The 115,343-nt window shown below is 66.7% G+C and carries 93 protein-coding genes, 1 tRNA gene and 1 pseudogene (2 of these 95 cut by a window edge); 30 read left to right on the top strand and 65 right to left on the bottom strand.

Going from position 1 to position 115,343, the window contains the following annotated elements; genetic code table 11:
* Positions 1-394, top strand: the 3' portion of a protein-coding gene (locus GOPIP_RS04645; RefSeq protein ID WP_006368394.1) for a TetR/AcrR family transcriptional regulator. It extends 218 nt beyond the left edge of the window; only the last 394 of its 612 coding nucleotides appear in the window; its start codon lies off the left edge, out of view; it ends in the stop codon at positions 392-394.
* Positions 395-514: 120 nt separating this feature from the next.
* Here GOPIP_RS04645 and GOPIP_RS04640 read toward each other — a convergent pair whose 3' ends face one another.
* From GOPIP_RS04640 to rplJ, 16 genes are all read right to left on the bottom strand, one after another.
* Positions 515-4,474 (bottom strand): DNA-directed RNA polymerase subunit beta', encoded by a 3,960-nt coding sequence (locus GOPIP_RS04640; protein ID WP_006368393.1) that lies wholly within the window; start codon positions 4,472-4,474, stop codon positions 515-517.
* 78 nt (positions 4,475-4,552) lie between these two features.
* Positions 4,553-8,050 carry a DNA-directed RNA polymerase subunit beta gene (gene rpoB / locus GOPIP_RS04635; RefSeq protein WP_006368392.1) on the bottom strand — a complete coding sequence of 1,166 codons (3,498 nt, stop codon included), beginning with the start codon at positions 8,048-8,050 and terminating at the stop codon, positions 4,553-4,555.
* A 464-nt stretch (positions 8,051-8,514) separates the two neighbouring features.
* Positions 8,515-9,588, bottom strand: a complete 1,074-nt coding sequence (locus tag GOPIP_RS04630; protein WP_006368391.1) for a prolipoprotein diacylglyceryl transferase — start codon at positions 9,586-9,588, stop codon at positions 8,515-8,517.
* A complete protein-coding gene (locus tag GOPIP_RS04625; RefSeq protein WP_006368390.1) occupies positions 9,588-10,325 on the bottom strand; it encodes a hypothetical protein in 738 nt (245 codons plus the stop codon). The genes GOPIP_RS04630 and GOPIP_RS04625 overlap by 1 nt, the downstream gene beginning before the upstream one ends.
* Positions 10,326-10,431: 106 nt before the next feature.
* On the bottom strand, positions 10,432-11,715 hold the full coding sequence (locus GOPIP_RS04620) for an MCE family protein (RefSeq protein WP_006368389.1): 1,284 nt from the start codon (positions 11,713-11,715) through the stop codon (positions 10,432-10,434).
* A complete protein-coding gene (locus GOPIP_RS04615; protein ID WP_006368388.1) occupies positions 11,712-13,034 on the bottom strand; it encodes an MCE family protein in 1,323 nt (440 codons plus the stop codon). Before GOPIP_RS04615 ends, GOPIP_RS04620 begins: the two co-directional genes overlap by 4 nt.
* 1 nt (position 13,035) lies before the next feature.
* Complete coding sequence (locus GOPIP_RS04610; protein WP_006368387.1) at positions 13,036-14,388, bottom strand: MCE family protein; 1,353 nt, start codon at positions 14,386-14,388, stop codon at positions 13,036-13,038.
* Positions 14,385-15,479, bottom strand: a complete 1,095-nt coding sequence (locus tag GOPIP_RS04605; protein WP_006368386.1) for an MlaD family protein — start codon at positions 15,477-15,479, stop codon at positions 14,385-14,387. The genes GOPIP_RS04610 and GOPIP_RS04605 overlap by 4 nt, the downstream gene beginning before the upstream one ends.
* Before the next feature lie 8 nt (positions 15,480-15,487).
* Entirely contained in the window at positions 15,488-16,570 is a 1,083-nt protein-coding gene (locus GOPIP_RS04600) for an MCE family protein (protein ID WP_006368385.1), read from the bottom strand.
* Positions 16,567-17,895, bottom strand: coding sequence for an MCE family protein (locus GOPIP_RS04595; protein ID WP_006368384.1), 1,329 nt, complete (start codon positions 17,893-17,895; stop codon positions 16,567-16,569). Before GOPIP_RS04595 ends, GOPIP_RS04600 begins: the two co-directional genes overlap by 4 nt.
* A gap of 3 nt (positions 17,896-17,898) precedes the next feature.
* Positions 17,899-18,777, bottom strand: a complete 879-nt coding sequence (locus GOPIP_RS04590; protein WP_006368383.1) for an MlaE family ABC transporter permease — start codon at positions 18,775-18,777, stop codon at positions 17,899-17,901.
* A gap of 2 nt (positions 18,778-18,779) precedes the next feature.
* A complete protein-coding gene (locus GOPIP_RS04585; RefSeq protein ID WP_006368382.1) occupies positions 18,780-19,586 on the bottom strand; it encodes an MlaE family ABC transporter permease in 807 nt (268 codons plus the stop codon).
* Positions 19,587-19,592: 6 nt separating this feature from the next.
* Positions 19,593-20,843 carry an ABC transporter ATP-binding protein gene (locus GOPIP_RS04580; RefSeq protein WP_006368381.1) on the bottom strand — a complete coding sequence of 417 codons (1,251 nt, stop codon included), beginning with the start codon at positions 20,841-20,843 and terminating at the stop codon, positions 19,593-19,595.
* A gap of 294 nt (positions 20,844-21,137) precedes the next feature.
* Complete coding sequence (locus GOPIP_RS04575; RefSeq protein ID WP_035727148.1) at positions 21,138-22,559, bottom strand: glycosyltransferase 87 family protein; 1,422 nt, start codon at positions 22,557-22,559, stop codon at positions 21,138-21,140.
* Positions 22,560-22,815: 256 nt separating this feature from the next.
* A complete protein-coding gene (gene rplL / locus GOPIP_RS04570) occupies positions 22,816-23,208 on the bottom strand; it encodes a 50S ribosomal protein L7/L12 (protein WP_006368379.1) in 393 nt (130 codons plus the stop codon).
* A 74-nt stretch (positions 23,209-23,282) separates the two neighbouring features.
* Positions 23,283-23,807 carry a 50S ribosomal protein L10 gene (rplJ, locus tag GOPIP_RS04565; RefSeq protein WP_006368378.1) on the bottom strand — a complete coding sequence of 175 codons (525 nt, stop codon included), beginning with the start codon at positions 23,805-23,807 and terminating at the stop codon, positions 23,283-23,285.
* A gap of 593 nt (positions 23,808-24,400) precedes the next feature.
* Between rplJ and GOPIP_RS04560 the strand changes: the two genes are divergently transcribed.
* The gene (locus tag GOPIP_RS04560) at positions 24,401-26,434 is read left to right on the top strand and encodes a CocE/NonD family hydrolase (RefSeq protein ID WP_006368377.1); all 2,034 of its coding nucleotides are present in this window, start codon (positions 24,401-24,403) and stop codon (positions 26,432-26,434) included.
* Between the two features lie 15 nt (positions 26,435-26,449).
* On the opposite strand, the gene GOPIP_RS04555 is transcribed toward GOPIP_RS04560, so the two are convergent.
* Positions 26,450-27,904, bottom strand: a complete 1,455-nt coding sequence (locus tag GOPIP_RS04555; RefSeq protein WP_006368376.1) for an FAD-binding oxidoreductase — start codon at positions 27,902-27,904, stop codon at positions 26,450-26,452.
* Positions 27,905-28,057: 153 nt separating this feature from the next.
* On the opposite strand from GOPIP_RS04555, the gene GOPIP_RS04550 reads away from it, so the two are divergent.
* On the top strand, positions 28,058-28,900 hold the full coding sequence (locus GOPIP_RS04550; protein ID WP_231386608.1) for an alpha/beta fold hydrolase: 843 nt from the start codon (positions 28,058-28,060) through the stop codon (positions 28,898-28,900).
* Here the strand turns inward: GOPIP_RS04550 and GOPIP_RS04545 are convergent.
* The 10 genes from GOPIP_RS04545 to GOPIP_RS04500 all read right to left on the bottom strand — a co-directional run bounded on the left by GOPIP_RS04545 (position 28,893) and on the right by GOPIP_RS04500 (position 38,357).
* Positions 28,893-30,107, bottom strand: a complete 1,215-nt coding sequence (locus GOPIP_RS04545) for a cytochrome P450 (RefSeq protein ID WP_006368374.1) — start codon at positions 30,105-30,107, stop codon at positions 28,893-28,895. The genes GOPIP_RS04550 and GOPIP_RS04545 overlap by 8 nt on opposite strands.
* Positions 30,104-30,547, bottom strand: a complete 444-nt coding sequence (locus GOPIP_RS04540) for a PaaI family thioesterase (protein WP_006368373.1) — start codon at positions 30,545-30,547, stop codon at positions 30,104-30,106. The genes GOPIP_RS04545 and GOPIP_RS04540 overlap by 4 nt, the downstream gene beginning before the upstream one ends.
* Positions 30,544-32,373 carry a fatty acyl-AMP ligase gene (locus GOPIP_RS04535; protein ID WP_006368372.1) on the bottom strand — a complete coding sequence of 610 codons (1,830 nt, stop codon included), beginning with the start codon at positions 32,371-32,373 and terminating at the stop codon, positions 30,544-30,546. The genes GOPIP_RS04540 and GOPIP_RS04535 overlap by 4 nt, the downstream gene beginning before the upstream one ends.
* Complete coding sequence (locus tag GOPIP_RS04530; protein ID WP_020170338.1) at positions 32,370-33,191, bottom strand: thioesterase II family protein; 822 nt, start codon at positions 33,189-33,191, stop codon at positions 32,370-32,372. Before GOPIP_RS04530 ends, GOPIP_RS04535 begins: the two co-directional genes overlap by 4 nt.
* On the bottom strand, positions 33,191-34,444 hold the full coding sequence (locus tag GOPIP_RS04525; protein ID WP_006368370.1) for a cytochrome P450: 1,254 nt from the start codon (positions 34,442-34,444) through the stop codon (positions 33,191-33,193). The genes GOPIP_RS04530 and GOPIP_RS04525 overlap by 1 nt, the downstream gene beginning before the upstream one ends.
* The gene (locus GOPIP_RS04520; RefSeq protein WP_035727141.1) at positions 34,441-35,409 is read right to left on the bottom strand and encodes an SAM-dependent methyltransferase; all 969 of its coding nucleotides are present in this window, start codon (positions 35,407-35,409) and stop codon (positions 34,441-34,443) included. The genes GOPIP_RS04525 and GOPIP_RS04520 overlap by 4 nt, the downstream gene beginning before the upstream one ends.
* Complete coding sequence (locus tag GOPIP_RS04515; RefSeq protein WP_006368368.1) at positions 35,406-35,714, bottom strand: acyl carrier protein; 309 nt, start codon at positions 35,712-35,714, stop codon at positions 35,406-35,408. Before GOPIP_RS04515 ends, GOPIP_RS04520 begins: the two co-directional genes overlap by 4 nt.
* A gap of 137 nt (positions 35,715-35,851) precedes the next feature.
* Entirely contained in the window at positions 35,852-36,865 is a 1,014-nt protein-coding gene (locus tag GOPIP_RS04510; protein ID WP_006368367.1) for an acyl-CoA desaturase, read from the bottom strand.
* Positions 36,866-36,903: 38 nt separating this feature from the next.
* Positions 36,904-37,404, bottom strand: coding sequence for a DUF4442 domain-containing protein (locus GOPIP_RS04505; RefSeq protein ID WP_006368366.1), 501 nt, complete (start codon positions 37,402-37,404; stop codon positions 36,904-36,906).
* On the bottom strand, positions 37,401-38,357 hold the full coding sequence (locus GOPIP_RS04500; protein WP_006368365.1) for a PDR/VanB family oxidoreductase: 957 nt from the start codon (positions 38,355-38,357) through the stop codon (positions 37,401-37,403). The genes GOPIP_RS04505 and GOPIP_RS04500 overlap by 4 nt, the downstream gene beginning before the upstream one ends.
* 191 nt (positions 38,358-38,548) lie before the next feature.
* Between GOPIP_RS04500 and GOPIP_RS04495 the strand changes: the two genes are divergently transcribed.
* The 7 genes from GOPIP_RS04495 to GOPIP_RS04465 all read left to right on the top strand — a co-directional run bounded on the left by GOPIP_RS04495 (position 38,549) and on the right by GOPIP_RS04465 (position 45,292).
* Positions 38,549-39,106, top strand: a complete 558-nt coding sequence (locus GOPIP_RS04495) for a DUF4442 domain-containing protein (protein ID WP_006368364.1) — start codon at positions 38,549-38,551, stop codon at positions 39,104-39,106.
* A complete protein-coding gene (locus tag GOPIP_RS04490) occupies positions 39,103-39,987 on the top strand; it encodes an alpha/beta hydrolase family protein (protein WP_006368363.1) in 885 nt (294 codons plus the stop codon). The genes GOPIP_RS04495 and GOPIP_RS04490 overlap by 4 nt, the downstream gene beginning before the upstream one ends.
* A complete protein-coding gene (locus GOPIP_RS04485; protein ID WP_006368362.1) occupies positions 39,984-41,165 on the top strand; it encodes an ABC transporter ATP-binding protein in 1,182 nt (393 codons plus the stop codon). The genes GOPIP_RS04490 and GOPIP_RS04485 overlap by 4 nt, the downstream gene beginning before the upstream one ends.
* On the top strand, positions 41,162-42,547 hold the full coding sequence (locus tag GOPIP_RS04480; protein WP_006368361.1) for an ABC transporter substrate-binding protein: 1,386 nt from the start codon (positions 41,162-41,164) through the stop codon (positions 42,545-42,547). Before GOPIP_RS04485 ends, GOPIP_RS04480 begins: the two co-directional genes overlap by 4 nt.
* Positions 42,548-42,559: 12 nt before the next feature.
* Entirely contained in the window at positions 42,560-43,420 is an 861-nt protein-coding gene (locus GOPIP_RS04475) for a metallophosphoesterase (RefSeq protein ID WP_006368360.1), read from the top strand.
* 152 nt (positions 43,421-43,572) lie between these two features.
* A complete protein-coding gene (locus GOPIP_RS04470) occupies positions 43,573-44,463 on the top strand; it encodes a carbohydrate ABC transporter permease (RefSeq protein WP_006368359.1) in 891 nt (296 codons plus the stop codon).
* Complete coding sequence (locus GOPIP_RS04465) at positions 44,450-45,292, top strand: carbohydrate ABC transporter permease (protein ID WP_210739428.1); 843 nt, start codon at positions 44,450-44,452, stop codon at positions 45,290-45,292. Before GOPIP_RS04470 ends, GOPIP_RS04465 begins: the two co-directional genes overlap by 14 nt.
* A gap of 40 nt (positions 45,293-45,332) precedes the next feature.
* On the opposite strand, the gene GOPIP_RS04460 is transcribed toward GOPIP_RS04465, so the two are convergent.
* The 9 genes from GOPIP_RS04460 to GOPIP_RS04420 form a co-directional block, all read right to left on the bottom strand.
* The gene (locus GOPIP_RS04460; RefSeq protein WP_006368357.1) at positions 45,333-46,901 is read right to left on the bottom strand and encodes a PfaD family polyunsaturated fatty acid/polyketide biosynthesis protein; all 1,569 of its coding nucleotides are present in this window, start codon (positions 46,899-46,901) and stop codon (positions 45,333-45,335) included.
* A complete protein-coding gene (locus GOPIP_RS04455; RefSeq protein WP_006368356.1) occupies positions 46,898-49,096 on the bottom strand; it encodes a hotdog family protein in 2,199 nt (732 codons plus the stop codon). Before GOPIP_RS04455 ends, GOPIP_RS04460 begins: the two co-directional genes overlap by 4 nt.
* Positions 49,093-55,491 (bottom strand): type I polyketide synthase, encoded by a 6,399-nt coding sequence (locus GOPIP_RS04450; RefSeq protein WP_006368355.1) that lies wholly within the window; start codon positions 55,489-55,491, stop codon positions 49,093-49,095. The genes GOPIP_RS04455 and GOPIP_RS04450 overlap by 4 nt, the downstream gene beginning before the upstream one ends.
* A 68-nt stretch (positions 55,492-55,559) precedes the next feature.
* Positions 55,560-56,171 carry a GDSL-type esterase/lipase family protein gene (locus GOPIP_RS04445; RefSeq protein ID WP_006368354.1) on the bottom strand — a complete coding sequence of 204 codons (612 nt, stop codon included), beginning with the start codon at positions 56,169-56,171 and terminating at the stop codon, positions 55,560-55,562.
* The gene (locus GOPIP_RS04440) at positions 56,168-57,403 is read right to left on the bottom strand and encodes an NAD(P)/FAD-dependent oxidoreductase (RefSeq protein ID WP_006368353.1); all 1,236 of its coding nucleotides are present in this window, start codon (positions 57,401-57,403) and stop codon (positions 56,168-56,170) included. Before GOPIP_RS04440 ends, GOPIP_RS04445 begins: the two co-directional genes overlap by 4 nt.
* A gap of 185 nt (positions 57,404-57,588) precedes the next feature.
* Positions 57,589-59,190, bottom strand: coding sequence for an AMP-dependent synthetase/ligase (locus GOPIP_RS04435; protein WP_006368352.1), 1,602 nt, complete (start codon positions 59,188-59,190; stop codon positions 57,589-57,591).
* An 86-nt stretch (positions 59,191-59,276) separates the two neighbouring features.
* Entirely contained in the window at positions 59,277-60,197 is a 921-nt protein-coding gene (locus GOPIP_RS04430) for a LysR family transcriptional regulator (RefSeq protein ID WP_014361138.1), read from the bottom strand.
* A 109-nt stretch (positions 60,198-60,306) separates the two neighbouring features.
* Positions 60,307-61,047 carry a tyrosine-protein phosphatase gene (locus GOPIP_RS04425; protein WP_006368350.1) on the bottom strand — a complete coding sequence of 247 codons (741 nt, stop codon included), beginning with the start codon at positions 61,045-61,047 and terminating at the stop codon, positions 60,307-60,309.
* Between the two features lie 9 nt (positions 61,048-61,056).
* Entirely contained in the window at positions 61,057-61,584 is a 528-nt protein-coding gene (locus GOPIP_RS04420) for a TIGR04338 family metallohydrolase (protein WP_006368349.1), read from the bottom strand.
* Between the two features lie 74 nt (positions 61,585-61,658).
* On the opposite strand from GOPIP_RS04420, the gene GOPIP_RS04415 reads away from it, so the two are divergent.
* Positions 61,659-62,612 carry a hypothetical protein gene (locus tag GOPIP_RS04415; RefSeq protein ID WP_006368348.1) on the top strand — a complete coding sequence of 318 codons (954 nt, stop codon included), beginning with the start codon at positions 61,659-61,661 and terminating at the stop codon, positions 62,610-62,612.
* 4 nt (positions 62,613-62,616) lie between these two features.
* Here GOPIP_RS04415 and GOPIP_RS04410 read toward each other — a convergent pair whose 3' ends face one another.
* Positions 62,617-63,459, bottom strand: a complete 843-nt coding sequence (locus GOPIP_RS04410) for a DUF2786 domain-containing protein (RefSeq protein WP_006368347.1) — start codon at positions 63,457-63,459, stop codon at positions 62,617-62,619.
* Between the two features lie 141 nt (positions 63,460-63,600).
* Here GOPIP_RS04410 and GOPIP_RS04405 point away from each other — a divergent pair, with 141 nt between their 5' ends.
* From GOPIP_RS04405 to GOPIP_RS04390, 4 genes are all read left to right on the top strand, one after another.
* Positions 63,601-64,065: a hypothetical protein gene (locus tag GOPIP_RS04405; RefSeq protein ID WP_006368346.1), complete on the top strand. Its 465-nt coding sequence runs from the start codon at positions 63,601-63,603 to the stop codon at positions 64,063-64,065.
* Complete coding sequence (locus tag GOPIP_RS04400) at positions 64,062-64,394, top strand: winged helix-turn-helix domain-containing protein (RefSeq protein WP_006368345.1); 333 nt, start codon at positions 64,062-64,064, stop codon at positions 64,392-64,394. The genes GOPIP_RS04405 and GOPIP_RS04400 overlap by 4 nt, the downstream gene beginning before the upstream one ends.
* A gap of 121 nt (positions 64,395-64,515) precedes the next feature.
* On the top strand, positions 64,516-66,084 hold the full coding sequence (locus GOPIP_RS04395; RefSeq protein WP_006368344.1) for an amino acid permease: 1,569 nt from the start codon (positions 64,516-64,518) through the stop codon (positions 66,082-66,084).
* A 119-nt stretch (positions 66,085-66,203) separates the two neighbouring features.
* Positions 66,204-66,620, top strand: coding sequence for a hypothetical protein (locus tag GOPIP_RS04390; RefSeq protein ID WP_231386606.1), 417 nt, complete (start codon positions 66,204-66,206; stop codon positions 66,618-66,620).
* Positions 66,621-66,651: 31 nt separating this feature from the next.
* Here the strand turns inward: GOPIP_RS04390 and GOPIP_RS04385 are convergent, their stop codons facing one another.
* Positions 66,652-67,605, bottom strand: a complete 954-nt coding sequence (locus GOPIP_RS04385; RefSeq protein ID WP_026919912.1) for an L-lactate dehydrogenase — start codon at positions 67,603-67,605, stop codon at positions 66,652-66,654.
* Between the two features lie 278 nt (positions 67,606-67,883).
* Here GOPIP_RS04385 and mdo point away from each other — a divergent pair, with 278 nt between their 5' ends.
* The 4 genes and pseudogenes from mdo (at position 67,884) to GOPIP_RS04360 (ending at position 73,910) form a co-directional block, all read left to right on the top strand.
* The gene (gene mdo / locus GOPIP_RS04380) at positions 67,884-69,155 is read left to right on the top strand and encodes an NDMA-dependent methanol dehydrogenase (protein ID WP_006368341.1); all 1,272 of its coding nucleotides are present in this window, start codon (positions 67,884-67,886) and stop codon (positions 69,153-69,155) included.
* Positions 69,156-69,327: 172 nt separating this feature from the next.
* Entirely contained in the window at positions 69,328-70,503 is a 1,176-nt protein-coding gene (locus GOPIP_RS04375; protein WP_006368340.1) for a MadB family AAA-type ATPase, read from the top strand.
* 13 nt (positions 70,504-70,516) lie between these two features.
* On the top strand, positions 70,517-72,070 hold the full coding sequence (madC, locus tag GOPIP_RS04370) for a MadC family VWA domain-containing protein (protein ID WP_035727136.1): 1,554 nt from the start codon (positions 70,517-70,519) through the stop codon (positions 72,068-72,070).
* 565 nt (positions 72,071-72,635) lie between these two features.
* A pseudogene (locus GOPIP_RS04360) lies at positions 72,636-73,910 on the top strand (HNH endonuclease).
* 316 nt (positions 73,911-74,226) lie between these two features.
* Here the strand turns inward: GOPIP_RS04360 and GOPIP_RS04355 are convergent.
* The 10 genes from GOPIP_RS04355 to GOPIP_RS04310 form a co-directional block, all read right to left on the bottom strand.
* Positions 74,227-74,874, bottom strand: coding sequence for a DUF5336 domain-containing protein (locus GOPIP_RS04355; protein WP_006368337.1), 648 nt, complete (start codon positions 74,872-74,874; stop codon positions 74,227-74,229).
* Between the two features lie 138 nt (positions 74,875-75,012).
* On the bottom strand, positions 75,013-75,672 hold the full coding sequence (locus tag GOPIP_RS04350; RefSeq protein WP_006368336.1) for a TetR/AcrR family transcriptional regulator: 660 nt from the start codon (positions 75,670-75,672) through the stop codon (positions 75,013-75,015).
* Positions 75,673-75,738: 66 nt separating this feature from the next.
* A complete protein-coding gene (locus GOPIP_RS04345; protein ID WP_006368335.1) occupies positions 75,739-76,359 on the bottom strand; it encodes a nitroreductase family protein in 621 nt (206 codons plus the stop codon).
* A gap of 58 nt (positions 76,360-76,417) precedes the next feature.
* Positions 76,418-77,113 carry a methionine ABC transporter permease gene (locus GOPIP_RS04340; protein WP_006368334.1) on the bottom strand — a complete coding sequence of 232 codons (696 nt, stop codon included), beginning with the start codon at positions 77,111-77,113 and terminating at the stop codon, positions 76,418-76,420.
* Entirely contained in the window at positions 77,110-78,171 is a 1,062-nt protein-coding gene (locus GOPIP_RS04335) for a methionine ABC transporter ATP-binding protein (protein WP_006368333.1), read from the bottom strand. The genes GOPIP_RS04340 and GOPIP_RS04335 overlap by 4 nt, the downstream gene beginning before the upstream one ends.
* Positions 78,161-79,030, bottom strand: coding sequence for a MetQ/NlpA family ABC transporter substrate-binding protein (locus GOPIP_RS04330; protein ID WP_006368332.1), 870 nt, complete (start codon positions 79,028-79,030; stop codon positions 78,161-78,163). The genes GOPIP_RS04335 and GOPIP_RS04330 overlap by 11 nt, the downstream gene beginning before the upstream one ends.
* A gap of 204 nt (positions 79,031-79,234) precedes the next feature.
* Complete coding sequence (locus GOPIP_RS04325) at positions 79,235-79,669, bottom strand: hypothetical protein (protein WP_006368331.1); 435 nt, start codon at positions 79,667-79,669, stop codon at positions 79,235-79,237.
* A 97-nt stretch (positions 79,670-79,766) separates the two neighbouring features.
* Positions 79,767-81,701: a carboxyl transferase domain-containing protein gene (locus GOPIP_RS04320; RefSeq protein WP_006368330.1), complete on the bottom strand. Its 1,935-nt coding sequence runs from the start codon at positions 81,699-81,701 to the stop codon at positions 79,767-79,769.
* Positions 81,698-82,174, bottom strand: a complete 477-nt coding sequence (locus GOPIP_RS04315; RefSeq protein ID WP_014361155.1) for an RDD family protein — start codon at positions 82,172-82,174, stop codon at positions 81,698-81,700. Before GOPIP_RS04315 ends, GOPIP_RS04320 begins: the two co-directional genes overlap by 4 nt.
* 4 nt (positions 82,175-82,178) lie before the next feature.
* Positions 82,179-83,012, bottom strand: a complete 834-nt coding sequence (locus GOPIP_RS04310; protein WP_006368328.1) for a hypothetical protein — start codon at positions 83,010-83,012, stop codon at positions 82,179-82,181.
* Positions 83,013-83,159: 147 nt separating this feature from the next.
* Here GOPIP_RS04310 and GOPIP_RS04305 point away from each other — a divergent pair, with 147 nt between their 5' ends.
* On the top strand, positions 83,160-83,621 hold the full coding sequence (locus GOPIP_RS04305) for an SRPBCC family protein (protein WP_006368327.1): 462 nt from the start codon (positions 83,160-83,162) through the stop codon (positions 83,619-83,621).
* 66 nt (positions 83,622-83,687) lie between these two features.
* Here the strand turns inward: GOPIP_RS04305 and GOPIP_RS04300 are convergent, their stop codons facing one another.
* On the bottom strand, positions 83,688-84,629 hold the full coding sequence (locus GOPIP_RS04300) for a universal stress protein (protein ID WP_006368326.1): 942 nt from the start codon (positions 84,627-84,629) through the stop codon (positions 83,688-83,690).
* Between the two features lie 80 nt (positions 84,630-84,709).
* Here GOPIP_RS04300 and GOPIP_RS04295 point away from each other — a divergent pair, with 80 nt between their 5' ends.
* On the top strand, positions 84,710-85,669 hold the full coding sequence (locus GOPIP_RS04295; protein WP_006368325.1) for a 1-phosphofructokinase family hexose kinase: 960 nt from the start codon (positions 84,710-84,712) through the stop codon (positions 85,667-85,669).
* Positions 85,670-85,766: 97 nt separating this feature from the next.
* Here the strand turns inward: GOPIP_RS04295 and sucD are convergent, their stop codons facing one another.
* A complete protein-coding gene (gene sucD / locus GOPIP_RS04290) occupies positions 85,767-86,669 on the bottom strand; it encodes a succinate--CoA ligase subunit alpha (RefSeq protein WP_006368324.1) in 903 nt (300 codons plus the stop codon).
* 14 nt (positions 86,670-86,683) lie between these two features.
* Positions 86,684-87,847 (bottom strand): ADP-forming succinate--CoA ligase subunit beta, encoded by a 1,164-nt coding sequence (sucC, locus tag GOPIP_RS04285; RefSeq protein ID WP_006368323.1) that lies wholly within the window; start codon positions 87,845-87,847, stop codon positions 86,684-86,686.
* 406 nt (positions 87,848-88,253) lie between these two features.
* On the opposite strand from sucC, the gene GOPIP_RS04280 reads away from it, so the two are divergent.
* The gene (locus tag GOPIP_RS04280; protein ID WP_006368322.1) at positions 88,254-89,453 is read left to right on the top strand and encodes a M23 family metallopeptidase; all 1,200 of its coding nucleotides are present in this window, start codon (positions 88,254-88,256) and stop codon (positions 89,451-89,453) included.
* A 24-nt stretch (positions 89,454-89,477) separates the two neighbouring features.
* On the opposite strand, the gene GOPIP_RS04275 is transcribed toward GOPIP_RS04280, so the two are convergent.
* Positions 89,478-91,985 (bottom strand): UvrD-helicase domain-containing protein, encoded by a 2,508-nt coding sequence (locus tag GOPIP_RS04275; RefSeq protein WP_006368321.1) that lies wholly within the window; start codon positions 91,983-91,985, stop codon positions 89,478-89,480.
* A gap of 315 nt (positions 91,986-92,300) precedes the next feature.
* Here GOPIP_RS04275 and GOPIP_RS04270 point away from each other — a divergent pair, with 315 nt between their 5' ends.
* Positions 92,301-93,905 (top strand): hypothetical protein, encoded by a 1,605-nt coding sequence (locus tag GOPIP_RS04270; protein WP_006368320.1) that lies wholly within the window; start codon positions 92,301-92,303, stop codon positions 93,903-93,905.
* 24 nt (positions 93,906-93,929) lie between these two features.
* Here the strand turns inward: GOPIP_RS04270 and GOPIP_RS04265 are convergent, their stop codons facing one another.
* Positions 93,930-95,888, bottom strand: a complete 1,959-nt coding sequence (locus GOPIP_RS04265; RefSeq protein WP_006368319.1) for a hypothetical protein — start codon at positions 95,886-95,888, stop codon at positions 93,930-93,932.
* 152 nt (positions 95,889-96,040) lie between these two features.
* Here GOPIP_RS04265 and GOPIP_RS04260 point away from each other — a divergent pair, with 152 nt between their 5' ends.
* Together GOPIP_RS04260 and pgi are read left to right on the top strand one after the other, a co-directional pair.
* Entirely contained in the window at positions 96,041-96,409 is a 369-nt protein-coding gene (locus GOPIP_RS04260; RefSeq protein WP_006368318.1) for a chorismate mutase, read from the top strand.
* Positions 96,410-96,460: 51 nt separating this feature from the next.
* A complete protein-coding gene (gene pgi / locus GOPIP_RS04255) occupies positions 96,461-98,134 on the top strand; it encodes a glucose-6-phosphate isomerase (protein ID WP_006368317.1) in 1,674 nt (557 codons plus the stop codon).
* A gap of 22 nt (positions 98,135-98,156) precedes the next feature.
* Here pgi and GOPIP_RS04250 read toward each other — a convergent pair whose 3' ends face one another.
* Positions 98,157-98,690 carry a hypothetical protein gene (locus tag GOPIP_RS04250; protein ID WP_006368316.1) on the bottom strand — a complete coding sequence of 178 codons (534 nt, stop codon included), beginning with the start codon at positions 98,688-98,690 and terminating at the stop codon, positions 98,157-98,159.
* 18 nt (positions 98,691-98,708) lie between these two features.
* Between GOPIP_RS04250 and GOPIP_RS04245 the strand changes: the two genes are divergently transcribed.
* Entirely contained in the window at positions 98,709-99,449 is a 741-nt protein-coding gene (locus tag GOPIP_RS04245) for a hypothetical protein (RefSeq protein ID WP_244421107.1), read from the top strand.
* Between the two features lie 7 nt (positions 99,450-99,456).
* On the opposite strand, the gene GOPIP_RS04240 is transcribed toward GOPIP_RS04245, so the two are convergent.
* Genes GOPIP_RS04240 through GOPIP_RS04230 form a run of 3 tightly spaced genes read right to left on the bottom strand, consistent with a single transcriptional unit; the run spans position 99,457 to position 101,938 of the window.
* The gene (locus tag GOPIP_RS04240; RefSeq protein ID WP_035727127.1) at positions 99,457-100,200 is read right to left on the bottom strand and encodes an SDR family oxidoreductase; all 744 of its coding nucleotides are present in this window, start codon (positions 100,198-100,200) and stop codon (positions 99,457-99,459) included.
* Positions 100,201-100,226: 26 nt separating this feature from the next.
* A complete protein-coding gene (locus GOPIP_RS04235; protein ID WP_035727124.1) occupies positions 100,227-101,042 on the bottom strand; it encodes a class I SAM-dependent methyltransferase in 816 nt (271 codons plus the stop codon).
* On the bottom strand, positions 101,039-101,938 hold the full coding sequence (locus GOPIP_RS04230; RefSeq protein ID WP_006368312.1) for an Fpg/Nei family DNA glycosylase: 900 nt from the start codon (positions 101,936-101,938) through the stop codon (positions 101,039-101,041). The genes GOPIP_RS04235 and GOPIP_RS04230 overlap by 4 nt, the downstream gene beginning before the upstream one ends.
* Positions 101,939-101,963: 25 nt before the next feature.
* On the opposite strand from GOPIP_RS04230, the gene GOPIP_RS04225 reads away from it, so the two are divergent.
* Positions 101,964-102,707, top strand: a complete 744-nt coding sequence (locus GOPIP_RS04225) for a 3'(2'),5'-bisphosphate nucleotidase CysQ (protein WP_006368311.1) — start codon at positions 101,964-101,966, stop codon at positions 102,705-102,707.
* 1 nt (position 102,708) lies between these two features.
* Here the strand turns inward: GOPIP_RS04225 and cobF are convergent, their stop codons facing one another.
* From cobF to nicT, 4 genes are all read right to left on the bottom strand, one after another.
* The gene (gene cobF / locus GOPIP_RS04220; RefSeq protein ID WP_006368310.1) at positions 102,709-103,491 is read right to left on the bottom strand and encodes a precorrin-6A synthase (deacetylating); all 783 of its coding nucleotides are present in this window, start codon (positions 103,489-103,491) and stop codon (positions 102,709-102,711) included.
* A gap of 5 nt (positions 103,492-103,496) precedes the next feature.
* Positions 103,497-104,315: an SDR family oxidoreductase gene (locus GOPIP_RS04215; RefSeq protein WP_006368309.1), complete on the bottom strand. Its 819-nt coding sequence runs from the start codon at positions 104,313-104,315 to the stop codon at positions 103,497-103,499.
* 198 nt (positions 104,316-104,513) lie between these two features.
* Positions 104,514-104,586 (bottom strand) — tRNA-Arg (locus GOPIP_RS04210).
* A 100-nt stretch (positions 104,587-104,686) separates the two neighbouring features.
* Positions 104,687-105,838 carry a Nickel transporter NicT gene (gene nicT / locus GOPIP_RS04205; RefSeq protein WP_006368308.1) on the bottom strand — a complete coding sequence of 384 codons (1,152 nt, stop codon included), beginning with the start codon at positions 105,836-105,838 and terminating at the stop codon, positions 104,687-104,689.
* A 263-nt stretch (positions 105,839-106,101) separates the two neighbouring features.
* Between nicT and GOPIP_RS04200 the strand changes: the two genes are divergently transcribed.
* The 3 genes from GOPIP_RS04200 (at position 106,102) to GOPIP_RS04185 (ending at position 110,538) form a co-directional block, all read left to right on the top strand.
* The gene (locus GOPIP_RS04200; protein ID WP_006368307.1) at positions 106,102-107,799 is read left to right on the top strand and encodes a GMC family oxidoreductase N-terminal domain-containing protein; all 1,698 of its coding nucleotides are present in this window, start codon (positions 106,102-106,104) and stop codon (positions 107,797-107,799) included.
* Between the two features lie 216 nt (positions 107,800-108,015).
* Positions 108,016-109,290, top strand: coding sequence for an HNH endonuclease (locus tag GOPIP_RS04195; RefSeq protein WP_006368306.1), 1,275 nt, complete (start codon positions 108,016-108,018; stop codon positions 109,288-109,290).
* 522 nt (positions 109,291-109,812) lie between these two features.
* A complete protein-coding gene (locus GOPIP_RS04185; protein ID WP_006368305.1) occupies positions 109,813-110,538 on the top strand; it encodes a M24 family metallopeptidase in 726 nt (241 codons plus the stop codon).
* A 6-nt stretch (positions 110,539-110,544) separates the two neighbouring features.
* Here the strand turns inward: GOPIP_RS04185 and GOPIP_RS04180 are convergent, their stop codons facing one another.
* The 4 genes in view from GOPIP_RS04180 to GOPIP_RS04165 are tightly spaced (at most 12 nt apart) and all read right to left on the bottom strand, a layout consistent with a single transcriptional unit that may run on beyond the window.
* Positions 110,545-111,915, bottom strand: coding sequence for an NtaA/DmoA family FMN-dependent monooxygenase (locus GOPIP_RS04180; RefSeq protein WP_006368304.1), 1,371 nt, complete (start codon positions 111,913-111,915; stop codon positions 110,545-110,547).
* 12 nt (positions 111,916-111,927) lie between these two features.
* Complete coding sequence (locus GOPIP_RS04175) at positions 111,928-113,121, bottom strand: LLM class flavin-dependent oxidoreductase (RefSeq protein ID WP_006368303.1); 1,194 nt, start codon at positions 113,119-113,121, stop codon at positions 111,928-111,930.
* Positions 113,114-114,715 carry a dipeptide ABC transporter ATP-binding protein gene (locus tag GOPIP_RS04170; protein WP_006368302.1) on the bottom strand — a complete coding sequence of 534 codons (1,602 nt, stop codon included), beginning with the start codon at positions 114,713-114,715 and terminating at the stop codon, positions 113,114-113,116. The genes GOPIP_RS04175 and GOPIP_RS04170 overlap by 8 nt, the downstream gene beginning before the upstream one ends.
* Positions 114,712-115,343, bottom strand: the 3' portion of a protein-coding gene (locus GOPIP_RS04165) for an ABC transporter permease (RefSeq protein WP_006368301.1). It continues 253 nt past the right edge of the window; the window shows 632 of its 885 coding nt (coding positions 254-885); its start codon lies beyond the right edge, outside the window; it ends in the stop codon at positions 114,712-114,714. Before GOPIP_RS04165 ends, GOPIP_RS04170 begins: the two co-directional genes overlap by 4 nt.

The raw sequence follows: 115,343 nt of genomic DNA, 5'->3' as shown, positions 1-115,343 counted from the left end.
AGAGCTCAACGAATGTCTCGACGAATTGCGGCGAACGGCCGCCGCCACCCCGATCGAACAACGTACCGAGGTGGTGGTCGACACTGTGTGGCAGGCGTTTTCGACCCCGGTGTCGATGGCGGCACTCGAGATTCTCATAGCCACGCGTGTGGGGCGATCAGCCGCGGCCAACAGGCACCTCGCCGCCATGTCGTTACGTCTCAACGACGTCGGCCTGCAACTCTCCGACACCATCGACCCGAAGGACGCGACGCGGATCGGGAGCATCATCTGGACGGCCATCCGCGGCATGGTCACCGTGCAGATGCTGTGGCCCGAGCAGTTGGACTCCGCCGGCGATCGCCGGACCCTCGTCGACCTCATCACGAGCTATGTGCGAAGCCTGGAACAGTGAGGAATACGGCGCCGGAAACCTGACCGCGGCGAGATCGGCAACGGCACAGAAGACCAACGACCCCCGCACCGAAAGGCGCGGGGGTCGTTGGTTTTTCGACGGTGACCAGCGGCGGTCGGACTAGCGGTAGTCGCCGCTGGAGAAGCCGTAGTCGTCGAGCGGCACCGCAGCGCCGGCGGGAGCACCGAAGGTGCCGTCCGGGCTGTAGTAGGTGTCGTCGTAGGCGGGCATCGCATAAGCCGCGGCGCGCGCCTCCTCGGTCGGCTGCACCTGGATATTGCGGTACCGGTTGATGCCGGTACCAGCCGGGATCAGCTTACCGATGATCACGTTCTCCTTGAGACCGATGAGCTTGTCGCTGCGGCTGTTGATGGCCGCATCGGTGAGCACACGGGTGGTCTCCTGGAACGACGCCGCACTCAGCCACGAGTCGGTCGCCAACGACGCCTTGGTGATACCCATCAGCACCGGACGACCGGCCGCGGGCTCGCCACCCTCGGACACGACGCGACGGTTGGCGGCCTCGAACTCGGCACGCTCGGTGAGCGAGCCGGGCAGGAACTCCGTCGACCCCGAGTCGATGATCGTCACGCGACGCAGCATCTGACGCACGATGGTCTCGATGTGCTTGTCGTGGATCGACACACCCTGGCTGCGGTAGACCTCCTGGACCTCGTTGACCAGGTGCACCTGCACCTGACGCGGGCCCATCACGCGCAGCACCTCGTGCGGGTTCGCCGAACCCTCCATGAGCTGCTGGCCGACCTCGACGTGGTCGCCGTCGGCGAGCAGACGCTCGGAGCCGTCGTCGTGCTTGAACACACGCAGACGCTGACGCTTCGAGATCTTGTCGTAGACAACCTCTTCCGATCCGTCGTCGGGGACGATCGTGATCTTGTAGAAGCGGTCGTCGTCCTCGAGACGCACCCGACCGGAGACCTCCGCGATCGGCGCGACACCCTTGGGCACACGCGCCTCGAAGAGCTCCTGCACACGCGGCAGACCACCGGTGATGTCGTCACCGACGCCACCCTGGTGGAAGGTACGCATGGTCAGCTGCGTGCCGGGCTCACCGATCGACTGAGCCGCGATGATACCGACGGCCTCGCCGATGTCGACGAGCTTGCCGGTGGCCATCGACCGTCCGTAGCACATCGCGCACACGCCGGTGCCGGTCGCACAGGTCAACACCGAACGGACCTTGACCTGCGTGATACCCGCGGCCAGCAGGGCCTCGATCGCCGGGTCACCGAGATCGTGACCACGCTCGACGACGACGTTGCCGTCGGCATCGAGGGCGTCGGCGGCCAGCGTGCGTGCGTACGCACTGGTCTCGACGTGCGCGTCACGGATGATCGAGCCATCAGGCTGCTTCTCGCCCAGCGGGACGACGATGCCGCGCTCGGTGGCACAGTCGGTCTCGCGGACGATGACATCCTGGCTGACGTCGACCAGACGACGGGTCAGGTAACCCGAGTCGGCGGTACGAAGTGCGGTGTCGGCCAGACCCTTTCGGGCACCGTGGGTGTTGATGAAGTACTCCGCCACGGTCAGGCCCTCACGGAAGGAGGACTTGATCGGACGCGGGATGAACTCACCCTTCGGGTTGGTCACCAGACCCTTCATGCCCGACAGGTTGCGGACCTGGGTCATGTTTCCGGTCGCACCCGACTTCGGGATCATCGTGATCGGGTTGTCTTCGGGGTAGTAGTCCTCCATGGCCTTACCAACCTCTTCGGTGGCCTGCTTCCAGATCTCGACCAGCGCATCGCGCCGCTCGTCCGGAGTCAGGGCACCGCGCTGGAACTTGCGCTCCAGACCATCGGCACGCTCCTCGTAACGCTCGAGGATCTCGGCCTTCTGCGGCGGCACGAGCACGTCGGCCATCGACACGGTCACGCCCGAACGGGTCGCCCAGTAGAAGCCGACGTCCTTGAGCTTGTCGACGGTCTGCGCGACGACGATCATCGGGTAGCGCTCGGCGAGATCGTTGATGATCGCGGCCTGACGCTTCTTCGGCATCTGCTCGTCGACGAACGGGTACTCGATCGGCAGCAGCTCGTTGAACAGCACCCGACCCAGCGTGGTCGTGATGGTCCACGGCTGCCCGAACCGCCAGCCGTCGGCGAACTCCTGCGCCTCGATCTCCAGCGGCGGACGCTGATCGGTCAGTCGCACCTTGATGCGCGACTGCACGGTGAGCACCCCGCGGTCGACGGCCATGATGGCCTCGGCCGGGCTGGAGTACACGCCCTCCTCGGGATGATCGGCGGTGGCGGGCTGGTACTCGCCTGCCGCACCCTCCTTGAGGGTGGTCAGGTAGAACAGGCCGGTCACCATGTCCAGACGCGGCATGGCCAACGGGCGACCCGAGGCCGGCGACAGGATGTTGTTCGAGGACAGCATCAGGATGCGGGCCTCGGCCTGCGCCTCCGCGCTCAGCGGCAGGTGCACGGCCATCTGGTCACCGTCGAAGTCGGCGTTGAAGGCCTCACAGACCAGCGGGTGCAGCTGGATGGCCTTGCCCTCCACCAGCTGCGGCTCGAAGGCCTGGATACCGAGGCGGTGCAGCGTCGGCGCACGGTTCAGCAGCACCGGGTGCTCGGCGATGACCTCTTCGAGGACGTCCCACACGGCCGGACGCTGACGCTCGACCATGCGCTTGGCGCTCTTGATGTTCTGGGCCTGGTTCAGGTCGACCAGACGCTTCATCACGAACGGCTTGAACAGCTCGAGCGCCATCAGCTTGGGCAGACCGCACTGGTGCAGCTTGAGCTGCGGGCCGACGACGATGACCGAACGGCCGGAGTAGTCGACGCGCTTGCCGAGCAGGTTCTGACGGAACCGGCCCTGCTTGCCCTTGAGCAGATCCGAGAGCGACTTCAGCGGGCGGTTACCCGGTCCGGTGACCGGACGTCCGCGACGGCCGTTGTCGAACAGGGCGTCGACCGACTCCTGCAGCATCCGCTTCTCGTTGTTGACGATGATCTCGGGGGCACCGAGGTCGATCAGTCGCTTGAGGCGGTTGTTGCGGTTGATGACGCGGCGGTACAAGTCGTTGAGGTCGGAGGTCGCGAAGCGGCCACCGTCGAGCTGCACCATCGGACGCAGCTCCGGCGGGATCACCGGAACGGCGTCGAGCACCATGCCCAGCGGCGAGTTGCCCGACTGCTGGAACGCGGCAACCACCTTGAGGCGCTTGAGCGCACGCAGCTTCTTCTGACCCTTGCCGCTGCGGATCGTCTCGCGCAGCGACTCGGCCTCGGCGTCGATGTCGAAGGTCTCGAGAAGCTTCTTGATCGCCTCGGCGCCCATCGACCCGGCGAAGTACTCGCCGTAGCGGTCCTGCAGCTGGTGGTAGAGCTTCTCGTCGATGATCAGATCGCCGGGAGCGAGCTTGACGAACTTGTCCCACAGCTCTTCGAGACCGTCGAGCTCACGCTGCGCGGCGTCACGCATGCGACGCATCTCGCGCTCGGCCCCGTCCTTGACCTTGCGGCGGACATCGGCCTTGGCACCCTCGGCCTCGAGTTCGGCGAGATCGGCCTCGAGCTTCTGCTGACGCTCGTTGAGGTCGACGTCACGCTGGTCGGCGACGGCCTTCTTCTCGACCTCGATCTCCGCCTCGAGCGTGGAGAGCTCGTTGTGGCGCAGTTCGTCGTCGACGGAGGTGATCACGTAGGCGGCGAAGTAGATGATCTTCTCGAGATCCTTCGGCGCCAGGTCGAGCAGGTAGCCCAACCGGCTCGGCACACCCTTGAAGTACCAGATGTGGGTGACCGGGGCGGCCAGCTCGATGTGGCCCATGCGCTCGCGGCGGACCTTGGCCTTGGTGACCTCGACCCCGCAACGCTCGCAGATGATGCCCTTGAAGCGCACGCGCTTGTACTTGCCGCAGTAGCACTCCCAGTCGCGAGTCGGTCCGAAGATCTTCTCGCAGAACAGGCCGTCCTTCTCGGGCTTGAGCGTGCGGTAGTTGATGGTCTCCGGCTTCTTGACCTCGCCGTAGGACCAGTTGTGGATGTCATCGGCCGTGGCGAGACCGATCTTCAGTTCGTCGAAGTAGTTGACGTCGAGCACTCTATGCCTTCCCTGAGCAAGCTCTTTGATTCGACTAATGGGGGTACCCGCCGGGGCCGTGGCCCCGGCGGGCGTTGATCAGTTCGCCAGGTCGTCGACCGTCGCGGATTCATTGCGCGACAGGTTGATTCCCAGGTTGGCGGCGGCGCGCTCGAGGTCCTCGTCGTCGGAGTCGGCCATCTCGATCGCGGCACCGTCGCTCGAGAGCACCTCGACGTTGAGGCACAACGACTGGAGCTCCTTGAGGAGCACCTTGAACGACTCGGGGATACCGGGCTCGGGGATGTTCTCGCCCTTGACGATCGCCTCGTACACCTTCACGCGGCCGACCACGTCGTCGGACTTGATCGTCAGCAGCTCCTGCAGGGTGTAGGCGGCGCCGTAGGCCTGCATCGCCCAGCACTCCATCTCACCGAAGCGCTGGCCACCGAACTGGGCCTTACCGCCGAGCGGCTGCTGGGTGATCATCGAGTACGGACCGGTCGAGCGTGCGTGGATCTTGTCGTCGACGAGGTGGTGCAGCTTGATGATGTACATGTAGCCGACCGACACCGGGTACGGGAACGGCTCACCGGAACGACCGTCGAACAGCGTGGCCTTGCCGTCGCCGTTGACCATGACCTCACCGTCGCGGTTGGGCAGCGTCGAGGACAGCAGTCCGGTCAGCTCCTCCTCGCGGGCACCGTCGAACACCGGGGTGGCGGTGTTGGTGTCGGGAGCCGCCGAGTACATGTCCTCGGGCAGCTTCGACGCCCACTCCGGGACCCCGCCGGCCACGTCGACGTTCCAGCCGGCCTTGGCGATCCACCCGAGGTGGGTCTCCAGGATCTGGCCGATGTTCATACGACGCGGCACACCGTGGGTGTTGAGGATGATGTCGACCGGGGTGCCGTCCGGCAGGAACGGCATGTCCTCGGCGGGCAGGATCTTGCCGATGACGCCCTTGTTGCCGTGGCGGCCGGCGAGCTTGTCGCCGTCCTGGATCTTGCGCTTCTGCGCCACGTAGACGCGGACCAGCTCGTTGACGCCGGGCGGCAGATCGTCGTCGTCGTCACGGCTGAACACGCGCACACCGATGACCTTGCCGGTCTCACCGTGCGGGACCTTGAGCGAGGTGTCGCGCACCTCGCGGGCCTTCTCGCCGAAGATGGCACGCAGCAGACGCTCCTCCGGGGTCAGCTCGGTCTCGCCCTTCGGGGTGACCTTGCCGACCAGGATGTCGCCGTCGCGGACCTCCGCACCGATGCGCACGATGCCGCGCTCGTCGAGATCGGCGAGCACCTCGTCGGAGACATTCGGGATGTCGCGGGTGATCTCCTCGGCACCGAGCTTGGTGTCGCGGGCATCGATCTCGTGCTCCTCGATGTGGATCGAGGTGAGCACGTCCTCCTCCACGAGCCGCTGGCTCAGGATGATCGCGTCCTCGTAGTTGTGGCCCTCCCACGGCATGATCGCCACGAGCAGGTTCTTGCCCAGGGCCATCTCACCGTTTTCGGTGCAGGGCCCGTCGGCGAGGACCTGACCGGACTCCACGCGCTGACCCTCGTCCACGATCGGACGCTGGTTGGCGCAGGTGCCATGGTTGGAGCGCGCGAACTTGCGCATCCGGTAGGTGTCGCGGGTGCCGTCGTCGGCCATCACGGTGATGTAGTCGGCCGAGACCTCCTCGACCACACCGGTCTTGGACGAGACGATGACGTCACCGGCGTCGACGGCGGCACGCAACTCCATGCCGGTACCGACCAGCGGCGACTCGTTGCGCACCAGCGGCACGGCCTGACGCTGCATGTTCGCACCCATCAGGGCGCGGTTGGCGTCGTCGTGCTCGAGGAACGGGATCATCGCGGTCGCGACCGAGACCATCTGGCGCGGCGAGACGTCGAGGTACTCGACCTGCGCCGCGTCGACGAACTCCACCTCGGAGCCCTTCTTGCGGACCAGGACGCGCTCGTCGGTGATGTTGCCGCTCAGGTCGTAGCTGGTGTTGGCCTGACCGATGAGGTAACGATCCTCCTCATCGGCGGTCATGTACTCGATGGTGTCGGTGACGACGCCGTCGACGACCTTGCGATACGGGGTCTCGATGAAGCCGAACGGGTTGACCCGCGCGTACACCGACAGCGAGCCGATCAGGCCGATGTTCGGGCCTTCCGGGGTCTCGATCGGGCACATGCGGCCGTAGTGGCTCGGGTGCACGTCGCGCACCTCGAGGCCGGCGCGCTCACGGCTCAGACCGCCCGGGCCCAGCGCCGACAGGCGACGCTTGTGGGTCAGACCCGACAGCGGGTTGTTCTGGTCCATGAACTGCGAGAGCTGGCTGGTGCCGAAGAACTCCTTGATCGCCGCCACGACGGGACGGATGTTGATCAGGGTCTGCGGGGTGATCGCCTCGACGTCCTGGGTGGTCATGCGCTCACGCACGACGCGCTCCATACGCGAGAGGCCCACGCGGATCTGGTTCTGGATCAGCTCGCCCACGGTGCGCAGACGACGGTTGCCGAAGTGGTCGATGTCGTCGACCTCGATCGGCACGTCGAGGCCCTCGGGGCCGGCGACCTTGGCGAACGACACGGTGTGCGGGTCGGCGTCGTGCAGACGCACCAGGTACTCGACGGTCGCGGCGATGTCCTCGCGGGTCAGCACCGCCTCGCCGGTCATCGGGTTGTCGGTGAGACCGAGCTTCTTGTTGACCTTGTACCGGCCGACGCGCGCGAGGTCGTAGCGCTTCTCCTTGAAGAACAGGTTCTCCAGGAGGTTCTCCGCGGACTCCTTGGTCGGCGGCTCGCCCGGACGCAGCTTGCGGTAGACCTCGAGCAGTGCCTCGTCCTGGTTGGCGGCGTTGTCCTTCTCCAGGGTGGACATCATGATCTCGGAGAAACCGAAACGCTCGCTGATCTCCTCGGTGGTCCAACCGAGCGCCTTGAGCAGCACGGTGACCGGCTGGCGGCGCTTGCGGTCGATGCGCACACCGACGGTGTCGCGCTTGTCGACGTCGAACTCGAGCCATGCGCCACGACTCGGGATGACCTTGACGGTGTGCAGGGTCTTCTCGGTGGTCTTGTCGATGGTGGCGTCGAAATAGACACCGGGGCTGCGCACGAGCTGGCTCACCACGACACGCTCGGTGCCGTTGATGATGAAGCTGCCCTTGTCGGTCATGATCGGGAAGTCGCCCATGAACACGGTCTGCGACTTGATCTCACCGGTGTTGTTGTTGATGAACTCCGCGGTGACGAACAGCGGGGCCGCGTACGTCATGTCCTTGTCCTTGCACTCCTCGACGGAGGCCTTGACCTCGTCGAAGTGCGGGTCGGAGAAGGACAGCGACATCGAACCCGAGAAGTCCTCGATGGGCGAGAGCTCGTGCAAGATGTCCTCGAGGCCTCCGGTCGGGCTCTCGTCGCCGCGCGAGATCGCTTTCGCGCGCCATTCGGGAGAACCGACGAGCCATTCGAAGGAGTCGAGTTGGAGGTCGAGGAGGCCCGGTACCTCCAAGGGTTCGCTGATCTTCGCGAACGAGGCGCGGTGTGGTGCGCCAGGGATGGTGGTTGAGGTGGACTGGCGGTCGACTGCCAAGGTGCGTCCTTCCAACACGATGTGTTCACTGCCGTGCGTTGTGTGGCGTGGCTGATGGGCCGTTCGCTGGTGACAAATCTGGATCGGCGATCACCGCAGCTCACACAAGGTGGCCGGAAGGAGGATCGTTAGATGGACAGGAGGCAGCCAGCGCAACGTCCAACTATAACAGGAAAAGAAGGCACCGTGTCAAGCAGTGATCACACTGCAGGCAGCGACGCCGTGAACCGAATCCGCGCTGTGTGGCTGCCACCCGCGATATTCGCTGGTGACAGATTGGCCCGCCGACGCCGTCACGTCAAGCGCTACGCGCAGATTTGTGGAAGAAATAGTGTGTTGAACCTGCTGAGGAGCGATTCCGGGTACGCCGGATGCCGGCCAGACCGCACCGCAGTGGTGTCGACGTCGGGTTTGTGTGTCCTGTAGGGCACACAAACCCGAAGCCGACACCGGTTCGCCGGGTGTCAGATGTCGGTGTAGCTCCGGATGAGCCACTGATCGCCCTGCTTGACCAGACCGAGCTGGTAACGACCGATGACGCTCTGTGTCGGGGCGCCGTTGGCGGTCCCCGAGGCGACGAAGTTCAGGATCACATCCGCGGTCGAGCCGTCGGAGTCGCCGGACAGCCTCGTGACGCCGACGGCGTCGACCTTGCAGTCGTTGGTGACGTCCTGCTGCCCGAACTGCTCCTTGATGGTCGGCAGGCCCTGGTTGAACTGCTTGAGGGCGTCGCCGGTGAGCGCGGTCCGTGCCGAGGCGGCCCAGTTGTCGAAGTCCTTGCTGCGCGCGCCCTGGACCTGACAGAACTTCGACTGCGCCTGCGAGGTCAGGTCGGTGGTGGCGGCCTGATCGATGAAGGCCTTGTTGTCGCCGACGTTCGCACCCGGATGCAGCGCGAGGACGACGGCGACGATCGCGAACAGCGCGGCCACACCGGCGATGATCGCGATGGCCCGACCGGAGAACCATCCCCGCTCGGCCCGACGAGCGGCGGCCAGTTCCTTCTCGGCCGACCTGTCGCGACCCGCTCCGCGTCGACCGAACCCGTTGCCGCGCTGCGCGTTTGCCTGCGCGCGGCGCGCGGCGTCGGGCTGCGGTTTGATGGTCGACACCCGCGACACCGGTCGCGTCTTGCCGGTCGGACGTTCGGGCTCGCCGGCGGGGTCATCCGGGGCCCCGGCTTCGGGGTCCTTGGCGTCTGCGTCCTTCTTCGTCAGTGAGATCGGCGCTGCCTCGGTCGGCGTTGCCTCGGGCTCGGCGGACTCGAGCTCGGCCGTGTCCGACTCGGCCGTCTCGGGCTCGGCTGCCTCGGACTCATCGGTGACCGGCTCGTCGACTACCGGCTCCTCCCTGGCGTACTCCTCCGCGGCAGACTTGTCGGCAGGCTTCTCCTCTGCGGAGGTCGCCGACACGTCGGTCGCCGTCCCGTCCGTGACCTGATCGGTAGCCGTCTCGTCTGTGACCTGATCGGCCGGGCGCCGCGACCCGGCGACCTTCGGGCGGTAGCCGGGCTTGCGCTGCCCTGGTGTGCGCGCCATCAGTTACCCCCTGTCGGTGCACCGGTCGGGGCGGGCGTACTGCCGCCGCTGTCGGTTCCGGTACCCGACGATCCGTCGTCGGCGTAGGAGATCCCGTCGAGCGGACTCACCTTCACCGCCTTCCACGTGTCACCGAATTTCTGCATCCCGACCAGGAATCCCATGGTGTTCGGGGTCTCCGACGCCTGCCCGGGCATCTTGCCCGTCACCGCGACGTACACGAGGACCTGCGCGGTCCCCTCGTCGGCGTTCACCTGCGTCGGCGCCGACCGCACCACCCGCGAGGTCGTCGACCCCACCTGGTTGCCGGCCTGCTGGAGCTGCGGGTCGAGCGTGCCGGCCACCTGCTGGCGGACCTGATCGAGGGCGTCACCGGCGAAACTGCTCTGCAGCCGCTGGTTGAAGGTGTTCATGTTCTTGGGATCGATCGTGGTGACGTTGAGCATCGCCTGCTCGGCGGCTCCCGTCGCATCGTCGCGTGCCTGCTGCGTCGGCGCCGCCACCGCGTAGGCCTCATAGGCCCGATACCCGAACCAGCCGACGCATGCGATCGCGGCGACCAGTACGCCGATCATCACCACGCCCAGAATGTTGCGCAGCATCGCGGCATTGCGCGGTGTCGGCCCGTTCTTGTCGGCCGCGGTACCGGCAGCGGGGTTTCGTCCGCCCGCCGCACCGGGTTCGTCGGTCCCCTGCCGGGGCGTACGGGACCGCTTCGGGTCACTCTTCGTCGTCATCGCGCGTCACTGTAACGATTGGACCTGAGAGGTTGCCAATCGCTCCTTCATCGTCGAACAGGCGTCGTCGGCGGGCCGGGAACAGCCCGTCATCCAGCGTGTTTCGTCACTGGCCGACGCCGTACCCGAATCCACCGGGGTTCACCGGTCGCACACCCAACAGGTAGGCGAGCTGGGTGGCCAGCGGATTGAGGTTCAGTTTGTCGGGGTCCTTCTTGGGCGTGTTGTCCCACGGTTGCGGGGTGTCGGGGTTGGCGTACTGCACGCGGTCGGCGCTGCGCACACCCGTCGGATTACCGAACGGCACATCACACGACGCGTTCGTGTTGAACGGGAAATCGTCGTAGCGGATGTCGAAGGTCGGGTCCTTCTTCTTGATCTCGTCGATCATCTTGTACGTGCTCTCGTACCCCTTGGTGCACGCCGGCGGGTTGTTGGTCTCGAGCACGATGCCGAAGTGGATCTGCCCGTCGCCGGGTGCCGGGCTGTGGCTGCCCGCCGAGAGCGCCGAGAGCATCGCGAACGTCCCTGAGGTCATGTACGTCGCGGGTTGGATCGTGCGCGACACCTCGGACAGGTCGCCGACCACCTTGCTCAGATCGCCGCCGTTCTTCTGGATCAGCGCCGAGATCTGGGTCGCCGACGCCGTGCCCGTGGTGAGCAGACGTCGCAGATCGGGATCCGACGACGCGAGCGTGGCGGTGATCAGGTTCAGGTTGCGCGACCACGTCAGGATCGCATCGGACTGATCGGCCTGGGTGGAGAGCACCACATCGGAGTTCTGGATCAGCGAGATCGTCTGCGGCAGGTTGTCCGCGCCCGCCTTGGCGAGCGTGTTCAGCGAATCGACGAGACGGGACAGATTGTCACCCTGCCCGTTGAAGGCCTTGCCGAGTTCGGTGATCACCGTGTGCAGATCGTCGATCGGGATCGAATTGGTGAAGTTGATGGCCGAGGCGACGACATCCTCGAGCGGCGCCGGGATCGAGACGTTGTCGGGTGAGATCGTCGACCCGTTCCCCAGATACGGCCCGGACGTCGACCCCGACGGCTGCAGGTCGATGAACTGCTCACCGATCGCCGACCGCTCGGCGACGACGGCCTTCGACGACGCCGGGATCTTGGGACCACCGGAGTTGAGGTCGAGTTTGACGTCGACGCCGTCGGCGGTCAGCGTCATCGCGCCCACCCGGCCGACGGGGATGCCCATGTAGGTGACCTCGGCGTTGGTGAAGATACCGCCGGACTGCTGCATCTCCGCGGTCACCGTGTAATTGCCGATGCCGGCGAGCTTGTCGAGCCGCGCGTATTTCGCACCGACGTAGACGATCGCGACGATGCCGACGACGGCGAACACCACCAGCTGGATCTTGGCGAGCTTGCCGATCATGCGCCCACCCCCATCTGTGCGAGCGTCTTGTCCAGGAGTCCCTGTCCCTGAGCGGGGACCGGGGCGAACGACGCCGGGTTGGCCGGGTACGTGCCGCCCGACGGTGGCGTGTTGGGGCCCGGGCGCGAGTTCGCGGCCGGCGGCAACAGGGTGATCGTCGGCCAGCCGTAGCGTGGCCCGTTGCCCTTGTAGTAGGGGTTCGACGGGTTCACCGGCACGTTGTGCCGCTCCGGCGGCGAATAGACCGGGTTGCCCTGACCCACACCGAGCGCCTCGAGCTGATTCAGGGTCCGCAGATCCAACGTCATGAACAGGTTGGTCGAGTCACCCTGCACCGCGGGCAGCAGCGAGTCGGGGAACGGGTGGGTCAGCATCAGCGGCGCGGCGGTGATGAGATCCGGTGCGGCCTTGGACAATTCGGTCAACACTGGTCGCAGCGCCTTGAGATCGGTGATCATCGACTCGCGGGCGCGACCGAGGACGTCGGTGCCCACCTGCCCGAGTTTGTCGAGCTTGGTCAACAGGTCGACGAACTGCGGGCGCTGTTGCTCGAGGACGGCGATACCGGCGGGCAACTGCTGCAGGATGCGGTTGATCTGATCGGTCTGCGCATTGGCCCGCGCCGAGAGCGTGTTGAGCCCGTCGATCGCGCTGATGATGTCGTCGCGCTGCTTGTTGAGACCCGAGATGAGCTCCGAGGCGTTGTTCAGCAAGCTCTTGACGTTGTTCGCGCGGCCGTCGAAGGCCTTGTTGAGCTCGGTGACGATGGGCTCCAGCTGGTTGATGCCACCACCGTTGAGCAACATCGACAACGCGCCGAGCACCTGCTCGATGTCGGTGGCGGTGCGGGTCCGGGCCAGCGGGATCGGCTGGCCGTCGGGCTGGCGCGGCGCGTTGCCGGCCTCCGCCGGGTCGTCGAGGGCCACGAACTTCTCGCCGAGAAGACTGGTCTGCTGGACCGCCGCCTGCGCCTGGTCGGACAGGTCGATCTCGTGCTTCACCTTGATGGTGACCAGCGCGTACCACTCGTTGTCGGGGACCTCGACCTTGGTGACGCGGCCGACGGCGACGCCGTTCTGCTTCACCATCGACTGCGGGACCAGGTCCAGGATGTCGCTGAACTGGATGGTGTAGGTCCGCGGGTTGTCGCCGACGTCGACGCCACCGGGCAGCGGGATCGACTGGATGCCGTTGCTGCCGCAACCGGCCACCAGCACCACGGTGGCCAGGCTCAGCAGTGCTCCGGTCAACCGACCGCCCAATGTCCCGGTCAACCGAGTACGCAGCGAACGGCGCGAGCGCTTCGTCTCGTACCCCATGTCAGTTGCCCCCCGTTCCCGGTCGGGCCGTCGTCGACGCCGGGCGGCTCGTCGACGGCCGTGCGGTGGTCGAGGCCGGCGTACGGCCCGTGCTCGGCCCCGGATTCAGCCGCGGGTCCGGGGTACCGGGCACGGTGCCCGGGACCGGATACTGCTGCAACTTGCCGTTGCTCATGATGCCGAACGGCAGGATGGGCAGGATCGGGGTGAGGACCTTGTCGTTGACCTGGTTGGCGATGTTGGTGCACTGATTGATCAGCGGCGCGAGGGTGTCGCTGAACTGGGTGGCGGCCGGGTTGCCCGGCAGCAGCTGACCGAGGTCGAGGAACTTGCACTGCGCCGCAAGCAGATTCTGCAGATCGGGGATCGTCAGTCGCATCGCGAGCGTGCCGGACTCGGCGTCGTAGGCGTTGATCAGGTTGCTCAGCGTCAGCGGGAGCACCGTCAGGATCTCCTTCAGCGACGTCTTGGTGTCGAGCAGCGCCTGCGTCGTCGGCTGTAGATCCTTCAGCGTCTGACCGATCTGTTCGCGGTTGTCCTGGATGAACCCGGCGACGTCGCCGAGGGCGATCGACAACTTGTTCAGCGCGGTCGCGAGCTGCTGGCGTTCACCGGCGAGGAAGCTGTTGAAATCGGCCATCTGCGTGTTGAACTGGCGCACCTGGGAGTCGTTCTCACGCAGCGCGCCGACGAAGGTGTTGAGGTTCTTGACGGTGTCGAACAGGTCGCCGTGCGAGTCCGACAGGGTGGTACTGGCCTTCGAGAGATTCTCGATCGCGGCGCCGAGCTTCTCACCGTTGCCCTGCAGGTTGTCGGCACCGGTGGTGATGAGCTGGCTCACCGCTCCCTTGCTGTTGGCGCCGTCAGGGCCGAGCGCCTCGGACAGTTTCTGCACACTCGAATAGACCTGGTCGATCTCGACGGGGACCATCGTCTTGTCGAGTCCGAGGGTGACGTCCTTGCCGGCCTTGGGTCCGCCGGAGTAGGCGGGCGTCAGCTGGACGAAGCGGTCGGCGACCACCGACGGGATGATCTGAACGGCCTTGACGTCGGCGGGCAGATCCACACCACGGTCCACCGTCATCGTCACCTTGACCGAATCACCTTCGGGCTCAACGGAATCCACCTTGCCCACCGACACCCCGAGGACGCGGACGTCGGTGCCCTCATAGATTCCGACGGAGCGGTGGAAGGTGGCGGTCACCTTGGTGGTGCCGATCAGCGAGAAGGCCCACCACAACACCCCCGCGACGATCAGCGCGATGATCACGCCGAACACGATGTAGACGATGTGGCGCGGGGTGAACCACCGGCCGGGGCCGGAGGTGTTCGTCAGATCCGGTGCGGTGGTCATCCGGTGGCCCCCGTTCCGCCGTTGTTCTGGTTGGCCTGCTTGTTGGGCAGTCGGGTGGTGTTCTGCTGCGGCAGCGCCGGGGGCAGCAGGTTGGTGACCACCGACTCGAACCACCGACCGTTGCCGAGCACGTTGGCGTAGAGCCGATAGAACGGCGCCATGTTCGTGATCGTCGCGCGCAGGTTGGCGTTCTGCTTGGTCAGCAGTTCGTTCACGCCCTTGAGCGAGTCGAGCGCGGGCCCGATCTGCGCCTCGTTGTCACGCACGATGCCGGTCAACGCCGTCGACAGCGTCGTCGTCGTGGCGAGCAGTGCCGAGATGTTCTTCTGCCGGTTGTTGAGTTCGTCGAGCAACTGCCCGGCACCGGCGATCAGCCGCACGAAGGTCTGGTTGCGGTCGGCGAGGATCTTGGAGGTGTCCTTGGTGGCCTGCAACAGCTTCTGCACCTCTTGGTCACGGCTGGCGATGGTGTTCGACAACCGCGCGATGCCGTCGAGCGCCGGCCCCATGTCACCCGCGGTACCGGAGAAGGCGTCCGAGAGCGAGCGCATCGACTGCGCCAACTGGTTGGTGTCGAGGTCCTCGATCTGGGTCGTCGCGTCGGAGAACGCCTCGATGACGTCGTACGGCGAGACCGTATCGGTCAGCGGCACATCGGGATCGGCCTGCTTGCTGCCACGCGGATTGAGGCTCAGGTACTTCTGTCCCAGCACCGTCTTGATCTGGATGGACGCCTGCGTCTGGTTACCGATCCAGGTGTTGGACACCCGGAACCTGACGTCGACCCGGTCGCCGTCGAGGGTCACGTCCTTGACCTCGCCGACCTTGACGCCGGCGACGCGGACCTCGTTGCCCGCCTTGAGGCCTGCGGCCTCGGTGAACTTCGCGGTATAGGTGGCCGCCTGCCCGACCAGCGGGAGAGAGGTCAGATAGAACGCGGAGACCGCGGCCATCAGCAGGATCAGGATGCCGATCCCGCCGATGGAGACCGGACTGCGCCGACCGCCGAAGCGGCGATGCGGATGGGACTTCTTCGGTGCCCGCGCGCCGGTATCGCCCGCGCCGTTACCGGGGTTGCTGTTATCCGTCATCTCGTCTCTCACCCCCCTGGCCTGTTGTCTTTCCAGCAGCGGGTCGCCGCGCTGGTGTAGAGCACATGATTGATGTCGGGCAACGGCACCGCCGGCTGGGTCAGCAGGGTCGACTTACCGTTGCCCGCCACGACGTCGATGCCGCACAGATAGAACTGGAACCACGACCCGAAGGTCGCCGCGCGGCCGATCTTCTGGAGCTTGACCGGCAGATTGTTCAGGATCTCGTTCACGTCCTTGTTGCGCGCGTTGATCTGGTCGGCCAGTGACTTCAGACCCGCGATGTCACCCTGGATCGACGGTCTGGTCTGCGACAGGATCGAGGCGGTCACCGTCGTCAGATTCGACACCGAGGCGATCGCCGATCCGACCGAACCGCGTTGCGCCGCAAGGCCGGTCACGAGTTGCTCGGTGTTGTCCAGGAGCGACTTGAAGTTCGCGTCGTTGCGATTGACGGTGTTGAGCACCGATGTCAGGTTGGTGATGAGCTCACCGATCACCTTGTCGCGGTCGGCCAGCGAGTTCGTCAGCGACGAGGTGCTCGAGATCAACGTGGAGATGCTGCCCTCCTCGCCCTGGAAGATCTTGATGATCTGGTCGGCGAGGTTGTTGACGTCGGTGGCCGAGAGCTGACGGAACAGCGGTTTGAACCCGTTGAACAACTCGGTGAGATTCACCGCTGGATGCGTGTCGCGCACGTTCGGGTCGGTGCCGAAGGTGAAGCCCGGTGCCACGGTCGCATCGGAGGTACCCGCACCCCGCTCGACGGCCAGGTAGCGCAGGCCGGTGAGGTTGCGGTAGCGGATGTAGAGCTGCGCACCCTGCGGCAGCGACGACCGGTTGATGTTGAACTTCACCATCGCCTTGTTCTGGTCGTACACCGCGACGTCGGTGACCTGACCGACGCGCACACCGGCGATACGCACGTCGTCGCCCTTGTTGAGCAGGGCGGCGTCGTCGAACACGGCGCTGTACTTGCTGTCGCCGTCGCCACCGGCGTTGGCGATCGTCAGGGCGAGAAGACTGGTCGCGAGCACGGTGATCACCGCGAACGTGATCAGTTTGATCAGCGGTCCCACAACGGATTTCACTGGATGTGCACCTCCGCGCCGGCCAGCGCCGGACCACCGATCATGGTGACCCAGGTCGGGACGTCGTCCGGGCGGGTACCGCTGGCCGAGCCATAGATCAGCTTCAGCTGGGTCCGGAATGACGGGTCGTCGAACGGCGAGGGCTTGATCAGTCCGACCGGGGTGGTGGTGAACTGCGGCTGCGGCAGACTCGGCATCGTCCGCGGGCCGGGGTTACGCGACGGCGGCTGGTAGGAGCCGTCGGCCAGTCCACCGCCGGGGTACTGCGGGAACGGGCGGCCGTTGGTCGGCGGCTCATAGCAGACCGCGGGCGGATCGGTGTCGAAGAACCGCGGCTCGTCCTGGTTCGGGAGATAGCGTCCGCGGGGGTTCACGAACTGCAGGTTCACGCGCACACCGGGATTGGCGGTGCCGGCACCGACGATCTTCTGCGACTCCGGGATCAGGGTCGCGAAGTTGTGGAAGGTGCACTGGAAGGTCGGCGACTGCTTGGCCAGTCCGGTGAGCAACTGCTCGGAATCGACGAACAGGTCGACGAGGTTGTTTCCGTTCTGCTGCAACCAGCCGGTGGTGTCGGTGGCCGCGACCCCGAGGGTGGCGATCAACGTCCGCAGGTCACCTTGCCGCTCCACGATGGTGTTCGACGTGGTGCGGAAGTTGTCGAGGGCGTCGATGACGTCGGGCAGCGCCTGGGAGTAGGTCTGCGAGAAACTCGCCAAGCCCCGCAGGGTGCCCTGCAGGTCAGGCAGTACCCCGTTGATGCCGACGAACACCTTGTTGAGGTTGTCGATGGTGGTGCCGAGCTCCTCGCCGCGGCCCTGCAGGGCCTGCGACAGCGACGTCAGGGTCACGTTGAGATCCTGCGGCGGGATGGCCTGCAGGACCGGCAGCAGCTTGTCGAACAGTTGCTGCAGCTCCTGCGCGTTACCGCTCTTGTCGGTTGCGATGACGTCACCGTTTTGCAGCCCCGGTCCGCCGGCGGCGGGCAGCTGCAGATCGACGTAGCGCTCGCCGAACAGCGTCTTGGGCAGGATTCGCGCGGTGGTCGCCTGCGGGATCTGCTTGGCCATGTCGGGGTTGAGCCCCAATTCGACGTCGACCGAACCGTTCGGCGCCGGTGAGATACTGCGGACCTCGCCGACGACGACCCCGCGGGCCTTGACGTCGGCATTCGCGGGCAGCGCGTTGCCGACGGCGTCGGTGGTGAGCGTGACGGTCGTGAAGTCGGTGAACGTCTTGTTGAACTTCATGATCGTCACCGCGAAGAACAGCGCGACGACGACCAGGAAGGCGACGCCGAGGAGTCTGCGGCGCACGGTCCCCATCGATCAGCCTCCCACTCTGACGGTCGTGGTGGTGCCCCAGATCGCCAGTCCGAGGAAGAAGTCGAGCACCGCGATCAGGACGAGTGCGGCACGAACGGCGTGCCCCACCGCCACGCCGACGCCCGCGGGACCCCCGCTGGCGTAGTAGCCGTAATAGCAGTGCACCAGGATGATGACGAACGCGAAGATCAGCACCTTGCCGAAGGACCACAGCACGTCGGCCGGTGGCAGGAACAAGTTGAAGTAGTGGTCGTAGTTGCCCGCGGACTGGCCGTTGAAGATGACCGTGATCTCCCGGGAGGCCAGATACGACGCGAGCAGACCGAGCACGTAGAGCGGGATGACCGCGATGAAACCGGCGATCACACGTGTGGACACCAGGAACGGGATCGACGGCACCGCCATCGATTCCAGGGCGTCGATCTCCTCGGAGATGCGCATGGCACCGAGCTGTGCGGTGAAACCGCACCCGACCGTCGCCGACAACGCCAGCCCCGCGACCAGGGGTGCCACCTCACGGGTGTTGACGTAGGCCGACAGGAAGCCGGTCAGCGCCTGCGAACCGATCTGGTCGAGCGCCGAATATCCCTGCAAACCGACGACGACGCCGGTGAACCCCGACATCAACACCATCACGCCGACGGTGCCCGCGACGACGGCCAGGCCGCCGGTACCGAAGGCCACCTCGGCCAGCAGACGCAGCACCTCGCGCGTGTAGTGCACGAGCGTCTTCGGGATCCACGCCAACGTCCGTCCGTAGAAGGACATCTGCTCGCCCGCACCGTCGAGTACCTTCAACGGCTTTCCGGCCAGTTTGCGTGCTTCGTAGAAGTAATACTCGGGACGACTCTTGGCGATCGTCACTCCGCCACCACCGGACACGCCTAACTTCCCTTCGGCGGGACGATCTGCAGGTAGACCGCCGTGATGATCAGGTTGGCAAGGAACAGCAGCAGGAAGGTGATGACCACGCTCTGATTGACCGCGTCACCGACACCCTTGGGGCCGCCCTTGGGATTGAGTCCCTTGTAGGCGGCGATGACCCCGGCGAGCACACCGAAGATCGCGGCCTTGATCGTCGAGATCCACAGGTCGGGAAGCTGTGCGAGGGCACCGAACGACGCCAGATAGGCGCCCGGGGTGCCGTCCTGGACGATGACGTTGAAGAAGTAGCCGCCGCCGATACCGACGACCGCAACGAGGCCGTTGAGCAGCACGGCGACCAGGATCATCGCCAGCACACGCGGAACCACCAGGCGCTGGACCGGGTTGATGCCCAGCACCTCCATCGCGTCGATCTCCTCGCGGATGGTGCGCGAACCGAGGTCGGCGGCGACCGCCGACCCGGCGGCGCCGGCGACCAGCAGCGAGGTCACCAGTGGCGATCCCTGTTGGATCACCACCAGCACACTCGCCGCACCCGTGTACGACTCGGCACCGAGCTGCTTGATCAGCGAACCGGTCTGCAGCGAGACGATCGCGCCGAACGGGATCGCGATGAGCGCCGTCGGCAGGATCGTGACGCTGGCGATGAACCAGGCCTGCTGGATGAACTCGCGCCACTGGAAGGGCCGTACGAAGGTCTGACGCGCGACGTCGACGAACAGCTGGACGATGTTGCCCGCCTGGGCAAGTGCACTCGTTCCGGCTTGCGCGATCTTGTCGGCGCCACGCGTGGTGGCATTGGCCATTCTCGGTTAGCTCCGCCCGTCGCCGTGTCGGGGTTTCTTGGTGGTGTCGATCTGCTCGGTGGGCTGGTTTGCCTGGGCAGCCGGCGGCACGTCCCACTGTTGAGTGGGCGCGTCGTTGCCGGCGAACTCGTAGACGTCGGTGGGCGCTTCGGCGGTGGCCACACCGCCGGCCGAGCTCCACTCCCCCTGTCCCGACCCGCCGGCATGGGCGGGCGCGCCTGCCCCGTTCTCGGCCATGTCGGCGCCGTGGGCCTGTGCCTGGGCGCGGATCTCGTCCTCCTGCGCCATCGACTCGCGGATCGCGCGCTGAGCGTTTTCCGGCAGCGACGGCAGCAGTTCCAGGACGCGTTCGCGGTGGCGGGCGACCGCCTTGCGTTCGGGCATACCCGGATTGGGCTGCACCTGCGGGATGATCTCCGAGAAGTCGTCCTTGGTACCGCCACCACCGATACCCGCAGCCTGCATCGCCTCTTCCTGCTTCTGGACCGCCTCGTCCTTCTCCTCCGACATACCGATCGGACCGAACCGATCACCGGAAAGGAACTGCTTGACCACCGGCTGCTCCGAAGTCAACAACTGCTCCCGCGGACCGAACATCACCAACTCCTTGCGGAACAACATCCCGATGTTGTCCGGAATCGTCCGAGCGATGTTGATGTTGTGCGTCACGATCAGAATCGTCGCATCGATCTGCGCATTGATATCGATCAACAACTGCGAAATATAGGCGGTACGCACCGGATCCAAGCCCGAGTCCGGCTCGTCGCACAAGATGATCTGCGGATCCAACACCAACGCCCGCGCCAACCCGGCACGCTTACGCATACCACCGGAGATCTCACCCGGCAGTTTGTCCTCGGCACCGGCCAGACCGACCAAATCGATCTTCTCCATCACGATGTCGCGGACCTCGTTCTCCTTCTTCTTCGTGTGCTCACGAAGCGGGAACGCGATGTTGTCATACAAACTCATCGACCCGAACAGCGCACCGTCCTGGAACAACACACCGAACAACTTGCGGATCTCATACAGTTCCTTCGCCGAACACTGGGTGATGTCGGTGCCGTCGATGATCACCGACCCCTGCTCCGGATGCAACAACCCGATCAACGTCTTCAAGAACACCGACTTACCGGTACCCGACGGACCCAACAGGGCCGACACCTCACCCTCGGGCAAGGTCAACGACACATCACGCCAAATATTCTGCGAACCGAACGATTTGGTGAGCCCCTCAACGCTGACCTCAACACCCACAGTTTCCTCCAGAAGTTCGCTGCCCCCAATGAGCTCCCGCCGGTGCGAGAGTCCACCCCTCGGTGACATGTGTGGTTGGGGTCACTGTATCGGACCACCGCAACAGCAACCCTCCACACACGTGGACCGAAGACCCACAGCGTGGACGCGAAAGAAATCTACCAACCGGTAACTTACCCTCGGGCGATGACACTAGCCGATGAAACGGTCCGAAGGAAAGTGGGCGCGGTTCCATCGTCGGGACACGAGTGCGGTGGCACTCCTTGTCCCCGGTGCGGTGGCGTGGCGCACGGCTCAGGACCGCGCGAGACCCTCTTCGCGGTTGTCGAAGGCCCCGGTGTCGGCGCCTCCGACGACGCTTTCGGTGTGGCCGGGCCCGACCGACTCCGGCCCGACCGACCCCCGCTCGGCCAACTCCGGCTCGCCTGGCTCCGGCCCGACCGACTCCGGCCCATACGCCCCGGGCTCCCATGCCTCACGCACCCGGGTGAGCGGCAACCACCAGGAAATGAGCAGGATCAGCACGAGCCAGATCAGCGACGAGTTGCCGTAGATGATCTCCCACCACCCCCACCGCAGCTCGTTGAGCTGTGCGCTGGGCAGTGACAACGACGGACCGGGAAGCTGCGCGATCAGGCCGAGGATGCCCAACCCGAGGAAGACCGCACCACGCCGGTCACCGCGTCTGGCCCGCAGTGCTCGCACTCCGATGGTGACGAACACCAGGATGTACACCGACGTGAGGACCCAGTGGTGAATCCAGGCGGCCGGGGTGGCCAGCAGGGCCACCGCCCACGCCGCCAGGAAGCACAGCTCGTATTCGCGACGCTTGGCCAGATGCCACGCCAGTGCCAGACAATAGAGCCCTGCGATCGCACACAGCGGCAACCACCAGTGTGAGCGATCGCTGTCGCTCATCCCGGTGCGCGCCAGCACACCGGCGATGCCCTGGTTGTAGACGAAGGCCAGTCCGCCGATGCGTTCTGGGTCGAACACCGTCGACGTCCAGTACTTCCACGTGTCCGACGGCGTGATCGCCCACGCGATACCGGTCGCGGCCAGGAATCCGACGACGACGTTGATCGCCGCCCGCCACTGCCGGCGCGCGAGGAAATAGATGACGACGACGGCCGGGGTCATCTTGATCGCCGCGGCGATACCGACCAACAGTCCCCGATACGGTTCGGCCCACGCGGGGCGCCGATCCCAGAGGGTGTCGGCGATGACCAGTCCGGCCAGGATCAGATTGATCTGGCCGAGATCGAGGGTGATGCGGATCGGTTCGAGTTCGAAGGCCACACCGGTGAGGATCATCGACCAGCCGACCGGCAGGTCACCACATCCGACACGACGCAGCAGGATTCGGATCAGCCACCACGTCAGGAGGCATCCGAGGATCAGGAAGATGACCGAGAGCAACCGCACCGGCATCCAGCTCATCGGCACGAAGGACACCGCTGCGAACGGCGGGTAGGTGAACGGCAGGATGCTGTCGTTCGCCTGCGGCATCGGCCCGTCGTAGAGGTGCTGCCCGTGAAGGAGGAACTGGCCGCCATAGCGGTAGATCTGCAGATCCACCGGCGGACCCCAGTACTTGGTGGGCCCGAGATGCACCAGCCACGGCTGGCCGAAGACACGGCACACCCCCAGGACGAGCACCACGGCCCCGACGACGTTGATCGTCGTGAACGCACGACGGGACACAGGAGCAGTCACGCGGGGTGATACTAGTCCGTCCGGGTCCCACCACCCCAAACCTCCCACCGCCCCGGCGGCCCGTGACAGCAACGAACCCGGGACGGATCTCTCCGCCCCGGGTTCGGGACATGCACCGTCAGTCGACGGTCACACCGCACAAGTAAGCACGCGAGCTCACTTGACGGTCACACTGCGCAAGTAAGCGAGCTTACTTGACGGTCACATGCGCAAGTAAGCGAGCTTACTTGACGGTCACATGCGCAAGTAAGCGAGCTTACTTGACGGACACCTTGGCGCCGGCCTCTTCGAGCTTGGCCTTGGCAGCCTCTGCGGCGTCCTTGTCGACCTTCTCCAGGATCGGCTTGGGAGCACCCTCGACGAGATCCTTGGCCTCCTTGAGGCCCAGGCCGGAGACGACCTCGCGGACGACCTTGATGACCTGGATCTTCTTGTCGCCGGCAGCCTCGAGCACGACGTCGAACTCGTCCTGCTCGGCAGCGGCCTCGGCGGCACCACCGGCAGCCGGGGCACCGGCAGCGGCGACGGCGACCGGAGCGGCCGCGGTGACCTCGAAGACCTCTTCGAACTTCTTCACGAAATCGCTGAGCTCCAGCAGGGTCAGTTCCTTGAACTGATCGATGAGCTCGTCAGCGGTGAGCTTCGCCATGGTTGGCGTCCTTCCTATTCAAGCCCCACACGGGGTCGTGGTGATCCCCGTGGGGATGTTTGTGGTGCGGCGAGTTATTCGCCGGCTTCGTTCTTCTTCTCCTGCAGGGCCGCGGCGAGGCGCGCCACCTGCGATGCCGGCTGGTTGAACAGGCCGGCAGCCTTTGCCAAGTTGCCCTTCATGGCACCGGCGAGCTTGGCCAACAGGACCTCGCGGGTCTCAAGGTCGGCGATCTGTTCGATCTCGGCCACGGACAGCGCACGGCCGTCCATGTATCCGCCCTTGATGACGAGAGCCTTGTTGTCCTTGGCGAAGTTCTTGATCGCCTTGGCGGCCACAACCGGTTCGCCTTCGATGAAGGCAATCGCGGTCGGACCGCTGAACAGCTCGTCGAGCCCTTCCACGCCCGCCTTTTCGGCGGCACGCTTCACCAGGGTGTTCTTGGCGACGGAGTAGGTTGCGCCCTCACCGAGGGAACGACGCAGATCGGTGATCTGACTGACGGACAGGCCACGGTACTCCGTGACGACCGCCGCCGTTGCGCCCTCGAACTGCTCTGCGATCTCCGCGACTGCGGCGACCTTGTCGGACTTGGCCATACTTCGCCTCCTTCCTCATCACTCGAGTTGAGTTGGTCAGAGTTCAACGCAGGGAACCTTCGGAAGACGCCGCGCCGCGGAGGGCGAATGCCCTCGAAACGACGAAACGCCCCGGCACACAGAGGCACGGGGCGTCACACTGGCGATCTTGCCGAACCGGCATGATCGAGCTTCTTCCTCGTTCTCCCTGCGTGGGCCGCCGACATTGCTGTCGGCCTTCGATCGGGATCGCTCCCGATGACCAACGGTCTCTGGTTGAACCGATACGACGCGTGCAAGCGCGTCACACCGAGAAAGAGGTTACCCGAGCTCGACGTCGTCGACCAAATCGGTCCCCACGTCACCGGGTCACCTGTCCGAACGGAGGGTTTCCCAGGTCACACACGGCTTTGAACTGCAGATTCACTGTCGTGACCCAAATGGACCCCACCTCGATGCGGTTCCGAGATCGACGATGCACTACAGTCGGCCATCGGGAGTGATGTGGCCCACAAAGTGTAAGCGGGGTTTCACTCACGCCCGAGCACACGACGGGGTGTGGGTGACGCCGGTGGGTCCGGCGTCCGGTCACACCCCAGGCAGGGTGAGGCACCATGACGTACCAGTTGGACCCGGGCGCTCCCGGGTTGTCACGACCCCAGGTGGTCCCGACGCGGCCCGACGGCGGTCGCGCCACTCCCCATTTCGGCACCCTCCCCCTCGGTGATCCGACCGGCGGCGCCGACGGTATCCGGTGGCGGGAAGCTGTCGACGGCGCCCAGCTCTATCCCCGAGTGGTCGTCGATCGGGACGTCAAGATCACCATGAGCGACGGTGTCACGTTGCGCGCCACGGTGGTCCGACCCGCCAACCGCTTCGGCCAAACCGTTCTCACCCCGTATCCCGCGATCGTCAACATCAACCCCTACAACCGGGCGGCCGTCGACTTCATCGACACCACCACCCACGCACCGGTACTCGGGCGTGCGTTGCGGGTCGCGTCGTCGTCGATCGATGCGACGGGCACCGCCCTCGGCGGGCTCACCCGCCTGACCGGCACGCTCTCCGGCGGAATCCTCGACGTCTTCGGCATCAACCGCACCCTGGTCCGCAGCGGTTACGTCCAGGTCATCGTCGATGTCCGGGGCACCGGGGCCAGCGGCGGCAAATGGCAGATCCTCGGCGCGCGCGAGCAGCAGGACTCGGTGGAGGTCATCTCCTGGGCCGCCGAACAAGAATGGTGTGACGGCAAGGTCGGACTCGCCGGCTGGTCGTACTCGGCGATCAATTCGCTGCAGGCCGCCGACAAACGGCCGGCCGAACTCGGCGCGGTCTTCGCGGTCGAGGGATGCGACGACATCGTTCGCGACGTCTACATCACCGGCGGCATGCCCTCGGCGTTCATCCCGATGTGGCTGTCGGTGGTCAACGTGCTCAAGTGGGTACCCAATCCGTCGACGTACCTGCGCGATGTGGTGCGCGGCGACACGCTGCGTTGGCTGCGCGATCGCGTGGCCTCCCCGGCGACCGAGATCCCGTCGTTGCTGTGGGGTTTCCTCACCGCCCGCGACGACCGGATCTTCGACGACCCCTATTTCGACGAACGGGATCCGCAGATCGACCGGATCACCGCACCCACCTTCACCGTCGGCGGGTGGCACGATCTCTTCGGGCGCAGCGCCACCGGCATCTACGAGCGGCTCCGCCTCGAGCCCGGCCGCAAGCAGATGCTCGTCGGCGACGGGTATCACTTCGACGTGGGCACCGGCCACGGATCCAGCTCCGCCCCACCGCGTCTCGACGTCCTCGAACGCGCCTGGTTCGATCGCTGGCTCAAGGGCCACCGCAACGGTATAGACCACTACGGGCCGGTCACGATGATGCAGCAGGGCGGTTCGTGGACGTCCGGCGCGGCGTTCCCGCGACCGGGCGTGCGACCCCGGCGGCTCTATCTCACCGAGGAGCCGTCGACGACCGCGGATCACGCCGTGCACGACGGATCGCTGAGCACAGCTCCGGCACACGGTGTTTCGTCTCTGCACATCCGACCCGACCTGCGCGGTATGGTGTCCCGGGACATGACGCAGGTGACCGCGGGTGCGTCGATGGTCCTCGGCAATCGATTCACCACCGATGCACGTTTTCAGGAGCGCGGCGGATTGTCGTTCACCAGCGCCCCGGTCACCGAGGCGACCCACCTCAGCGGCGCGATGAACCTCCGCCTCAACGTGGCGACCACCGCACACGAGGGTATCTGGGCGGTGACCGTCAATGATGTTGCGCCCGATGGCACCTCGACCGTTCTCACCAACGGCGCGCTCTCGGCGACCAATCGCGCCCTCGACCGGTCGATGTCGACATTCACCGCCGACGGGCATCTCCTCGGTGCCCATCACTACCTCTCCCGCAAGCGCAAACTGCCGGTCCCCGCCGACGAGCCGGTCCGGATCGATGTCGATCTCGTCCCCACCGACGCCGTGCTCGAACCCGGCCACCGGTTGCGGGTGGACGTCTACGCCGCGAGTTTCCCCCGCTACCTCACGGTGGTCCCCGACCTGATCAAGGCCCGCGGACGCAAGCAACGTCTCGTTCTCGACCCGGAGCACCCGAGTTACCTGACGTTCCTGGCCGGCGACGGGCTCGCCTGAGGCCGTCGACCGGGCTCAGAATGCCTTGCCGGGATTGAGGATTCCGTCGGGGTCGAGAGCGTGCTTGACCGCTCGGTGCATGTCGAGCACGGCGGGTGACAGTTCCTTGCGCGCGCCGTCGAGCTTGAGCACGCCGACGCCGTGCTCGCCGGTGACCGTGCCCCCGAGTTCCAGTGCGGCATCGATGATCTCACCGAAGGCGAGCTGCGCCCGGCCACGCGCGGCGGCGTCTCCCTCGTCGGCGATCAGCAGTGGATGCAGATTGCCGTCACCGGCGTGGGCGATGTTGGCGATGACGATGTCGTGGCGGATGCCGATCTCCTCGATGCGCGCCAGCATCGCCGGCACATGCTTCTTGGGGACGCAGACGTCCTCGGTGAGTACGGGACCGAGTCGCTCCAGCGCCGGATAGGCCAGGCGTCGCGCCGCGAACAGCGCCTGCGCCTCCTGCTCGTCGGAGGACACCGCCGACCACGTGGCGCCCGCGGCGTCGAAACACTCACGCAAGCGCTCGGATTCACGCTCACCCTCGATTCCGGGCGTGTCGATCCGGCCGAGCAGAACGACGTTCGCGTCGACCGCGAGCCCCATGTTCTTCCACGCATCCACCGCGAGCAGACACTGCCGATCGACGAGTTCCAGTGCGGCGGGGGTCAATCCACTCGCACCGACGGCAGACACTGCCCGTCCGGCGTCGATCAACGAGTCGAAGTAGCCCGCGATGGTCCGCGATGGTGGTTGCAGGGGACGCAGTTTCACCGTGATCTCGGTGACGATCCCCAACGTCCCCTCCGAGCCGACCATCAATCCTGTCAGGTCGTACCCGACGACCCCCTTGGCCGTCGGGTGCCCGATCCGCACCAGTTCGCCGGTACCGGTGACCACCTGCACCGCGAGCACGTAATCGCGTGTCACTCCGTACTTCACACAACACACACCGCCGGCGTTGGTCGCCACGTTGCCGCCGATGGTCGACCACGGCGAACTCGCCGGGTCGGGCGGATACCACAAACCCACCTCCGCGCAGGCTGCTCGCAGATGGTCGTTGACGACTCCCGGCGCCACGACCGCGATGCGTTCGAGCGGATCGATCGAGAAGATCTCGGTCATCGCCGCACAGGAGAGGACGACGCTGCGGGCCCATGCGTTGGCACCACCGGACAGACCGGTCCCGGCTCCGCGGGGGATCACCGCGACCTGGCGGGCACGGCACGCGCGCACCACCTCGACCACATCCCCGGGCGTACGCGCACGCACCACGGCGATCGGCATCTGGTGCGGCGCCCACTCCGCGTCGTCGTGGGCGTATCCGGCCATCACATCCGGATCGCACACCACCGCACCGGGGGTGACCGCCGCCTCCAGTGCGGCGATCAGATCTGCCCGGAGATCGGGTGCGACGTCGGCGGTGAAATCCACACCCCACCCTAACGCCACCGCCATCCGGTCGAGAACGAAGTCCGGTGCCATCGGCCAACTCTGGCCGCGCGCGGTGCGCAACCACCCATCCGGGACGGGCGCGATGGAGTCACCCGGTATTCCGGCAATAGTCCGGATCGATCGGGGCGTTCACGACGCCGATCGATGCGGCACGACGTCTCCTCGGCACGCGATACTCTCCCGGTGGACACCGTGCACACCATCGACATGCCGAACGCGACCATCACCTGTCGGGACTCCGGCGTACCGCGGGCCGCGGACCCGACGGAGACGATCCTCTTCGGTCACGGGCTGTTGTTCGACGGCACCATGTTCGACGATCAGGTGGCCGCGCTGCGCGGGCGGTTCCGCTGCATCCGCCCGGACTGGCGCGGCCAGGGTGCCAGCGTGGGCCACCATTCCGCCTATGACATGGATACGCTCACCGACGACACGCTCGGGGTGATCGAGCACCTGGCAACAGGTCCCGTGCACTACGTCGGACTGTCGATGGGTGGCTACGTCGGGATGCGGCTCGCCCTGCGTCATCCCGAACTGCTCCGCTCGCTGACCCTCCTCAACACCATGGCGCGCAACGAATCAGCCCGATCCGCCATCGACTACACCGCCATGGCCTGGATACAGCAGCTGACCGGTGTTCGGCCACTTCGACACCTGCTGGAGTCCAAGCTCTTCGGTCGTGGGTTCGTCGACACCGCGCGTGGCAAGCGCATCGGTGACGAATGGTTCGCCCGACTCGCGACCACCCAACAGTCCACCGCCCGTCGGGCCACCCTGCGACGCGTCGTGGCGGGTGTCGTGGCACGAGATGCCGTGGCCTCCCAGCTGCCGCTGATCACCACCCCGACCCTGGTCATCGGCGCCGAGAACGACGTGGCAACACCTCCGGTGGAGGCCTCCCGGGTCGCCGCGGCCATTCCGGGAGCCACACTGCACCTGTTACCGGGGTGTGGCCACAGCAGCGTTCTCGAGCAACCGGACACCGTGTCGGCGCTCTTGGCCGACCACCTCGGTTCGGTCAACTGACGGTCACCACAACCGATTCCGGACCGCGGATGTTGCGTCGCCCGTTCCAGGACAACGAATCCAGCCGTGCGCGGGGGAACCGCTCGAGGAATCCGGAAAGGAAAGCCGCGGTTTCGGCCCGAGCCAGCGCCGCACCCAGACAATGGTGAATCCCCGCACCGAACGACAGATGACGGTGCGCCAGCGGCCGATCAGGACGAAACGTCGCGGCATCCCCACCCCAGAAGGCGGGGTCCCGGTTGGCCGCGGCGATGACGCCGATCACGAACGAGCCCAGAGGGATTCGCACTCCTTCGACGTCGAGGGGCGCGGTCGTGACCCGTCGCATCAGGTGCACCGACGGCTCGAACCGCAGAACCTCTTCGACCACATTGGTCACGAGATCGGGTCGCTGCCGCACCATCGCAATACTGTCCGGATGCGCGAGAAGTGTTGCCACCGCGGAGCCGATGAGGTTGACCGTGGTCTCATGACCGGCAATCAGGACGAACATCACCTGGGCGACCAACTCGTCACCAGTGAGTTCACCCGCGCGTTCCGCCGCGATCAGGGCGGTCAACAGATCATCGCCGGGATCGGAGTGCTTGCGCCGCACCAGATCACGGGTCATCGCCGTCAACTCATCGTTGGCCGCTCGAATACGGGCCTGGGTGGCCGGCTCCGCAAGTGGTTCGAGCCCGAGCACGAGCGTACCGATGTGTTCTCGGAACCGTTCGGTGTCGACCCCGGACACCCCGAGGATCTCCGAGATCACCTCGTACGGCATGGTGAACGCGACTTCGTGCATCAGATCGATGGTGCCCGCAGCGGCCACACGGTCGAGCGCGCGATCGGCGAGTCGGCTGATCCGGTCCATACGTGCGGCGACACCTGATCGGGTGAACGGCGTACCGACCAGCCGCCGGAGTCGGGAATGGTCCGGCGGGTCGCGATCGAGCAACGACAATCCGCGCATCATGCGGTTCTCATCGCCCAGTCGGGTGCTGTCGCTCTTGAAATCGGGAATATGGCGAAGTGCGCTCTCTTGCACGGAGTGTCCGGACCGCTGTAGCGCCGCGACATCGGCGTAGCGGGTCAGCAGCCAGAATCCCTGCGGGTGAACGACAACCGGGGCGGTCGCCTGCAACCTCCGATACGCGGTATGTGGATCGACCGCAAACGCCGGGTCGAACAGATCCATCCCGCCGGCATCGATGCGCGTGTTCACCGCACCAACCGAACGTTACGAAACGTCGACAACGCAGTCGCACAGAGATTTCCGTCCTCATCGAAGATGTCGGCGCGACCGACGGAGATGGTTCGACCCGCCGACACCGCGGTTCCCTGCGCGCTCAGTTGCGGGCCGGGGGCGGGCGCCACGATCTTGATGGTGTAGTCGAGCGTGACGTTCGCCCAGCCCGTCGGCAGCAACGTCGCCACTGCCGCGCCTGCTGCGTAATCGGCGAGAGCGCCGAGAACGCCCGCCTGAACGTGTCCGGTGTGCTGGGTGTGATCGGGGCGAACCGCCAGTCGAAGCGTGGCGGCGCCGGTTCCGAGTGACTCGATCGCGAAGCCCAGCGCACGTGCCGCGGGCATCGCGTCCAGGACGGCTCTGATGGCCTCGGCGGCGGCGGGATCCGGCGAGTCGGACGTCGTGGTGGTGGTCATCGATACTCCGTTCCGACGGGCGTGAACCCGTCATTGTCGTAGAGGGCACGTGCCGCTCGGCGCCGCACCTTTCCGCTGGTCGTCTTGGGCAACTCGCCGGCGGCGATGAGTCCGATACGGAGCACAGTGATCCCGAGGTCGGCCCGGATCGCCGCGCGGATCGCCGAACGCACCTCCGCCGCGTCGAGGTCTCGGTGCGTGGCCCGGATCTCGGCGACCACGACCACCTCCTCGGCAGGAGTGTCACCACCCGATGACTCCTCGGCCCACCCGAACGCCGCGCAGCCGCCCGGACGGAGCGCCGAATGTGCTCCCACAGTCGCTCTTTCGATGTCGGTGGGATAGAAGTTGCGACCACGGATGACGATCATGTCCTTGATGCGTCCCACCACGTACAGTTCGCCCGCGACGACGAACCCGAGGTCACCGGTGCGCAGCATGGGATCACCGCCACCGACGATCGCCCCGAACAACGCGTCGGTCGCGGGGCGATTGTGCCAATAGCCCGCACACACATGCTCACCGGAGACCCATATCTCCCCGACGACGCCGTCGGGGAGGCCGACGCGCCTGTCCGGGTCGACGATGCGGATCACGCTGCCCCGCACCGCTGTTCCGGACCCCACCACTTCGGTCCCGGCCGAATCCGGACGGTAACGTCGATGTTGTAGGTCCGCTGCGGACGCTCGCAGCGTGCGCGGCCCACGACCCGGACGGGACGCCGTGACCAACAGGGTCGACTCGGCGAGCCCGTAACACGGATACATTGCGCGAGCGTCGAATCCGTGGGGCGCGAACTCCGCCGCGAAGCTGCGGATCGTGTCGGAGCGGATCGGCTCGGCTCCATTGAAGGCGACGGTCCAGCTCGTCAGGTCGAGATCGGCCGGCAATCCGGTACGACGGGCATGCGCCACGCAGGCCGCGTAGGCGAAGTCCGGCCCTCCGCTGGTGGTGGCCCGATACCGCGAGATCAGCGTCGGCCACAGCAGTGGCCGACGGATGAAGGTCATGGGCGACATCAGAACCGCTCGGGCACCGACATACAGCGGCTGCAACACATTTCCTATCAAGCCCTGATCATGGAAGAAGGGGGCCCAACCAACGACCACCGATGTCTCGTCATGACCAAAGGCATCGCGGATCATCTCTTGGTTGGCGCGCAGGTTGCCATGCGTCACCATCACTCCCTTGGGCGCACCGGTTGAGCCCGAGGTGTACTGCAGGAGTGCGACGTCGTCGGCGTCCACCGGATCCGCGGCGTGCGTGGAGTCATACGGGATGGCCGATCGTTCATCGGCGGGTACGTCATCGACCACCCCGTTGTCGGTCAGATCGCTGTCGGTCAGATCGCTGTCGGTCAGATCGCTGTCGGTCAGGTCATCGACCCACATGGGCGGTACCGGACACAGCGTCCTCAACGTCTCGCCGAAGAATTCGTCGGATACCTTGTCGGTCAACACTATTGCGGGTTGGGCGTCGGCGATCACATTCCGAATCGCGCTCGGCCCCGCGGTCGGGGTCGGCAGCGGCGGCGCCACCGGTACCGCGACGACACGCGCATACATGCACCCGAAGAAGGCGGCGATGAAGTCGAGGCCGGGAAGGAACGCCAGCAGGGCGCGGTCGCCGGGCACGCATTGCCGCCGCAATCGTTCCGCGATCCGGACGGCACGACGGTGCAGGGTTGCGTGGTCGAGTTGATCGACCTCCGTTCCGGACTCGTCGACGAACACATAGACAACCCGGTCCGGCGCCGTCCGCGCGCGGGTCATGAGCACGTCGGGCAGGAACGCGCCCCGACGTTCGGGATCGTCGTGGCCGTTCATGACCCCGCCGGCTCCGCGGTCGATGGCGGCGACACGAACAGTGCGGTCAGGCGATCCCGGTGTTGCTGCGGGAAGAAGTGGTCACCGGCGAACGTGTGCCCGGCGAAACCCGATGCGGTATGTGCCGACCACGACCACGCCTCGTCGGCATCGACGAGCGGATCACGGTTGCCGTGGCACACCGTGATCGGTACCGGGAGCGGTACCACCCCACCGTCCTCGAGGATCGGTCCGGCGACATATCGGTACTGCTCCACCATCGCCAGGTCATATCGCACCAGATCCAAGGCGTCACTGAGGAATTCCGGCGTTCGTGCCAGTAGGTGCCAGGTGTCGGACAGTTCGGCGAGCCCGGCGAGGAGTTCCTCGTCGTCGCGTTCGTGCAGCGGCGGACGGCTGGCGGGGAGGTGAGGAGCGCGCCGCCCCGAGACGCACAGATGGATCGGCGACCGACCGGCAGCGAGGAGGCACCGAGTGAGTTCGAAGGCGATGACCGCACCCATGGAATGCCCGTACACCACCGTCGGTATCTCGGGCAACGCCAACAGCTGGCCGGCCAGGGTGGTGGCTGCGGCGAATACCGAGGTCGCCCGGGCCGCATGACGCACATCCTCCCGCCCCGGCAACTGCACTCGCAACACCTCGAGACCGGCGGGGAAGCAAGCGCCCCAACGGGTGAACGTCGACACGCCCGCGCCGGCGTGGGGCACCATCACCACTCTGGTGTGGGCGCGCCCACGGTTCACGCGGTGCGTGTCCGGCATCGGCCGCAGCCAGAGTCCTGGCGGCTCCTCGATGTGATGCGAGATGGTGGACATCATCGTGATCTTCCCCTCACGGGTAACGCGCTCGGTCCGCGCATGATGAAGCTCTCGGTCTGCCAGGTCGGCGCGATGCCCGTCGGCGTCAGCTCCAAGCGCCGCCACACCCGCTCCAGTGCCGTCTGGGCGATCAGTTGGGCGAGAGCGGCGCCGAGACAACCGTGCATTCCGTGTCCGAACCCCAGATGTGAGGCAGCCGAGCGCATATCGGCTCCGCGGTCGATACTGAATTCGTTCGGGGCGTCGAAGACCTCCGGGTCCCGGTTACCTGCACCGAGGCACAACAACACCTGGTCTCCACATCCGATGACCTGTCCGCCGTATCGGCTCTCGGCGCGTGCGACCCGCTTGGTCATCTGCAACGGGCTGTCGTAGCGCAGCGTCTCGCGAATGGCATCTCCGGCACGCTCGGGTGCTGCGGCGAGCTTGGCCGACTGTTCCGGATGCGTGAGCAGCGCGGCAACGGCGTTGCCCAACAGGGCGGTTGTGGTTTCGGTACCCGCGACGAAACACATGATGCAGATGTAGGCGAGCTCGGTCTGCGAGAGACGATCGCCGTGGCCCACCGATACCCGCGCGAGCTCGCTGATCAGGTCGTCGCCGTGCTGGGTCCGTTCGTCGACCAGAGCGCGCAGTGCCGAGGCGAAGTCACCGACGACGCGTCCCACCCGGGTGAGGTCGGCGACCGACATCCGTCCCGGCTCGAGTAACCGGCGTACCTCGTGGGTCCACTCCGGTGCCACCGAGGCGAGCGACGGCGGCAACGCCATCCAGTCGACGAGAACCGCACTCGGCAGCGGGCTCGCGAGACTCGCGATGAGATCGAAGGTCAGCGCCTGGACGCCGATATCGAGGCGATCGAGCATGTCGTCCACCCGCTGCGCCACGACCGGTCGCAACCCCTCGATTCGTTGACGGGTGAAGACCCGGTTGACCAGCGCGCGCAACCGCGCGTGTGCGGGGTCGTCGGTGAACACCAACGAGGTCCGTCCGAGGTCAACGATCCGAGCGGCGTCCGCCCGTGCGTGCGGTGGCAGTCGATCGATCCGTCCGGCCACCTCATCGGGAATCAACGAGGAACTGAATCCGTTGTCGCGCAAGAGGTGACGGATGTCGTTGTGCGCCGTGAACACCCACATCCCGAGGGTGCGGTGTACCGGTTCGGCTTCCCGGAGCGCCGCGTACAGCGGGTAGGGGTCCATCCGGAATCCCGGTGCAAGCGGGTTGAAACGCGGAGTCGTGGCCGTCACTTGTCCACGTCCAGGTCATGTCGCGGTGCGGATTCCGACACGAAGTAGCTGCGCCGGTACGGCCGTAACACCAAGCGCAGCAGACAGATCTTCCCCATACGGAACCCCAGCGCCGACATCGTCAGGTAACGGAGGTAACGATCGACCGTGTCCTCGCCCACGATGCGGGTCGCCTCGTCACGTCGTTGCCTCAGCCGGTGCGCCCACTGCGCACAGGTCCAGGCGTAGTCCAGGCGACCGTTGGTCACGCGATCGATCTCGAAGATGCCGTCCGCGGCAACCGCGATATCGGCGAAGGTGGGCAGTTCGGCGTGCGGGAAGATCTCCCGCTGCATGAACGAACTCGCCTGCATCGCAGACATGTTCGCATACGCGATGGTCTGCAGCGACAGAGCGCCGTCATCGTTGAGCCAGTCGCGGCATCGGGTGAAGAATGCTCGATAAACCGCGCGGCGCGTCTCGATGTTCTCATCGGGCCGCGCGAAGTGCTCGAAGGCGCCCACCGACACGATGCCGTCGAAACGATGCGGCGGCCGGTACTCTGCCCAATCGGTGACCTCGGCGCGAATCCGGGGTTCGCCGAGTGCGCGGATGTGGGCGGCCTGTTCCACGCTGAGCGTGAGTCCGATCGCCTCGGTCACTCCGGGGTGCGTTACGGCCTGGCGCAGCAGCGCGCCCCAGCCACATCCGATGTCGAGAATCCGGTGCGCGTTCCCGATTCCGATCGCGTCGAGGTGATATCGCACCTTGCGCGACTGCGCGGCGTCGAGGTCGTCACCCGGACTCTCGGGCATGGCACAGGAATAACTCTGATCCGCGTCGAGCCAGAGGCGATAGAAGTCGTTGCCGACGTCGTAGTGGAACGCGATGGCCTCGGCGGCCTCGCCACGCCTGCGCTCACCGGTCACTGCGCCGGTGCCGGGCGTCAGGGTCGTTTCCCCACAGGTCATTTCCGCACCGGTCATTGCCCCGCCGCCGCATCGAGGTGCTCGAACAGATGGTTCGACACCGCACTGATGGTCGGGTTGTCGAACAAGGCCTCGGACGGGAGTTCCACTCCGTAACGCGCTTCCACCTCGATCAGCAGGGCGACGGCGTGTGCCGAATCCAGCCCGAGCCGATCGAATCCGGCATCCGGGTCGACCGATTCCGGCATGGTCTCCAGCAGGTCTGCGAGGTACTCGCGACACCAGCGCACGATGCTCTCGCGCGTGATCGGCTCCGACGACGGCGCGGTGTCGATCGGTCCGTCGGGCTGGGGCATGTTCATGGTCCCTCCTGGGTTCAGCAGGCTCGAGTGGATTGCGCAGGCCCGCAGGGTGCGGGACGGGGCAGGTGCTCTTGGAGCGCAGGTGCTCTTGGAGCGAAAACTTCTGGACACGAATGGAACTGAGGGTGCAGAGTTGATCAGTCGCCACCGCGGACGTCGCCCGCGCCCGCCCCCGCCGGCGTCGTCCGGATACGTTTGGCGGCACGCCGCTGCGGTGACGGCACCCCCACATCGGTGGCCAGACCGCACGCAGACAGTACGACGATCAGCCAGTAACCGGGGTCGACGCGATACCAGTTCAATCCGAACGATGCGGAGTCGGGAAACGCGTGGTGATTGTTGTGCCAGGCTTCACCGAGTGTGACGAGCGCGAAAACCCCTCCGTTGCGGCTGTTCTCACGTGACTCGTATGGCCGGGTGCCGTACATGTGGAGAAAGGAGTTGATCGCCCAGACGATGTGCTCGAGGACGAATATCCGGACGAGACCGCCCCACAGGAAGCCCATCAGTACGCCGGTGAGGCTCCATTCCATCACGCCGACGATCGCCGCCGGGATGACCAGACCGAGCACCACCCACAGGTGGTAGTGGCGGGAAATACGCAACAGTGCGCGATTCTTCAACAAGTCGGGGGCGTAATGCATCACGTTCGGGTACTCGTGACGCCGCATCCACAGGAAGTGCGAATGGACGAGCCCCCGCAGCGCACCCCGGAATCCGTCGCCGGAGAGGTTGGGCGAGTGCGGATCACCGTCGCGGTCGCTGCACTCGTGGTGTCGCCGGTGCAGGGCGACCCACGATATCACCGGCCCCTGTCCGGCCATGGAGCCCGCGATCGCCAGCGCGACAACCGCTCCCGGCGCGGCCTTGAAGGTGCGATGGGTGAACAGACGGTGGTACCCGACGGTGATGCCGAGTCCGGTCAGCAACCACATCACACCGAGTGAGACCCACGCCGAGGTCGGTACCGGTATCACCCAGAGCAAGCCGACCGCGACGGCGGTGCCGATGATCGGTAGGACGTCGAACAGCAGGAAGTGCCTGCGCTGCAACCGATGGATGTAGGGGTTGCTGATCGTCTTCTTTCTCGGTTCGGGCGGTGTCGAGGACGGCACGCCGATGTTCTCGGACGACGCGGCGGAGTGGACCATGACGGATTCACCTCGTTGATCACTGCGTGGATGGGTTCTCAGGAAATCTGGCAGACATAGTCGAAATAGACCTTGCCGACGACTGCGCCGCCCGGGTCGCGCAGGACCGCTTTCGCATCGACGTCGAGGCGTCCGGGTTCGCCACGGGCGGCCAGTTCCCGGACCGCACGGAGGTCGACGGCGGCGGTGGCGGTGATGGTTCCGGTCGCCGGGCGGGTGTAGACCGCGCGGCAGTCCCGCACGACCATCCACTCGACCCGCTCCAGGTGGGCGGCAGCGGTGCCGACAAACGCTGCTGCAGCACAGAACTCGGCACCCAGATACAGTGCGGCGGCGTGCACCGTGCCCACGTGGTTGTGCAGATGCGTCACATCGGGGATCTGCGCCACCGCGCGCTCGGCATCGAGGTCGATGATGCGGATGTCGTTGTGTTCGGTATGTGGAGCCAGGCCGTTGGCCACCTCCCGCAACTTGGCGAAATCGGGATCCGAGCCTCCGAAGGGCACGAACGGCTCATAGGCCTTGCCGAAGAAGCTCATAGATCCAGCACCAGCCTGTCCGACGCTGCGCGCGACACGCAGACCATCATGGATCGCCCCGCCTGCCGCTCCGCGGCGGTGAGCACCGAATCCCGATGGACGATCTCACCCTCGAGTACCCCGGTCTCACAGCTCGCGCAGGTGCCCTCGCGGCACGAGGTCACCGGCGACACCCCCACCGCCTCCAGCGCATCGAGGATGCTCTGGTCGGCGCCGACGTCGACCGTGAGCCCCGAACTGGCCAGGCACACGGTGAAGGCCCGGGCGCCGTCATCCTCGACGATCTGCTTCGGGGTGAACCGTTCGGTGTGCACCGCGACATCGGGACCCGCGAGGTCCTCGACCGCTGCGATCAAACCTGCTGGGCCGCAGCAGTAGACCCGGGTACCCGGGCCCGCGTCGGCAAGGATGTCGGCAACCGGCAACGGCCCCAGTCGATCCTGTGGACGAACGTGCACCCGGGCCCCGTGGTCCCTCAGTTCGTCGAGGTAGGCCATCGATTCTTCGGATCGTCCGCCGTAATGCAACTCCCACTCCGAGTCCCGTGAGGCGAGATCGGCGATCATCGGCAACAGCGGGGTGATGCCGATGCCGCCGGCCACGAAGACGTGGCGATCGGCGTCGGCGAGCGCGAAGTTGTTACGCGGCATCGAGATACGCAACTCGTCGCCGACGACGACGCTCTCGTGCAGGGTGATCGAGCCGCCCCTACCGTCGATCTCGCGGAGTACCGCGATCCGATATCTGTCATTGTCGGCGGGCGACGAGCACAGGGAGTACTGCCGCGGACCGATCCCGGGAACGTCGACGTCGATGTGGGCGCCCGGTGCCCACGTCGGCAGAGCCGATCCGCCGGGTGGGGTCAGGACCAGCTCGACGATGTCCGGCGTCAGCCGGCGACGGGTCTCGACCACCACGGACAGGGCTGCGTTGGCGGTGGATTGCGGGGGCATCGGATCTCCTCGACCGGCGACATTCGCCGATTGGCGACATCACCACGGTGACCGGGATTCGAGACGGCCGCATCACGGAGCGCTGCCCTTTGTTCGCGCGATTGGCAGTCTCTATCGATCACCCGCCAGCGGCGGCCGACCGCCGACACTGATCTGTGTTCCCGACCGGAAACGTCCCAAGGAGGACTGCTGTGACCGCAGAGACCGCGACTGAATCCGGGGAAGGACGCGTGTTGACCGACTTCGCCGCGGCCTTCCCCCAACTCGACTTCACCGCACCCGATTACGAGTACCTGCGCTCGGTTGCCACCGCCCTGGTCCCCTTCGGTGAGCTCGTCGGCACCGCCGTGACCGAGATTTCGGCGGAGCAGGCCGTGGTCACCATCGCAGCGGGTGAGTCGGTCACCAATCACATGGGGACCGTCCATGCGGGGGCCCAGTTCACCGCAGCGGACATCGCCGGCGCGTTGGCCTTCATCGGGGCTGCCGCCCCGCGGCTGTACACGATCGAACGTCTGGTCCTGCGTGCCGCCACCGTCACCTATCGCCGTCCGGCGCTCGGCGCGATCCGCGCGGTTGCCCACATCGACGAGCGTGAACTGCGATCGGTGCTCACCGCCGACGACGGCGGGCGCCATGACATCACCGCCAAGGCGGTCGTCCTCGACGACGCCGGGGTCGTCACCGCGAAGCTCGTCTTCGACTATGTGTGCGACGTCGTTGCGGCCACCCCCGGGAACAGCCGATGACCAGCGCACCGGCACCAACCCGTGAGGTCCTCGACGTCGTCACGACCGACGGCACCTCGTTCCGGCTGCACCTGTCGCCCGACCCGGGCGCGCCGACGGTGTTGGTGCTCCCGGCGATGGGCATGAAGGGCAAGCACTATCGCGGACTTGCCGATGCGATTGCCGCACAGGGCTTTGCCGTCGCGACGTGCGACCTGCGTGCCCAGGGCGAGTCCCGGCCCGCACTGGCCGACGCACCGAACTTCGGGTATCGGGAGATGCTGGAGATCGATCTCCCGGCGATCATCGACCGCCTCCGCGAGCACACCGGCACCGACGTCGTCCACCTCGTCGGCCACAGCCTCGGCGGCCAGTTGTCACTGCTGTACGCCGCCGCCCATCCGGATGCGATCGGCAGCGTCACCGTTGTCGCCACGGGAACGGTGTTCTGGCAGGCGTTCGATCGCCGCCGCCGGTTCGAGATCCTGTGGCAGACCCAGTGGATCGGGGCGGTCTCGCGCACCACCAAACGGTGGCCCGGTGGCGTGGCGATACCGGCACCCATGGCGGGCGGCGTGATGACCGACTGGTCGATGCAGGCGTTGACCGGTCGGTACCGGGTCCGTGGTTCCGATATCGACTACAACGCCGCGTTGCGCACCTTGCAGCGCCCGGTGTTGATGATCTCCTTCGCCGGTGATCCGCTGGGCCCCAAGAGCACGGTCGACCATCTCGCCCGCCGGATGCCTGCGGCCTCGGTGAGCCACTGGCACGTGTCCGGCAGCGCACCCATCCGCTCCGGCGACCATTTCGCCTGGCTGAAGGATTCACCCGCGCTCGCCACCCAGGTTGCCGGGTGGTTCGACACGGCAATCGGTACGCGCCGACCGGAGCAGCAGTGAGCCGAATCGAGCTGGACTCCCTGACAAAGGCATTCGGCAATTCGCGGGCACTCGAATCGGTGGATCTGACGATCGGCGACGGGGAGTTCATCGTTTTCCTCGGGCCGAGCGGATGCGGCAAGTCCACCTTGCTGCGGACGATCGCGGGGCTCTCCGAGCCGACATCGGGTTCGGTCCGGATCGACGGACGCGATGTCACCGGCACGTCGCCGCGCGAGCGCAACCTCGCGATGGTCTTCCAGAGTTACGCGCTCTATCCGCATCTGTCCGTCGCGAAGAACATCGGCTTTCCGCTGCGTACCAGGCGGCTTCGACGTTCCGACATCGCCGCGCAGGTGGCCGACGCCGCCGAGTCACTCCAACTGACACCGTTACTCAACCGGCGGCCGGCGGACCTGTCCGGCGGCCAGCGCCAACGGGTGGCCCTCGCCCGGGCGATGGTGCAGAAGCCGGGCGCCTACCTGATGGACGAACCGCTGTCGAACCTCGACGCCCAGTTGCGCTCGGCCACCCGTGCCGAGCTCATCGACCTCCATCGCCGCATGGGGGCGACGTTTCTCTACGTCACCCATGACCAGGTGGAGGCCATGACCATGGCCACCCGCATCGTGCTGCTCAATGCCGGTCGGGTCGAACAGGTGGGAACGCCGACGGAATTGTACGATCGTCCCGAATCCTCGTTTGTGGCAGCCTTTCTCGGCGCTCCTCCGATGTGTTTGTTCGACGCAGTCGCCGGCGGCCGCAACGGCCGGGTCGTCGTCGCCGCCGGCGGCCTGACGGTTCCGCTCGAACTGCCCGCACCGACCGACTACTCCGCGCAACCGGTCACCGCAGGCATCCGACCCGAACGCATACGGCTGATCGCCGCGGCAGCACCGCGGCCGACGGACGCGATCGAGGTCGGTGCGCGCGTCGGAACGATCGAGAACCTCGGCAGCGACGAGGTCGTGCACCTGCGCGTCGGATCCACGGCTTTGCAGGCTCGCGTCGCGCGTCCGTGCGGCGTCCGGGAAGGCGATTCCGTGCGGCTCGCCATCGCCCCGCAAGACGTGCACCTCTTCGACCGGGTGTCGGGACGCCGACTGCACTGGGACCCCACCCCCTGCCCTCCACCCACCCGGACATCCGATCTCACCGAACCCGCCACACCATTCGTCTCCCAAGGAGCACTGTCATGAGAACCCATCTCCCCCTTCGTCATCTGGTGAGTGCCGTCGCCGTGTGCTCGGCGGTGACGCTGTTCGCCTCCGCCTGCAGCATGGGCAGTTCATCGGACGACACGACGACCTCGGCCGTCCCCGAGCTCGGTCCCGATCAGAAGGTCTCCATCGTTTTCGAGAGCTACAACTACGGTCTGGCCGGCGCCTGGACCGACACCTTCAACACGTTGATCGCCAACTTCACCAAGCAACACCCCAACATCACCGTCAAGGCGCAGAAGCCGCAGGGCAACAGCCCGAATCCGGCCGGTGACGCCGTGTCCAGCGTGCAGAGTCAGACCGTCGCCGGTTCTCCGCCCGACGTCGCCCAACTCGGCTTCGGCGATTTCGACTTCACCATCCATCAGCTCGGCGCGAAGCCGTTGTCCACGCTCTTCGGCGAGGCAGCCGTGCAGGCCAACTTCCAGGGCGACAAGTACCCGTATGCATCGGCGGTGCGGACGTTGGGCGACTCCGGCGGGGTCACCTACGGCATCCCGTTCGTCATGTCCACACCGGTGCTGTACTACAACGCCGACCTGTTCCGAGCCGCCGGGCTCGACCCGGCCAAGCCGCCCACCACCTGGGACGAGGTCGCCGCCGACGCCAAAGCCATTGCCACCAAGACCGGAAAGGGTGGCGCCTACCTCGACTGTCTGACGAAGTCGGCGACCGATTGGTGCTACCAGAGCCTCGTTCGCTCCGCCGGCGGACAGGTGATCTCCGACGACCGCAAGACGTTGTCGTTCGCCGATCCCGCCGCACTCACCGTGACCACGATGGCGCAGAACATGGTGAAGTCCGGTGCCACCCCCGTCTACACGCAACAGCAGGGATACGAGGCCTTCGCGCGCGGCGACATGGGCATGATCCTGGAGAGCAGTTCGCTGCAGGCCACCTTCCTCAAGGGCGCCAAGGGCAAGTGGGAGCTGCGCGCCGCACCCCTGCCGGCCTTCGCCGGACACACGCCGGTACCCACCAATTCGGGTGTGGCGCTGTACACCTTTGCGAAGGACCCGGCCAAACAGCGCGCTGCCTGGGAACTGATCGAATACCTCACCGGCAATGAGGCGTTCACCACGATCGCCAAGGGCATCGGCTACCTTCCGTTGCGCACCGGACTGGTGAATGATCCTGCCTACCTCGCCGATTGGGCCTCGAAGAATCGAGCGCTGTTGACCCCGAATCTGGAGCAACTCGAGAAGATCAAGCCCTGGATGTCGATGCCGGGCAACAGCTACAAACAGATTCAGACCAATCTGATGACCGCGGTCGAGTCGTCGGTGTATCAGGGCGCCGACCCACGTGTCGTGCTCACCGACGCCCAGAACCAATCGACGCGCCTTCTCCCGGCGAGCTGAGGACGGCTTTTGATGACACCCGACTGCACCATCGTCCACCTCACCGATACCCATATCGTCGCGCCGGGTTGCCTGGTCCGCGATGTCGTCGACACCGCGGACAACCTTCGCACCGTCCTCGATCGCATCATCGCGACCGGGCGCACCGTCGATGTGCTCCTGCTGACCGGCGACCTCACCGACAACGGTGATCCACTCGCCTATCGTCGGCTTCGCGAGATCGTCGAACCGGCCGCCGCGACTTTGGACGCACAGATCATCTATGCGCTGGGGAACCACGACTCACACAGCGCTTTTCGGACTGAACTGGTACCCGAGCCGAGCAGCTCCGACCCGTCGGGGCCCTCGTTCGACACCGTTGCCGACCTCGCGAACGTGCGTGTGATCACGATGGACAGCACCCTTCCGGGCCGACACGACGGCGGACTGAGCGCCGATCAACTGTCTTGGCTGGCAGCACAATTGGCAACACCGAGCCGCTCGGGCACCACGGTGCTCGCGATGCATCACCCGCCGCTGCGATCGGCGATCGATCCCGTCGACGCGCTGCGACTGCGTGATCCCGAAGATCTCGCCGAGGTGATCGCCGGCAGCGAGGTTCGGATGATCCTGTGCGGCCACGCACATCTCACCGGCACCGGGGCGCTGGCGGGTGTTCCGATCTGGATCGGTCCGGCGATGTCGTACCGGATCGATCCGTTCGCTCCACTCGGTCGGCACCGCGGTTGGGTCGGTTACGGATTCACCAGGGTCGATGTACTCGACGGCTCGGTGGTGGCGACCGCCGTCGAGGAGACGCCGACCACCGCCGTCTACGACACCGACGAGGAGCAGACACTGGCCACACTGCGCGAACTCGCGCACGAGGTGTGAGGAGAGTGTTCGTCGAGTCACCGCCCGCGCCGAGCACCTCAGAACCCACCGACACCCGGCCCACGGACATCCGGCCCGATCCCGCGCCCACCGATCCCGCGCCTGGCGCCGACTCCGTTCCTGGCGCCGGTTCCGCAGGAAGGCGCTCGGGGGTGTCCGCGCGCGCACGACGCGTGATCGGTTCGGCCACCCCGTATCTGTATCTCACCCCCGCGCTCGCGATGCTGGTGATCTGGACCTACCGGCCGCTGGCGCAGGCCGTGCAGTTGTCCTTCTATTCCTGGAATCTCTTGCCCACCAGCCCGATGGTCGCCGTGGGCACCGAGAACTACCGACGCCTCGTCGATGTGCCGGAGGTCGGCGACTCACTCTGGCGCACAGTGGAGATCATCGTCGGGCTGCTTCCGTTCTCACTCATCCTGCCGGTGATCGTGGCGTTGGCGACCCGTCACGTGACCGGCCGGATGCGGGTGTTCTATCAGGCGATCATCTTCGCCCCGTTCCTCGTCGCGCCGGTCGCCTCGGCCGCGGTGTGGCGCTGGCTGGGCGAGCCCGAGTCCGGCGCGATCAATCGCGTTCTCGGTCTGCACGTGAACTGGATCAACGACACCCGCACCGCGCAGCTGGCGATCATCGTCATCACCGGTTGGCATGTCCTCGGTTTCGCGGTGCTCGTGGTCTCGGCCGGCATTTCCGGCATCAACCCCGACTACCACGACGCCGCCCGGGTCGACGGCGCCACCCGCGGGCAGATCGACCGCTGGATCACCCTGCCCCTGTTGTCGCCGTCGCTGGTCCTACTGGCATTGCTGACCGTGTTGCTCAGCGCCCAGTGGACCTTCCCACTGGTCGACACGCTCACCCAGGGTGGCCCATCGGGAGCCACCACCAACATCTATTACCTGCTGTGGGAGTACGGCTTCCAGACCTTCGACGCCGGCATGAGCGCGGCGGTCGGGATCGTTGTCTTCTTGTGTTTCGGCGTCCTCGCCGCCATCCTCGTCCGCCTCTCCGAACGGGTCACCTTCCATGACGACAAGTAGTCACACCACACCACACCACGACCGGGGCACCGGTGCCCGCGTGCGCGGACATCTCGTGCTCGCGAGTATCGCGCTGGTGTGCGGATTTCCCATCTATTGGCTCGTGGCGACGTCATTGCGCCGCCCCGAGGACCAGTACTCCCTGCGCCCGGTACCCTGGCCGCTCTCGTTGGAGAACTACGCCGATGCCGCCGCGCAAACACATGTGGTCACCCTGCTGGCCAACACGTTTGCCGTCGCCGCCGGGTCGACGATCGCCCAACTGCTCATCGCCCTGCTGGCCGCCTACGCCTTCTCGATGTACGAGTTCCGCGGGAAGCGCCTGCTGTTCGTTGCCTTCGTCGGGACCTGGCTGGTCCCCTTCCAGGTGACCATGCTCCCCAATTACGTTCTGCTCCAGCAGCTCGGCATGCTCAACACCCTTGTCGGCGTCATGATGCCCACCCTGTGTTCGGCGCTGGCGGTACTCATGTTGCGCCAGCACATGGATTCGTTCCCGAAGGAATTGATCGCCGCGGCCCGCATGGACGGCCGTACGTCGTGGACCATTTTGTGGACCGTCGTCGTCCCCAACCTCCGGCCGGCTCTCGCCGCCCTGTCGATCCTGCTGTTCATCAACGCCTGGAACGAGTACTTCTGGCCTGCGGTTGTCCTGCAGCGTACGAGTTCGGTTGTCCAGCTCGGGCTTCGGAGCTTCATGACCGCCGAGGGCACCGACTGGGGTGCGATGATGGCACTCGCCGGTATGTCGTGCCTGCCGGTGTTCGTACTCTATCTGCTGTTGCAGCGCCACATCGTCAACGCGTTCGTGCGCTCGGGCCTGAAGTAGACCCGAGCGCCAGCGATGTCACCGCGAGTGCGGCGACGCCTCACACCTGCGGCCGTACCGCCGTCACCGATCCGGGCAGCCGTACCCCGGCGGTGCGCAGCGCCGCCACCCGCGTGACGATCGCGGTGCCCCGCATCAGCTCTGCGGCCACCTCGGCGACCCTCCGTTCGCCGACATCACGGAGCCGGGTGTCGGCCACCCAGCGATTGAACGCCCCGAGCGCCGGACCGCACCAGATCTGATAGTCGGCGACCCGCTCGGCGTCGCCACGGATCGCCCAGCCCGACGACAGTCCCAGATACCAGCGGAAGATCAGCGCCATCCGTCGTTTCGGGTCGTCTGCGGCGCCGGCGAGTTGGCGTGGATCTCGTTGCGTGAAGTAGTCGACGCACTCTGCCCACACCTCGTCACACGGGCGTCGGAGAATGGTCTCCTCGATCTCCCGGCGTGTCTCGGGCGGCATCGACTCGATCCCGTCATGGTCACGATAGAACTCGAAGAGCCGGTTGGCCCGGGCCGCGAACATCGTTCCGCGGCGCAGGACCTGCACCTGCACGCCCATCTCGAACATGTCCGAGGAGGCGGCCATCGCCACATCGGCCACATCGGCGGTGCCGAGAAAACGCTTGGCCGTTGCCGATTGGTCGGCTTCGACGCATGCCTGGTTGATCGATCCGGTCACGACGTAGGCTGCACCCATCGCGAACGCGCCGGCCAGCGCGGTCGGGGTTCCGAGCCCGCCTGCGGCACCCACTCGGACCGAGGCGGCGGCGGGGAACTCCGATGCCACGCGATCCCGAGTCGCGATGAGGTCGGGCAGCAATACCGGTAGCGGCCGACGATCGGTGTGTCCGCCGGAGTCGGCCTCGGCGGTGATGTCGTCGGCGACCGGGATGCGCCGCGCCCACTGCCCCTGTTCGGCCGTGATGTGGCCGTCGGCGACGAGGGCGTCGATCATCGTCGGTGGCGCCGGACGGAGAAACAATTCGGCGACCTCCGAGCGGGAGACCTTGGCGATCAGACGATGTCGTGGCGTCACCCCGTCGGGGCCGAGGTGGAGTCCGGCCAATCGGTACCGGAGGATCGCCGGGGTCAGCGACATGAATGCCGACGCCTCGACGCAGCGCACCCCGTGTCGCAGGCAGGCATCGACGATGGCGTCCTCCAGAGCCGGCTCGCTGGGGCTGTGGATCAGGTTGCACGCGTAGGGAGAGTCACCGAGGGTGGCCGACAACTCGGCCAGCGCGGCGTCCACGCGTCGCGGCAGCACGCCGGCCGCGCCGTACGAGGCGAGATAACCGGCGCGCGACATCGCCACCACCATGGACACCGAGGAGATCCCGTTGGCCATCGACCCCGCCGCGTATGCCGACCGCACGCCGTGGAATCGTCGGAACTCGCTGTCCCCCAGCATCTGCGGCGGCAGTGGCGGCACCGCTGCCAGCACCTGCGCGTCTGTCGCGGCCGATGTCGCACCGAGGCCGCGTGTGCCCCGCACGATCCGGCACGGCTGCTCGAGGTCGTGCAGAACGGCTCGGATCGTCGCCGTGGTGTGGGCGATGGTGCCGTCGGCGCCCGACGGCACGCCGGAATGTGTGGTGAGGGTCATCGCTGGATGGCCTTTCGGTCATGGAGTTCGATTCCGAGATCGGTCAGTTCGTAGATGCGCAATCCCGGTTTCCACAGGGAGGCGTCGACGACGACCACCACCGCGTGCTCACCGACGTGCACCGATTTGATGTGCACCTCCACCTCGCAGTGTTCGTCGGAGGGCAGGAACTGTCCGCGGTACTTCCAGCCGAACGCGACTCCGGTGGGGATGGCGAATCCGGGTTCTGCGTAATCGCTCCCGTGGCCGGCGTCGATCATCCATTCCTGAACGGCCTGGACGACCGTCTCCACGCCGAGTGATCCGGGAATCACCGGATCGAGGTGGAAGTGCCGCTCGAAGTACCAATCGTGGGGATCGATCGGCCGGATCAGGTGAAGACAGCCCAGGCCGAATTCGCCGCCGCCGTCGACGACATCAACCCAGTCGAGCAGGGCGAGCTTGCCCACCGAACGCGGCATCCGGTCGGTGGCGCCGCGGCGCGCGGCAACGTCGATGCGCCGGGTGCGCGGCCGGATCTGTTGCGCGGCAATCCAGCTGGGACGAGTGGCGCCGGCATCGAGCCCGGTCTGGGTGGCCAGCGCCTCGTCGCTGAAGTAGCCGAACAGCGTCTCACCGCTGTAGAGGGTTTCGCCCTCGACGCTCAGCGTGTAGTCGAAGGTCTGCAACGACGATCCGGGCAGGATCGTGGTGGACAGCAATCGCGAGTGTTGACAGATCGTCTTGTCGCGGAGGTCGAGCTGACGGTGCAGTGTCGCGGTCCCACCGAGATTGCGCAGACTGGCGGTTGCGTGTGGGTCGACGAGCGTCGGCCCGGCGTAGTACCCCATCAACAGGGCCGCCTGCAGGGACGTCTCCATGAAGACGAAATGCGGCATCGACTCGTTGGCCGTGTCGGCGAAATACCACGAGTCGGCCGGCGCGTCGTACTCGGTGTTATACGCCGCAGGACCGAATTCCGCTGTTTTCCTGCTGTTCTCATTTCCCGAGTAGTCGACGACCCGGTCGACCAGCAGCAGACCCCCGGTGGGCAATCGGGTGGCGCGACGGCCGGTGTACACGCCGAACTCGGGACCGAGCGCGAGTGCCTGGTCCCCACGCGACAGGTGCGCCATGTGGAATTCGTTGAGCAGGACATGACGACCGTCCCGACTGGTCCGGGCCGACGGGGACGGCGCACCGCCACCGGCTCGGGGACCGACGTGGGTTCCGGGGCCCTCGCGGAGAAGGACCTCGACCTGACCGTGATCGTCCTGGGCCACTCCGTTATCGGTCACCCCCGCGTAGGTCACCCCGGCGTCGGTCACCCCGGCGTCAGCCGCCACGACCTCGGCGACGAGATGTGGGCGCGGAAGCAGATCGATCTCGCGGATCTCGAGCCGGAAGGGCCCGGCGGGGAGATCGTGCGACGACCTCAGGGCGACGTGAGCGGTCGGGTTCGGCAGGCAGTCCGGCAATCCGACGAGAGCCGCGAAGATCACCGCCGCGACCTTCACCGCATCCTGCGGCGCGGCTCCGCGGGCCGGTGTGGCACTCAGGGCGCCCAGGCCGCGGGAGCCACCACGCACGGAGATGTCGGTGACGACGTCGACGGCCACCGGTCCGGGGTATCCGGCCCGCGCGAGCAGTGCGGGCAGTTCGGCGGGACGCAGGGTTGTCGCCGAGGGACGGGTGAGAGGTTTGAACGCGCCTTCCGGCGCACTCGTGAGTGCTCCCGCCCGATGGTTGCCACCCGACCCGTGTGTGTCGCCCGACGCCGGCGCCGCGGGTTCAGAAGCACTGCGCGAGAATCGATTTCCGGACAGTGCGCGATCGACGAGGGCGCGCTGCAATGCCGTCTGTGCCCGTAGGGCCGCGCGATGTGCCGAGAGCACCCCCGCGGCGAGGTCGGCGACCGAACCCGTCATCGGCCCCGGCGCACCCACCGGGCCCGCTCCCCCCGCCGGACCGGTACGGGCCGCGGGGATCGGGGCGATCCGGGTGGATACCGGCTCGACGGATTCGTCGTCTCTCGGCGCCTGCGGCGAACCACCGGCGAACGGGTCGAACACCGGGCCGTCGAAGGCGATCAGGTCGAAAGCGGCGTCGTCGTCGAATGTGGTGTCGTCGAAACCGGTCTGGTCGACCGTGGTCTCATGAAGAGTGGTCTCATGAAGAGTGGTCTCGTCAAAAGTGGTCTCGTCAAAAGTGGTCATGGATTCCATTGCCTCACTGAGTCACTGAACTTGTCGGAGAGATCGGCGGTGGTGACCACCGTGACGTCACCGAGGTGCGCGAGCATCGTGTGTGCGGTGTCGTAGACGGTGACGTCACAGATCACCTGGGTGTCGGCGACCCTCGGGTGGCCGGCGACCACCAGGAACGGGTCGGTGTCGGGCAGCGGGTGGAGGTGGGTCCACGCACCCACTCCGAGCGGCAACCAGGCCCCACCACGGAGCTGATGGCCCAGCACCGGCGGTACCTGCAGCACCAGATCGGCGAGTACGGGATCGTGCAGGGCACCTCGATAGGCGTCGATGATCACCGAATCGTCCTTCGGATCGACCGGTTGCGGACGTGAGCACTCGACGATCACCGTGTCCGGGGACGGCCGCCAGATCTGCCGCATGCCCTGCAGCGAGGGTCCGTGGAACTGGACTGCATCGCAATACAATTCGTTGCCCGAGGCCCCCGTGCCGAAGTCGTCGGGCAACGCCACGACCGATCGGTCCGGTCCGGGGGCGGAGTCGAGTAGGTGCGCCCGATACCGTGGCACCGGGCCTCGATCGGCGGCGGTGGTGATCGATGCGACGAGTCGGCCTCGTGCGGGAACGATCTCGACGTTCGGCGCCTCGAGTGGAGCATCATCGAACACGATGCCGCGCAACACCTCGAATCCCTCGACGCGGCGGATTGTCCGTCCCGGCGCACTTCGTTCGGCCACGCCGATCATCGCACCGATGGCGAAGGTCGCGGGCAGAACCGGATGCGCACCGATGCGGTGTGCCAGCAGCACAGGCTGCCGCGCGAGTTCGGTGAGCGAACGAACGACCTCCACCGACCGGTCGGGTTCGATTGTGGGGCAGAGGGATGCGTCTTCCCCGACGAGGACCGCGGTGTCGTCGCGTCGGTGCTGCCCGTACTGCTCGGTGAAGGCACGCACGCCGACCTCCGGCGGTAGTAGGGTCACCCCACGCGCCACGAAGTGGGCACGAAGCGTCTCGTCGACCATCCCGGCGTCCCACGCTCCCCAGTCGATCGCGGTCACGTGACGGTCGGGGTGGCGAGCCTTCCACCGCGCGGCGAAGCGCACCAGCGCCTCGTTCGCCACGGCGTAGTCGGCCTGTCCGGCATTGCCGTACAGGCCCGCGACCGAGGTGAACAGCACCAGGCTCCGCAGTGGTGAGTCGTCGGCATCGGCACTCAGCGCATCGAGGAGGGCACCGAGACCGAGGAGTTTCGGCGCGAACACCGAGCGGATCTGGTCGCGTGTCTTCGACATCAGAGGTGCATCGGCGAGCACTCCCGCACCGTGCACGACTGCGGTGATCTCCGCTCGGAGCGGGGCCAGTGCGGCAGAAACCGACTCCGCATCGGCGATGTCGGCACTGACGTAGCGCACCCGAGGCGACGGGCCGTCGGTGCCGAGTCGGCGCAGGAGCGCGGCGATCTCACGTCCGGCCAGCACTGCGGCACAGGACCTCCCGATCTCGGCCGGTGTCGGACGAGAGGAGGCCATCGCAGCGATGGCTGCGGCACGCAGCCCGGTGTCGGCGACACCCCGCGCCCATTCCGGTTCGTCCGCGAGGGGGGTGCGGCCCATCAGGACGAACCGTGCGTCGCAGCGTTCGGCGAGCGCCTCGACACACAGCGCGGTGATGCCACGTGCACCACCACTGACCACCACCACGTCGCCGGCCGTGAGCTGGTCGACCTCCGGGTTCTCTGCGATCGGCGTCGAGGAGTGTCGGTGGTGGCCCCGGTGCGGCACCAGGGTGCGCCGCCGCCCCGCTGCGTCGATCCCCACCTCGACGACGTCGGTCGCGCCGTCGGTGATCTCGGCCAGCACGTGTCTCGCACACCCCTGCGCGTCGAGCCGCTCATCCACGTCGAGCGCCCGGACGAAGAGCGCAGGATGTTCGGCCGCAACCGTTTTCACCAGACCGCCGACTCCGGCGACACTCGCCGACACCGCGTCCGGAAGTGGGCCGCAGCCGCGCAGCACGTCGGCCGGCGCGAGCCCGAGGTGACCGTCCACCGCGGTGACGGTCACCAGCCCGGCACGACGTCCGGTGTGCTCGGCCTGTGTGACGAGCCCCTCCACCACGGTGCCGGCGGCGAGAATCGCCTCCTCGAGCCGAGCGGCCGTCTCGGCCAGTCCACCCATCGCCGACGCATCCTCATCGGTCCCGGTGGGGAGCACCATCACGCACAGGTCCATCGGTTCCCGCACCACCGAATCGTCGCTCGGGGCGCCCGAGTGGTCGGTGGCGTCGGTGGCGTCGGTGGCGTCGGGGCCGTCGGGGGCGTCGACGAACGGTCGGGTCGACTCGGCGACCCGCCAGCCGTCGGCCCGCAATGCCTCGGCGATGGCTTGCGCCCGGTCGTCGAAGACCCCGATGCCGAGGACCACGGCGACGGGCTGATCGCCGAATGGGCGGACGGCGCGATCGATCGGCGGCAGCTCCGCCGTCGCGATGAAGTGACGCCGAACAGCGGAGTCCGACGTCGGTGCCCCGTCACGCGGGGCCTCACCTTTTGGGTCGGCATCACCACCGGTGGTCAGCAGCGCGACGATCTGATCGAGGGAGCGGGCCGTACCGAGTTGTTCCGGACCCAAGCTCGGCAGCTGCGGGAACCGCGCCTGCACCTCCCCGAGAACCTGCACCCGCTTGATCGAATCCACCCCGAGATCGGCTTCCAGATCCATTGCCGGATCCACCATGTCCACCGGATACCCGGTCCGCTCGGCCACCACCTCCCGCAGCGCCGACCGCACATCGTCGGCGGTCACCGCGGTCTGCACAGCAGCCTGGTCGGGCGAGGTGGGCTCGGGCGAGGTCGGCTCCGGCGAGGTCCGTTCAGGGGGCGCCTCCTCGGGGCCGGCGGGTGAACCGACGGACGGCGCGTCGGTGGTCCGGAGACCCTGCGCCTGCGACACAGCCGGTTGCACCGCCGACGGGGCGAGGGCCGCCGGGCTCGACTCCTCCCGCATGATGTCCATCGACGGTGCGGGCGAGGTGCGCATCGGAACGGTCGGCGCGGCCCCCTGGTCCAGCGCGACGATCTCGGCAATGACCTCGCTGGCACGAATGTGCCCCTCGCTGATGGCAATTCCGTGCGTGCTGACCGCGCCGATCGCGGCGAGCGTCGCCGGGTCGGCGTGGGGTTGCGCAACCGCCTGCGCCAGTTCGCGAGCCAGGGTCAGCTGCCCTTCCAGATAGCCGCGGTGGGTGTGCAGGTGATCGGCCAGGAGCGCACCGAGGTCACCCGCCGGGGCTGCGACCTTCTCGGCCGCAGGCCGTGTCGGACTGACGGTGACGTCGGGGGCAGAGGGGATCTCCATGGTCATGTCACTCTCTGTGGGTTGTGCGAGCGTGGTGGCAGCGATCGGCGGCGCTTGTGACGAGACGTCGACGGTCGTTCCGTTCGGCCGGCCCGCCATCGACTGTGCCGCCGCTGACTGGGCCGCCGTCGACTGGGCCGCCGTCGACTGGGCCGCCGTCGATTGGGCCGCTGTTGATTGGGCACCGATGCGAAAGCCGTCGTGTAGCGCATCCTGGTAAGCCTGCTTGCGCACGGCGGGAACGTATTCCGGCGCCGACAGCGTGACCGTCATACCTGTCGACGGTCGCGGCGCCACCGGATCGGAGGCGTAACGGTTGATGTCGGTCAGGGGTGCACCCAGCACCGCGAGGTGAACGGCGGCACGCTTGAGTGCCACGTCACTGTCGCCGAGCGGACCCGCGTCGGTGGGTATCGCGACAACGTCGTCGAGAGTGCGGTCGACCAGTGACGTCAGCACCTTCTTGGGTCCGAACTCGACGAAGACATTGCACCCCGCGTCGGCCATCGCCGACAACGCCGCGGCGAACTCGACCGGCCGGCGCAACTGGCCGACCAGGGTGTCGCGGTTGCGTTCGATGTCGTCCCCGTAGTGCGCGCCAGGCGAATTGGCGTACACGACTCCGTGTGGAGCACCGATCGTCGCAGCCTCGGCCGCCGGACGAAAGGCATCGACCGCGTGGTCGACGTAGGGGGTGTGGAAGGCCGCCGACACCGGCAACTGCCGAACGTTGAGACCCGCATCGCGCGCATCGGCGGCAAAGCGCTCGACCGCGTCCGTGCCGCCCCCGACGACCACCTGGTCGGGTGCGTTGTGGTTACAGAGCCAGATGTCGTCACGACCGTCGAGCATCTCCTCCACCCGGTCGCGGTCGGCCGGAACGGCGAGCATGGTTCCTCGATCGCCGTCGCCGGACGGTGCCATCGCAGCTCCACGGGCGCGCGCGAGTGCATGGAAATCGTTGTCGCTCAACGATCCCGACGCCCACAGCGCGGTGAGTTCACCGAAACTGTGTCCCGCGAAGTCGGTGACGGCCAGACCGAGCTCGGCCAGGAACCGGAACTGCCCCGCTGCGAGGGCACCGATGGCGGGCTGCGCGAATTCCGTGCGGCGCAACATCATTTCCTGCGCCTCCCGCTCCTCGTCGGTGAATGCCGGCGGTGGAAACACCACCGAGCCCAGTCGCGTCGAAGCGCCGGCGAAGACGGCGTTGGCATCGTCGAAGGCACGGGTGAGGGTGGGCACGTTGAGTGCCGCGGTGATACCCATGTCCACGTACTGACTGCCCTGGCCGGCGAACAGCGCGGCCACTCGTAGGTCGGGCATCGCCGCAGCGGCGTAGTAGATTCCCTCGGGATGCCGCCACGACGACGCGCCGGGCTGCGCGATGAGCTGCTCGACGGCCACCTCCCGCAGGTACTCGGCGTTCGCGTCGTCGGACGAGACGAAACCCACGCGTACCTCTTCCGCCGGGACGTCGCCGTCCACCGGCGACTCCGTGCGGACCCGGTCGATCAAGGTGGCCACGTCCGGCGCATGCCACAGGTGTGCGCGAGCCACCGAGTGCAGTGGTCGGGTCGCGCCGGGCGAACCGGGCGCCTCCTCGAGTACGACGTGGAAGTTGGTGCCCCCGAACCCCATCGCCGACGCTGCCGCGCGCCGCACCGGCCGCTGGGGGTCACGAATCCACGGCCGGGTACGTGTGTTCACGTAGTAGGGGCTCTCGGCGGTGATCGCGGCGTTCGGCGCAGCGACGTTGATGGTTCCCGGCAACACCCGATGATGCAGTCCGAGAGCGAGTTTCATCACACTCGCGGTGCCCGCAGCCCCCTTGGTGTGGCCGATCTGCGATTTCACGCTTCCGACGGCGGCGAACCGGTTCTCCGACGCGTCGGCGAGAAGCTCGCCGAGAGCGGTGAGTTCGGTGCGGTCCCCGACCGCGGTCCCGGTGGCATGCGCCTCGAACAGCTCCACCGACGTCGGCGAGCATTCGGCGTCGGCGTACGCGCGCCGCAATGCGACGAGTTGTCCCTCGGCGCGCGGGGCGTAGATGCTCTTGGACCGGCCGTCGCTGGAGGACCCCAGACCACGGATGACGGCGTAGATCCGGTTGCCATCGCGCTGCGCGTCGGACAGCCGGCGCAGCGCCAGCATGGTGATGCCCTCGCCGAGCAGGGTGCCGTCGGCGTTGTCGGAGAAGGGCTTGATCGCGTCGGTCTTCGACAGCGCGCCCACCTTGCTGAAACACATGTAGATGAAGATGGAGTTCTCGGTGTCGACGCCACCGGTGATCATGGTGTCCGCGCGGCCGTCGACCAATTCGGCCACCGCGGTACGGATCGCGGCGAGAGACGCAGCGCATGCGGCGTCGACGGTACAGTTCATTCCGCCGAGACCGAGCCGGTTGGCGATACGCCCGGCCACCACATTGGCGAGCAGCCCCGGGAACGAGTTCTCCTCCCACGGCGCGAACGCCGCGGTGAACTTCTCGGCGAGACGATCGGCGTCGTCGTCGGAGATCCCGCAACTACGCGCCACCTCTTTGAGCACCGGGGTCGACAATCGTGCGGCCAGCGGATGCATCAGCGGAACGGGGCCGGTGGTGCCGAGCACCACACCGGTACGGCTCGGGTCGTACCACTCGGAGCCGGGCGCGCCCGTATCGAGCAGAAGATCGCGCGCCACACCGAGACTCAGCGTTTGCATGGTGCTGGTGACCTCGAGCTGATTGGGGGGCAGCCCGAACTCCAACGGATCGAATGCAACATCCGGCAGGAAGGCCCCGCGTCGCGAATACGTCTTGTCCGGAGCGGACGGATCGGCATCGAAGTAGTCGTCGAGGCTCCACCGTGAGTCCGGCACCTCGGTGGTGCAGTCGACGCCGTCGACGATGTTCTGCCAGTACTGGCCCAGATCGGCGGCCTGCGGTAACAGCCCGGACATACCGACGATGGCGATGGGATTGCGCGCGAGTCTGCGCTGGACATGACGATCGGTGTCGGCGCCGGTGGGCGCGCCGACATCGGCGGAAGGCACGGTGGTCACGGGTTCTCCTTGGCGAAAGTGAGTGCAGGTCAACGCGCGCACGCCGGCGCATGCGCGGTGCGGGTTGGTCAGGCGGCGACGATCGTGCCGGTACGCGCCGACACCGTCGCGACGGCCTGTTCGGCGAAGTCGGCGTGCCCGCGTGGGCTCGGATGCAGCCCGTCGGGACTCCACATCTCCGCGCGGGTCCACGCGCTGTCGGCGGCGAGATCGATCAACTCCGTGCCGGTCGTCGCGGCGACACCGGCCAACAGATGATTGGCCTCGGCGAAGCGGGCGCGCAGCAGGTCCCGGAATCGGTCGGGTACCGGCAGTCGCGCAGGAATATCCGGATAGTTGGCGGTGAACACCACCGCTCGCGTCGCGGCGAGGCGAGTGAAGATCGTCTGCAGGTTGTGTTCGAACCGTCGCGGATCGTAGTCGCTGACGAGATCGTTGACACCCACCACCACCCCGACGACGGCGGCATGGGTGGCGAGTTGGCGCACCGCATGCCCGAGTTGCTCGTCGAGCACCGTTGTGGTGGTCGCCTGGTGGGCACCCAGGTTGAGCACACGCGATGCCGGTACCCCCAATTGCCCCGCGAATCTCGGGACCCAACCGTGGAAAAGGTTGCCGCGCAGATCTCCTCGCCCCTCGACGAAACTGTCGCCGAGGGTCACCACACCCGCGCCACTCATGCCGGCACCAGATGTCGGTCGGCCTCGGGCAGGTCCACTTCGCGGTACAGCTCCGCGAGTGACTCCGGATCGAAGAACTCTTCCGCGGAGATCCCGCCACCGATGTGGCCGAAGAACTTCTTGGTGTAGCGCGGACTGTGGCTTGCGGCGCGGAACACCGAGTCGTGGTACGGCGTCAGGGAGAGGTCGGAGATGGCGACGGTGAAATCGAAGCTGTGCACGCTCGCGGCGTCGCGTTCGAGTTCGTACGATTCGAGCGCCTCGGCCATCGGCCGCGCGCCACCGAAGCCCTCGGCGATCCGATCGGCAAGCAGTTCCGCGTTCTTGAACGCGTCGGTGATACCGAGACCGGTGAATGGATCCTTGTGGTACCCGGCATCGCCGACCAACGCCCATCCGGGTCCGTGGGAACGGCGGAAGTAGTTGTCGGGGTAGAGCATCGGCCGGAAAGGCTCGGCTCGCTCACCGTTCTCGCGCAGTTGTTCGCCGTACACCGGGTCGACCGCATCGACGATCTCCTGCACACCGGCATCGGGATCGGCACGGAAGTCCCGGAATCGGTCGCGGCGGCGCATCACCGCGACCAGCGAGAGACCGTCGTTGGTGGGCCACGACCCGAACTGCTGCTCCCCGAATCCGGTCCGGTGCTGCATACCCCAGTCCAGGCCGCTGTAGTAGGAGTAGAAGATGAAACATCCGGCAGGAGCGTGCTTGTACATCTGTGCGCCAACGAGTTTGGCGACGGTCGATCCCGCCCCGTCGGCGCCGATCACCAATGGCGCCCGGAACTCGACGGATCGCCCGTCACCGTCGCGGCCACGGATTCCGGCCACCGAGTCGTTCTCCTCGAGGAGGTCGGTGACGGTGAATCCCTCCATCACCTCCGCGCCGGAGCGTCGTGCCGCGTCGACGAGTATCTCGTCGAGAACGGTACGACGCGGACAGTACACGGCGTCGATCCCGCTGATCGGGTCGGCGAAGCCGGCGAGAGTGATGTCGGTGTAGGTGAAGTTGAGATGACGGACCGGCGGACATCCCGTGGCCACCACCGTATCCAGCAGACCCCAGTCACGCAGGCGTGCCAGTCCGGCCTGGTGAATGTAATGGGTCGAGATCGTGTCGCTCGGAAAACGGGCCCGGTCGACCGCCAGCACGCGGAACCCACGGCGAGCGAGCAGCATCGCGAGGGGTGCGCCTGCCGCCCGGGCGCCTACCACAATCACGTCATACATCGGAAAGTCCTTTCGCTGTTCGGTTTTGGTCGCCCTCGGCTCGTTCGGTCCAGGCCGGTAGGGTGATGCCCACAGCATGCCTCCGGCGCAATGGGCAGGCCCGGACGAACAACGCTTGCCCATCGCACCATTGCTGCGCTCTATCGTTCCCTCGGAGGACACCCGGTGGCCCGGGCCACAGACGGTCAGGCCGTCTGTCCGGTGGCCGTCCCGTACAAGGCGTCGACGGCGTCGGAGTACGCGGCCTCGATCGCCGCCCGCCGAAGCTTGAGCGAGGACGTCAGCAGACCGGATTCGGCGGTGAAATCACCTGGTACGACCAGAAAGCCACGGATCGCCTCGGCCCGCGACACCAACGAGTTGGCGTCGTCGACACCCTGCTGGAGCTCGACGCGCAGATCGTCGTCGTCGAGGCCCGGACCGCAGCCGGTGGCCGCGCACCAGCGCTCGTGCGCAGCGGTGTCGAGCGTGATCAATGCGCTCACGAACGGCTTGCCGTCGCCGATCACGATGCAATTGCTGACGAGCCGATGCAGCCGGACCCGGTCCTCGAGGATCGTCGGTGCAACATTCTTGCCACCGGAGGTCACCAGGATCTCCTTGCGCCGACCCGTGATCTGCAGATAGCCATCGTCGATTCGACCCAGATCACCTGTGTGCAACCACTTCTCGGAATCAACCATGCGCTGCACCGATGCCGACCCCCAATAGCCGGGACTCACATTCGCGCCACGAACCAGCACCTCGCCGTCGTCGGCGATCGCCACCTCGGTGCCGGGGATCGGGCGACCCACCGTACCGATCCTGTTGGTCGACGGTGCGCTGACCGTGACAGCCGTGGCCGCCTCGGTCATGCCGTAACAGTTGAGAATGGTGACTCCGTGCTGCGCGAAGAATCGTGCCGTGGACTCGTCGAGCGAGGCGCCTCCGGAGATCACGAAGCGCAAACGAGAACCCCATCGGTCGGTCGACGGCGTACCGTTGTCGGCCTTGCGCATCTTCTCCAGCGCATACGGTACGAGAGCGAGAAAATCGGGCCGAACCGAGTCGAGCCCGGCGATCAGCTGCGGAATTCCGGGAAACAGATGAGTCGTGGTGCCCGCGAGTAGACAGGCGAACAGGATCGTCTGGCCGAATACGTGGGACAGCGGGAGTCCGAGTGCGGTCACACCGTCGAAGATGCCCTCGGTCTGCTTGACGGTGTTTGCCGCGGAGGCATACATGTTGCGGTGTGTGATCATTGCGCCCTTGGGCGCGCCCGTGGTCCCGGAGGTGTAGACGATCATCGCGAGGTCGTCGGCGCGCACCGCACCGATCCGTTCGAGCAGTTCGGGATGCCGCGTGGGCTTCCAGGCGGAGACCTCGGCGAACAGCCACGGTTGCCCGGCGCCGGCAACCCTGAGCCGTTCGAGATCGTCGTCGGTCTCGCCGAAGAACGCGGTGGCCCCCGAGTCGGCGACGATGTGCGCGATCTGGGCCGCCGAGGAGGTGGGGTAGATCGGCACGATCACGCCGCCGACAGCGAGCACCGCCAGATCGATGATCGCCCAGTCGAGTCCCGTGCGTCCCAGCACCGCAACCCGATCACCTGCTCCGACACCGCAATGCAACAGCGCGCTCGCGACGCGCTCCACCTCGGCGATCACTTCTGCGCGACTGTGACGACGCCGGCCGTCACCGAGTGACAGCTGATCCGGACCACGGCTGGACACCTTGGCGACCATCGGATACAACGAGCACGGGTCGGGTAATTCGAGTCCCGGGCCGGTGAACGAGATAGGTTTCATACCACCGATTTTCGTCGCACCCCGGCGGTGGGGCAACGGCCAAACAGCTACCGCGCGAACGAAATCGCCTATCGCCGTGGACGAATTCAGCCCACCATGCGGTGCTCGTCGGGACCGTTCACCTCGATGCAATCCAGAAAATGTGCCACTGCAGCGTTCGTCTCCTCCGCACGCCACACCGCATACAGGTCGAGCACCGGAACCGGATCGACCAGTTTCACCGCGACGGGGTCCGGTCCGGTGGCACCGAGCCCGACCGCAACAGCACGAGGCAACGACGCGAACCCCACGAGGGGTTTGGCGGTGACCATGTGGGCGGTGGCACCCGGATCGTCGGCCGACTGCGCGACGCTGACCTCGATGCCGCAATCCGCGGCCGCATTGAAGATCGCGTCGTACATCGCCGGGGTCTGGTCACGGCCGAACATCAAACACTGTTCGCCGGCCAGATCGGAGAAACGGACCACCTTGCGGCCGGCCCAGCGGTGGCTGCGGCCGACGATCGCCACGATCGGGATGTTCGCAAGAAGCCGGCGGTGCCGGAAGTGCGCCCCGTGCGGACGCCCATAGGCCAGCGCCAGATCGAGCGACCGGTCCACCAGACCAGCGAGTTGGGGCCCGGTTCGCTTCTCCCACAGCGAGATCGAGATGTCGGGATGCTCCCTGCTCATCCGTGCCATCGCGTACGGGAGGATGTAGCGACCCGCGGGCATGTTGTAGCCGACGTTCAACGAGCCGCACAGTCCGGCCGCGGTGGACTGCGCCGAGCTGGCCGCCTGCTCCATCTGCCGCATGATGAGTCGCGCGTGCGCCTCGAAATCCTCGCCCGCGGAGGTCAGTCGGACCTCGTGTGAGTTCCGGACGACGAGCTGCACCCCCAGAGACTTCTCCAGTTTCTGGAGCTGAGCGCTCAGCGACGGTTGCGTGAGATGAAGGCGCGCTGCCGCTTTGCCGAAGTGGAGTTCTTCGGCGATGGCGATGAACGAGGCCAGGTGTCTGAACTCCACGATGCCACCCCTCACGTGTCACAGTCGATTCGGATCAACCGTAGCGAGAGGTAGTAACGTGCGGTGAACAGCAGGCCAAGAACAGCTGGTGGATATCGCGTGGTTCAGGTCACACGACCACACGCTCCCGATACCGCGCGAGCGTGTCCGCGTCGACGCCACAGGCAGCCAGGTAGCCGGCCGGATCACCATGTGCGTCGATCATCGCCTCGTCGGCCGCACGCAGATACTCGGTGTGCACGCCCAGATAGTCGGCGGGGATGTCCGCGTCGGGATACCGGCGCGCGAGCATCGCCCGCAGATCCTCGACCGCGTCGTTGCTGCGCAGGTAGTCGGCTTCGATGGCGTCCTCGACGACACCCGCTGCACGCAATGCGGCCGCCACCGCCCACCCGGTGCGATCCTTGCCCGCCGAACAATGAACCAGGACCGTTCGCCCGAGCGCGACCGATTCGATGATCGTCCGGACCGCCTGCCGGGCCCCCTCGAGCGCCGGGTACGTGCGGTAGACCGCGATGAGGTGCTCGCGCGCAGCATCGGCCGAGAAGGTTCGCGACGACGTCGGGATGACCGGGTTCTGATGGAACGGCAGAACCAGCCCCTCGATGTGATCGGGCAGCGCGTCGGCGCCCTCTGCCTCACACTCTCGGGCCGATCGCAGGTCGATGACCGTGTCGACGCCGAGGCGGTCCAACGCTGCCCGGCCGGCGTCGTCGATCCGGCCGAGATGCGCCGAGCGGAACAACAGGCCGCCATCGACCGTGCGGCCGTCGGCGGTGGGCAGGCCCCCGACGTCGCGCACGTTGAAGGAACCGGGCAGCTCGATCCGACCGGGAGAAGAAACCGTCATGAACTCACGCTAAGGCATGCGCCGCGGGCTGTCGTTCCGGCGTCCTGCGCCGACGCCGGAGTCGGTCAGCACCACGCGGTAGACGAAGGCCGCCTCCGGCCCGAGGACGGCACCGACGAGGTCGGTGAGGGTGACCACGAAACCCCGGCCGTGCGCCGATCCGGTCCCGTCGTCGAGGTGATGTGCCATCTCGTGCAGGATGACCAATTCCCGGAGCGCCCAGCGCCCTTCCCGGGAGTCCGGGATGGCGATCTCACCGATGTCGCGCCGGTATTCCGCCGCTCGATGCCCTCCCCTGGCCCGGACCGTCACCGGCTCCGATGCACGCGGAAAGCGTTGTCGCACCGAGTTCATCGCCAATACCCGCTCGACGTAGGAGCGCACCGACTCCACCGAGGAGAACAGCGCCTCGATGGGCAACGTCAGCTCGGTGCCGGCGATCTGCACCGTTCGCGCCGAGCCCGCCCGATCGAACATCCGGTGCACCAGCCGCTCGGCCTCATACAGTCGGGACCGTCCCGTATCACGCGCAGTCATCGTCCCGATGCTAATCGGACCCCCGCACGCCGACGGTTACGATCTCCACAGCCACGACATGAGGGAGACGGCCGATGAAGCCAGGGGTGTCCGGCCACGTCGAGCGATGGCGTGGGCGTGCCCGCGACCTCACCGATCGGGCCCTCACACTGCCCGGCGCGTCGGTGATCCTGCGGATCGTGCGCGAGCTGGCGACGGCAAGCCTGTCGGATCGGTCGATGACGCTGTCGGCACAGGCGTTCACGTCGGTGCTGCCGATCGTCATCCTGCTCACCACCCTGCCGGTCGGCCGCACCTATCTCGACGAAGCCCTGAACAACCTGGGCGTCAACCCCACTCGACTCGACGTGTCCCTGTCGACGTCGACGACCACCGCATTCGGTGTCATCGGCGCACTGATGACGATCGCCGGTGCGACGTCGCTGGCCCGTGCCCTGGGGCGCATGTACATGCAGACGTTCCGGGTGAACAGACTCTCGTGGCGCGGCTGGTGGCGGTGGGTGGTGGTCATCTTCCTCATCCCGGTCGCGGTGATGGTGCAGGGTCTGATCACCCCGCTCGGCGACATCAGCATCTTCGGAGTCCACTACCACGGCGTCGGGCCGCTCGGTCTGGCGATCGTGGTCCTCGCCTCCTTCGTGACGTGGTGGGCGCTGTGGACGGTGGTGCCACGCCTGATGGTCTCGCATCAGGTGCCGATGCGTCTGCTCGCGGTCAACGGCGCCCTCACCGGCGCGCTGATCACGGTGTACCTCGTCGGCAGCCGAATCGTGTTGCCCGAGACCGTCCCTGCGACGCTCAATCGTTTCGGCACCCTGGGCATGGTGTTCCTCGCGATCAGTTGGTTGTACTTCTACGCCGCGATCCTCGTCGTGAGCGCCACCGTCGTGCATGCCGTCGCGACCGACGACGGCGTGTGGGGCAGACGCGTCGGAGCGTTCACCGGGGTCCCCGTCCCCGCGCCCGTGCCACCGAGCCCCTTCGCCCTGCCCGATCAGCCGGCGGCGGCCGACGATCGACATCCGTGACGAGTCATCGTTCGAGAGCTCCTCGGGGTGCCCCGAATTCGGGGTCGGCGCCGATCTTGGCGCGTCGTCCCGCCCGGTCGCCGGCGCGCCGAGCGCCCTCGGAGTATCCGGCCGAGGCACTCGTGGGACGCCACGTGCCGCGCGCCTGGGATGCACTCTTGTAGAAGTCGGTGACCTCGATCTCCTTGTTACGCAACACGATGGCCGTCGACGTCGACGGTCGGCCGTCACCCGCGGGCGTCGACTCCGCGTCGGCGGCGATCGCCTCCTGTCGCTGTTCGTCACGCGCCTGCGCCAACCTGACGCCGATCCGCTCGGCGAACGCCGACTGGAAATTGAGCCGCGCGGTGATGGGGGCCAAGGGCTTTCGCTCCACGACCTTCCGCGTGTGCCAGCCCTGACCGCGCCGCACCACCCGGGCCGACGTCTCGTTGCGGTAGTCGCCCGAGCGGAGGTAGGCATCACTGGCCGTCACCATCTGCACCACCAGGGACGTATACAGGGCCTCACACGTGTCGATGTCGGATTCGAAACCGTACGCGAGGACGAACGTCGAGTTGCCGGCGACGTCGACGGTCACATCGTTGGCCCGCGCGATCGCCACGAACAACTGCACGTAGGTCTTCAGTCCACGTTTGCCGGTCTCGCCGATGGCGATCTGCCGCGAGATCGGGGTCGTGGTTCGGGCGGCCGGATCGTGGGCCCGCGCCAGCGCCAGGTCGATCGCCGAGGCGGTGGCCAGCCGCTGTGCCGCAGCCATGAACGTCTCGGCCTCGTGTGGGTTGTCGGTGTTCTCCGCCTGCCGCAGGAGCCCCGCGATTCGGGTGAGCAGTTTGTCGTCGCGCATATGAATCAGACTATTTCGACGGCCGATCGGTTCCACTCGACGCCGAGTTTTTTCGGTCGAGTCGGTCACCCCTTGACTTTCCCAGTAGGAAAGTGAAAACTACTTTCCAGTCAGGAAACCCATGAGCGAAAGCAGGCCGCCATGTCCGACATCACTCCCGAGCAGGCACGAGCCGCACTCACCGACGTCGATTCCGCTCGTCGGCGAGTCGCCGACGAGGTCGGCCTGCCGCAGACCTATTGGTCGATCATGGGTGCCGGCTGGGTCGCTCTCGGCGTCCTGACCGATGTCGCCCCGGCGTGGGTGGTCACCGTCGCCACCGTGGCCTTCGGCGTGGGGCATTCCATCGTCGCCTCCCGCCTGCTCGACGGTCGACGCGCGCGACGCACCGTGCAACTGCGCCGCTCCGTCACCGACCGCCGCATCCCCCTGATCGTCATCGCGATCCTGCTCGTCGCGGTGGCTTGTACGGTCGGCCTCGGCTTCGGTCTCGACGCCGACGGCGCCACCCATGCCGCCACCTGGGCCGCGCTGATCGTCGGTGCCGCAATCGGCTTCGGCGGCAACACCATCTTCACCACGATCCGTCGCCGGGTGTTGCCGTGACCGTGCCACGCTTCGACGAGATCATCCACCCCAGTACCCGCCTGTCCCTCGTCGCGACCCTCGCAGCCACCGACTGGGCCGAGTTCTCTTACCTGAAAGAGCGACTGGCACTGTCGGATTCGGCACTGTCCAAACAACTCACCACTCTCGAGTCAGCCGGTTACGTCAGCACCGAGCGACCATCGACGGGGCGACGCCGTACCGTGCGCGCCCGGCTCACCCCGACCGGACGCGAGGCGTTCGACGGCCATGTCGCCGCACTCCGCGTGATCGTCGACCAGCCGCATGCCGACTCCTCGCCGAGCCCGACAGGTGAGCCTCGCCCATAAACGGCAAATCGGATCTATCGGATATCGGGCAGCGGTACTCGACTCCCGGGCTTATCGTCTGCACTGATCACCAGTGCAGCAACGGCGCTTCACCTCTCGGCCGAGACGATGGAGGCGCGCCATGCCCGAAGGGCACGAAATTCTCAACGAGGACGAGGCCCACCTCGCTCGGCTCGGCTACACCCAGGAGTTGCACCGTTCGTGGTCGGGCTTCTCCAACTTCGCGATCTCGTTCTCCATCATCTCGATCCTGTCCGGGTGTTTCACCTCGTTCGGGTTGGGCTGGAACAACGGTGGCCCCGCGGCGATCGCGTGGGGCTGGCCCATCGTGTCGGTGTTCATCCTGCTCATCGGCTTCTGCATGGCCGAACTCGTCTCGGCATATCCGACCTCCGGCGGAATCTATTGGTGGGCATCCAAACTCGGCGGCGCCAAGGCGGGTTTCTACACCGGTTGGCTCAACCTCATCGGGCTGGTCGCCATCCTCGCCTCGGTGGCCTACGGCGCAGCGACCTTCGTCGACCTCACCATCGGTACGTTCAGCGAATCATGGTTGGCCGGTTACAGTCTCACCCGGGTGTTCCTCATCTTCGTCATCATTCTCATCGCCGCGGCACTGATCAACATCTTCTCCGGGCATCTGCTGTCGATGATCAACAACCTGTCGGTGTGGTGGCACGTCTTCGGCGCCGCGGCAGTGATTCTCATCCTCTTCCTGGTGCCGGATCAGCACGCGTCGTTCTCCGACGTGTTCGCCCGCACCGTCAACAATTCCGGGATCTTCGGCGGTGCCACCTCACACGCCGGATTCATCCTGTACGTCCTGCCGATCTCGGCGATCCTGACGCAGTACACGATCACCGGCTACGACGCGTCGGCCCACATCTCCGAGGAGACCAAGGGCGCCGCCGGTGCTGCGGCCAAGGGCATCTGGCGCTCGATCGCCTATTCGGCGATCGGCGGTTGGATTCTGTTGCTCAGCTTTCTCTTCGCGGTACAGGACGCCGACGGGGTGTCCAAGAGCGGCGGCGCGGTGGCGACGATCTTCACCCAGGCCCTCACCTCCCGGTGGGCGGGTGTGGTGTTGCTGATCTCCACCGCGGGCCAGTTGTTCTGCACGGCCGCCTGCCAGACGAGTGCGTCGCGGATGATGTTCGCCTTCAGCCGCGACGGCGCCGTTCCCGGCCACCGGATCTGGAAGCAGGTGAACGCCAAGGGGATTCCCGCCTACGCCGTCATCGTGACCGCCGCGGTGGCCGCGATCATCACACTTCCGGCCCTCGTCGCCGTCGACATCAACGGCGCACCGGTCCCGGTCGCGTTCTTCGCGGTGGTCTCGATCGGCGTCGTCGGGCTGTATCTGTGTTTCGCGGTACCCATCTATTTCCGGTGGCGCGCAGGCGATTCCTTCGAATCCGGTTCGTGGACACTGGGTTCGAAGTATAAGTGGATCGCCCCGCTGGCACTTGCCGAGATCGCGCTGACCTCGATCATCGCCATGTTCCCGACGTCGTTGGGCGGCATGCCGTGGGATCCGGGATTCGCATGGAAGTACGTCAACTACACGCCACTGCTGGTCGGCGGCGCTCTCGTCGCGCTGTACGTGTACTGGCACCTGTCGGTCAAGAAATGGTTCACCGGCCCGGTGACACAGGTCACCGCCGATCCGGTCCTCATGCAGGAGACCTGACCGTCCCAGCCGCCCCGACAATCCGGGCGCCCGGCCCGGGCGCCGACCGTCGGTCGTCGCCGCACCAGTAACGTCGTGGCCGAGACAGGATGCGACGACGGGAGCACGACATGGGGTCGATGACGATACGGCGTGCGGTGGCCGTGCTGGCGATCTGCTGCGGCGCCCTGCTACCCGCGGCGTGCGCGCGCCCCGACGACCCGACGGGCGCCGACACCGCCTCGCGCAGTGTCGACAACAACGTCAATCCCCGCACGCTCACCAACACCGCCGACGAGGTGTCGAGGCAGGGTCTACCCGTCACCAATCAGCACATCGTGACCGCACAGGTCTGCCCGAGCGCGGGGTGTACCTCAGCGCTCGCGACCGATCAGTTCACCCTGATGCAGTTCCAGACCACCGGGCGCGCGGAGATCTATCTCGGCGCGCACCTGCAGTCGTTCCAGGTCCTCAACGTCGTCGTCGACTTCCCGGCCGGCACCTCCGCCGACCAGCAGAAGCGCTACCAGAACGCCATCCAGACCGCGCTCGCCTGAGCGTGGCAGGGCCGTTGCCGATCGGCGACCGTCACAAACCGAACTGCTTCTGCATGTTCCGCAGGGTGTCCGCCGAGGCCATCAGACCCGCACGCTCGGTGTCGTCGACACTGACGTCGAGGCGCTGCGCACATCCGGTGCGATCCACCAGCGACGGCAGCGACAGGCACACGTCGTCGAGGCCCTCGAACCCGGTCGCCAGCGTCGACACCGGCAGCACCCGGTGTTCGTTGTTGAGTACCGCCTCCACGATGCGGGTGGTCGCCAGGCCGATCGCGTAGTTGGTGGCACCCTTGCCGTCGATGATCTTGTACGCGGCGTGCACCACCTCGTGCGCGATGCGCCGGCGCACCTCCTCATCGATCGGCTCGTAGCCCGGTAGCGGCTTCCATTCCCTCAGCGGGACGCCACCGATGGCCGCCGAACTCCACAGGGGGATCTCCGAATCGCCGTGCTCGCCGGCGATGTAGGCGTGCACGTTCTGCACCGCCACTCCGGCGTGCTGGGCGATGAGGAACCGCAGGCGCGACGAGTCCAGTACCGTGCCCGACCCGAACAACTGATTGTTGGGCAGCCCACTGATCTTCAGGGCCGCATTGGTGACGATGTCGACCGGGTTGGTCACCATGATGAACACCGCGTTCGGCGCGGCCTCCACGGCCTCGGGCAGGATCGCCCGCGTCAGACCGATGGTCGCCTCGGCGAGTTCGAGCCGCGACTGTCCGGGCTTCTGCTTCGCACCCGCGGTGAACACCACGACGTCGGAGTCGGCGACGACGTCCATGGTGTCGCCGCCGATGATGTCGGTGCGCGGGACGAATTCGAGTCCGTGCGACATGTCCAGAACCTCGGCGGTGACCTTGGCGGTGTTGATGTCCATCAGCGCGATGGTGCGTGCCACGCCGCGGATCAACGACGCGTAGGCGACCGCCGTCCCCACCGCGCCTGCCCCGATGACCGCCAGCTTGGTACCTCGTGTGTTCATCACTACCTCCGCGTCGATCGGGCCCGGCAACGTACGTGTCCAGTCCTATCCCATCGGTCCCGACGCCGCCGTGCAACGCCCACACCCGTCATCGGCTCTTCACCCCGTCGGCAGGTCACCCACCCACGACGGCTGGCTCGCCCTGTCCGTCCGGCCAGTTCTCCACTCACCTGCTGGACTGAACATCTGATTATGTGTTCAGGTGTTCTTGTGTGAGGTGTGATGCCGACGACATCCTCGAAGTGTCACCCCACAGCGACGCAAGGAGATCGACCGTCATGGCCATCGAGCTGAACCAGATCTGGGACTTCCCGATCAAGGATTTCCATCCCTTCCCCAACGCGAAACTCGGCGTCGGCGCCCACGACATGCTCGGGGTCGAGGCCAAGAACCTCGATATGAGCCGTGTCCTGCTGATGACCACCGGTCTGCGCGGATCGGGAATCATCGAAGAACTCGTCGGCAAGATCGAATACCAAGGTGTCGACGTCGTCCTCTACGACAAGGTCGAGTCGAACCCCAAGGATTACAACTGCATGGACGCCGCGGCGCTCTATCAGAGCGAGAAGTGCGACGGCATCATCTCCGTCGGCGGCGGCTCGAGTCACGATGCCGCCAAGGGTGCCCGAATGGTCATCGCGCACGACGGCCGCAACATCAACGAGTTCGAGGGCTTCTCGAAGGCCACCAACAAGGAGAACCCCAAGCACATCGCGGTCTCCACCACCGCGGGCACCGGGTCGGAGACCTCGTGGGCCTATGTCATCACCGACACCTCCGACATGAACAAGCCGCACAAGTGGGTGGCCTTCGACGACACCTGTCTGGTCGATCTGGCCATGGACGATCCGCTGCTCTACTACAGCTGCCCCGAGCATTTCACCGCGTTCTGCGGTTTCGACGTGCTGGCACACGCCTCCGAACCGTACGTCTCGCGGCTGGACTTCGCGCCATCACTGGGCAACGCCAAGTACTCCATCGAGCTCATCCGCGATCACCTGCGCACCGCCGTCTACGAGCCCCGCAATCTGGAAGCACGGACCGGCATGATGCACGCGCAATACATTGCGGCACAGGCGTTCAACTCCGGCGGTCTCGGGCTGATCCATTCGCTCTCACATGCGGTTTCGGCGTTCTACGACAGCCACCACGGACTCAACAACGCTATCGCGTTGCCGCGCGTCTGGGAGTACAACCTGCCGAGTCGCTACGAGCGTTACGCCGACATCGCCGCGCTGCTCGGCGTCGACACCACCAACATGACAACGGTGCAGGCCGCCGACGCCGCCGTCGAAGAGGCCATCCGGCTCTCCAAAGACCTTGGCATCCCGGACAATTTCGGCCAACTCAGCGTCGGCAGCTACGAGAAGAACCGGATGAACACCGGCAAGTACGAGGGTCGCGGCGACACGATGGACACCTCCGACAAGCAGATCCGGGCGATCGCCGAGCACATGATGGACGACTGGTGCACACCCGGCAACCCGCGCGAGTGCACCGTCGAGTCGCTGATCCCGATGGTCACCCACGCCATGACGGGGAGCTACTGACCGTCGGTCGCCGGCCACACAGACCGGGAGCCTGAGCAACTCCCGCACCGTGGGTCGGCCCGGGCGGGGACGAGACCTGTCCCCTCGCCCGGGCCGACCCGCACCTCGCCCGCACGCCCTACCGAGCCGACCCACGAAGCTGATCGACGAACCCGATCCACGAAGAGGAGTCATGTCCGAACCCTCGGCCCTGCCCACCACACCGGTCTCCCTCGACACCGTCGAGGAACTCGCGGTCGACTCCGTCGAGGAACTCGCTGTCGACACCGTCGACGATCTCATCCGTGGACTCGACGAGCAGGGCTACGTCATCGATTCCGATCTCGCGGTGGTGGTCCATCTCGCAACACTGCTGGACCGACCGTTGCTTCTCGAGGGACCTGCCGGCGTCGGCAAGACCGAACTCGCGAAAGCCCTTGCCGCAGCGTCTGGTCGGGACCTGATCCGGCTACAGTGTTATGAGGGACTCGACGAGGCCCGGGCACTCTACGAATGGGACTATGCCCGGCAGCTGTTACATGTGCAGATGTTGCGCGACCGCATCAGCGCCGAACTGGCCGCCGAACCCGATCTGTCGGCCGCCTCGGCGGCGTTGACCCGCACCGACATCGGCGTGTACACCGAGGACTTCCTCGTCGCCCGCCCGCTGCTCGCCGCGATCCGGTCGGCAACACCGACGGTGTTGCTCGTCGATGAGGTCGACCGGACCGACGAGGCGATGGAGGCGGTCATGCTCGAGGTCCTCGCCGAACGACAGGTGACGGTCCCCGAACTCGGCACCTTCACCTCACGCTCCTCGCCGTGGGTGATCTTGACCTCCAACGACACTCGCGAACTCTCGCCCGCTCTCAAACGCCGATGCCTGCACTTTCAGGTCGGCTATCCCGACGTGGCCCGCGAATGCCGCATCGTCGGTGTGCGCGCACCCGACGTCGAGCAATCGGTGATCGCCGAGGTCGTCGATCTCGCACGCCGCCTACGTGACCTCCCACTGCGCAAGAGCCCCTCCATCGCCGAGGTCATCGACGCCGCGCGGGCCGCGTCGCTGCTCGGCAGCACCGGTGACGACAACCGAGCTGTCGCCGATCGCGCACTTCTGTCGTTACTGGTCAAATTCGGCAGCGACCTCGAACTTGCTCGACGAGAACTGGATTCCCCGTCGGGTGAGAACTCCGATCACGCAGAGGTGCGTACCGACGGAACCGCGGCGTCCGGGTCGGTCACGGCCACCGCGTTCGGCGCCGGACGTGCCCGCAGTTCCACGCGCCAGACATCCCAGCGCCAGACGTCCTCGCGCCAGTCTTCGCCGAGCCAGTCTTCTCAGCGCCAGTCTTCTCAGCGCCCCTGACCGGCCGACGACAATGGTTTCCCCGCAACGGCATCCGCGAGTTCCGGCCGGTCCGCGCGATGACATGCTGGATCGGCTGGCGGTCCTGTTCGGCCGCGTCCTGCGCGGATCCGGGGTCGCAGTCTCACCGGCCGAGGTCATCGAGATCCGTCGAGTACTCGATATCGTCGGTGGAGACACCGATCGCCTCCGCACGGCACTGCGGTCGGTCAGCGTCAAATACGGTTACGAGACAGACGGATTCGATCACGCCTTTGATGCCTTCTTCGGCGGCCGACGGCTCGACGGCGGAGACGACGCGCTCCCCCGACCGCGTGGCGCCGCCGCCGACCTCCCCGACGACATCGAGTGGGATGAGGACTTCGCCGGAGCCGGCCGGCGGATCGGGGCGGACGAGCACACCGACGACATCGGCGATCTCCTCGTCGACGACCCCGACGCCCGACAACGCCACGGTGAGAGCGCGCACCGCGAGGAGAACGACTTCACCGTGTCGGGGGGTACCGAATCACTGGGCGTCGACCAGGATTCCGCGTCCGTCTCGGGTGGGGTCACCTACACCATCGAGGTGGATGAGGCTGATTCGTCGAGCGTCGGTGAACTCGTCGGGAGTGCCGCACGGGTACATGGCAGCCCGCTGGGAGTCGCCGGCGCGCAGGCGATCCTCGACGCCCTCGCCGATTTCGACGCTCGACGCGCCTATGGTACCGACGGTGCCGACGGCCTCGACGCAGCTGCACGCGCCGAGTTGGAGCGGGCACTCGAGGTGTTTGTCGACGCCCTGGCTGCGCGACTGGACCTGGCGGCGCGATCGGGTGTCGATGTCGATTCCGCCGATTCGCCCACTGGTCCCCTGTGGTCGGATCAAGCCGACATCGATCGGGCCTGTCATCGGCTCGTCCAACGTATGCGTGGCGCGCCCCGGAAACTTGTTCGACGCACCGATCACGGTGGCCTCGACATGCGTCGCACCATGCGTGCGGCTGTGGCCACCGATGGTGTGCCGGTGCAACTCTGGCGGCGCACGACCCACGCCGGGCCCGTCCGTCTGCTCTTGCTGGTGGATGTCTCGTTGTCGGTGCGACCGGTGGCGGGGTTTCTGTTGCGGCTCGCGCAGACCCTGCATCGTCACGGCGAGCGCTGCGAGGTCATCGCTTTCGTCGACCGGCCGGTGCGGGTCACTGACGCCCTGCGCCGCAGCAACGACGATTCCGCACTCGCGGCAGTACTGGCCGACGACGATCTCGACCTCGCGGCCACCAGCGACTACGGCTCGATGCTGACCGAACTACTCGGCCGCCACGGCGACCTGCTCGGCTCCCGCACATCGGTGATCGTCGCCGGCGACGCTCGCAGCAACGGTTTCGACCCCCGCCCCGACCTCCTCGCCGAGGTGAGCCGCCGCGTGCACCGGCTCGCCTGGATCACTCCCGAACCGCGCCGCTACTGGAACCAAACCGGTTGCGCCCTGACCGATTACATCGAGTACTGCGATGCCTTCATCAGCGCCCGCGACGGCGCCGAACTCGTCGACCATGTCGACGAACTCGCCGCAGCCCTTCGCTGACTCCCATCAGGCCCCTTCCCTCCCGGGACACCCCATCGATGACCCCGATCGTCGAGAACCCTTCCCCTCGATGGCCAAGAACTTTTCCCCCGCTGTTCGAGAACCCTTCCCCTCGATGGCCAAGAACTTTTCCCTCGATGGTCGAGGTGCGAGCCGCGTGCGGCGAGCCTCGAGACCCGGCGAGATAACCAGTATCGCAACCACTTCCACCACCCGAAGAGCCGAACGCGAGCCGAGTTTGCAGACGCCCTCGCTGCACCAGCCGCGTCTGCACATTGGGGCCGCGAACTCATCACTCCCGACGGCCAAGCCAGCCCTTCCCCCGATGGTCGAGGTGCACGGCGCGCCAAGCGCCGGGCCTCGAGACCCGGTGAGACAACCAGCCTCCCAACCACATCGAGAGCAAGACAAACGAAAAACGCACCTCCTACCACACCCCACCGACAGAAAATCGTCGCCGAAACATGTTGTCCACAAGCAGAATTGATCAAAACAACTCTTGCGTCGAACACCCTGGCGATGTAGACTGGACCCATCACACCGATCAGCCACTGGGGAGGGGCCCATGATCGAATCCGCCGAAGCTCTTGACGCCGAAGCGGTTTTCGCCGACATCGTCACCCAACTCAGCGACCTGCAATGGAATCCGGGCATGACCGGGCCCCAAGCCTTCGGTGCGATGAAACAAGTACTGCTGCTCCGCAATCTGGTTGATCACCACGCCACCACCCTCACCGGCGAACTGGACCGGCTGGGAGTCGCCGACCACAAGACCACCCGGCTTCGGGAGTTGTTGATCAGCATGGGTTTCGCACCCTCGGTCGCAGGTCGGTATGTGCGGGTTGCTGCCACCACCGATGTCGATCTGTTGATGGCGCATGCCGCGGACGGGTCCATCTCGTCCGAACACACCGACGCCATCGTGCGCGGTCTGGCGCACATCGACACCCGATGCCCCGAGCCCCTCGACACCGTCCAACGCTGCGAGTTTCTGCGGAAACTCTTGTCGCACTATTTCGCCGGTTTCACCCCCGCCGAGATCAACATCTACGCGCGGCAGCTGGGGAACGAGTTGGCGGCCGAGACGCCTGGCGGGTTACCGGCCGCCGAAGACAAGTCGATCAACTCCTACACCGACCGCATCACCGACGACGGACGGTTGGAGATCTCGGCGAACCTCGACATCGTCGCCGGGGAGAAAACCAGAACTCTGATGGAAACCTTGTCGGCGCCCAAACCTCAACCCGATGGGTCCCCGGATCCGCGGACTCCCGAACAGATCTGCGCGGCTGCATTCGAAACGATCGTGGAGTTGGCGACACAAGGCTTGGCCGACAACACGTTCTCGGCCAAACCCACCAACGGACTGTTGTGGACCTGGTCAGCAGACAACCCGGCACTCGGCGGGGACCTGCAGAACATGGGGGCCATCACCGAAGCCACCGCCAAACTGCTGTCGTGTGACACCACGATCACGAAAATCATGCTCGATCCCAACGGGGTACCCCTCAGTGTTGGCGAGGCGAAACGCTTCTTCACCCCCGGCCAACGGAAAGCCCTACTCGTGCGTGACCGCGGATGCATCAAATGCGGTGCACACGCCGGACGCTGCCAAGGACACCACCTCACCCACTAGAGTAAGGGCGGTCCCACCGACCTCGACAACGGCTGCCTACTGTGCACCAGCTGCCACGACGATGTCCACCACCACGGATGGGACATCATCATGGGATTCGACCGGAACCCCTGGCTGATCCCACCCGCCAGCATCGACCCGAAACGACGACCGATACCGTCCTATCACCGACGCACCATGCGACTCGACGACACCGCAGCCTGACCCGAAGCGCCTCTACTACAGCCTGATTCCCTGCACCCGGCCCGGCCGGGACCGCATCTGTTGTTTGAGAACTCCATAGAGATAATCCCCACCCGATGGTCGAGGTGTCGTGTGCCCGTGGCCCGGAATCCTGTCGGCACAAGGGGTCTCGAGGCTCGTCGCTGGCGCTCCTCGGCACCTCGACCATCGGGATGGGACGGCCGTCGGGCAGGTAGGGTGGAGCATCACAGATCGATGGTCGAGGTGTGAGCCGCGTGCGGCGAGCCTCGAGACCTGTTGCGCCGAAGCTGGTTTCGGACCACCGTGGCTCAGAAGCTCAGCTCCGATTCACACCACCGAGCACCGCGGCGGCGAGAAGGAAGGCCACTTGAAGAAATCCGAAGATCAACGCAACGATGGCACCGGCCCCGACGCCGATGACGGGCACCGACGTCGTGGTCACGGCGGCCGAGAACAAGGCGAGCCACGCACCCGCCGCGATCACGGCGAGAAAGGGCACGGCCTTACGGAATCGCGGCACCAATACCACCGCTGCAGCGACACCGATCGCCCCCAGAATGATCAGGAACTTGCCGGGATTGAGCACGATCTCGTAGGAAGCAAAGCCAGGCACCCCGGAGTTTCCGTTTTCGAAGTTCTGGCCCCAGTTGTCGAGTTGATTCTCAGTGACGTTGTTGTCGACCACAACCCAACTGACAAACCCCATGAAGTAGGTGATCAGCCCGGACACCGCAGCGGCCACCAGCAAGATCGCGGCAAGCTGCGCGCGGGCGTCGAATTGCCTGCGAGGTGCAGCGGGCGGGGCACCCCATTGCTGCCCCGGCGTCGACCACTGCCCAGATGGCGTTCCCGGCTGCTGCGGGCCGAACCCCTGCGTGGGTGCCGGGCCGGCTTGCTGCCCCGGCTGCGCGGGATACCCGGCCGCCCAATTCTGCTGGGGATTGTTCGGGTCACCAGGATTCACTGCTCGTCCCTTTCGGTCGGCGAAACGCTCATACACGACATCACGTGCGTGTCAGCGTAGAGGCAGACCCCGAACTGGGGGCCAACGTCAGCGCAGATTCATTCGTCGGACCGGCACCGCCGGAGGAGTCACTCGCCGTCAGGACGTGACGGGCACTCGCAACGCCGCGAGTGCCATCGTGCGGAGCAGCGACCGCAACCTGTCGGGATCGAAATCCGGTAGGCGTGGCGAGGAATTGAGCAACCCGAACATGGCGTGCACGCGAACACGGGCCTCCTGACGTTCGAGTGCGTGGCCCTCGTCGTCGGACATGAGGACGTCGACCCAGTCCTCGACGTAGCGGCGCTGCAACCGACGCACCTCATGGTTGGCCTCCGGCGTCAACGAGGAGAGGTCACGATCCTGGACCGCGATCAGATCCGGCTTGGTGACCAGGACGTCGATGTGGAAGGCGATCAGCGCATCGAGGGTCTCGGCCGGCGAGCCGCCGCGCTGCACGACCTCTCGTCCGCCGGTGTAGAGGCGACGACTGATGTCGAGGAGCATCTCGTCGAGCAGTTCGGTTTTCGACGAGAAGTGTCGGTACATCGCCGGCCCACTCACGCCGACCGCTCCCCCGATGTCCTCGAGTCGTACCCCGGCGAATCCGCGATCGGCCATCTGACTGGCTGCGGCCGTGAGCAGCTCGGCTCGGCGGGCGGCCTTGGCAGCGCTACGACGATTCGACGGACGCTGGCCGCCCGAGGCCACCCCGGAGCCCGAATCCGGGGTGGTGTGGGCAGACTCGGCGGACGACATGGTGATTCTGAACTCTACCGGCTCACCACGGCCGCGTCGGCGACTCCGCTGCCCCGGTCACCACACTCACCACTTGTTGATGTGGAGCACCTCATCGAGGGGCTTGCGCCCGGCGGGCTTGAAGTCGGTGCCCTTCGTGTAGGCCACGGGCAGCAGAACCCCCTGGTGAACGGTGGGCGGGATACCCAGCAGCTCCGCGACCTCCTTCTCGTAGGTCAGGTGCAGGGTCGTCCAGGCCGACCCCAGACCGCGGGCGCGCAAGGCCAGACTGAGACTCCATGCGCCGGGCAGCAACGAGCCCCAGACGCCGGCTTGGTTCCCGGCGGGCAGATCGCCGCCGGTGTAGATGGCCCCGATCACCAGGGCGGGCACCTTGCCCATGATGTCGGCGAGATATTGCGCGCTCGAGGCGACACGTCGAGCGGTGTCGTCGGCGAGTGTGCGCTCGGCGGAGTACGCCGCGAAGGAACGTGCGTAGTAGGCGCCGACCTTCTCCTTGACCTCGGGATCGGTCAGCACGATCCAATGCCAGGTCTGGCTGTTGGATCCGGTGGGCGCCTGCAGCGCAACCTCCAGCGCCTCGGTGATCACCTCCAGCGGGACCGGCCGTTCGAGATCGAGCCGTTTGCGCACCGAGCGGGTGGTGGTCAACAGTTGGTCGGGGTCGAGCGGGAGTAGCTCAGTCATCGGTCACCTCGTTGTTCGCGTCTGGTCTGCGTGCGTGTGGAGCTGCGTGGCGACGGGCTCAGCGATGTCGCGCGCGGCGGGCCAGCCAGTTGCCGAAGTACTGTCCCACCTGTACCAGAATCACCAGCAACGCGATGACGACAACAGTCAGTTTCCAGTCGAACTGCTGGTAGCCGTATTGGAACGCGAAATCTCCGAGTCCCCCGCCGCCGACATAGCCGGCCATCGCCGACATGTCCACGATCGCGACGAAGATGAAGGTATAACCCAATACCAGGGGCGCGAATCCCTCGGGCACCACCACCGTCAGCAGGGTACGCACGCGGCCGGCGCCGCACGCGCGGGCGGCTTCCACCACTCCCGGGTCCACGGAGACGAGACTCTGCTCGACCACTCGGGCGATCACCACCATCGCCATCAACGTCATCGGGAAGATCGCCGCCTCGGTGCCGATTCGGGTTCCCATCACCGTCTTGGTCAACGGCGCGATGGCAGTGATGAAGATGATGAACGGTATCGGCCGGATGATGTTGACGATCACGTTGAGTCCGTTGAAGATCCATACGTTCGACCACAGGTTCCCGGGACTGGTTGCATACAGCACCACGCCGATCAGCAGTCCCAGTGCGCCACCGATCAGCAGCGTGAAGCCGACGAGCCGGAAGGTCTCCCCGATCGCCTGGAACAGCAACGGGCGCAGTTCGTCACCGAACACCCGGGTGAAGCCGTCGGCGGCCAGTGCGCTGTGGCTCATCGGCTCACCTCCTCGTGTACGACAATGCCGGTGGCGGTGCGACTTTCGTCGACGATTTCGTCAAGCGCCGAATCAGGGGCGTGTACCTCATAGGTCAGTGCCCCGAACGGGCGGCCGCCGAGATCGGCGATTCCACCGTGGATCACCGACGCGGTCCCACCGGCCCGCGCCACTGCACCGGTGAGATCGACACGGGCGGCATCGTCGCGGACCTCGACGGTGACCAGTCGGCCCGAGTGCCGAGATCGCAACGCGGTCAACGTGTCCGCGTCGGGGACGCCGGAAACGGCATGACGCAGCAAGCTGCGGGTGACCTCCGACCGCGGGTGGGCGAACACCTCATAGAGTTCGCCGTGATCGACGAGTCGCCCGTCGGCGAGAACGGCGACCTTGCCGCACACCTCGCGCACCACATCCATCTCGTGGGTGATCACCACGATGGTGGTACCCAGATCGGAGTTGATGCGACGCAACAATTTGAGCGTGTCGTCCGTGGTCTGGGGGTCCAAGGCGCTGGTGGCCTCGTCGGCGATGAGGATCGACGGCGAGGAGGCGAGCGCCCGCGCGATACCCACCCGCTGCTTCTGCCCGCCGGACAATGCCGATGGCCACGCCTTCGCCTTGTCGGCGATTCCGACGAACTCGAGGAGCTCGTTGATGCGTTGTTGTCGAGCTGATTTCGGCACGCCCGCCACCTGCAGCGCGAATCCGACATTGCCGGCGACGGTGCGCGAGTTGAACAGATTGAACTGCTGGAAGATCATCCCGATCTGGGTTCGGAAGGCGTTGAGTTCGCGCTCACGCGCCCCACCGTGGTCCCGTCCGTCGACCAGCACGTGACCGCTGGTGGGCCGTTCGAGTCCGTTGATCAGACGCGCGAGCGTCGACTTCCCCGCGCCCGACGGCCCGATGATCCCGACGATCTCCCCGGCATCGATGCGCAGACTGATGCCGTCGAGGACCGCAGGCGCATCCTTGCCGAAACGCTTTGCGACGTCCACGAACTCGACTGCAGCCGGACGCCGGGCCGCCCCGGCGGGGACAGGCTCAGGAGCCATTGGCCCGCACGTCGGCTTCCAATCCCTTCAGGGTCGCCTGCAGATCGGCAGGCGAGTTCGTCTTGATGACCCCGGAGTCGCCCAGCGACTTCTTCACCGCCGCGATCACCTCGGGATCGTGGTAGATCTGCACCAGCTTCGCGTAGGTGGCATTGTCCTTGTCTGCGGCGCGGGCGACGAACGCATTGATGTAGGGCTTGGAGGCCTCAGCATTCGGATCGTCGGAGGCGATGATCTGATCTGCGGTCAGTTTGGCCGACGTCGCGTAGTTGTTGTTGACGATCGCCGCGGTCACCGAATCGAGATTCGCGGCGGTCTGACCGGCGTCGACGGCGATGACCTTCACCTTGGATCGCGCCTGATCGATGTCGGCGGGCGTGGAGAAAGCGTTGCCCGGCTTCGTCAGCGTGATGAGTCCGGCCTGCGCGAGCACCAGCAGTCCGCGTGCCTGATTGGTGGGGTCATTGGGGATTGCGACCTGCGCCCCCTGCGGGATCTCACCGACGGACTTGTACTGAGTGGAGTACAGCGGTAGCGGGTAGACCGCGGTCGCGCCGATCGGCACCAGATCCTTGTTGTTCTTGGCATTGTAGGTCGCCAGGTACAGCAGGTGCTGGAACTCGTTGAGGTCCAACTCCCCCTCGGCGAGTGCGGGATTGGGCTGATTGTAGTCGGTGAAATTCACCAGCTCGACGTCGATGCCCGCAGCGGAGGCCTTCTGCTTGAACACGTTCCAGTAGCTTTCCGACGCGTCGGCGACCCCGATCTTCACCGCCTGCGAATCGTCCCCACCGCACGCGGTGATCACGCTCGCGGCGGCGATGAACGAGAGCAACAGGACGAGAATCCGCGATCGCACGGCAGTACCTCCACTGGACTGGTTCGAGAGACAACCTCAGGAACGCTAGCGTCCGATTCGCGCGATTGATGACGTCGCGATCGCGCGCGACCCGATGTCACCGAACCCACCTGCGACGATGGCCGTGCACGCGATTGCGTTCAGTGTGGGTCAAATCCGATGGCACCGGACGGAATGTCTGCGCGGCGCCGGTGATGCGCTCGGTCAGCTTCGTCGGAACTGAGCCCGGGTCTGCGGATCGCTGGTATCGACCGCGGAGATCGACTGGCCGGAGACGGTGAGCTGCCACTCGTTGTCGGCGCACTGGCCGTAGGTGACCGTCGCCGCGACCACGACGTGAGTGGCGTCGCGCGAGGTCTCCTTCCACGTGGCGCCACAACGGCCCGGGATGTCGATGGTCGCGAGGAACGGCTTGTCGGTGACCACGCCGAGTTGCGCGGTCTTGGTCTCCCCCACCGACGTCCACGTCCCCGTCCATGCCCCCGACAGCGCGCTCGACGTCGGCGAATCCATCGCTCCGGCACTTGAGGTCGGAGCCGTTCCCGTGGTGCTCGTCGAATCGTCACCGCAGGCACTCAGGCCCGTCGACAACGCCACCACCGCGATCAGCGGTGCCATGATGCGTCGGCTCACCGACATGCTGCCCTCCCCGGTCGACCCCGGCCACACATGCGGGCCGCTCTGTCCAATAGCGCACCGCAGCTTACCAATACGCGAGGTCTGTCCGTCACCGGCGTCACAGCAGCCCGTACCGGTCGAGATGGTCGAGCAGTCCTGGCGTCAGTGGCAGCGCACGCATCTGTCCGCGGTCGAACCACCCCGCGTCCGCGGCATCGTCAGCGGCGACGACGTCCGTGGTCAACGGGGTGGCCACGAAGTCGTGGACCTCGTAGACCACGCCGGCACGCCGATCGGGGATGTCGACCACCCAGGCCTCCCGGACGACCTCGATGGCGATGCCCGTCTCCTCGGCGATCTCGCGGATCACGGCCTGCTCCAACGTCTCTCCGGACTCGACCTTGCCGCCCGGCACGGTCCACATACCCGCCTGCGGCTCATGCCCACGCTGGACCAGCAGAAATCGGCCGGCCGCATCACGCACGATGGCGCCGACCGCCGGGATGCGCGTCATCGCCCCGGGCGGCGACGGGGCGGCGGGAACCCGGGACCGTGCAGCAGGGTCCGGCGCGGACAGCGAGTGCAGTTCGTCGGCGATCACTTCTCGTATCCGGGTCGCCGATGCGGCCACACCGTCTCCCGCCTCCCCGTCCTCCATCTCCCCGTCCTCCATCTCCCCGTCCTCCATCTCGCCGACCGCAACGATGCGGTCGAACACCCCGAGCCCGGCCAGCTCGATCGCCAGGATCTGCTGTCCCGCAGCGATACCGGCGGCATGACTGACGTCCCGATGGACGATCAGACTGGCGCCTTCGGGCGGCAGCGGGGACAGCCACGCATCCGACAGCGCGACCCGTCGATCGGTCGGGAACAGCGCGAGCGCAGCCCCACCCGATCCCTGCCCGAGCAACACCGAGACGGTCACCGTCGGCACACCCATCAGTTCGGCTGTACACCGGGCGATCTCACCGGCAAGTCCGTCCTCCTCTGCGGCGACCGACAACTCTGCGCCCGGGGTGTCGATGACGGTCACCACCGGTAGCCCGAGTTCGGCGGCGAAGGTCAGTGCGCGACGCACCATACGCAGGTGGTGCGGCCCGATCAGCTCGCCGGCACGTTGCCGGTCGGCGTCCTGTCCGATCACCACAGCGGATCGGCCACCGAATCGGCTCAACGCCACCACGATCGGCCCGCCGGCTCCCACCAGGGCAGACCCGGGCACGGCGATCAGATCCCGGACCCCGACGCGTCCGGGACGCCGGGTCGCGGTCACCGCCGACCACACCGATTCGGCACCGGGCGCCGCATGCTCCATCGGGGCATCTTGTGGAACAACAACTTCCGACTCGGCAACGGCGTCGGCGGCGATCTCGGGAGCGAGCGCGTCGAGGACGCCGCGCAACCGATCGCGGAGGTCTTCCGGTGCGACGACGTCGTCGACGATGCCGCGACGGACGAGATTCTCGGCGCGCTGGACGTCGTCGGGGATCGGCGTGCCGACGAGTCCGGCAACGACCCGCGGACCCAGGAAGCCGATGAGCGCTCCGGGTTGCGCCCAGGTGATCCCGCCGAGCGAACCCCACGACGCGAACACACCACCGGTGGTGGGATGACGCAGGTAGATGAGGTAGGCCAGACCAGCCGCACGATGCCGGGTCACCGCCCCGGTGATCGCCGCCATCTGCAGAAACGCCGGCGTACCCTCCTGCATGCGGGTGCCGCCGGAGCACGGCAGACCGACGACGGCGAATCCGTGCTCGGTGGCGCGTCGGATCGCCGTGGTGATGCGGTGTCCGGCAACATGTCCGATCGATCCACCGAGGAATCCGAACTCGCTGACGATCACCACCACCGGCGTCCCGCCGATCCGGATCAGCCCGGTCCGCACCGACTCGTCGACCCCGGATTTCTCAGCGGCACGGCGCAATTGGTCGTCGTAGGCATCGGCGACGACCGACGCCGGCGGTGAATCGTCCCACGTCTCCCACGAATCCGGGTCGGCGAGCGTGTCGATCAGCTGTGCCGCCGAGGGATGTTCCGCATGCTCGCTCACCGCGAATACACCACGCGCGTGCGCACCACCAGGTCGGCGACCGAGCGACGACGCGGATCGACGATGACCCACAATAGCCCGACCGAGAAGAACACACAGATCAGTGCGCGGATCAGCGCCACCGGAAGCCGAACGCGCGGTTTGCCTTTCCGACTGACCAGCCGCAATCCCATCACCACCGACCCCAGCGTGCGGCCGGAGACGCACCAGCACCCGGTCAGGTAGATCACCGACACCGCGACGAAGGTCGTCGCGGTGAAGAACGGGTTCGCGCTCGGCAGCGAGAACTGGTGCACGTCGTAGATCAGACGGGCCATCAGCCACCCGACGTACAGCCCGCCCATCACCGCGAGCACCAGCAGCAGGTCGAGGACGGCCGCGATCGCGCGGCTGACGATCCCGGCCGAGCGATCGGTGTCGAGGACGACGTGCGGACGAGCGATCGGGTGCCCGGCCGAATCGTGGTGTGACACTGGATCATGCACCGTTCTGTGTCCCATCGCTCTGGGTCCCATCGCTCTGTGTCCCATCGCTCTGGGCCCCACCGCTCGTGTTGTCACCGTTCTGGGAATCGTCGACAAGCCCGGCGTCGGCGACCCGGGCGGCCACCTTACGTCGGAGCAACCGGTTCACGAGATCGGCCACCGCGTCGTCGGCGCGTTCGCTGCTGCTGCGCACGTCGGTCATCACCTCGGTCGTCACCGAGGTACTCGCCTCGCGGATGATGTCGGGCAGGTCGACGCCGTCGATGATCTCGTCGGCGAGGCCGATCAAATCGATGCGGGCGATGATGGCGTCGATGTCGACCCGCTCCACGGCGCCGTCGAGATCCACGCGGGTGACGATGGCATCGATGTCGATCTTGTCCAGGATGGCGTCGATGTCGAGGTGGTCGACGATCGCGGCGACGTCGACCGCGTCGATCACCGCTGCGATGTCCACCCGGCCGATCATGGCGTCGAGGTCGAGTCGCGCGATCAAGGCGTTGATGTCGATGTCGCGGAGCACCGCGTCGAGATCCACCGCGTCGACGACCCGATTCAGATCGATGGCACCGATGAGCGGCGTGAGGTCCATCGAACTGAGCTCGTCGACGACGGCGTGGATCACCGCTCCGATCGACGTGCCCGCCGCCGCCGTGGCGAGGGTGCCGACGCCGTCGAGGACCTCGTGTGTGGTGCGCCGCGCCACACGCACGACACCACCGGCAACCGGTACGCGCTCGGCGGCGTCGGCCGCGGCGGAGGCCACCTGCCGGGGCAACTGCAGCAACGCCGCCAACCCGCCCGGTCGGGAACCCGTGTCGCTCACCGCCGGATTATCGCACGCACCACAGCCCCACCCGGAGGATTGCGCGATGACTTTCGGCGGGACGCAGGGTCATACTTGCATCCCCACACCACCCAGAACACGCAGGGTCCACCCGGGACGCCCCCGATCCACAGAACAGGAAGTCCGATGGCCGAGAACTACACCGTGGTGCGCCGCACCACGATCGCCGCGCCTGCCGCCGATATCCACGCTCACATCCATGATCTGCATCGATGGGTCGATTGGTCGCCGTGGGAGGGCCTCGACCCCGATCTGTCGAGAACCTATTCCGGAGCCGAGCTCGGCGTGGGTGCGCGCTACGCGTGGTCGGGAAATCGGAAAGCGGGCAAGGGCACCATGGAGATCCTCGAGGACACCGCGCCGACCCACGTGGCGATCCGGGTCGTGTTCGAGAAGCCGATGAAATCCACGAGCCGCAGCGCCTTCGACATCACCGAGAACGACGGCGTCAGCGAGGTCACGTGGACGATGACCGGCAAGCATTCGCTCTTCAGCCGCGTGGCCGCCCCACTGGGCTTCTTCGACAAACTGCTCGGCAAGGACTTCGAGAAAGGACTCGCGCGGCTCAAGGCCGTCAGCGAATCGTGACCGCACCGGCTGCACACGCGCTGCAGTCGAGGCGCTATCGCATCAACCGCGGTGTGACAACGTCTTTCACCGGCTGCGTTCGGAGTGCACGATCATCACCGGGCACGATGCGGTGTGCAGGACGGCTTGACTGGTCGATCCGAGCAGTAACCCCCGGAAGCCGCCACGCCCCCTGCTCCCGAGCACGATCAGTTGGGCATCACCTGCGGCCTCGATGATGCGCGGCGCGGGATCGCCGGCGACCACCGCGGTCTCGACGGACACGGTGTCGGCGGCGGGATGGTCGCGACGGTGCTCGGCGACCTGACGTTCAACGGATTCGGTGGTCCCGTCCCGGAATTGAGCCAGCACCTCATCCTGGTCGTAGAACCCTTCGCCGGAGAATCCCGGATAGGTGCTGACGACCACCAACGACGTGCCGAGTTCGGCGGCCTGGGTGAAGGCGGCGCCCAGGGCTGCCTGCGAGATCGCCGATCCGTCGACGCCGACCACCACCGGACCGGTCTGAGGTACGGGACCCGAGACCACCACCACCGGACAATCGGCGTGTGCGGCGACGTCGGAGCTGACCGAACCGAGCAACAACCCGGCCACACCCCCGCGGCCACGACGACCGACGACGAGAAGGTGTGCACCACTGGATATCTCACGCAGGACGAGGGCCGGCCTGCCCTCGCGGACCTCGCCCTCGGCGTCGACGTCCGCCGACACCTTGGTGGCCGCGGCGATCGCCTCGTCCACCGCCCGGCGGGCATCGGCGTGCAGTGCCTCGGCCACCGCCGGGGTCATCAACACACCCGGCGCATATCCCGCTGCGACGGTCTCGACGACGCCGACCACGCGCAGGGATCTGTTCTCCCGCACCGCGGCCAGAGCACCCCACCGGAGCGCCTCGAGCGCCGTGTCCGACCCGTCGACCGCCACCACTATCGGGGCATTCACTGCCATGACCCGCTCCTTGCCGATCTCCTCGTCGACCGACTCGCCAACCGAGTCCGTCACCTCCATTGGACACCACCGCACGGCGGTGACAAAAGGGCCAAAAGCATCTGCCGCCCGACATATTCGCGGGGCACCATGGAGAGGAGATGAAGTCACCAGCCACACCACACATCGTGACCGTCACGATGAATCCTGCGCTCGACATCCACAGCTCGGTACCGATCCTGCAGGCGACGGAGAAGATGCGATGCTCGCGCCCCCGATACGATCCGGGTGGCGGCGGGATCAACGTAGCCCGGGCAGCGGTTCGGCTCGGTGTGCCGGCCACCGCGGTCTTCACCAGCGGCGGCCCCACCGGAGCACGCATCGAGGCACTTCTCGCCGCCGAGGGCATCGCAACGGGCCCCCTCGGCATCACCGGAGCAAGCCGCGAATCGTTGACCGTCCGCGAGGTCCGGACCGGCCAGGAGTACCGCTTCGTGTTGCCCGGCCCCGACCTCACTGCCACCGAGGAGCAACACTGCCTCGCCGCCATGGACGAGTATGCGAGCACCGCAACGCATCTCGTGGTGAGTGGCAGTCTCCCACCGGGATGTTCGGACGGCTTCTTCCCGGCGGTGTCGGCCATCGCGGACCGGCACGGGTGCACACTGATCGTCGACACCCACGGCCCGGCTCTGCTGCGGGTGCGGGGTGCCGCAGTGATCAAACCGAGCCTTCGCGAACTCCGTGAAGCATTGGATCTGCCTCTGCCGGAGACCGACTCACAGATCGACGCCGCACGAGCCCTGATCGCCCGGGGCATCACCGACGCCGTCGTCGTCTCCCGCGGGGCGGCGGGCGCACTGGTGGTGACCACCGATCAGGTGACCGACGTCGCCGGAGTCCCGGTCGGGTCCGGGTTCGGCAGTGGTGTCGGGGCGGGCGACAACATGGTCGCCGGGATCACCGTCGCCCTGGCCCGCGGCCGGCCACTACCCGACGCCGTCCGATACGGTGCCGCCGCCGGTGCCGCGGCGACACTCACCCCGGGAACCGAACCGTGCCGTCGGCACGACGTCGAACATCTCTACCGAGCCGCACCCGACTCCGGAGCGCAGAAATGACCACCGCAACCATTCACCGGTGTCGCACAAACGAAAAACCCGCCTGCACACGAGTTCTCGCGTGCAGGCGGGTTTCGGGATGATCTCCGACCGCGGGTCAGAGAGCCTCGTAGAGCTCCCGGGCCAGCGTGGCGGTCTCGCTCGGCGTCTTGCCGACCTTGACGCCCGCAGCCTCGAGGGCTTCCTTCTTGGCCTGGGCGGTGCCGGAGCTGCCGGACACGATCGCGCCGGCGTGGCCCATCGTCTTGCCCTCGGGCGCAGTGAATCCCGCGACGTAGCCGACGACCGGCTTGGAGACGTTGGCCTTGATGTAGTCGGCCGCACGCTCCTCGGCGTCGCCACCGATCTCACCGATCATCACGATGACCTTGGTCTCCGGATCCTTCTCGAACGCCTCGATGGCGTCGATGTGGGTGGTCCCGATGACCGGGTCGCCGCCGATGCCGATGGCGGTGGAGAAACCGAGATCGCGCAGCTCGTACATCATCTGGTAGGTCAGGGTGCCGGACTTGGAGACCAGGCCGATCGGACCCTTGCCGGTGATGTTGGCCGGGGTGATGCCCACCAGCGATTCACCCGGGGTGATGATGCCGGGGCAGTTCGGCCCGATGATGCGGGTCTTGTTCCCCTTTTCGACGTTGTAGGCCCACGCATAGGCGCTGTCCTGCACCGGGATTCCCTCGGTGATGACGACCAGCAGCGGGATCTCCGCGTCGATCGCCTCGATGATGGCGTCCTTGGCGAACTTCGGCGGGACGAAGGCGATCGAGGTGTCGGCCCCGGTCTCCTTGATCGCCTCGGCGACACTGCCGAAGACGGGCAGCTCCACGTCGGAGCCGTCCTTGGCGGTGTGGGCGACGGTGGTGCCGGCCTTGCGGGCGTTGACGCCGCCGACGATGTTCGAACCGGCCTTGAGCATCAGTGCGGTGTGCTTGGTGCCCTCACCGCCGGTGATGCCCTGGACGATGATCTTGTTGTCTTTGTTCAGGAAGATCGACATGTTTCTCTAGCCCCTCACTTGCTCGCCAGTTCGGCGGCCTTGTCGGCGCCGGAGTCCATCGTTTCGGCGAGCGTCACCAAGGGGTGATTCGCATCGGCCAGGATCTTGCGGCCTTCGTCGACCTTGTTGCCGTCGAGGCGGACGACGAGCGGCTTGTTGGCCTCGTCGCCGAGCTTGTTCAGCGCGCCGACGATGCCGTTGGCGACAGCGTCGCAGGCGGTGATGCCGCCGAAGACGTTGACGAAGACACTCTTGACCTGCTCGTCGCCGAGGATGACGTCGAGACCGGCGGCCATCACCTCGGCCGAGGCGCCGCCACCGATGTCGAGGAAGTTCGCGGGCTTGACACCCTTGTGCTTCTCACCGGCGTAGGCGACCACGTCGAGGGTGCTCATGACCAGCCCGGCGCCGTTGCCGATGATGCCGACCTGTCCGTCGAGCTTGACGTAGTTGAGGTCGTTCTCCTTGGCCTTGAGCTCCAGCGGATCGGTGGCGTCGCGGTCGGCGAAGGCCTCGTGGTCGGGATGCCGGAAGTCGGCGTTCTCATCGAGGGTGACCTTGCCGTCGAGGGCCAGGATCTGGTCGTCGGGGGTACGGACCAGAGGATTGACCTCCACGAGGGTGGCGTCCTCGGCGATGAACACCTCCCAGAGCTTTTGGATGGTGTTGGCGGCGGCGTCGAGCACCTCGGCGGGCAGCTTGCCCTTCTCGGCGATCTCGCGAGCGAATGCGAGGTCGACACCCTTGACGGCGTCGACCGGGACGCGGGCGAGCGCGTCGGGGTTCTGCTCGGCGGTCACCTCGATCTCCACGCCGCCCTCGACCGAGCACATGGCCAGGTAGGTGCGGTTGGCGCGATCGAGGAGGAAGGAGATGTAGTACTCCTCGGCGATGTCGCTGGCCTCGGCGACGAGGAGTTTCTTGACGACATGGCCCTTGATGTCGAGACCGAGGATGTTCTCGGCGTTCGCCTGCGCCTCGTCGGCGTCCTTGGAGTACTTCACGCCGCCGGCCTTGCCACGTCCACCGACCTTCACCTGCGCCTTGATCATGACGGGCTTGCCGATTTCCTCGGCAATCGTGCGCGCGTCGGCGGCAGAGTCGGTTACACGACCGGGTGTGGTCGGAACTCCGTGCTTGGCGAACAGTTCCTTCGCCTGGTATTCGAAGAGATCCATTCAGCTCACCATTTCGTAGATTTGCCCGCTCGTCTGGGTGTAACGCGGGCCATACGGGACTTTAAACCTGCCGCATATCCGGTTTGGGTACACCTCCTCACCTTGTGCGACAGATCACTCGCTCGGTCGGGACACGCGCGGGTGCCGACCCGGCGCCGTCAGCCATCCGGCCGGGCGCATTGCGGCGAATCCGCCAGCCAATACCGCAAATTCAGCACAGTGTGAACCTCGTCATCGGCCTGTGACCCAGCTCACTTTATCCCGGGTTTTCACTCCCCAGGGTTGGACTTGTCGCAATCATTTCGTTACCGTCGGCAAGCAGTCTCAGGTCGTAGTGGTCCATCGCGCCACATCCGTAACGCCGAAAGAACGCGGGCACCTGGGTGTATCGCAAACGTGAGGTGAGGTGGACGACTTGGCGGAACGTGGTTTCCCAGGCGGGTCGGTATCCGGTACCGCGGTCGTCGGCGGACGTCGACGCCGCGACGAGCGGATCAATGATCTGACCGCCGAGGAGATGACCACGATCATCCCCGTCGACCGCAGCGACATCTACTACAGCGACGAGACCACGTACGGCGACACCGCCGACTTCGAGTGGGACGTCGATGACTGGGCCCCCATCGAAGACGGCTCGGCCTCGGTCGGTCGCCGACGCTCCACACGCCGCACCACCACCTCGGAGATCACCCAGGACATCCTCATCCCCGAGGGTGAGTTCGACGAGTACCGCCATGACGAGCCCTTCGACGTTCTCGGCGCCACAGTCGACGAATACGCAGGCAACGAATACACGGTCGATGAGTACGAGACCGACGAGCGGGTCGGGACGGTCACCGCGGAGCCGACGTTCCGTCGCGTCCCGGCGGGTGCGACACGGCGATCGCGCGGCAAGCACCGCATCGCCGCTCCCCCGACCGCGCTGCGCAGCGGACGCGTCGCCCTGGTGGCCGTCGCCGCCGGTGCCGCGCTGGCCGCCGCCGCGGTGCAGATCAACTCCGACGACGACGCCGGGTCGGCCACGCCGGTACCCACCGCCGACGTCGGTGGCGCCGCAGCCGCCGACACCGGGCCCGGGATCGCGCCCGCGTCGGCGAACACCCCCGACACGAGCATGTACGGCCAGCAGTTGCAGGTCGGCAAGCAACTCGCCGATGCCGAGGCCGCACGAATCAATGCGATGTTGCCGCCGGAGTTCGTCTCACCTGTGCCGCTGGGGCAGTATCAGCTGACCTCGCTGTATGCGATGCGCTGGGGCGTCATGCACGCCGGTCTGGATTTCGCGGCGCCGCTGGGCACCCCGATCCACGCCGCCACCGACGGTGTGGTCCTCGAGGCCGGTCCGGCGTCGGGCTTCGGCAATTGGATTCAGGTCAAGGCCCCCGACGGCACCGTCACCGTGTACGGCCACATGTATTCCAATGGCGTCCTCGTCCACAAGGGCGAGACCGTCAAGGCCGGGCAGGTCATCGGTCTGGTGGGCAGCGACGGCCAATCCACCGGCCCGCACTGCCATTTCGAGGTGTGGCTGAACGGCAAGACCAAGATCGACCCGGCACCGTGGCTCGCCGAGCACGGTGTGCGGCTGTCGAACTACGTCGGCTGACCCGCCCTCACCGCTCGGCGTCCGTCACAGCTTCTCGCCGGGAATCCCGCCGATCGTCAGCAGCGTGATGCGGCCGGTGTTGCCACCGTAATCGATGACGACCCGCTCGGTCGCCCCGCTGCCCTCCTTGCCGACGACCTTGCCCATCCCGTACTTGGGATGATTGTGCCGATCGCCCACGTCGAGCTGAATCTGCTTGTTGCGCCCTCGATTCGGGTCCGCGGAGAACGACGAACGCCCCAGCGCACCGCTGGAACCACGATCGTCGCCACGGCCGAACACCCCACCCGAGGATCCGAAGCCGCGTCCGGGACGCCGCCGTTCGGTCTGCCGCCAATCGAGCAGATGCTGCGGAATCTCTTGCAGGAAGCGGGATTCGGGGTTCGACACCGGCTGACCCCAGGATGCGCGGGTGACCGCACGGGTCAGATACAACCGCTGCTTGGCGCGGGTGATACCGACGTAGGCGAGGCGTCGTTCCTCGCTGAGCTCCGCCGGATCGCCGAGGGCCCGCAGATGGGGGAAATGCCCGTCCTCCCAACCGGTCACGAAGACCACCGGGAACTCGAGCCCCTTGGCGGTGTGCAGGGTCATGAGCGTGACCACGCCCTCACCCTCGTCGGGGAGCTGATCGGCATCGGCGACCAACGACACCCGTTCCAGGAAGGCGGCCAGCGAACCGGGTTCGGGCTCACCCTCGCGCAGTTGCGCCGCCTCCTCGTCGATGCCGTTGTCCACCTCGGCTTGCGCGGCTTCGGCCGCATCGCGGCTGAATTCCTTTGCCACCGAGATCAATTCGTTGAGGTTGTCCAGCCGGGCGCCGTCCTGCGGATCGTGGGATCCCTCGAGCTCGGCGCGGTATCCGCTGCGGTCGACGATGGCGTCGACGAGTTCGCCGATGTCGGCACCCTCTTCGGTGGCGTCGGCGACGGCGACGTCGGAGCCCTCCGTACCACCCTCACCGAAGGTGGTCAGGAAGTCGTTGCGCAAGCCCTCGATCAGGTCGACGAAGCCGCCGATCTGCTTGACCGCGCGCGTGTTCAGCAACCCGACCTGACCCTGCGCCCCCTCGATCAGCGCCTGGTAGAACGAGATCCCGCGGTTCTCCGAGTGCACGGCGACGCACGCCTCGGCCCGGTCCCCGATGCCCCGACGCGGCGTGTTCAGGATGCGCCGCAGACTGACCGAATCCTCGGGGTTGGCGACCACCCGCAGATACGCGACGACGTCGCGCACCTCTTTGCGCTCGTAGAAACGGGTACCGCCGACCACCTTGTACGGGATGCCGTGACGGACGAACACTTCTTCCAGCGCGCGCGATCCGGTGTTGGTCCGGTAGAACACGGCGATGTCGGAATAGCTGTTGGACTGTGCGCCGCCGATGGTGTGGTCGGTGAGCCGCTCGATCTCGGTGGCGATGAACGTCGCCTCCTCCCGATCGGAGTCGGCGACGTATCCGACGATGAGCTCGCCGTCGCCGGAGTCGGTCCACAACCGCTTGTCCCGACGATTCGGATTGCGCGCGATGACCGCGTTGGCCGCCGAGAGGATCGTCTGCGTCGAGCGGTAATTCTGTTCCAGCAGAATGGTTTCGGCGTTCGGGAAGTCGCGCTCGAACTCCTCGATGTTGCGGATCGTCGCCCCGCGGAAGGCATAGATCGACTGGTCGGCGTCACCGACCACGCACAGTTCCGACGGCGCCAGCCCCGATGACGTGGCCTCGCGGCCGACGAGTTCGCGCACGAGCACGTACTGCGCGTGGTTGGTGTCCTGGTACTCGTCGACCATGACGTGGCGGAAACGACGACGGTAGTACTCGGCGACGTCGGGGTGGCTCTGCAGCAGGGCGACGGTCTCACCGATCAGATCGTCGAAATCGAAGGCGTTGGCCGCGGAGAGCCGGCGCTGATACTCCGCATAGATCTCGGCGATGGTGCGCGCGGTCGGCTCCTCACCGGCGGCGGCGTGCGCGTCGTCGGGATCGGACAGTTCGTTCTTGAGATTCGAAATGCTCACCGCGACACCGCGCGGACTGAACTTCTTCGGGTCGACGTCGAGATCGCGAATGATCATGCCCAGCAGACGTTTCGAGTCGTCGGAATCGTAGATCGAGAAGTTGGAGTTGCGGTTTTCCAGCAGCGCCGACTGGGCGCGCAGGATGCGCACACACGTCGAGTGGAAGGTGGAGACCCACATGTAGGCCGCGCGCGGGCCGACGAGACCGATGACGCGCTCGCGCATCTCCGCGGCCGCCTTGTTGGTGAAGGTGATCGCCAGGATCTGGCCCGGCGTGACATCGCGTGCCGCGAGCAGGTAGGCGATGCGGCGGGTGAGCACCGCGGTCTTACCCGACCCGGCACCGGCGACGATCAGCAGCGGCGGACCGCTGTGCACCACCGCCGCGCGCTGCTGCGGGTTCAGCCCCTCGAGGAGCCGTTCGACGCGCTCGTCGGCAGCCGACGAGGCGGCGGGCGGCGCGGCGGCTGCGGACGCGGTGGCGGGTGCGGAACTGGGTGCGGAGCTGGTGGTCATCGGTATCTCAGGCTACTCCGGCCCACCGACACGATTGTGCGGGGCGAAGCCGCCCGGATGGCCTCCGCTGTCGGACGAACCGGTTACGATGACCCTCGCACCGAGTCCGGGGGGGCCTGCGGTGCGAGACGATGCGGATTCCCCCCCACGTGGTCAGGGGAGGCACGGGTGAAGGTGCGCAGCACTGGAGTCATTCATTCGTCCCATGCGGCCTCCCGAAGCCGGGCCGGAGATGTCTAGTGTTGTCATCATTCGGCCGAAAACGGACATCGCCGTGATCTCACGCCCGATGACCCTTGCCCCGGGAAGCGAGCGATGAAGAACACATCGAAGGTCACTGCACTGGTGTTGACCAGCGTCGGGGCGGTGGCGGTGATCGTCGCCCTGATCCTGTCGTTCATCCCATGGAGCAACTCCGGATCGGCCGAGCCGACGGCCGCGTTCCGGGCGCAGAACAGCCTGGACCAGACGGCTTTTCAATACGGCAGCAGCCCGGGCGCCAAGTACAAGGGGACGTTGACGCGCAAGTACGGCGACGGCACCACCCTCACCGTCGAGTTCTCCGACCTGCAGGTGGCGCTGTCGGGCAACGTCAGTGGCTCGATCACCGTCAACGGCCAGCAGGGCGACTACACCCAGATCGGCAACTACTACTTCACCAAGGCTCCCGTCGCCTTCTGGAAGGCGGTACTCGGCGGCACCACCCCGGACAACGTCGACATGTCGCCGGTCGACAACAAGTGGGCCTCCGCGGAGTGGAGCCTGCCCAACCTCGGGTATGCGCTGTCACCGATCGTGCTGGCCGGGCGCCTGGGCAACAACGACCTCGTCAATCCGCCGTCGCTGGGCGCCCCGCTGCCCTCTCCCAACAAGGACACCCCCGACGCCCGCTTCTGGCCCACCTCGGATCCGGCGATCACCTCGCTCGCCGACAACAAGGTCAAGGCCGGGGACTGGGAGATCACCTTCGCCTCCGACACCAAGGCGATCAGCCATCTCAAGGGGCAGTACCGCGACGGTGACGTCACCACCACCATCGACACCGACGTCACACCGCTGTCCTTCGATCAGATCTCGCCGATCTTCGCCCAGCAGAAGGGCCTCACCAACGATCTCGGGTCGGTGCCGGTACCCGGTATGACGATCGACGACCTGCCGGGCGGACAACTCGACCAGGTCGGCTGGAAGCAGACCGGTGACTGCTCGAATGTGGCGTGCGGTTACGACCTCACCGTCAACGGCACGCCGCGGCGCGGATCCGACAACAAGCCCGGGCATGTGAACTACGGCCTGACCGTCAACTTCATCGTCAACGGCCAGCCGGCCGGGGCCCTCGGCGGCACCTGCACCCCGGTGATCCGGGTCGACTTCAACAAGACCGCCACCACCCGTTGCACCGCAACCAATCTCGGTTCCGGAGGCGGTTCGATCCGACCCAACGTGACCTTCTCCTACCTCCCGTTCATCGACTACGGCGCCGATACCCTCAGCGACTACCTCGACGACAACACGCAGGCCACGCAGCGTCAGTTCACCATGGTGCGCACCGGGACCAAGCAGCCCGCTGCGGCGACCTACGCCTCCGAACACACCGGCCTGCCGAGCAGTTATGCCGTCAAGCGCGGCGACTATCTGTTCGACGGGTACGGCCCGGCCGGTGCATACCTGGTGACCTTCGCACCCGGATACGCCGCCCATGTCACGGGCACCACCTTCGACCCGAGTTGGGCGGGCACGGCCACCCTGCGCGATCAGATGAGCAAGCAGGTGCAGGCCATCGGCGACGACGGCCGCATCGCGTACTACGTGGCCGAGCAGTCGACCAGTGACGCGCTCACCGCGCTGGTGGCCCAAGCCGGGTACTCGAGCAAGATCTCGGTGTACTACGACGCGCCGGAGTCGTCCGACACGAGCGGCTGAGACGTCACCGGCGCGGCGACGCTCTCACTGGCCCAGCAGCCGGGCGTCGACCACCTCACCGACCCGTCCGTCACCGGTGTGCAGTGTCAGACCCCGAGTGAGCGGCCGGATTCGGAGTTCGGTGCCGTGACCGTCGAGTTGCACGTAGACCACATGCAGACCCGCCTGCAGCGGAACGCGAACGGCTGGTCCGCCGTCGAGGGACATCTCCACGTCGCCCGCGGCGTTGGCGCAGTAGCCGAGCGCAATGGTCCACCGCCAGTTGATCAACGGGCCGTCGAGCCGCAGTGACGTCGGTCCGGTGAGTTCCGGTCGCGCGCATGTCCCGCGGCCCGCCTCGACGGTCCGTCGCGGGGTCACCGCGCCGGGTGTGAGGTTGCCGGCGTTGTCGAGGACGAAGAGCCGGTCGGTGGTGTCGCCGAACGGCGAACGGTCGGTGACACGGCCGAAGGTGGCGCTGATCTGGTTGTACGGGTAGGCCACCGGCAGCAGTACCTCGAGCGGCAGCGCCTGATCGAACATCGTGTGGTCCCGGTTGTCGGCGAGCGCGCGCTTGGCGTTGGCCAGATAGGCGCCGGTCGGATCGTCGGTCCAGGACGACTGGTACGACGCGGTCGAGATCAACGACGACGCGAACGCCAACACCGCGGTCACTGCGGCGAGGACGCCGACTGCCGTACCCACTGTCCGACCGCGGCCCACCGTCTCCTCGTCGGCCTCGGGAGCGGCATGGCGCCCACCCGACGGTGGGACCGAGTTCACCGAACGCCGGGGCGCGGCGACGAGCAGGGCGAGCGCGGCGGTGAGTACGACCGCCGAATCGGGCAGATACCGCAGGGTTTGGGCCAGTTCGAGCGCAGTGTTGGCCGATGAGCGATTCCACATCACCGGGATCTGCGCGACGACGACATAGAGCGCCGCACACACGAGTACCGCCACCGCACCGATCCGGGTACGAACGGCCCAGATCACCACGGCGGCCACCACCAGCCACCCCAGCACGACCATCCACACCGCGGAGAACCCCATCGGCGGGCTCGGCACCCAGCGTTCCCAGTCCCACGGACCGCCGACAAGGGACGGGATGACACCACGATTGATCGACCGCCACACGAGTTGCGCGGTCTGCGACACCGAATGTTGACCGGCGGTGGCGTCGGACACCGAGAAGAACAGCAGCGCCCACGCCACGAAGATCACCGACAGCGGTGCCCACAGCCGGCGGGCGTGGACGAATGCCGTTCCCAGCGGGCCCATCTGGACGGCGGCGGTGTCGGCCGCGGCAGATTCATCGGCATCGACATCGGCATCGGCATCGGCAACGTCCGCCGACCGGGACCCTGTGCGGTTCACCAGACCTGTGCGGCTCACCAGAACCGCGGCGACGAATGCCACCGGCAGGATGAACAGCGACTTCTCGAAGAAGGCGAGGGAGAGGACGAAGATCACCGACGAGCGGAGGACGATCAGCCGCGTGCGCCGGCGGTCGGCGCCCCCACGGGCGAGCAGCACCGCGTCGGCGACGATCCAGGCCATCGCCGCCTGCATCGGCAACGTGTTGAGGCCGGCGGCCCACCACACGAAGGACGGCACCGTCAGCGGGGTGAAGAGGTAGAAGGCCAGCGCGCCGACCGAGGCGATCTCGACGGCAGCGCTGCGTGACCGCCCCTCCCCGGGATCGGTCAGGACCCGGATCATCCGCCACACGCACACCGACGCGAGTCCCTGTAGCACCACGAGCGTGATCGCCGGCGCCACCCAGTTCAGCGGTGCGAGCACCGTCGAGATCCCCGCGACCAGGAACGCCGCGGGCATGAAATGGCCGTCGTGGCTGTGGCCGAGGTAGTCCCACGACCAGATCGACGTGGTCGAGGCCCGGCCGACGAGAATGAGGTCGTCCCAGTAGAAGTTGCCGGTGGCCACCAGCCAGCCGCGGACGATCAGTTGCGCGACGATCAGGGTGATCACGGCCGGTACGACCATCTGCGCCACCCGGCTCGCCGGGGCGCTCACCTCTCCGGCGGGCCGGGTCGGACCGGTGTCTTCGGGATCTCGGGAGGGGTCGATGCTTGCCCGGGGTCTCGGCATGGCCACCAGTGTCCACGGCACGGTGTCTGCGTGGCAAAATCGACACGGTGACCGACCCCAGCGACTCGTCGACCAGCCCGGACAACACCGCACCCGCCCGCACGGGTGGCGCTTCCTTCGCCGATTCGATCGATCTCTCCTCCTACGAGCTCGAACACGATGTGTCGGGTCTGCCCGACGACATCGAGGTGTTGCGACACGAGATCGACCGCCTCGACGCGATCATCCTCGCCGCGGTGAAGCGCCGGTCTGCGGTGTCGAAGAAGGTCGGAGCCGCACGCATGGCCTCGGGCGGACCGCGACTGGTGCACAGCCGCGAGGTCAAGGTGCTCGACCGGTTCGCCGAACTCGGTCAGGAGGGTCATACGCTCGCGATGCTGTTGCTGCGTCTGGGTCGGGGCCCGCTCGGCCGGTGACGGTGTGCGCCGGTGCATGCGGGCCGCCCACCCACCACATAGGGTGGTCGTATGAGTGACCTCGATGGCAACGAGCACGACATCACCGGCACCCAATCGTGGCAGGCGCTCTCGGCGCATCAGGATCACGTTCACTCGATGCATCTGCGGGAGGTCTTCGCGGCCGACCCCGATCGGGGCCGCGAACTGACCGTCGACGTCGGCGATCTGCACATCGATTACTCCAAGCATCGCGTGCTGCGCGAGACGTTGGAGTTGCTGTTCAGCCTGGCCCGTGAGGCCGGTCTCGAGGACAAGCGCGACGCGATGTTCGCCGGCGTCCACATCAACACCTCCGAGGATCGCGCCGTCCTGCACACGGCACTGCGCCTGCCGGCCGACGCCGAGTTGGTCGTCGATGGCCAGAACGTGGTGGCCGACGTCCACGAGGTCCTCGACGCGATGGGCGCCTTCACCGACAAGCTCCGCAGCGGAGAGTGGAAGGGGCACACCGGCAAAGCGATCACCGACGTCGTCAACATCGGCATCGGCGGCTCCGATCTGGGACCGGTGATGGTCTATCAGGCGTTGCGCCACTACGTCGATTCGCCCATTCGCTGCCATTTCGTCTCCAACGTCGACCCCGCCGACCTGGTGGCCACGCTTGCCGACCTCGACGCCGAGACCACGCTGTTCATCGTGGCGTCCAAGACCTTCGGCACGCTGGAGACGCTCACCAACGCCGCCGCCGCCAAGCGGTGGCTGCTCGCCGGCCTTGGCGCTGCCGATGACGCCGTCGCGAAACACTTTGTGGCCGTGAGCACCAACGCCGACAAGGTCTCGGCGTTCGGCATCGACACGGTCAACATGTTCGGCTTCTGGGACTGGGTCGGCGGCCGGTACTCGGTGGATTCGGCGATCGGCCTGTCGGTGATGGCGGCCATCGGCAAGGACCGCTTCGGCGAGTTCCTGCACGGCTTCCACCTCGTCGACGAACACTTCCGCACCGCGCCGCTCGAGCGCAACGCACCGGTCATCCTGGGCTTGATCGGGCTGTGGTACTCCAACTTCTGGGACGCCCAATCACGGGTGGTACTACCCTATTCCAACGACATGGCGCGGTTCGCGGCCTATCTGCAGCAGTTGACCATGGAGTCCAACGGCAAGTCGGTCACCGCACACGGGCATCACGTCACCACCGACACCGGCGAGGTCTTCTGGGGTGAGCCGGGCACCAACGGACAGCACGCGTTCTATCAACTGCTCCATCAGGGCACGCGGATGATCCCGGCCGACTTCATCGGATTCGCCGAGCCCACAGACGATCTCACCACCGCCGACGGCACCGGGTCGATGCACGATCTGCTGATGAGCAACTACTTCGCGCAGACCAAGGTGCTGGCGTTCGGCAAGACCGCCGACGAGATTGCCGACGAGGGCGTGGACCCACATGTGGTGCCGCACAAGGTGATGCCCGGCAACCGGCCGTCGACGTCGATCCTCGCGCCCGAACTCACCCCATCGGTCATCGGCCAGCTGATCGCGCTCTACGAACACCAGGTCTTCGTCGAGGGCACCATCTGGGGTATCAATCCCTTCGACCAGTGGGGCGTCGAGCTCGGCAAGACCCAGGCGATGGAGTTGCTGGGGTCGATCACCGACTCGCAACCACCTGCGGCACTGGGCGATTCGTCGACCGACGAGTTGGTGCGGTGGTATCGGTCGCGGCGCGGCCGGCAGGCCTGAGCATTCCCCGGATGCGGCGCGCTCACTCCCATCGGGTGGCGTCGAACACCTCGTCCGGGATGTCATCGCCGGGTGCCAGACCGAGTTGCTCGATGCGGCCCATCAGCGCTGCGCAGCTGGCGATGTGGGAGACCAGCGACAGCGGTTCGACGGCGCGTTCGGCGGGGTCACCACCGATGAACTCCGGCAGCGACGGCGGCACACAGTCGCCCACGGCGATGCCGTCGACCCCGGTCGCCGCGCGCCATGCGTCGAAGCTCTCGGCGTCGACCGCCTCGGCGATGTCACCGTCGGCCACGGCGGCCATCACCTCCTCGAGGGTGGCCAGTGGCCCGTGGCTGCCGCTGGACGCGTCGAAGCCCACGACGGTCGAGGCGTCGACCTCATCGTCGTCGGCCAGGGTGAAGTACACGATGCCGCGCCAATCGGCGCCGATCGTCGCGATGTCGTTCCGCCCGAACACATCGCGGAGCAGTTCGTCGACGGGTTCGGCGTCCCCGGTTCCGAGGACCTGGAAGGCGCCATGGGCGACCGCTTGACTGTGGTGAATCGACACATCGGTTACCTTACGCAGGTGAGTACGTCACCGTCGTCGCGCGCGCCGCGATCCCTCATGCGCCTGCCACGACCCCTGATCCGGCCCCGACGATCCCGCGGTTCGATGACCATGCGCGTATCCGGTGCGCTTCTCGCAGCTGTCGCGGCCGGCTCGGCACTCACCGCCTGTTCGTCGTCGACGCCGTCGTCGGCGCCCGGCACCTCGTCGTTCCCGACCTCCGTCGCGGTGTCGGTCCCGCCCGGCGCCCCGGCGCGGACGGCACCGGGCACCGCCCTGCGCTTCGGCGATTCGGCGGTGCTGCCCGCCGACGCGTTCCGTCCGTCCGGCCCGACCGCGATGTACACGGTCACCGGCATCACACCCGGTGAGGGAGTTCCCGATTCGGCGACACAGGGCGGCGCGGCATTCTTCGTCTATGTGACGGTGACGTCGCTGGCCGCACACTCGTCCGCCGCACCGACGGTCGTGGGGCTGGCGGGCAGCGTGGATGGCCGCACTCCGGCTCTGACGCTGCCGCCGCCGGTGGCCCTCAAGGCGTGCGGCAATCCGTCGCCCCCGGAGCAGATGAAGCGCGGCGACTCCTACGCCACCTGTCTGGTGGCCTACGCCGACGCCGGGCAGAAACTCACCAGCGTCATCTATTGGGCCGAGACGACCACGTCCGACGGCTTCGACTTCAAGGCCTCGCCGGTCGTGTGGGGCACCCCGACCCCGGCCTCGTCGACCGCCCCGGCCTCGACCACCGCAGCCGGTTGAGACCGGATCAGATCAGTCGACGCGTGATCGACGCCGGCAGTAGTCGCAGGGCCGCGGCGATCGGCACCCACGGCCACGCGGGCACCGGCGCCGAGGCCTTCTCGGCCTCGATGGCCGCCACCATGGCACGCACGCCGGAGTCAGTGTCGGTCATGAGTGCGGTCGTGACGCTGCGGTTGATGTCGGTCTCGATGTAGCCGGGCAGCACGATCGACACCGTGATCGGCGAGTGCGCGAACTCGGCCTGCAACCCCTGCCCGATCGCGGTCAGCCCGGCCTTCGACGCCGAATAGGCCGTCTGCGCCTTGGGTAACCCGCGGACGGCGCTCATGGAACTGATCAACACGAGGTGCCCGTGATCCTGGGCACGGAAGATCTCCAGTGCCGCCTCGATCTGGGCGAGCGCCCCGATGAGGTTGGTCTGCACGGTCTCGATGTTGGCGTGCATCTTGCCGGTGCCCAGCGGTGCACCCTTACCGAGCCCGGCGTTGACAATGACGCGATCGAGGCCGCCGAGCTCGTCGCGCAGAGCCCCGAACACGACGGGAACGGTGTCGACGTCGGTGACGTCGAGGGCCGCGGTCGCGACCGTGCCTGCATGGGGCCGCAGTTCGGCGGCGAGGGCATCGAGGCGGTCGAGGCGTCGTGCGGCCAGTGCCAGTGAGCGGCCCATGCCGGCGAATTCGCGGGCCATGCCCTCGCCGAGTCCCGAGCTCGCGCCGGTGATCAGGATCTTGTCGCGGTGCGTCACGTCCGCCAACTTACCCGAGGGTCAGATCAGCCGGGCATCGTCAGCGCCAGTACCACGGTGCGGGAGTCGTCGGTGGCATAGAGAACGGGGCGGGCGAAGAGGACGCGGCGGGCGAGAGCCGCTGTTGGGAAACGATCGTCCGGATCCGTGACCATCTGCGCCTGCTCCTCGTTCATCTCGATCGCCAGCACGCCGTCGGCGGCCAGCCATCCGGGCGCCTGCGCGATGAGGGTGCCGATGTGGTCGAGTCCATCGGCGCCGGCCAGCAGTGCCCGGCGGGGTTCGTGGTCGGCGGCCTCGTGCGGCAACAACGCGAGCGCCGCGTCCGGTACGTACGGCGGGACGGCCGCGATCACGTCCACCCGTCCGCGCAGCGCTGCGGGCAGCCCGGCCAGACCCGAGCCGCGCAGCACCCCGGCGTCGGCACCGAGGTTGCGGCGCGCACATCGCAGTGCGACGTCGTCGATGTCGGTGGCGTACACCCGCGCGGTCGGCATCCAGGCGCCGACGGTGGACGCCAGTGGTGCTGCACCGCAATAGGGTTCGACCATCACCGGGCGCTGCCGGGATGCGGCGGCGCCGACGGCAACGGCGGCGAGCAGTTCCGACCGTCGACGCGGCACGAAGACCCCGGGCCCGACCGCCAGGCGCCGGCCCGCGAACTCCACCCAGCCGACGAGATGCTCGATCGGTTCACCGGCCACCCGGCGTGCCACGAGCCGGGTCAGATCCGCGTCGTCGGCGGCGGCCTCGCGGAGGATCGTCGCCTCCTCCTCGGCGAACACGCACCCGGCCGCCCGCAGTTGCGCGACCACACCGTCTTCGGACAGTTCTTGCCTCACTTGAGGAGTCGCGACATCCGGCGGTCGGCGAGAACCTTGCCACCCGTCTGGCAGGTCGGGCAGTACTGGAAGGATCGGTCGCTGAAGGCGACCTCACGGATCGTGTCCCCGCACACCGGGCACGGCAGACCGGTACGGGCGTGCACCTTGAGTCCGGTCCGCTTCTCCGACTTCAGCTTTGCCACGCACTGGCCCTCCAGACGCCCGATCGCATCGGTCAGCACGTCGCGCATCGCCTCGTAGAGGGTGTCGATCTGTTCGCCGGTCAGGGTTTTCGCGGTGGCGAACGGAGAGAGCTTCGCGGTGTGCAGGATCTCGTCGGAGTAGGCGTTACCGATCCCGGCGAGCACCCGCTGATCGGTGAGCACGTTCTTGATGCGCGCGCCGGTGCCGGCGAGGATGTCGGCGAACTCGTCGCGATCGAGCGCGAGGACGTCGGGCCCCAATGTCGCGATGCGCTCGACCTCGGTGATGTCGCGGACGATCCACACCGCCAACCGCTTCTGCGTTCCGGCCTCCGTCACGTCAAAACCCTCGCCACCGGTGGCGCTGGGAATCCCGCAGTGCACCCGCAGCGCGATCGGGCTCTTGCCGCCGGGTCGAAGGGGTTTGGGTGAGAGATCCTCGCTCCATCGCAGCCAGCCCGCCCGGGACAGGTGGATGACCAGGTTGATGACCGGTTCGGGATCGGTCTCGGAACCCGGGACGGTGCGGATGATCAGGTATTTGCCGACTCTGCCGACGGATTCGACGAGCCGCCCCGTCAGGGCCGTGTACGGGGGGTCGGCGGTCTTGAGCACCGACAACGATGCGATGTCCACCCGCCGGATCGGTAGTCCGGCGGTACGTCCGTCCACGAAATCGGCGATCGCGGCAACCTCGGGCAGTTCGGGCATGACACCAGTGTGCTCTAGTGAACAGATGAGTTCCGGTCTTTCCGACGCCGAGCTGGCCACACGCATCGCGGTCGGGGCCGGGGAGATCCTGCTGGGGGTGCGCTCCGGCGACCTGTTGGTTGGGCGGTTGCTCGGCGATGCCGGTGACGCGCTCGCCCAGGCGTGGATCGGCACCGTCCTGCGCAGGCACCGGCCGCGGGACGCGGTGTTGAGCGAGGAGGCCACCGACGTCGGCGACCGCGCTGTGGCACAGCGGGTCTGGATCATCGATCCGCTCGACGGCACCAGCGAGTTCGCCGCGGGCAGCGATCAGTGGGCGGTGCACGTCGCACTCACCGAGAACGGTGCGGTCACCGACGCCGCCGTCGCATTGCCGGCGATGGGTGAGGTCTTTCGTACCGACACCGTCGACGCCGTGCCCGCCGACGCGTCGGGCCGCATCGCGACCTCACGGTGGGGCACGAGTTACGAGGTGGCCGCGGTGGCGCGCCGGCTCGGGCTGCGCCCGGTGCCGATCGGTTCGGCGGGCGCCAAGGCGATGGCGGTGGTGCGCGGTGACGCCGACGCCTACGTCCATTCCGGAGGGCAGTACGAGTGGGACAACGCGGCACCGGTCGGTGTGGCGCTCGCCGCGGGGCTGCACTGCAGCCGGCTCGACGGCACCCCGATCGTCTACAACCAGCCACAGCCGTACATGCCCGACTTCGTGATCTGCCGGCCCGAACTCGCCGAGGACATCCTCGACGTGGTCGGCGAGGTGTGGTGGTGACCTATTCGGGGGCGTCCCCCGGAGCCTGCCGCGCCGCGCGGAGCAGGTAGATGTCCATGATCCAGCCGATTCGGGCGCGGGCCGCGGCACGCGCCTCGACGATCTCGTCGGTGACGTCGCCGACCCGGCCGCTGATCAGGATCTCGTCGGGCGTCCCGAGGTAGGCGCCCCACCAGATCTCGTCGTCGGCGGCGGCGGTGTGGCGGAAACCGAGATCGGCGTCGAGCATCACGATCTGGTTGGCGTCGGCACCCGGCGGGGTCTCGGCGAGGCGACGCCCGGTGGTGATGTGGATGGGCTCGCCCACCCGGTTGGCGACGATCCCGTGGGCGGCGGTGAGCGCCGACGCGCTGGTGACGCCCGGGATCACCTCCACAGCCACCTGCATGTCGTCGCGTGCGGCGAGGTCGTCGACGATGCGCAGGGTGGAGTCGTAGAGTGCGGGGTCGCCCCAGACGAGGAATGCCGCCACCCCGTCGTCGGGGACGTCGGCGAGGATCGCCCGGGCGAGCAGTTCCGCACGGGCGGCGTGCCAGCGGCGGACCTCGGCGCCGTAGTCGGCGGGACGTCTGTCGCGGGGCGGATCGGGAATCTCGACGAGCGAATAACCTTGCGGTACATGGTGTTCGAGGATGTCGCGGCGAGCCTGCAGCAAACCGCCCTTGGCGTCGCCCTTCTCGAGCGCGAGGAAGACGTCGACGCCGGCCATGGCGTCGATGGCCTGCAGCGTGATCTGCCGCGGATCTCCCGGTCCGATACCGATGACGCGGATGGTGACCTGCACGGCGCTCAGATCTTCACGCGCGGAAGCCCGTGTTTGCGCGCGGTGACATCGAGGATGATCTGGCGCGGCACCAGCCGCCGCAGCGCGAAGACGATGGCCGCGTTGTTTCCCTTGGCGTAGAACGGTTTCGGATGCTCGGCGAGCGCGGCCTCGACGATGACCCGCGCCATCGTCGGCGCGTCGATTCCCGCGTCCTCGTTGCGTCGGGTGGCGGCGGCGAGGGTCTCGTACTCGGCCGCATACGGCGATCCGTCATCGATGTGGATGCTGCGCCGGCCCCCGATACCGGTGGCGATGGTCCCCGGCTCGACGCTGATCATCCGGATTCCGTAGGGCGCCACCTCTCGTCGGGTCGCCAGCGCGAAGGCCTTGAGCGCCGACTTGGTGGCCGCATAGTTGGAGCGGAATGCGACGGGGAAGCTCGACAGCATCGACCCGACCATGATGACCGTGCCGTGGCGCCGTTGCCGCATGCCCGGCAGGACCGCCTTGGTCAAGGCGACGGGCCCGAACACGTTGACGCGGAACAGATCCTCGATGGCACTCATCGGGGTGTCCTCGAGCGCACCGGCCTGCGACTCACCGGCGTTGTTGACGAGGATGTCGACGTCGCCGACCTCTGCGGCGCACGCATCCGCCGAGGCGTAGTCGGCGTTGTCGAGGCGCACGTAGGCGACACCGGGAATCGGGTCGGAAACCTTGTCGGGATGACGGCTGGTGCCGTAGACGCGGTGCCCGAGCGCCGCCATCTGCCGTGCCACCTCGGCGCCGATTCCGCTGGTTGCGCCGGTGACGAGAACTGTCTGAGGTTTCCGCGAGTCCACGATGCTCACCGTAGCGCAGCCCCTCGATGACCAGGTCACCCGTCGACGCGGCGCGAACGCCGGGCGAATGTGCCGACGCGGTCGGTGTACGGCGGGCGTTGGCATACTCGGACGGCGTTCGTTCTGGGGTGCGCCTCCGTGGATCTCTTTCAAACACAGCAGGCGCACACCGGCCGGAGGCCGGAAGGGATGTCACAGTGCCCCAGGCAGGATTCGAACCTGCGACCCTTCCTTTAGGAGAGGAATGCTCTATCCCCTGAGCTACTGAGGCGGGCGGCGACACCCAGACGCAGCGGGTCGACGCCACGGGCAGTCTACGTCAGCGCTCGTGGGGTGACGCACCGAACCTCACCGGACCCGGTGCACTGCGACTATTCGACACGCTCGGCCGCGGTCGCCGGCGCCAGCGCCCACCGCTGCTCGATTCGCCCGACGCGCCAGATGACCACGGCGACGAGCCAGGTGACGATGAACAGACCGACGATGGCGTAGCCGACGATGTTCAGATCGATCCCGGAGACGTCATCCCAGAACGGGCCGCTCCAGCCGAACTCGTCGGCCAGCAGTCCGAGGATCTCGATGGTGCCGATGACGAAGGCGACCACGACCGACAGTCCTGTGATGGTGAGGTTGTAGTAGACCTTGCGCACGGGGTTGGCGAAGGCCCAACCGTAGGCGAAGTTCATGAACGTGCCGTCGATGCTGTCGAACAGGCTCATACCCGCGGCGAACAGGACCGGCAGGCACAGGATCGCGTACCAGGGCAGTCCGGCGGCGGCGCTACTGCCGGCGAGGACGAGCAGGGCGACCTCGGTCGCGGTGTCGAAGCCCAGCCCGAACAGGACCCCGATGGGGTACATCTGCCACGGCTTGGTCACCGACTTCATGAAGCGACCGAGGATGCGGTTCATGAAACCTCGATTGTTCAAGTGGTTTTCGAGTTCATCCTCGGAGTAGTCGCCCTGACGCATCGCGCGGAAGACCTTGACGATCCCGAACAGGATCACGATGTTGATCGCGGCGATGAGGTAGAGGAAGCCGCCGGAGACCGTGGTGCCGATGAGACCCGTGTAGTGGTGCAGCGCCGACGAGTCGTCCTCGACCGGCCCCGCGAGTGCCCGCACACCGAAGGAGAGCAACAACGCCAGCCCGAAGACGATTGTGGAGTGTCCCAACGAGAACCAGAATCCGACGGTCATCGGCCGCTGTCCGTCGCCGAGGAGTTTGCGGGTGGTGTTGTCGATCGCCGAGATGTGGTCGGCGTCGAAGGCGTGACGCATACCCAGGGTGTAGGCGGTCAGCCCGACGTCGAGGCCCAGGGTCTTCTGCCCGACGCTGAAGTCGTGCGGTGCCACGAAGACGACCAGGGTCACCCATCCGATGATGTGCAGGGCTGCCACGACGGCGACCATGCCGCCGATACTGGCCCATTCGGCCGGGGTCAGCGACCGGCGGAGCTGAGCGAGTCGACCACCGAACGACGGACGTCCGGTTTGTCCTTGTTGAGCGAATTGCGTTGCCATGCAGCCGAACTCCTCATCAGATGATCTGTTCATCTCAACAGATGAATTGCCCGGACGTGAGCGTTTCGGGCGAGCGAGATCCGACTGTTCTCCACAGATCCCCTGCGCCGCAAGAGCGAATCGTGCACTTCGGACACAGTAGGGCCACCACACCAGGCCACCACCTACCCGACCGGACAGCCTCGATGTCGCACTTGTCCGGGTCAGATCAGGCTTACAAGCAGTCTGGACTGTTTCTATGATTGTCGTTAGCATCACATCCCATGACGCCTCCCGACGCACCCGCGCACGACCCCGATCGTTTCGACGTCCTCGTCGTCGGCTCGGGTTTCGGCGGCTCGGTCGCCGCACTCCGGCTCACCGAGAAGGGCTATCGCGTCGGCGTCCTCGAGGCCGGACGCCGATTCGCCGACCACGAGTTGCCCACGACCAGTTGGCGACTCCGGGACTATGTATGGGCGCCGGCACTGGGCCTGTTCGGCGTCCAGCGCATCCATCCGCTCCGCGACGTGCTGGTCATGGCCGGCGCAGGTGTCGGCGGCGGATCGCTCAACTACGCGAACACGCTGTATCGCCCGCCCGCGGCGTTCTTCGACGATCCGCACTGGAGCGCGATCACCGACTGGGCCGCCGAGCTCGACCCCTTCTACGACCAGGCCACCCGCATGCTCGGCGTGACGAGCTTCCCGGGTGTCACCCCCGCCGATCGCGTGATGCGATCGGTCGCCCACGGGATGGGAGTCGCCGACACCGTCGTCGCGGCCCCGGTCGGGGTGTTCTTCGGGACGCCCGGCGTCACGGTCGCCGACCCATACTTCGGCGGAGCCGGACCACAACGCACCGGATGCACACAATGCGGCGCGTGCATGACCGGATGTCGCGTCGGCGCAAAGAACACCCTGGTCAAGAACTACCTGTATCTCGCCGAACGGGCCGGGGCACAGATCATCCCGATGACGATGGTCGACGGCCTCCACCCGCGCGGCGGTGGCTATGAGGTCAGCACCCACCGCACCGGCGCACCGTGGCGAGGACGCCGGACGCTGTATGCCGACCAGGTCGTGATGGCCGCCGGTACCTACGGCACCAACAAACTGCTGCTCGAGATGGCGCGCTCACGACGACTGCCAGATCTGTCGCCCCGACTCGGGACGGTGGTACGCACCAACTCCGAGGCCGTCCTCGCCGCGACGGCCCACACCACCGACGTCGACTACACCGAGGGTGTCGCCATCACCTCGTCGTTTCATCCCAACGATCACACCCACATCGAGCCAGTCCGATACGGCAAGGGCAGCAACCTGATCGGGCTCCTGCAGGCCGTTCTCGTCGACGGCGGCGGACGCATGCCACGGCTGCTGCGCGCGGTACTGACCATGCTCGCGCACCCGATCACCGCCGCCCGCTCGCTGTCGGTGCACCGCTGGTCGGAGCGGACCATCATCGCGCTGGTGATGCAGACCATCGACAACTCGATCGAATTACACGCGCGGAGAGGACGATTCGGCCCGATCCTACGGAGCCGACCGGGCGGCGGCGATCCGCCCCCACGGTGGATTCCCGAGGGACACACGGCCGTCCGGGCCGCGGCGCGCCGCATCGACGGCGATCCGGGTGGGTCGATCCTCGACCTCGTCGATATCCCGATGACCGCCCACTTCCTCGGCGGCTGCGCCATCGGGGACGGTCCCGACGACGGCGTCGTCGACGCCTATCACCGGGCGTTCGGTCATCCGGGACTGCACATCGTGGACGGATCCACGGTCTCGGCGAACCTCGGCGTGAACCCGTCGCTCACCATCACCGCCCAGGCCGAACGCGCCATGGCGTTCTGGCCCAACGCCGGAGAGGCCGACCCGCGACCGCCGCTCGGCGCACCGTATCGCCGGATCACCGCCGTCGCACCGCAGCATCCCACTGTTCCCGACCACGCGCCAGGCGCGCTTCGGCTGTACGCGTAGCGAGAGGCACAAGCGTCCCAACCACAACGGCATCTCGGTCACGGAGGCCGCACCTCTACCACACCCCACCGACAGAAAATATCAGCCAACCCATCACCGAAACCCGTTGTCCACAAGCACCTTTCCCTACATGCAAAACCTCGAACACCCTTGCCGTAATTCATATGTTCGAGTAAGGTGGAGTCATCACACCGATCAGCCACTGGGGAGGGGCCCATGATCGACACCACTGAAGCTCTTGATGCCGAGGCAGTTTTCGCCGGGATTGTCACCCAACTCAGCGACCTGCAATGGAATCCGGAGATGACCGGGCCGCAAGCCTTCGGCGCGATGAAACAAGTCCTGTTGCTGCGGAACCTGATCGATCATCACGCCACCACCCTCACCCGCGAGATGGATAGGCTGGGCGTCGCCGACCACAAAACCACCCGACTGCGGGAACTGTTGATCAGCATGGGTTGCGCACCCGCCGTCGCAAGTCGATACGTGCGGATCTCGGCCACCACCGATGTGGATCTGCTGCTCGCGCACGCCGCGGACGGGTCCATCTCCTCCGAACACACCGACGCCATCGTCCGCGGACTGGGCCACATCGACACCCGCTGCCCCGAACCCCTCGACACCGTGCAACGGTGTGAATACCTGCGGAAACTGCTGTCGCACTACTTCGCCGGTTTCACCCCCGCCGAGATCACCACCTACGCGCGGCAGTTGGGTAACGAGTTGGCGGCCGAGACACCGGGCGGGTTGCCGGCTGCCGAGGACAAGAAGATCAACTCCTACACCGACCACATCACCGACGACGGCCGGTTGGAGATCTCGGCGAACCTCGACATCGTCGCCGGGGAGAAAACCAGAACTCTGATGGAAGCGCTGTCGGCGCCCAAGCCTCAACCCGACGGATCCCCCGATCCCCGGACACCCGAACAGATTTGTGCTGCCGCGTTCGAAACGATCGTGGAGTTGGCGGCACAAGGTTTGGCCGACACCACGTTCTCGGCGAAACCGACCAACGGGTTGTTGTGGACCTGGTCGGCGGACAACCCCGCGCTCGGCGGGGATTTGCAGAACATGGGTGCCATCACCGAAGCCACCGCCAGACTGCTGTCGTGTGACACCACGATCACCAAGATCATGCTCGACCCCAACGGTGTACCGCTCAGTGTTGGGGAGGCGAAACGCTTCTTCACACCAGGACAACGCAAAGCGTTGCTGGTCCGGGATCGTGGGTGCATCAAATGCGGTGCACACGCCGGACGCTGCCAAGGACACCACCTCGAGCATTGGAGTAAGGGCGGTCCCACCGAGCTCGACAACGGCTGCCTGCTGTGCACCAGCTGCCACGACGACGTCCACCACCACGGATGGGACATCATCATCGGCTTCGACCGACACCCCTGGCTCATCCCACCCGCCAGCATCGACCCGAAACGACGACCCGTGCCGTCGTATCACCGACGGACCATGCGACTCGACGACACCGCAGCCTGATTCCCGCACCCGGCCTGGCCGGAGCGCATCCGATCTTTGAGAACTCCATAGAGAAATCCCCTCCCGATGGTCGAGGTACGTCGTGCCCGTGGCCCGAAAACCCTTCGGCACAAGGGGTCTCGAGGCTCGTCGCTGGCGCTCCTCGGCACCTCGACCACCGGGGTAGGACGGCCATCGGGCACGAAACCCGGGGTGGGAACGCCCCCCCGCTGGTCGAGGTGCGAGCCGCGTGCGGCGAGCCTCGAGACCGACTGCGCCGATGCTGGATTCGGGCCGCCGTGGACCGGATACCCATCGACACACGGGGTCTCGAGGCCTCGGCCATCGGAGTGGGACGGCCGTCGGGCGGGAAGGGCCAGCGGGTGTGGGAAGGGCTGAGCATCCTTCGAGAGCATCGTCACCCTCCGCTGGTCGAGGTGCGACCCGCGTGCCGCGAGACTCGAGACCATCGGGACAATGAGCAGCGGACCGAGAATGAGTCGCTCACGACCAAGAGTTGCCTGGGTGTGCGAGCATGGACGGGTGACGACAGTCGACACCTCCCCCGAACTCGGCGACTCCCCGGATGAGGACGCCAGGGTTCGTCGGCTTCTCGACGCCCAGGCCAAGGCTGAGCAACTCTTCGCCGAGATCACCGAGCGCGGAATGATCCGACCGGGTGTGGGCGAACGAGAACTGTCCAATGAGATCCGCGACCTCGCCGCCGACATGTTCGGCGTGACCCGGCACTGGCACAAACGGATCGTCCGCGCCGGCGAGAACACCCTGCAGACCTACCGTGCCAATCCGCCGGACCACATCCTCGCCGACGACGAAATCCTCTTCCTGGACTTCGGTCCGATCTTCGAGGAGTGGGAGGCCGACTTCGGCCGCACGTTCGTCCTCGGCGACGATCCGACCAAACACGCGCTGCGCGCATCGCTGAGCCAGGTGTGGGAGGCCGGACGCGAACACTTCCGCACCCACCCCGACATCACCGGAGCGCAGCTTTATGACCGCGTGGTCGAACTGTCCCGCGAGGCAGGCTGGGAGTTCGGCGGCGACATCGCCGGGCATCTCGTCGGCGAGTTCCCGCACGAGAACATCGACGCCGCCGAGATCGAGAGCTACATCGCCCCCGGTTCCGACGGGCCGATGCGTCGCACCGACCGCGCCGGCCGGCAATGCCACTGGATTCTCGAGGTGCACCTCGTGACCCCAGACCGCCGCTTCGGCGGCTTCTGCGAGGAACTGCTCGACCTCCCCTGAGTTCCTTCAGGACGCAGCGCGCCCCGACCCCTGCGCGACGCGGTCGATCCCGAGATGGTCGCGCAGCGTCGTACCGCTGTAATCGGCACGAAAACTCCCGCGCTCCTGCAGGATCGGCACCACCTCGTCGACGAACCGGTCGAGCCCGCCGGGCGTGATGTGCGGGACGAGGATGAAGCCATCGCTGACATCGTTCTGCACGGCGTGATCCAGGCGCTCGGCGATGGTCTGCGCGCTGCCGACGAAGGCCTGCCGGCCGGTCACCTCGATGATGAGTTCGCGGATCGACCAGTTGTTGGCCTCGGCACGTTCGCGCCATTCGCGCGCGGTCTGCAGCGGATCACGGTAGGACCGCACGCTGGCCCGTCCGCGGGCGATGGTGTGCTCGCCGACGACCGGATCGAACTGCGGCAGCGGACCGTCGGGGTCGACGTCGGAGAGATCCCGGTTCCACACCTGCTCCAGGAAGCGCAGCGCGGTGGCACCGCTGACCTGCGCGAGACGCACCTCGTGAGCGAGGTCGGCCGCCTCGGCGTCGGTGTCGCCCAACACGAATGTGGCCGCCGGCAGGATCAGCAGCTGCTCACGGCGACGCCCGTACCTGGCCAGCCGGGACTTGACGTCACGGTAGAACTCACGTCCCTCCTCGTAGGCACTGTGCCGGGAGAAGATCGCATCCGCCTTCGCAGCGGCGAACTCACGGCCCTCCTCGGAGTCACCGGCCTGGAAGATCACCGGCCGACCCTGCGGGCTGCGTGGCACCGAGAATCGTCCCTCGATGTCGAATTGCTCACCGCGGTGCGCGAATTCGCCGACCGCGCCGTCCTGCAGGAACCGGCCGGATGCCTTGTCGGCGACGATCTCGTCGCCACGCCAGGACTCCCACAGCTCGATCGCGGTGTCGAGGAACTCCTTGGCCCGCGAATAGCGTTGGGAGCTCGGCAAATATCCGCCACGTCGGAAGTTCTCCCCGGTGAACTCGTCCCACGAGGTGACCACGTTCCAGGCGGCACGTCCGTCGGTGAGGTGATCGAGGCTCGCGAATTGCCGTGCCACCTCGTAGGGTTCGTTGAAGGTGGAGTTGATGGTGCCGGTCAGGCCGAGCCGATCGGTGACGGCGCCGAGTGCTGCGAGAATCGAGAACGTGTCCGGCCGCCCGACGACGTCGAGGTCGTAGATGAGGCCGTTCTGCTCCCGTAGCCGCAACCCCTCGGCGAGAAACAAGAAGTCGAATTTGCCGCGTTCGGCGGTTCGGGCGAAATGTTCGAAGGACTCGAATTCGATATGACTGCCCGAGGCGGGATCGCTCCACACCGTGGTGTTGTTGACGCCGGGAAAGTGCGCGGCGAGATGGATTTCCTTGCGGGGTGCGGTCATGGCGGTCTCCGATCAGGCTGCGTAGCGGTTGGCGGGGCGGGTGAGTCCGAGGTGCCCGCGGAGGGTGGTTGCGGTGTACTCCGTGCGAAAACGTTTGCGGCGACGCAACTCCGGGACCAGTTGGCCGGTGATCGCGAACAGGTCGTCGGGCAGCACCGCGGGGCGCAGCCGCACCCCGGCGAGCGCGTGCCCCGGGTCGGCGGCGGGGACAAGCTCCTCGATGAGGTCGGCGAGACCGGCGGCGGTACCGACGAAGATCGGTGCATCACTGTGTAATTCGGCGCCCGCGAGCTCGTCGAGTCGTGCCGCTCGGGCCGTGGCCTCGGCGTCGGTGCCGCCGAGGATGACGAGTAGATCGTCGAACACCCGCACCGGATCGGCACGCCCCGCCGACACCCGGGCGGCGTCGATCTCGGCGACGGCCGCGGTAGCGGTGGCCGCATCGCGCGCGGTGATGAATCCGAGGTCGGCGACGCGGCCGATCAGGTCGTAGGCCGAACTGTTGTGTCCGAGTGCGGCGATGGGCGGTTGTCCCTGTGGGGGACGCGGGGTGATCGACGGTCCACGCACACTGAAGTATTCACCCGCGAAGTCGATGTAGTGCAGTTTGTCGCGGTCGATGAAGCGCCCGGTGGCGGCGTCGCGTATCTCGGCGTCGTCCTCCCACGAATCCCACAGTCGGCGCAGTACTTCGGCGTAGTCGGCGGCCTCGGTGAACAGCGCGTCGAGGATCACCGGGTCGGGGTCGGCGGGCACCAGGTCGGGCAGCGTACGACGGCCGAACAACTGCGCATCGGCGGCCGATCCGTCCACTCGCAGCTGCACCCCGGCACGTCCGTGTGCGACGTAGTCGAGTGTGGCGATCGCCTTGGCGGTGTGGAACGGTTCGGTATGGGTCGTGATCGCCGCCGGGATCAGGCCGATCGCACGTGTGGTGGGCGCCACCCGGTTGGCGACGAGGACCGCATCGAGCCGTCCACGAACCCGATCGGTCCGGTCGTCGGGGCGTAGCGGATCGTCGCGCTGCAGTCCGAGACCGTCGTCGAGGGTGACGAGGTCGAGGGCGCCGGATTCGGCTTCGCGCACCAGATCTGCCCAGTAGCGGCCGGTGAGCAGTTCGGTGGGGCGCGCACCGGGTTCACGCCACGCGCCGGGGTGCCAGCCGGCATCGGACAACGCGACGGCCAGGTGGATCTGATCAGGCATGAGCGGACTCCTTGGGAAGGTTGGTGGAGGAACCGGCGGTACGGCCCGCTCCGGGGATGGCGGCGAGGAGCGCGCGGGTGTAGTCGTGGCGCGGGTCGTCGAAGACGTCCTCGACCGGCCCCTCCTCGACGATCCGGCCGGCGCGCATGACCGCCACCCGGTGGCTGATCTGCCGGACGACGGCCAGGTCGTGCGAGATGAACAGATAGGCGATGCCGTGGTGGCGTTGGAGGTCGGCGAGCAGTCGCAGGACCTGCGCCTGGATGGTGACGTCGAGGGCGGAGACCGGCTCGTCCAGGATGAGTAGCTTCGGGGTGGTGGCCAGGGCACGCGCGATCGCCACCCGCTGGCGCTGTCCACCCGACAGCGCGGTGGGCAGTCGGCGCGCATGACCCGGTTCGAGCGCGACCGCCGCGAGGAGCTCGTCCACGCGACGTCGGCGCTGTGCTCGGGGGACCCCACGCAGCGGTTCGGAGATGATCTGTTCGACAGTCAGTTTCGGGTTCATCGACGAGAAGGGGTTCTGATAGACGAAGCCGACATCCCCGCGACGGTCACCGGCCTCGACGACGCCGGAATCGTGGGTCTCCAGCCCGGCCAGGATGCGGGCGGTGGTCGTCTTGCCCGACCCGCTCTCCCCCACCACCGCCAGGGTTTGCCCGGCGCGCACCGCCAGCGACACGTCGTCGACGGCGGTCAACCCGTTGCCACGACCGACCCGGAACGACCTCGAGATGTGGTCGGCGCGTGCGATGACCGGTGCGTCGTCGTCGCGGGGTGCGGCCAGGGTGCCCGAGGTCAGTGCGGGTGCATCAGCGATCAATCGCCGGGTGTAGGCATGACGCGGCTCGGTGAGAATCTGTGCTGTCGAACCACTTTCGACGATCTGCCCGCCGGACATGACGACGAGCCGATCGGCACGGTCGGCGGCCACCCCGATGTCATGGGTGATCAACAGGATCGAGGTGCCGCTATCGGCGGCGCGGGCGGCAAGGTGATCGAGAATGCGGCGCTGCACGGTGACGTCGAGGGCGCTCGTGGGTTCGTCGGCGATGATCAACTCGGGTTCGCACGCCATCGCCATCGCGATCAGCACACGCTGCCGCTGTCCGCCCGAGAGTTGGTGCGGTAGTTGGTGGTAGCGCACCTCCGGATCGTCGATGCCGGCGTCGGCGAGGTGCTCGAGCGCGTGGATGCGGGCCGTCTTGCGGGCGGCGCGACCGTGGATGCGCAGGACTTCGGCGACCTGATCACCCACGCGTTGCACGGGATTGAGTGCGGTGCCCGGGTCTTGCGGAACCAGGCCGATCCGTGCGCCCCGAATCCGGTTCATGGCGCGGGAGCCGAGCTCGTCGATCCGCAGATCTCCGAGGTGTACGCGGCCGGTGGAGTGCGCCGTGCGCGGTAGGAGTCCGATGATCGCGTGCGCCACCGATGATTTCCCGGATCCGGACTCCCCGACCACGGCAACGGTCTCGCCCCGCGCCACCGTGAGATCGACTCCGCGGACCGCCTCGGTCTCGATGCCGTTGGTTCGGTACGCCACGCGCAGATCGGTCACGTCGAGGACAGGGAGATCGGATACCGGGCTCATCGGTGATCTCCCGCCGAGATGCGGTGGCCGACGGTGTGCGCCGCGAGCACGACGGCCACGATCGCCAATCCCGGCAGTGTGGTCATCCACCAGGCGGTGGCCAGATAGTCACGGCCGTCGGCGATCAGGGATCCCCATTCGGGAGTCGGCGGGGTGGCGCCGAAGCCGAGGAACGACAGCGACGAGATCAGCAGGATCGCCATCCCGAATTCGGCGGCCGCCAGGGCGAGCACCGGGGCGTAGGAGTTGCGCAACACGTGCCGCACGAGCACGACCGGGGCCGGGACCCCGAAGGCACGCGACGCCTCGACGAACGGGGCGTGGCGGACCCGCAGCACCTCGGCCCGCATGACCCGCGCAAAGCTCGCGACGAGCACCACCGCCACCGCGATCGCGACCTTGGTGGTGCCGAAACCCAGGGCCGCGACGATGGCCAGGGCCAGCAACAGTTGTGGGACGGCGAGCATCACGTCGATGGCCCGCATGATCACCCCGTCGGCGACGGCCCCTGCGGTACCGGCGAACAACCCGAGGATCGCCCCCACGAGCAACGCGACCCCGACGGCACCAATGGTCGCCGTCAGCGACAGACCCGCCCCGTGGACGAATCGCGCGTAGACGTCGCGGC

Source organism: Gordonia polyisoprenivorans NBRC 16320 = JCM 10675, from assembly GCF_000241325.1.
Classification (GTDB): Bacteria; Actinomycetota; Actinomycetes; order Mycobacteriales; family Mycobacteriaceae; genus Gordonia; species Gordonia polyisoprenivorans.
Note: the sequence above shows the minus strand (reverse complement) of the source record. Positions and strands in the feature narration are given on the sequence as shown.

Excerpts from the sequence above, each read along its gene's own strand:
- GOPIP_RS04175 (WP_006368303.1), bottom strand. The coding sequence starts at position 113,121 with ATGCCTGATCAGATCCACCTGGCCGTCGCGTTGTCCGATGCCGGCTGG.
- GOPIP_RS04195 (WP_006368306.1), top strand. The coding sequence starts at position 108,016 with ATGATCGACACCACTGAAGCTCTTGATGCCGAGGCAGTTTTCGCCGGG.
- GOPIP_RS04350 (WP_006368336.1), bottom strand. The coding sequence starts at position 75,672 with ATGTCGTCCGCCGAGTCTGCCCACACCACCCCGGATTCGGGCTCCGGG.
- GOPIP_RS04325 (WP_006368331.1), bottom strand. The coding sequence starts at position 79,669 with ATGTCGGTGAGCCGACGCATCATGGCACCGCTGATCGCGGTGGTGGCG.
- GOPIP_RS04180 (WP_006368304.1), bottom strand. The coding sequence starts at position 111,915 with ATGACCGCACCCCGCAAGGAAATCCATCTCGCCGCGCACTTTCCCGGC.
- nicT (WP_006368308.1), bottom strand. The coding sequence starts at position 105,838 with ATGGCAACGCAATTCGCTCAACAAGGACAAACCGGACGTCCGTCGTTC.
- GOPIP_RS04410 (WP_006368347.1), bottom strand. The coding sequence starts at position 63,459 with ATGCGCGACGACAAACTGCTCACCCGAATCGCGGGGCTCCTGCGGCAG.
- GOPIP_RS04520 (WP_035727141.1), bottom strand. The coding sequence starts at position 35,409 with ATGACCGGTGCGGAAATGACCTGTGGGGAAACGACCCTGACGCCCGGC.
- GOPIP_RS04225 (WP_006368311.1), top strand. The coding sequence starts at position 101,964 with ATGAGTTCCGGTCTTTCCGACGCCGAGCTGGCCACACGCATCGCGGTC.
- madC (WP_035727136.1), top strand. The coding sequence starts at position 70,517 with ATGGTTTCCCCGCAACGGCATCCGCGAGTTCCGGCCGGTCCGCGCGAT.
- GOPIP_RS04480 (WP_006368361.1), top strand. The coding sequence starts at position 41,162 with ATGAGAACCCATCTCCCCCTTCGTCATCTGGTGAGTGCCGTCGCCGTG.
- GOPIP_RS04515 (WP_006368368.1), bottom strand. The coding sequence starts at position 35,714 with ATGAACATGCCCCAGCCCGACGGACCGATCGACACCGCGCCGTCGTCG.
- GOPIP_RS04295 (WP_006368325.1), top strand. The coding sequence starts at position 84,710 with ATGAAGTCACCAGCCACACCACACATCGTGACCGTCACGATGAATCCT.
- GOPIP_RS04270 (WP_006368320.1), top strand. The coding sequence starts at position 92,301 with ATGAAGAACACATCGAAGGTCACTGCACTGGTGTTGACCAGCGTCGGG.
- sucD (WP_006368324.1), bottom strand. The coding sequence starts at position 86,669 with ATGTCGATCTTCCTGAACAAAGACAACAAGATCATCGTCCAGGGCATC.
- GOPIP_RS04415 (WP_006368348.1), top strand. The coding sequence starts at position 61,659 with ATGAAGCCAGGGGTGTCCGGCCACGTCGAGCGATGGCGTGGGCGTGCC.
- GOPIP_RS04300 (WP_006368326.1), bottom strand. The coding sequence starts at position 84,629 with ATGGAGGTGACGGACTCGGTTGGCGAGTCGGTCGACGAGGAGATCGGC.
- GOPIP_RS04555 (WP_006368376.1), bottom strand. The coding sequence starts at position 27,904 with ATGGCACCGGACTTCGTTCTCGACCGGATGGCGGTGGCGTTAGGGTGG.
- GOPIP_RS04460 (WP_006368357.1), bottom strand. The coding sequence starts at position 46,901 with ATGACCCTCACCACACATTCCGGCGTGCCGTCGGGCGCCGACGGCACC.
- GOPIP_RS04335 (WP_006368333.1), bottom strand. The coding sequence starts at position 78,171 with ATGGCTCCTGAGCCTGTCCCCGCCGGGGCGGCCCGGCGTCCGGCTGCA.
- GOPIP_RS04540 (WP_006368373.1), bottom strand. The coding sequence starts at position 30,547 with ATGACCACCACCACGACGTCCGACTCGCCGGATCCCGCCGCCGCCGAG.
- GOPIP_RS04505 (WP_006368366.1), bottom strand. The coding sequence starts at position 37,404 with ATGAGCTTCTTCGGCAAGGCCTATGAGCCGTTCGTGCCCTTCGGAGGC.
- GOPIP_RS04455 (WP_006368356.1), bottom strand. The coding sequence starts at position 49,096 with ATGACCACTTTTGACGAGACCACTTTTGACGAGACCACTCTTCATGAG.
- GOPIP_RS04630 (WP_006368391.1), bottom strand. The coding sequence starts at position 9,588 with ATGGCGCGCACACCAGGGCAGCGCAAGCCCGGCTACCGCCCGAAGGTC.
- GOPIP_RS04490 (WP_006368363.1), top strand. The coding sequence starts at position 39,103 with ATGACCAGCGCACCGGCACCAACCCGTGAGGTCCTCGACGTCGTCACG.
- GOPIP_RS04375 (WP_006368340.1), top strand. The coding sequence starts at position 69,328 with ATGTCCGAACCCTCGGCCCTGCCCACCACACCGGTCTCCCTCGACACC.
- GOPIP_RS04230 (WP_006368312.1), bottom strand. The coding sequence starts at position 101,938 with ATGCCCGAACTGCCCGAGGTTGCCGCGATCGCCGATTTCGTGGACGGA.
- GOPIP_RS04435 (WP_006368352.1), bottom strand. The coding sequence starts at position 59,190 with ATGAAACCTATCTCGTTCACCGGCCCGGGACTCGAATTACCCGACCCG.
- GOPIP_RS04345 (WP_006368335.1), bottom strand. The coding sequence starts at position 76,359 with ATGACTGAGCTACTCCCGCTCGACCCCGACCAACTGTTGACCACCACC.
- GOPIP_RS04605 (WP_006368386.1), bottom strand. The coding sequence starts at position 15,479 with ATGACGGATAACAGCAACCCCGGTAACGGCGCGGGCGATACCGGCGCG.
- GOPIP_RS04560 (WP_006368377.1), top strand. The coding sequence starts at position 24,401 with ATGACGTACCAGTTGGACCCGGGCGCTCCCGGGTTGTCACGACCCCAG.
- GOPIP_RS04170 (WP_006368302.1), bottom strand. The coding sequence starts at position 114,715 with ATGAGCCCGGTATCCGATCTCCCTGTCCTCGACGTGACCGATCTGCGC.
- GOPIP_RS04405 (WP_006368346.1), top strand. The coding sequence starts at position 63,601 with ATGTCCGACATCACTCCCGAGCAGGCACGAGCCGCACTCACCGACGTC.
- mdo (WP_006368341.1), top strand. The coding sequence starts at position 67,884 with ATGGCCATCGAGCTGAACCAGATCTGGGACTTCCCGATCAAGGATTTC.
- GOPIP_RS04390 (WP_231386606.1), top strand. The coding sequence starts at position 66,204 with ATGACGATACGGCGTGCGGTGGCCGTGCTGGCGATCTGCTGCGGCGCC.
- GOPIP_RS04530 (WP_020170338.1), bottom strand. The coding sequence starts at position 33,191 with ATGTCCACCATCTCGCATCACATCGAGGAGCCGCCAGGACTCTGGCTG.
- GOPIP_RS04265 (WP_006368319.1), bottom strand. The coding sequence starts at position 95,888 with ATGGTCGTACCGGCCGTGATCACCCTGATCGTCGCGCAACTGATCGTC.
- GOPIP_RS04275 (WP_006368321.1), bottom strand. The coding sequence starts at position 91,985 with ATGACCACCAGCTCCGCACCCAGTTCCGCACCCGCCACCGCGTCCGCA.
- GOPIP_RS04585 (WP_006368382.1), bottom strand. The coding sequence starts at position 19,586 with ATGGCCAATGCCACCACGCGTGGCGCCGACAAGATCGCGCAAGCCGGA.
- GOPIP_RS04420 (WP_006368349.1), bottom strand. The coding sequence starts at position 61,584 with ATGACTGCGCGTGATACGGGACGGTCCCGACTGTATGAGGCCGAGCGG.
- GOPIP_RS04425 (WP_006368350.1), bottom strand. The coding sequence starts at position 61,047 with ATGACGGTTTCTTCTCCCGGTCGGATCGAGCTGCCCGGTTCCTTCAAC.
- GOPIP_RS04465 (WP_210739428.1), top strand. The coding sequence starts at position 44,450 with ATGACGACAAGTAGTCACACCACACCACACCACGACCGGGGCACCGGT.
- pgi (WP_006368317.1), top strand. The coding sequence starts at position 96,461 with ATGAGTGACCTCGATGGCAACGAGCACGACATCACCGGCACCCAATCG.
- GOPIP_RS04625 (WP_006368390.1), bottom strand. The coding sequence starts at position 10,325 with ATGACGACGAAGAGTGACCCGAAGCGGTCCCGTACGCCCCGGCAGGGG.
- sucC (WP_006368323.1), bottom strand. The coding sequence starts at position 87,847 with ATGGATCTCTTCGAATACCAGGCGAAGGAACTGTTCGCCAAGCACGGA.
- GOPIP_RS04385 (WP_026919912.1), bottom strand. The coding sequence starts at position 67,605 with ATGAACACACGAGGTACCAAGCTGGCGGTCATCGGGGCAGGCGCGGTG.
- GOPIP_RS04305 (WP_006368327.1), top strand. The coding sequence starts at position 83,160 with ATGGCCGAGAACTACACCGTGGTGCGCCGCACCACGATCGCCGCGCCT.
- GOPIP_RS04620 (WP_006368389.1), bottom strand. The coding sequence starts at position 11,715 with ATGATCGGCAAGCTCGCCAAGATCCAGCTGGTGGTGTTCGCCGTCGTC.
- GOPIP_RS04500 (WP_006368365.1), bottom strand. The coding sequence starts at position 38,357 with ATGCCCCCGCAATCCACCGCCAACGCAGCCCTGTCCGTGGTGGTCGAG.
- GOPIP_RS04200 (WP_006368307.1), top strand. The coding sequence starts at position 106,102 with ATGACGCCTCCCGACGCACCCGCGCACGACCCCGATCGTTTCGACGTC.
- GOPIP_RS04595 (WP_006368384.1), bottom strand. The coding sequence starts at position 17,895 with ATGGGGACCGTGCGCCGCAGACTCCTCGGCGTCGCCTTCCTGGTCGTC.
- GOPIP_RS04510 (WP_006368367.1), bottom strand. The coding sequence starts at position 36,865 with ATGGTCCACTCCGCCGCGTCGTCCGAGAACATCGGCGTGCCGTCCTCG.
- GOPIP_RS04445 (WP_006368354.1), bottom strand. The coding sequence starts at position 56,171 with ATGAGTGGCGCGGGTGTGGTGACCCTCGGCGACAGTTTCGTCGAGGGG.
- GOPIP_RS04610 (WP_006368387.1), bottom strand. The coding sequence starts at position 14,388 with ATGACCACCGCACCGGATCTGACGAACACCTCCGGCCCCGGCCGGTGG.
- GOPIP_RS04615 (WP_006368388.1), bottom strand. The coding sequence starts at position 13,034 with ATGGGGTACGAGACGAAGCGCTCGCGCCGTTCGCTGCGTACTCGGTTG.
- GOPIP_RS04535 (WP_006368372.1), bottom strand. The coding sequence starts at position 32,373 with ATGAACGGCCACGACGATCCCGAACGTCGGGGCGCGTTCCTGCCCGAC.
- rplJ (WP_006368378.1), bottom strand. The coding sequence starts at position 23,807 with ATGGCCAAGTCCGACAAGGTCGCCGCAGTCGCGGAGATCGCAGAGCAG.
- GOPIP_RS04340 (WP_006368334.1), bottom strand. The coding sequence starts at position 77,113 with ATGAGCCACAGCGCACTGGCCGCCGACGGCTTCACCCGGGTGTTCGGT.
- GOPIP_RS04395 (WP_006368344.1), top strand. The coding sequence starts at position 64,516 with ATGCCCGAAGGGCACGAAATTCTCAACGAGGACGAGGCCCACCTCGCT.
- GOPIP_RS04440 (WP_006368353.1), bottom strand. The coding sequence starts at position 57,403 with ATGTATGACGTGATTGTGGTAGGCGCCCGGGCGGCAGGCGCACCCCTC.
- GOPIP_RS04475 (WP_006368360.1), top strand. The coding sequence starts at position 42,560 with ATGACACCCGACTGCACCATCGTCCACCTCACCGATACCCATATCGTC.
- rplL (WP_006368379.1), bottom strand. The coding sequence starts at position 23,208 with ATGGCGAAGCTCACCGCTGACGAGCTCATCGATCAGTTCAAGGAACTG.